Origin of the sequence: Candidatus Halocynthiibacter alkanivorans, from assembly GCF_003333265.1 — a bacterium.
Lineage (GTDB): Bacteria > Pseudomonadota > Alphaproteobacteria > Rhodobacterales > Rhodobacteraceae > Halocyntiibacter_A > Halocyntiibacter_A alkanivorans.
The window spans coordinates 1-112919 of the sequence record NZ_QOLB01000130.1 but is presented as its reverse complement, the minus strand read 5'-3'; the positions used below and the strand labels follow the sequence as shown (position 1 = coordinate 112919).

At 59.2% G+C, this 112919-nt stretch carries 111 protein-coding genes (1 of these 111 running past the window's edge); 63 read left to right on the top strand and 48 right to left on the bottom strand.

Annotated features, from left to right (window positions below):
* The 5 genes from tsaD to DWA01_RS16600 all read left to right on the top strand — a co-directional run.
* Positions 1-987, top strand: the 3' portion of a protein-coding gene (gene tsaD, locus DWA01_RS16620; protein ID WP_114286923.1) for a tRNA (adenosine(37)-N6)-threonylcarbamoyltransferase complex transferase subunit TsaD. Its footprint begins 159 nt before the window's first position; 987 of the gene's 1146 nt are visible here — the last part of the coding sequence; the start codon falls outside the window, past its left edge; it ends in the stop codon at positions 985-987.
* The gene (locus DWA01_RS16615; RefSeq protein ID WP_114286922.1) at positions 984-1946 is read left to right on the top strand and encodes an NAD(P)H-dependent glycerol-3-phosphate dehydrogenase; all 963 of its coding nucleotides are present in this window, start codon (positions 984-986) and stop codon (positions 1944-1946) included. Before tsaD ends, DWA01_RS16615 begins: the two co-directional genes overlap by 4 nt.
* 3 nt (positions 1947-1949) lie before the next feature.
* On the top strand, positions 1950-2222 hold the full coding sequence (locus DWA01_RS16610; RefSeq protein WP_114286921.1) for a YciI family protein: 273 nt from the start codon (positions 1950-1952) through the stop codon (positions 2220-2222).
* Positions 2222-2641, top strand: coding sequence for an EVE domain-containing protein (locus DWA01_RS16605; protein ID WP_114286935.1), 420 nt, complete (start codon positions 2222-2224; stop codon positions 2639-2641). The genes DWA01_RS16610 and DWA01_RS16605 overlap by 1 nt, the downstream gene beginning before the upstream one ends.
* A gap of 83 nt (positions 2642-2724) precedes the next feature.
* Positions 2725-3111, top strand: coding sequence for a DUF1761 domain-containing protein (locus tag DWA01_RS16600; protein ID WP_114286920.1), 387 nt, complete (start codon positions 2725-2727; stop codon positions 3109-3111).
* A 284-nt stretch (positions 3112-3395) separates the two neighbouring features.
* On the opposite strand, the gene DWA01_RS16595 is transcribed toward DWA01_RS16600, so the two are convergent.
* The 3 genes from DWA01_RS16595 to ahcY form a co-directional block, all read right to left on the bottom strand.
* On the bottom strand, positions 3396-3743 hold the full coding sequence (locus DWA01_RS16595; protein WP_114286919.1) for a DUF2853 family protein: 348 nt from the start codon (positions 3741-3743) through the stop codon (positions 3396-3398).
* A gap of 182 nt (positions 3744-3925) precedes the next feature.
* On the bottom strand, positions 3926-4441 hold the full coding sequence (locus DWA01_RS16590) for an outer membrane protein (RefSeq protein WP_114286918.1): 516 nt from the start codon (positions 4439-4441) through the stop codon (positions 3926-3928).
* A 304-nt stretch (positions 4442-4745) separates the two neighbouring features.
* The gene (ahcY, locus tag DWA01_RS16580) at positions 4746-6146 is read right to left on the bottom strand and encodes an adenosylhomocysteinase (protein WP_114286916.1); all 1401 of its coding nucleotides are present in this window, start codon (positions 6144-6146) and stop codon (positions 4746-4748) included.
* Between the two features lie 107 nt (positions 6147-6253).
* On the opposite strand from ahcY, the gene DWA01_RS16575 reads away from it, so the two are divergent.
* Both DWA01_RS16575 and DWA01_RS16570 read left to right on the top strand, forming a co-directional pair.
* Positions 6254-6847 carry an HD domain-containing protein gene (locus DWA01_RS16575; protein ID WP_114286915.1) on the top strand — a complete coding sequence of 198 codons (594 nt, stop codon included), beginning with the start codon at positions 6254-6256 and terminating at the stop codon, positions 6845-6847.
* Positions 6844-7332, top strand: coding sequence for a GNAT family N-acetyltransferase (locus tag DWA01_RS16570; RefSeq protein ID WP_114286914.1), 489 nt, complete (start codon positions 6844-6846; stop codon positions 7330-7332). Before DWA01_RS16575 ends, DWA01_RS16570 begins: the two co-directional genes overlap by 4 nt.
* Here the strand turns inward: DWA01_RS16570 and DWA01_RS23175 are convergent, their stop codons facing one another.
* Positions 7333-7488, bottom strand: coding sequence for a hypothetical protein (locus DWA01_RS23175; protein ID WP_160116066.1), 156 nt, complete (start codon positions 7486-7488; stop codon positions 7333-7335). It lies immediately after the preceding gene.
* A gap of 106 nt (positions 7489-7594) precedes the next feature.
* Between DWA01_RS23175 and DWA01_RS16565 the strand changes: the two genes are divergently transcribed.
* Positions 7595-8506, top strand: a complete 912-nt coding sequence (locus DWA01_RS16565) for a LysR family transcriptional regulator (protein WP_114286913.1) — start codon at positions 7595-7597, stop codon at positions 8504-8506.
* Between the two features lie 101 nt (positions 8507-8607).
* Here the strand turns inward: DWA01_RS16565 and DWA01_RS16560 are convergent, their stop codons facing one another.
* The gene (locus tag DWA01_RS16560; protein ID WP_114286912.1) at positions 8608-9162 is read right to left on the bottom strand and encodes an ActR/PrrA/RegA family redox response regulator transcription factor; all 555 of its coding nucleotides are present in this window, start codon (positions 9160-9162) and stop codon (positions 8608-8610) included.
* A gap of 121 nt (positions 9163-9283) precedes the next feature.
* Positions 9284-9904, bottom strand: coding sequence for an SCO family protein (locus DWA01_RS16555; protein WP_114286911.1), 621 nt, complete (start codon positions 9902-9904; stop codon positions 9284-9286).
* Between the two features lie 86 nt (positions 9905-9990).
* On the opposite strand from DWA01_RS16555, the gene regB reads away from it, so the two are divergent.
* From regB to hslU, 10 genes are all read left to right on the top strand, one after another.
* Positions 9991-11388 carry a sensor histidine kinase RegB gene (gene regB / locus DWA01_RS16550; protein ID WP_114286910.1) on the top strand — a complete coding sequence of 466 codons (1398 nt, stop codon included), beginning with the start codon at positions 9991-9993 and terminating at the stop codon, positions 11386-11388.
* 81 nt (positions 11389-11469) lie between these two features.
* Positions 11470-13050, top strand: coding sequence for a PAS-domain containing protein (locus tag DWA01_RS16545; RefSeq protein WP_114286909.1), 1581 nt, complete (start codon positions 11470-11472; stop codon positions 13048-13050).
* Between the two features lie 36 nt (positions 13051-13086).
* Entirely contained in the window at positions 13087-13611 is a 525-nt protein-coding gene (tsaE, locus tag DWA01_RS16540; protein ID WP_114286908.1) for a tRNA (adenosine(37)-N6)-threonylcarbamoyltransferase complex ATPase subunit type 1 TsaE, read from the top strand.
* Complete coding sequence (locus tag DWA01_RS16535; protein ID WP_114286907.1) at positions 13604-14596, top strand: aminoglycoside phosphotransferase family protein; 993 nt, start codon at positions 13604-13606, stop codon at positions 14594-14596. The genes tsaE and DWA01_RS16535 overlap by 8 nt, the downstream gene beginning before the upstream one ends.
* The gene (locus DWA01_RS16530; protein ID WP_114286906.1) at positions 14581-15255 is read left to right on the top strand and encodes a nucleotidyltransferase family protein; all 675 of its coding nucleotides are present in this window, start codon (positions 14581-14583) and stop codon (positions 15253-15255) included. Before DWA01_RS16535 ends, DWA01_RS16530 begins: the two co-directional genes overlap by 16 nt.
* On the top strand, positions 15248-18211 hold the full coding sequence (gene addB, locus DWA01_RS16525) for a double-strand break repair protein AddB (protein ID WP_114286905.1): 2964 nt from the start codon (positions 15248-15250) through the stop codon (positions 18209-18211). Before DWA01_RS16530 ends, addB begins: the two co-directional genes overlap by 8 nt.
* Positions 18211-21579, top strand: a complete 3369-nt coding sequence (addA, locus tag DWA01_RS16520; RefSeq protein ID WP_114286904.1) for a double-strand break repair helicase AddA — start codon at positions 18211-18213, stop codon at positions 21577-21579. The genes addB and addA overlap by 1 nt, the downstream gene beginning before the upstream one ends.
* A gap of 213 nt (positions 21580-21792) precedes the next feature.
* Entirely contained in the window at positions 21793-22113 is a 321-nt protein-coding gene (gene trxA / locus DWA01_RS16515; RefSeq protein ID WP_114286903.1) for a thioredoxin, read from the top strand.
* 132 nt (positions 22114-22245) lie between these two features.
* Positions 22246-22803, top strand: coding sequence for an ATP-dependent protease subunit HslV (gene hslV / locus DWA01_RS16510; RefSeq protein WP_114286902.1), 558 nt, complete (start codon positions 22246-22248; stop codon positions 22801-22803).
* Positions 22800-24107 (top strand): ATP-dependent protease ATPase subunit HslU, encoded by a 1308-nt coding sequence (gene hslU / locus DWA01_RS16505; RefSeq protein WP_114286901.1) that lies wholly within the window; start codon positions 22800-22802, stop codon positions 24105-24107. The genes hslV and hslU overlap by 4 nt, the downstream gene beginning before the upstream one ends.
* A gap of 132 nt (positions 24108-24239) precedes the next feature.
* Here the strand turns inward: hslU and DWA01_RS16500 are convergent, their stop codons facing one another.
* Together DWA01_RS16500 and DWA01_RS16495 are read right to left on the bottom strand one after the other, a co-directional pair.
* Complete coding sequence (locus tag DWA01_RS16500; RefSeq protein WP_114286900.1) at positions 24240-24866, bottom strand: Smr/MutS family protein; 627 nt, start codon at positions 24864-24866, stop codon at positions 24240-24242.
* 121 nt (positions 24867-24987) lie between these two features.
* Positions 24988-25656, bottom strand: coding sequence for a Tim44/TimA family putative adaptor protein (locus DWA01_RS16495; RefSeq protein WP_114286899.1), 669 nt, complete (start codon positions 25654-25656; stop codon positions 24988-24990).
* A gap of 111 nt (positions 25657-25767) precedes the next feature.
* Here DWA01_RS16495 and DWA01_RS16490 point away from each other — a divergent pair, with 111 nt between their 5' ends.
* Positions 25768-26325, top strand: a complete 558-nt coding sequence (locus DWA01_RS16490) for an FxsA family protein (protein WP_114286898.1) — start codon at positions 25768-25770, stop codon at positions 26323-26325.
* Between the two features lie 60 nt (positions 26326-26385).
* Positions 26386-26892, top strand: a complete 507-nt coding sequence (gene secB, locus DWA01_RS16485; RefSeq protein ID WP_114286897.1) for a protein-export chaperone SecB — start codon at positions 26386-26388, stop codon at positions 26890-26892.
* Here the strand turns inward: secB and dnaQ are convergent.
* The 4 genes from dnaQ to DWA01_RS16465 are packed head-to-tail and all read right to left on the bottom strand — an operon-like array spanning position 26889 to position 29599.
* Complete coding sequence (gene dnaQ / locus DWA01_RS16480) at positions 26889-27581, bottom strand: DNA polymerase III subunit epsilon (protein WP_114286896.1); 693 nt, start codon at positions 27579-27581, stop codon at positions 26889-26891. The two genes, secB and dnaQ, sit on opposite strands and share 4 nt — an antisense overlap.
* Positions 27574-28170, bottom strand: a complete 597-nt coding sequence (gene coaE / locus DWA01_RS16475) for a dephospho-CoA kinase (RefSeq protein ID WP_114286895.1) — start codon at positions 28168-28170, stop codon at positions 27574-27576. Before coaE ends, dnaQ begins: the two co-directional genes overlap by 8 nt.
* On the bottom strand, positions 28167-29003 hold the full coding sequence (locus DWA01_RS16470) for a shikimate dehydrogenase (protein ID WP_114286894.1): 837 nt from the start codon (positions 29001-29003) through the stop codon (positions 28167-28169). Before DWA01_RS16470 ends, coaE begins: the two co-directional genes overlap by 4 nt.
* Positions 29000-29599, bottom strand: coding sequence for a Maf family protein (locus DWA01_RS16465; RefSeq protein WP_114286934.1), 600 nt, complete (start codon positions 29597-29599; stop codon positions 29000-29002). Before DWA01_RS16465 ends, DWA01_RS16470 begins: the two co-directional genes overlap by 4 nt.
* Positions 29600-30018: 419 nt before the next feature.
* On the opposite strand from DWA01_RS16465, the gene DWA01_RS16460 reads away from it, so the two are divergent.
* The 7 genes from DWA01_RS16460 (at position 30019) to DWA01_RS16430 (ending at position 37405) form a co-directional block, all read left to right on the top strand.
* Positions 30019-30471 carry a CopD family protein gene (locus DWA01_RS16460; protein WP_114286893.1) on the top strand — a complete coding sequence of 151 codons (453 nt, stop codon included), beginning with the start codon at positions 30019-30021 and terminating at the stop codon, positions 30469-30471.
* A 126-nt stretch (positions 30472-30597) separates the two neighbouring features.
* Positions 30598-31869 (top strand): transcription termination factor Rho, encoded by a 1272-nt coding sequence (gene rho / locus DWA01_RS16455; protein ID WP_114286892.1) that lies wholly within the window; start codon positions 30598-30600, stop codon positions 31867-31869.
* Positions 31870-31873: 4 nt separating this feature from the next.
* Positions 31874-33160 carry a tRNA uridine-5-carboxymethylaminomethyl(34) synthesis GTPase MnmE gene (gene mnmE, locus DWA01_RS16450; RefSeq protein ID WP_114286891.1) on the top strand — a complete coding sequence of 429 codons (1287 nt, stop codon included), beginning with the start codon at positions 31874-31876 and terminating at the stop codon, positions 33158-33160.
* Between the two features lie 27 nt (positions 33161-33187).
* Positions 33188-35062 carry a tRNA uridine-5-carboxymethylaminomethyl(34) synthesis enzyme MnmG gene (gene mnmG / locus DWA01_RS16445; protein WP_114286890.1) on the top strand — a complete coding sequence of 625 codons (1875 nt, stop codon included), beginning with the start codon at positions 33188-33190 and terminating at the stop codon, positions 35060-35062.
* Positions 35063-35683 carry a 16S rRNA (guanine(527)-N(7))-methyltransferase RsmG gene (gene rsmG / locus DWA01_RS16440; RefSeq protein ID WP_114286889.1) on the top strand — a complete coding sequence of 207 codons (621 nt, stop codon included), beginning with the start codon at positions 35063-35065 and terminating at the stop codon, positions 35681-35683.
* The gene (locus tag DWA01_RS16435) at positions 35676-36473 is read left to right on the top strand and encodes a ParA family protein (protein WP_114286888.1); all 798 of its coding nucleotides are present in this window, start codon (positions 35676-35678) and stop codon (positions 36471-36473) included. Before rsmG ends, DWA01_RS16435 begins: the two co-directional genes overlap by 8 nt.
* A 35-nt stretch (positions 36474-36508) precedes the next feature.
* Complete coding sequence (locus DWA01_RS16430) at positions 36509-37405, top strand: ParB/RepB/Spo0J family partition protein (protein WP_114286887.1); 897 nt, start codon at positions 36509-36511, stop codon at positions 37403-37405.
* A 16-nt stretch (positions 37406-37421) separates the two neighbouring features.
* On the opposite strand, the gene hemW is transcribed toward DWA01_RS16430, so the two are convergent.
* From hemW to rph, 4 genes are read right to left on the bottom strand one after another with little or no spacing between them, the layout of a single operon-like run.
* Positions 37422-38624 carry a radical SAM family heme chaperone HemW gene (gene hemW / locus DWA01_RS16425; RefSeq protein WP_114286886.1) on the bottom strand — a complete coding sequence of 401 codons (1203 nt, stop codon included), beginning with the start codon at positions 38622-38624 and terminating at the stop codon, positions 37422-37424.
* Entirely contained in the window at positions 38621-39007 is a 387-nt protein-coding gene (locus DWA01_RS16420) for a RidA family protein (RefSeq protein ID WP_114286885.1), read from the bottom strand. Before DWA01_RS16420 ends, hemW begins: the two co-directional genes overlap by 4 nt.
* A gap of 1 nt (position 39008) precedes the next feature.
* A complete protein-coding gene (gene rdgB, locus DWA01_RS16415; RefSeq protein WP_114286884.1) occupies positions 39009-39620 on the bottom strand; it encodes an RdgB/HAM1 family non-canonical purine NTP pyrophosphatase in 612 nt (203 codons plus the stop codon).
* On the bottom strand, positions 39620-40333 hold the full coding sequence (gene rph / locus DWA01_RS16410) for a ribonuclease PH (RefSeq protein ID WP_114286883.1): 714 nt from the start codon (positions 40331-40333) through the stop codon (positions 39620-39622). The genes rdgB and rph overlap by 1 nt, the downstream gene beginning before the upstream one ends.
* 125 nt (positions 40334-40458) lie before the next feature.
* Between rph and hrcA the strand changes: the two genes are divergently transcribed.
* From hrcA to DWA01_RS16390, 4 genes are all read left to right on the top strand, one after another.
* Positions 40459-41511, top strand: coding sequence for a heat-inducible transcriptional repressor HrcA (hrcA, locus tag DWA01_RS16405; protein WP_114286882.1), 1053 nt, complete (start codon positions 40459-40461; stop codon positions 41509-41511).
* 10 nt (positions 41512-41521) lie between these two features.
* Positions 41522-42082 carry a nucleotide exchange factor GrpE gene (locus tag DWA01_RS16400; RefSeq protein ID WP_114286881.1) on the top strand — a complete coding sequence of 187 codons (561 nt, stop codon included), beginning with the start codon at positions 41522-41524 and terminating at the stop codon, positions 42080-42082.
* 52 nt (positions 42083-42134) lie between these two features.
* Entirely contained in the window at positions 42135-43244 is a 1110-nt protein-coding gene (locus DWA01_RS16395; protein WP_160116065.1) for a TPM domain-containing protein, read from the top strand.
* 83 nt (positions 43245-43327) lie between these two features.
* Positions 43328-43705, top strand: coding sequence for a hypothetical protein (locus DWA01_RS16390; RefSeq protein ID WP_114286879.1), 378 nt, complete (start codon positions 43328-43330; stop codon positions 43703-43705).
* Between the two features lie 23 nt (positions 43706-43728).
* On the opposite strand, the gene mutS is transcribed toward DWA01_RS16390, so the two are convergent.
* Positions 43729-46353 carry a DNA mismatch repair protein MutS gene (mutS, locus tag DWA01_RS16385; RefSeq protein WP_114286933.1) on the bottom strand — a complete coding sequence of 875 codons (2625 nt, stop codon included), beginning with the start codon at positions 46351-46353 and terminating at the stop codon, positions 43729-43731.
* Positions 46354-46540: 187 nt separating this feature from the next.
* Between mutS and DWA01_RS16380 the strand changes: the two genes are divergently transcribed.
* Both DWA01_RS16380 and DWA01_RS16375 read left to right on the top strand, forming a co-directional pair.
* Positions 46541-48808, top strand: coding sequence for an NADP-dependent malic enzyme (locus DWA01_RS16380; RefSeq protein ID WP_114286878.1), 2268 nt, complete (start codon positions 46541-46543; stop codon positions 48806-48808).
* Positions 48805-49677, top strand: a complete 873-nt coding sequence (locus tag DWA01_RS16375) for a ribokinase (RefSeq protein ID WP_114286877.1) — start codon at positions 48805-48807, stop codon at positions 49675-49677. The genes DWA01_RS16380 and DWA01_RS16375 overlap by 4 nt, the downstream gene beginning before the upstream one ends.
* 277 nt (positions 49678-49954) lie before the next feature.
* On the opposite strand, the gene msrA is transcribed toward DWA01_RS16375, so the two are convergent.
* Entirely contained in the window at positions 49955-50605 is a 651-nt protein-coding gene (msrA, locus tag DWA01_RS16365; RefSeq protein WP_114286875.1) for a peptide-methionine (S)-S-oxide reductase MsrA, read from the bottom strand.
* Positions 50606-50840: 235 nt separating this feature from the next.
* Complete coding sequence (locus DWA01_RS16360; protein WP_114286874.1) at positions 50841-52073, bottom strand: argininosuccinate synthase; 1233 nt, start codon at positions 52071-52073, stop codon at positions 50841-50843.
* A gap of 143 nt (positions 52074-52216) precedes the next feature.
* Between DWA01_RS16360 and DWA01_RS16355 the strand changes: the two genes are divergently transcribed.
* Positions 52217-52984 (top strand): hypothetical protein, encoded by a 768-nt coding sequence (locus tag DWA01_RS16355; RefSeq protein WP_114286873.1) that lies wholly within the window; start codon positions 52217-52219, stop codon positions 52982-52984.
* 61 nt (positions 52985-53045) lie between these two features.
* The gene (gene ilvA / locus DWA01_RS16350) at positions 53046-54293 is read left to right on the top strand and encodes a threonine ammonia-lyase IlvA (protein WP_114286872.1); all 1248 of its coding nucleotides are present in this window, start codon (positions 53046-53048) and stop codon (positions 54291-54293) included.
* A gap of 1 nt (position 54294) precedes the next feature.
* Here ilvA and DWA01_RS16345 read toward each other — a convergent pair whose 3' ends face one another.
* Entirely contained in the window at positions 54295-54630 is a 336-nt protein-coding gene (locus tag DWA01_RS16345) for an Hpt domain-containing protein (protein ID WP_114286871.1), read from the bottom strand.
* A 210-nt stretch (positions 54631-54840) separates the two neighbouring features.
* On the opposite strand from DWA01_RS16345, the gene DWA01_RS16340 reads away from it, so the two are divergent.
* Positions 54841-56103 (top strand): PP2C family protein-serine/threonine phosphatase, encoded by a 1263-nt coding sequence (locus DWA01_RS16340; protein ID WP_235008587.1) that lies wholly within the window; start codon positions 54841-54843, stop codon positions 56101-56103.
* On the opposite strand, the gene DWA01_RS16335 is transcribed toward DWA01_RS16340, so the two are convergent.
* Positions 56091-56546 (bottom strand): NUDIX domain-containing protein, encoded by a 456-nt coding sequence (locus DWA01_RS16335; protein WP_114286870.1) that lies wholly within the window; start codon positions 56544-56546, stop codon positions 56091-56093. The two genes, DWA01_RS16340 and DWA01_RS16335, sit on opposite strands and share 13 nt — an antisense overlap.
* Before the next feature lie 100 nt (positions 56547-56646).
* Here DWA01_RS16335 and hslO point away from each other — a divergent pair, with 100 nt between their 5' ends.
* From hslO to DWA01_RS16310, 5 genes are all read left to right on the top strand, one after another.
* Complete coding sequence (hslO, locus tag DWA01_RS16330; protein ID WP_114286869.1) at positions 56647-57648, top strand: Hsp33 family molecular chaperone HslO; 1002 nt, start codon at positions 56647-56649, stop codon at positions 57646-57648.
* On the top strand, positions 57635-58237 hold the full coding sequence (locus DWA01_RS16325) for a CoA pyrophosphatase (protein ID WP_114286868.1): 603 nt from the start codon (positions 57635-57637) through the stop codon (positions 58235-58237). The genes hslO and DWA01_RS16325 overlap by 14 nt, the downstream gene beginning before the upstream one ends.
* The gene (locus DWA01_RS16320) at positions 58234-59385 is read left to right on the top strand and encodes a CCA tRNA nucleotidyltransferase (protein ID WP_235008586.1); all 1152 of its coding nucleotides are present in this window, start codon (positions 58234-58236) and stop codon (positions 59383-59385) included. The genes DWA01_RS16325 and DWA01_RS16320 overlap by 4 nt, the downstream gene beginning before the upstream one ends.
* A 74-nt stretch (positions 59386-59459) precedes the next feature.
* Positions 59460-60671 carry a class I SAM-dependent RNA methyltransferase gene (locus tag DWA01_RS16315; RefSeq protein ID WP_114286867.1) on the top strand — a complete coding sequence of 404 codons (1212 nt, stop codon included), beginning with the start codon at positions 59460-59462 and terminating at the stop codon, positions 60669-60671.
* 74 nt (positions 60672-60745) lie between these two features.
* Positions 60746-61258, top strand: a complete 513-nt coding sequence (locus DWA01_RS16310; protein WP_114286866.1) for a L,D-transpeptidase family protein — start codon at positions 60746-60748, stop codon at positions 61256-61258.
* Here DWA01_RS16310 and dalA read toward each other — a convergent pair.
* Positions 61248-61799, bottom strand: a complete 552-nt coding sequence (dalA, locus tag DWA01_RS16305) for a divisome-associated lipoprotein DalA (protein ID WP_114286865.1) — start codon at positions 61797-61799, stop codon at positions 61248-61250. The genes DWA01_RS16310 and dalA overlap by 11 nt on opposite strands.
* An 898-nt stretch (positions 61800-62697) precedes the next feature.
* Between dalA and DWA01_RS16295 the strand changes: the two genes are divergently transcribed.
* Positions 62698-62889: a hypothetical protein gene (locus DWA01_RS16295; protein WP_114286864.1), complete on the top strand. Its 192-nt coding sequence runs from the start codon at positions 62698-62700 to the stop codon at positions 62887-62889.
* An 88-nt stretch (positions 62890-62977) separates the two neighbouring features.
* Here DWA01_RS16295 and hemH read toward each other — a convergent pair whose 3' ends face one another.
* Both hemH and DWA01_RS16285 read right to left on the bottom strand, forming a co-directional pair.
* Positions 62978-64042, bottom strand: a complete 1065-nt coding sequence (gene hemH, locus DWA01_RS16290) for a ferrochelatase (RefSeq protein ID WP_114286863.1) — start codon at positions 64040-64042, stop codon at positions 62978-62980.
* A gap of 96 nt (positions 64043-64138) precedes the next feature.
* The gene (locus tag DWA01_RS16285) at positions 64139-64975 is read right to left on the bottom strand and encodes a methyltransferase domain-containing protein (protein WP_114286862.1); all 837 of its coding nucleotides are present in this window, start codon (positions 64973-64975) and stop codon (positions 64139-64141) included.
* A 37-nt stretch (positions 64976-65012) separates the two neighbouring features.
* Here DWA01_RS16285 and DWA01_RS16280 point away from each other — a divergent pair, with 37 nt between their 5' ends.
* The 4 genes from DWA01_RS16280 to DWA01_RS16265 are packed head-to-tail and all read left to right on the top strand — an operon-like array spanning position 65013 to position 67330.
* Positions 65013-65759, top strand: coding sequence for a double zinc ribbon domain-containing protein (locus DWA01_RS16280; RefSeq protein WP_114286861.1), 747 nt, complete (start codon positions 65013-65015; stop codon positions 65757-65759).
* A gap of 37 nt (positions 65760-65796) precedes the next feature.
* Positions 65797-66054, top strand: a complete 258-nt coding sequence (gene grxC, locus DWA01_RS16275; protein ID WP_114286860.1) for a glutaredoxin 3 — start codon at positions 65797-65799, stop codon at positions 66052-66054.
* 5 nt (positions 66055-66059) lie between these two features.
* On the top strand, positions 66060-66890 hold the full coding sequence (locus tag DWA01_RS16270) for a carbon-nitrogen hydrolase family protein (protein WP_114286859.1): 831 nt from the start codon (positions 66060-66062) through the stop codon (positions 66888-66890).
* Complete coding sequence (locus DWA01_RS16265) at positions 66890-67330, top strand: MarR family winged helix-turn-helix transcriptional regulator (protein WP_114286858.1); 441 nt, start codon at positions 66890-66892, stop codon at positions 67328-67330. The genes DWA01_RS16270 and DWA01_RS16265 overlap by 1 nt, the downstream gene beginning before the upstream one ends.
* On the opposite strand, the gene ubiG is transcribed toward DWA01_RS16265, so the two are convergent.
* Positions 67327-68073 (bottom strand): bifunctional 2-polyprenyl-6-hydroxyphenol methylase/3-demethylubiquinol 3-O-methyltransferase UbiG, encoded by a 747-nt coding sequence (gene ubiG / locus DWA01_RS16260; RefSeq protein WP_114286857.1) that lies wholly within the window; start codon positions 68071-68073, stop codon positions 67327-67329. The two genes, DWA01_RS16265 and ubiG, sit on opposite strands and share 4 nt — an antisense overlap.
* A gap of 51 nt (positions 68074-68124) precedes the next feature.
* On the opposite strand from ubiG, the gene pip reads away from it, so the two are divergent.
* The 6 genes from pip (at position 68125) to infB (ending at position 75358) form a co-directional block, all read left to right on the top strand.
* Entirely contained in the window at positions 68125-69102 is a 978-nt protein-coding gene (pip, locus tag DWA01_RS16255) for a prolyl aminopeptidase (protein ID WP_114286856.1), read from the top strand.
* A 61-nt stretch (positions 69103-69163) separates the two neighbouring features.
* Positions 69164-69784 (top strand): CDGSH iron-sulfur domain-containing protein, encoded by a 621-nt coding sequence (locus DWA01_RS16250; protein ID WP_160116064.1) that lies wholly within the window; start codon positions 69164-69166, stop codon positions 69782-69784.
* 178 nt (positions 69785-69962) lie between these two features.
* Positions 69963-70535 (top strand): ribosome maturation factor RimP, encoded by a 573-nt coding sequence (rimP, locus tag DWA01_RS16245; RefSeq protein ID WP_114286854.1) that lies wholly within the window; start codon positions 69963-69965, stop codon positions 70533-70535.
* A gap of 5 nt (positions 70536-70540) precedes the next feature.
* Entirely contained in the window at positions 70541-72178 is a 1638-nt protein-coding gene (gene nusA, locus DWA01_RS16240) for a transcription termination factor NusA (protein WP_114286853.1), read from the top strand.
* 22 nt (positions 72179-72200) lie between these two features.
* The gene (locus DWA01_RS16235) at positions 72201-72833 is read left to right on the top strand and encodes an RNA-binding protein (protein WP_114286852.1); all 633 of its coding nucleotides are present in this window, start codon (positions 72201-72203) and stop codon (positions 72831-72833) included.
* Positions 72830-75358 carry a translation initiation factor IF-2 gene (gene infB / locus DWA01_RS16230; protein ID WP_114286851.1) on the top strand — a complete coding sequence of 843 codons (2529 nt, stop codon included), beginning with the start codon at positions 72830-72832 and terminating at the stop codon, positions 75356-75358. Before DWA01_RS16235 ends, infB begins: the two co-directional genes overlap by 4 nt.
* A gap of 199 nt (positions 75359-75557) precedes the next feature.
* Here the strand turns inward: infB and mutT are convergent, their stop codons facing one another.
* Genes mutT through DWA01_RS16215 form a run of 3 tightly spaced genes read right to left on the bottom strand, consistent with a single transcriptional unit; the run spans position 75558 to position 78049 of the window.
* Positions 75558-75956: an 8-oxo-dGTP diphosphatase MutT gene (gene mutT / locus DWA01_RS16225; RefSeq protein WP_114286850.1), complete on the bottom strand. Its 399-nt coding sequence runs from the start codon at positions 75954-75956 to the stop codon at positions 75558-75560.
* Positions 75953-77185: a bifunctional glutamate N-acetyltransferase/amino-acid acetyltransferase ArgJ gene (gene argJ, locus DWA01_RS16220; RefSeq protein ID WP_114286849.1), complete on the bottom strand. Its 1233-nt coding sequence runs from the start codon at positions 77183-77185 to the stop codon at positions 75953-75955. The genes mutT and argJ overlap by 4 nt, the downstream gene beginning before the upstream one ends.
* 21 nt (positions 77186-77206) lie before the next feature.
* Positions 77207-78049, bottom strand: a complete 843-nt coding sequence (locus tag DWA01_RS16215) for a peptidylprolyl isomerase (protein WP_114286848.1) — start codon at positions 78047-78049, stop codon at positions 77207-77209.
* 180 nt (positions 78050-78229) lie between these two features.
* Between DWA01_RS16215 and secA the strand changes: the two genes are divergently transcribed.
* Entirely contained in the window at positions 78230-80932 is a 2703-nt protein-coding gene (gene secA, locus DWA01_RS16210) for a preprotein translocase subunit SecA (protein WP_114286847.1), read from the top strand.
* A gap of 401 nt (positions 80933-81333) precedes the next feature.
* On the opposite strand, the gene radC is transcribed toward secA, so the two are convergent.
* The 3 genes from radC to dnaK all read right to left on the bottom strand — a co-directional run bounded on the left by radC (position 81334) and on the right by dnaK (position 85296).
* A complete protein-coding gene (gene radC, locus DWA01_RS16205; protein ID WP_114286846.1) occupies positions 81334-82095 on the bottom strand; it encodes a RadC family protein in 762 nt (253 codons plus the stop codon).
* Positions 82096-82143: 48 nt separating this feature from the next.
* A complete protein-coding gene (dnaJ, locus tag DWA01_RS16200; protein ID WP_114286845.1) occupies positions 82144-83298 on the bottom strand; it encodes a molecular chaperone DnaJ in 1155 nt (384 codons plus the stop codon).
* A 75-nt stretch (positions 83299-83373) separates the two neighbouring features.
* The gene (gene dnaK, locus DWA01_RS16195; protein WP_114286844.1) at positions 83374-85296 is read right to left on the bottom strand and encodes a molecular chaperone DnaK; all 1923 of its coding nucleotides are present in this window, start codon (positions 85294-85296) and stop codon (positions 83374-83376) included.
* Between the two features lie 191 nt (positions 85297-85487).
* On the opposite strand from dnaK, the gene DWA01_RS16190 reads away from it, so the two are divergent.
* On the top strand, positions 85488-86111 hold the full coding sequence (locus tag DWA01_RS16190; RefSeq protein WP_200832601.1) for an alpha-ketoglutarate-dependent dioxygenase AlkB family protein: 624 nt from the start codon (positions 85488-85490) through the stop codon (positions 86109-86111).
* Position 86112: 1 nt separating this feature from the next.
* Here the strand turns inward: DWA01_RS16190 and DWA01_RS16185 are convergent, their stop codons facing one another.
* The gene (locus tag DWA01_RS16185; protein ID WP_114286843.1) at positions 86113-86934 is read right to left on the bottom strand and encodes an ABC transporter permease; all 822 of its coding nucleotides are present in this window, start codon (positions 86932-86934) and stop codon (positions 86113-86115) included.
* Between the two features lie 135 nt (positions 86935-87069).
* On the opposite strand from DWA01_RS16185, the gene cysQ reads away from it, so the two are divergent.
* The 7 genes from cysQ to DWA01_RS16150 all read left to right on the top strand — a co-directional run bounded on the left by cysQ (position 87070) and on the right by DWA01_RS16150 (position 95186).
* Positions 87070-87867, top strand: a complete 798-nt coding sequence (cysQ, locus tag DWA01_RS16180) for a 3'(2'),5'-bisphosphate nucleotidase CysQ (protein ID WP_419187016.1) — start codon at positions 87070-87072, stop codon at positions 87865-87867.
* Entirely contained in the window at positions 87867-88667 is an 801-nt protein-coding gene (locus tag DWA01_RS16175) for a 3-deoxy-manno-octulosonate cytidylyltransferase family protein (protein WP_114286841.1), read from the top strand. The genes cysQ and DWA01_RS16175 overlap by 1 nt, the downstream gene beginning before the upstream one ends.
* A 189-nt stretch (positions 88668-88856) precedes the next feature.
* A complete protein-coding gene (galU, locus tag DWA01_RS16170; RefSeq protein WP_114286840.1) occupies positions 88857-89750 on the top strand; it encodes a UTP--glucose-1-phosphate uridylyltransferase GalU in 894 nt (297 codons plus the stop codon).
* A gap of 13 nt (positions 89751-89763) precedes the next feature.
* Positions 89764-90747 carry a UDP-glucose 4-epimerase GalE gene (gene galE, locus DWA01_RS16165; protein WP_114286839.1) on the top strand — a complete coding sequence of 328 codons (984 nt, stop codon included), beginning with the start codon at positions 89764-89766 and terminating at the stop codon, positions 90745-90747.
* 288 nt (positions 90748-91035) lie between these two features.
* A complete protein-coding gene (locus DWA01_RS16160) occupies positions 91036-92058 on the top strand; it encodes a glycosyltransferase family 2 protein (protein ID WP_235008585.1) in 1023 nt (340 codons plus the stop codon).
* Positions 92059-92067: 9 nt separating this feature from the next.
* Positions 92068-93768: a DUF5927 domain-containing protein gene (locus DWA01_RS16155; RefSeq protein ID WP_114286838.1), complete on the top strand. Its 1701-nt coding sequence runs from the start codon at positions 92068-92070 to the stop codon at positions 93766-93768.
* Between the two features lie 2 nt (positions 93769-93770).
* The gene (locus tag DWA01_RS16150; RefSeq protein WP_114286837.1) at positions 93771-95186 is read left to right on the top strand and encodes a nodulation protein NodH; all 1416 of its coding nucleotides are present in this window, start codon (positions 93771-93773) and stop codon (positions 95184-95186) included.
* 32 nt (positions 95187-95218) lie between these two features.
* On the opposite strand, the gene DWA01_RS16145 is transcribed toward DWA01_RS16150, so the two are convergent.
* The 7 genes from DWA01_RS16145 to DWA01_RS16115 all read right to left on the bottom strand — a co-directional run bounded on the left by DWA01_RS16145 (position 95219) and on the right by DWA01_RS16115 (position 99988).
* Positions 95219-95683 (bottom strand): PTS sugar transporter subunit IIA, encoded by a 465-nt coding sequence (locus DWA01_RS16145; RefSeq protein ID WP_114286836.1) that lies wholly within the window; start codon positions 95681-95683, stop codon positions 95219-95221.
* Between the two features lie 38 nt (positions 95684-95721).
* A complete protein-coding gene (gene hpf, locus DWA01_RS16140) occupies positions 95722-96297 on the bottom strand; it encodes a ribosome hibernation-promoting factor, HPF/YfiA family (RefSeq protein ID WP_114286835.1) in 576 nt (191 codons plus the stop codon).
* 226 nt (positions 96298-96523) lie between these two features.
* The gene (gene lptB / locus DWA01_RS16135) at positions 96524-97273 is read right to left on the bottom strand and encodes an LPS export ABC transporter ATP-binding protein (protein ID WP_114286834.1); all 750 of its coding nucleotides are present in this window, start codon (positions 97271-97273) and stop codon (positions 96524-96526) included.
* Entirely contained in the window at positions 97273-97788 is a 516-nt protein-coding gene (locus DWA01_RS16130; protein ID WP_336470010.1) for an LptA/OstA family protein, read from the bottom strand. The genes lptB and DWA01_RS16130 overlap by 1 nt, the downstream gene beginning before the upstream one ends.
* 14 nt (positions 97789-97802) lie before the next feature.
* Complete coding sequence (locus tag DWA01_RS16125) at positions 97803-98405, bottom strand: LPS export ABC transporter periplasmic protein LptC (protein ID WP_114286833.1); 603 nt, start codon at positions 98403-98405, stop codon at positions 97803-97805.
* 3 nt (positions 98406-98408) lie between these two features.
* Entirely contained in the window at positions 98409-99365 is a 957-nt protein-coding gene (locus DWA01_RS16120; protein ID WP_114286832.1) for a KpsF/GutQ family sugar-phosphate isomerase, read from the bottom strand.
* A gap of 11 nt (positions 99366-99376) precedes the next feature.
* Positions 99377-99988, bottom strand: a complete 612-nt coding sequence (locus DWA01_RS16115; protein WP_114286831.1) for a ribonuclease D — start codon at positions 99986-99988, stop codon at positions 99377-99379.
* Positions 99989-100244: 256 nt separating this feature from the next.
* On the opposite strand from DWA01_RS16115, the gene ald reads away from it, so the two are divergent.
* Positions 100245-101363 (top strand): alanine dehydrogenase, encoded by a 1119-nt coding sequence (gene ald / locus DWA01_RS16110; RefSeq protein WP_114286927.1) that lies wholly within the window; start codon positions 100245-100247, stop codon positions 101361-101363.
* Between the two features lie 47 nt (positions 101364-101410).
* On the opposite strand, the gene DWA01_RS16105 is transcribed toward ald, so the two are convergent.
* Together DWA01_RS16105 and DWA01_RS16100 are read right to left on the bottom strand one after the other, a co-directional pair.
* Positions 101411-102184, bottom strand: a complete 774-nt coding sequence (locus DWA01_RS16105) for a crotonase/enoyl-CoA hydratase family protein (protein ID WP_114286830.1) — start codon at positions 102182-102184, stop codon at positions 101411-101413.
* Complete coding sequence (locus DWA01_RS16100; RefSeq protein ID WP_114286829.1) at positions 102177-103823, bottom strand: AMP-binding protein; 1647 nt, start codon at positions 103821-103823, stop codon at positions 102177-102179. Before DWA01_RS16100 ends, DWA01_RS16105 begins: the two co-directional genes overlap by 8 nt.
* Positions 103824-104047: 224 nt before the next feature.
* Between DWA01_RS16100 and DWA01_RS16095 the strand changes: the two genes are divergently transcribed.
* Positions 104048-105508, top strand: a complete 1461-nt coding sequence (locus tag DWA01_RS16095) for a hypothetical protein (protein WP_114286828.1) — start codon at positions 104048-104050, stop codon at positions 105506-105508.
* Between the two features lie 76 nt (positions 105509-105584).
* Here DWA01_RS16095 and DWA01_RS16090 read toward each other — a convergent pair whose 3' ends face one another.
* The 7 genes from DWA01_RS16090 to DWA01_RS16060 all read right to left on the bottom strand — a co-directional run.
* On the bottom strand, positions 105585-106907 hold the full coding sequence (locus tag DWA01_RS16090; RefSeq protein WP_114286827.1) for a TRAP transporter large permease: 1323 nt from the start codon (positions 106905-106907) through the stop codon (positions 105585-105587).
* A gap of 2 nt (positions 106908-106909) precedes the next feature.
* On the bottom strand, positions 106910-107479 hold the full coding sequence (locus tag DWA01_RS16085) for a TRAP transporter small permease subunit (protein ID WP_114286826.1): 570 nt from the start codon (positions 107477-107479) through the stop codon (positions 106910-106912).
* A 25-nt stretch (positions 107480-107504) separates the two neighbouring features.
* A complete protein-coding gene (locus tag DWA01_RS16080) occupies positions 107505-108575 on the bottom strand; it encodes a C4-dicarboxylate TRAP transporter substrate-binding protein (protein WP_114286825.1) in 1071 nt (356 codons plus the stop codon).
* Between the two features lie 97 nt (positions 108576-108672).
* A complete protein-coding gene (locus DWA01_RS16075) occupies positions 108673-109158 on the bottom strand; it encodes an SRPBCC family protein (protein WP_114286824.1) in 486 nt (161 codons plus the stop codon).
* Positions 109159-109182: 24 nt separating this feature from the next.
* Entirely contained in the window at positions 109183-111552 is a 2370-nt protein-coding gene (locus DWA01_RS16070) for a xanthine dehydrogenase family protein molybdopterin-binding subunit (protein WP_114286823.1), read from the bottom strand.
* The gene (locus DWA01_RS16065; protein ID WP_114286822.1) at positions 111549-112052 is read right to left on the bottom strand and encodes a (2Fe-2S)-binding protein; all 504 of its coding nucleotides are present in this window, start codon (positions 112050-112052) and stop codon (positions 111549-111551) included. The genes DWA01_RS16070 and DWA01_RS16065 overlap by 4 nt, the downstream gene beginning before the upstream one ends.
* The coding region (locus DWA01_RS16060) for an FAD binding domain-containing protein (RefSeq protein ID WP_235008583.1) at positions 112049-112919 on the bottom strand (871 nt) is incomplete at its 5' end. The genes DWA01_RS16060 and DWA01_RS16065, both read right to left, overlap by 4 nt.

Here is a 112919-nt window from a genome sequence, read left to right as displayed (position 1 = left end):
GCCGGGCAGACCGAATTGCACGCCGCTTATGGGGGGGTGGTGCCGGAAATCGCCGCCCGCGCCCACACCGAAAAGCTCGACATCTGCGTGGAACAGGCGCTGGAGCGCGCTGGCCTCACCCTCAAGGATCTGGATGGCATATCGGTCACCGCCGGCCCTGGGCTGATTGGTGGTGTGCTGGCCGGGGTGATGTGCGCCAAAGGGCTCTCGGCTGCCACCGGACTGCCTTTTGTCGGCGTCAATCATCTTGCCGGCCACGCGCTGACGCCGCGGCTCACTGATCAGCTGCCATTTCCCTATCTGATGCTGCTGGTCTCGGGCGGCCACTGTCAGTTCCTGATTGTGCACGGGTTTGATGATTTCAAACGGCTGGGTGGCACTATTGACGACGCGCCTGGTGAAGCCTTTGACAAATCGGCACGCCTGCTGGGGCTGCCCCAGCCCGGCGGGCCCGCGGTCGAGGCTGCCGCAGAGCAGGGAGATAAAAAACGCTTCCGCCTGCCGCGCCCCCTGCTGGACCGTCCAGGCTGTGACATGAGCTTTTCCGGGCTGAAAACTGCGCTGCTGCGCACGCGCGACAAGGTGATCGCCGAGAACGGCGGGCTGACGCGTACGGATCGCAACGATCTTTGCGCCGGGTTTCAGGCCGCGGTCTGCGATGTGCTGGCCGAAAAGTCCCGCCGGGCGCTGGCGCAATATATGGAGTTGAACCCGCCGCGCCCCACCATCGCCGTGGCGGGCGGGGTCGCCGCCAATACTCCGATACGGGCTGCATTAGAGACGGTTGCCGCCGAATTTGGCGCTGATTTCCTCGCGCCTCCGCTGGCGCTGTGCACCGACAATGCGGCGATGATCGCCTGGGTCGGTATTGAACATTTCCGCGCCGGTCACCGCGACGACCAGACGCTGTCCGCCCGGCCGCGCTGGCCGCTGGACAACAGCAGCCCGGCGATGCTGGGCTCGGGCAAAAAAGGCGCCAAAGCATGAGTGTCGCAGTTCTGGGCGCCGGCGCCTTTGGCACCGCTCTGGCCATTTCCATCGCCCGGGACAACCGCCCGGTACAGCTCTGGGCGCGGGACGCGGAACACGCCGCCGAGTTGGCGCGCGACCGGGTGAACAGCAAACGCCTGGCCGGCGCGCCCTTTCCCGACAGTCTGAGCGTGATCTCCGATCTGCGCGACATTGAGGCCGATACCGTTCTTCTGGCGGTGCCGATGCAGGCGCTGGCGGGTTTTCTGGCGCAAAATGCGAGCCTGTTTCAGCACAAAATCCTGATTGCCTGCTGCAAAGGCGTCGATCTGAAGAGCAACCTGTCCGCCACCGATCTGATCCGTAAACATGTGCCAGATGCCGGTGCAGCCATCCTGTCGGGGCCCAGTTTTGCTGCCGATATTGCGCGCGGCCTGCCCACAGCGCTGACTCTGGCGACCAAAGATGAAGCGGACGCCACCCGGCTGCAGGCGCAGCTCAGCACCTCCAATCTGCGGCTCTACCGCAGCACCGATATTGCCGGGGTCGAGACCGGCGGCGCCCTCAAAAACGTCATCGCCATTGCCTGCGGGCTGACCGTCGGCGCCGGGCTTGGCGAAAGTGCACGCGCTGCGCTGATGACCCGGGGTTATGCGGAAATGGTGCGCTTTGGCGCCAGCCGCGGCGCCCGTGCCGACACGCTCGCCGGCCTGTCGGGCTTTGGTGACCTGGTGCTGACCTGCACCTCAGAAAAATCACGCAATTTCAGCCACGGCCTGGCGTTGGGCCGGGGCGACAGCACGGCCAGTGGCATCACCACCGAAGGTGTCGCCACTGCGCGCGCCGTTGCCCGTCTGGCGGCCGATAACAATATCGACATGCCGATCACCCGCGTTGTTGCAGCAATCCTCGATCACACTATAACTGTTGCTGAGGCGATGGAGACGTTGCTCTCCCGTCCGCTAACCAAGGAATAAACCATGCTCTACACCCTGATCTGCACCGACAAAGCGGGTGCGCTTCAAACCCGGCTCGACAACCGCGACGCCCACCTTGCCTATATCAAAGAGACCGGTGTTGTGACCCAGGCCGGCCCTTTTCTGAACGCTGAGGGTGCGATGAGCGGTTCTCTTGTGGTGCTGGACGTGGCCGACCGTGACGCCGCGCAGGCCTGGGCTGACAATGACCCCTATGCGCTGGCCGGTCTGTTTGAAAACGTGCGCATCGAGGCGTGGAAGCGGGTGATCGGCTGATGACCTACTGGCTGTTCAAATCCGAAGCCGACACCTGGTCCTGGGATCAGCAGGTTGCCAAAGGCGCCGCAGGCGAGGAATGGGACGGCGTGCGCAATTATCAGGCGCGTAACAATATGCGCCTGATGCAGCTTGGCGATCTGGGCTTTTTCTATCATTCCCGCGCCGACAAAGAAGTGGTGGGCATTGTTGAAGTCTGCGCCACCTCCCATCCCGACAGCAGCACTGATGATGCGCGCTGGGACTGCGTCGATATCAAAGCGGTGCGCCCTTTCACCCGCCCGGTCAGCCTGGCGATGTGCAAAGAAGACGCACGATTGACAGACATGGTGCTGGTCAACAACACCCGTCTCTCCGTGCAGCCGGTCAGCGAGACGGAATGGAACATCCTCTGCGAGCTCGGCCAGACCGAGCCGTAAGCGAACAACATATAACGAAAAAATCGTAGCCTCGTTGCCTTTCCACGCCCTGCTGTTGTGAAACACCAGCAGGAGGATATGCGATGGAAGTGATATTGCTTGCCGCGGCCGGAGCGTATGTCTTTGGCGCCCTCTGGTATATGCGGCCGGGCGACAGCTGGGTCAGGGCATCGGGCGTTGAACTGGATGAAAACGGCAGGCCGGTGAGCGCCGGTCCCACCCCGTTCATCATTTCCGCCATCGCCGTTATTCTGGTGGCCGGCATGATGCGCGATATGTTCGGCATGGCCGGGATTGATTCGGTGGGCAAAGGCCTGGTGGCCGGTCTGGGTCTCGGCGCTTTTATCGCCGCGCCCTGGATTGTCACCAATTACGCCTATGCGGCGCGGTCGCGCACGCTGATGTTGATTGACGGGGGCTATGCGCTCATCGGCTGCACCATTATTGGCGCCATCCTGACGCTGTTCTGACGCGATACTGAAAAAGGAATTTTTGTCTGCTGCCCAAAAAAGTTGGAGGGCTCCGACCCCCCGGAACCCTCCATCACCCCACTTGCACCCCGTAGGTGCCCATGTTGTTCTGTAAACTGCTCCGGGCCATCCTGGCGCCGTGTATTCAAGCTAATCTGACTGGCCTGTTTTCGCAAACTGCAAATAGCTAGAACAGGAGTCAGTTTGTTAAGTCTCTGGAAATTATCGTTAACATCGTTAACATCGTAGCAGCGGCGACCGGGGGTATTGCAGATCAGACAGGCTCAGCCGAGGCCATAAATGGACTCTTTGCCAAAATACCGGGTCAGCATGTAATAGACCACCGCCCGGTATTTCACCGGCTCAGTGCGGCCATAGGTCTCAAGCACCGACTCAATCGCATCCATAAGCTCGGCGCTGTCGGCCAGCCCCAGTTTCCGGATCAGAAAGTTGTTTTTCACCATCTGCAACTCAGCCGGATCATTCACGGCAATTACGGCGGTCTCCGCGTTGTAAATCGCCGGGCCACAGCCGATGGTCACTTTGCCCAACAGCTCCATATCCGGTACAACACCACATTTATGGCTCAGATCACTGGCATATAATGCGATCAGATCATCACGTTTACCCATAACACCACTCCCAATACTACCAGTGTCCGCACAACCATTGCGGGCCAGCCAGCGGAATTCTAGCGCTGGCGGCACGGCAAAAAAAGGGAAATCTATGCCTGAGGCAGGCCTGCTTGGCAAATCATTCAGGCCGGGCGCCCTGTCAGGGTCTCAGCAATGTCCCGGCCATAATCGCGGCGGGCTCAGAACCGGAAACCTACGCGCAGCGAATAAGTGTCGACGTCGAAATCCAGCCCGGAACTGCCAAAACTGTCAAACTCCTGGCGCAGATATTCCGCACCGATAAAGGTTGTGTCCGACAGGTTGTAGTCATAGCCAAAGCCATAGAGCCAACCATCATCATCGCCAAAGCCGGTACTGTAGCCTCTGACATAGCCCAGTGTGCCATAGAGCAGCCCATCGCCGATCTCTGTACCGACCCGCCCTTTCAGGCGCAGCATCTCATCAAAGGAGCCCCCACCGCTCAGGTCGATATTGGTGGTATCATAGGACAGCTCGCCGCCGACCACCGTGGCGCCCCAGGTGTAATTATAGCCGCCAAAGACGCCAAATATCTCACCGTCGCCGCTGGTGCCACTGGCGCTGGCATCTGCATAGCCAAGCGCCGCGCCGCCGTAAAACCCGTCCAGCGCCCCGGCATGGACGCTGATGGGGGCCGCCAATGCGACACTGAGTGCAACTGTTTGCCAAAGTCTCATGTCCCGTTTCCTTATAGTGAAGGAGCAATGGGACGCAGGTAGAGCCGGGCGGCAGCGGGGAAAGCTCTGCCGTCATCACAGAATTGTGATCGCCGCAGCTGTGCGGCAAGTGGCTTGTATCGCTGGCCATACCGGCCAGTTCCCGCCTGGTCGGCACGATTTTGCACAATTGATGTGGGCCGTGGCGCAGCTGACGAGTTCGGCCCAAAGGTAAAACAGCGGGCAACACTGCCAGTATACGTCGCATAAAAAAACGCCGGGCGTGTGGCCCGGCGTTTTCAGCGATCCGACAAATGCTGTCAGATCAGTAGCGGTAATGTTCCGGCTTGAACGGACCGTCAACGGTCACACCGATATAATCGGCCTGCTCTTTGCTCAGGGTCGACAGTTTCACACCCACACGTTCCAGGTGCAGACGTGCCACTTTTTCATCCAGATGTTTGGGCAGGATATAGACGTCGTTTTTGTAGTTGTCGCCGTTGACCCACAGTTCGATCTGCGCCAGCACCTGGTTGGTGAAGGAGGCAGACATCACAAAAGACGGGTGACCGGTGGCATTGCCAAGGTTCAAGAGACGGCCTTCAGACAGCAGGATCAGACGGGCGCCGGACGGCATCTCGATCATATCCACCTGGTCTTTGATGTTGGTCCATTTGTGGTTTTTCAGCGCTGCCACCTGGATTTCATTGTCAAAGTGACCAATGTTGCCAACGATCGCCATGTCCTTCATCTCGCGCATATGCTCGATACGGATGATGTCTTTGTTGCCGGTGGTGGTGATGAAGATATCGGCGGACGAAACCACCTCTTCCAGGATCACAACTTCAAACCCGTCCATCGCCGCCTGCAGCGCACAGATCGGATCAATCTCGGTCACTTTCACCCGGGCGCCGGCACCGCTGAGCGAGGCCGCACAGCCTTTGCCCACATCGCCATAACCACAGACAACCGCAACTTTACCGGCCATCATCGTATCGGTGGCGCGACGGATGCCGTCGACCAGCGATTCTTTACAGCCGTATTTGTTGTCGAATTTCGACTTGGTGACCGAATCATTCACGTTGATCGCCGGGAAGGGCAGATGGCCGGATTTCACCAGCTCATAGAGACGGTGCACACCGGTGGTGGTTTCTTCCGACACACCCTGCAGCGCGTCACGCTGTTTGGTGAACCAGCCGGGGCTGGCTTTCATGCGCTTTTTGATCTGGGCGAAAAACGCAATTTCTTCTTCCGAGGTCGGCACGTCGATCAGACCGGTTTCGCCGGCCTCAACCCGTGCACCCAGCAGGATATACATGGTCGCGTCGCCACCATCATCCAGGATCAGGTTGGCAGTGCCGTCTTCGCCACCAAAGAAGAAAATCCGGTCCGCGTAGTCCCAGTATTCTTCCAGCGTTTCGCCTTTGATCGCAAACACAGGTGTGCCGCCCTCGGCGATCGCCGCCGCCGCATGGTCCTGAGTCGAAAAGATGTTGCAGGAGGCCCAGCGCACATCCGCGCCCAGCGCGTTCAGCGTTTCAATCAGAACAGCCGTCTGAATTGTCATGTGCAGGGAGCCGGCAATGCGGGCGCCTTTCAGCGGCTTGCTTTCGCCATATTCCGCACGCAGCGCCATCAGGCCCGGCATTTCGGTTTCTGCGATATCCAGTTCCTTGCGGCCAAACGCCGCCAGGGAAATGTCTTTAATGATATAATCCTGGGTCATATTGCCCTCCAAAACGGTGTTTTATCCAGGCGGAGATAACACCCTGCCCGGGTCTCGACAATAGTCGCCTGACCGGATTACCCTGCGCAGGTGTAAGAGAGGTGAAGATGAAACAACCCCGCGCGTGGCAGCGCATGCTGTCGGGCCGCCGGCTTGACCTGCTGGACCCCACCCCCGTTGACATTGAAATCGAAGACATTGCGCACGGCCTGGCCTTTGTGGCGCGCTGGAACGGGCAGACCAGCGGCGATTTTGCCTATTCGGTGGCGGAACATTCAATCCTGGTGGAAGACATTTTTGGCCGCATCTGCCCCAAAGCGCCGGTGAAATGGCGATTGGCAGCGCTTTTGCATGACGCACCGGAATATGTGATCGGCGACATGATTTCCCCGGTCAAAGCCGCGGTCGGCCCTGATTACGGCCTGCTGGACGAACGGTTGATGGCAGCGATCCATGTGCGTTTTGGTCTGCCCGCCGTGCTGCCGGTCTCGGTAAAAAAGAACATCAAACGCGCTGACAGGATCTCGGCCTGGCTGGAAGCGACCCAGATCGCCGGTTTCAGTGTTGCTGAAGCCGACAAGCTGTTTGGCAGGCAAAAACCAGAACTGGTGCAGGATCTGGAAATTTCCCTGCGCCCGCCGGTGGAAGTACGCCGTGATTTCACCGCCCGCCACCAGGCCTTGCTGGAGCAGCTCGCATGATCCGGACGCAACGCGCCGCCACTGGTGACTGCCGCGAGATGGCAGAGCTTCTCAACGACATTATCAAAGCCGGCGGCACCACCGCCCTGACCGATCCGGTTTCAGCCGGTGATCTGCGCGACTGGGTGCTGCTCAGCCAGCCCGATGACAGCGCCTGCCAGGTGGCGCGTGACAGCCTGGGCGAGGTCGTCGGCTTTCAGTGGATCGGCCCCAATGCGACGCTGCCGCCAGGTGCGGTGGACATCGCCACCTTTGTGCGCATGGGACAGACAGGGCTTGGTATCGGCTCCCGCCTGTTTGATGCCACCCGCCAGGCGGCGCAGCAGCTGGGCTATATCTGGATCAATGCCACCATCCGTGCGGACAATGAAAGCGGGCTGACCTATTATCAAAGCCGCGGATTTCGCGACTGGCGGTTTGACGAGGATGTGGCTCTGCCTGACGGTACCCTCGTCAATAAGATCAGCAAACGCTTTGACCTCTGATCACCAACTGCCGCCGCGCAGATGCAGCTGACGACGAAGTTCTTCTTTCAACTGCCGCCGGACCTCATACCAGTCGCCGCGTTCATTGCGTGGCGGGGTCGTGCCGCCCGGGGTGCGGGTTGCTGTGTTGATAGCGCTTGAGAATATACCGAACATTGCGTCTCTCCTGTGAAGGTTATGGATTTCTTTTACGCCGCTTGACCGGGCAAGACGAATCCGGATAATTTTCACACTATTAGTAAAACTATCATTGGAGCGCGACATGGACTGGCGCAATATCCCCTCTCTCGCGGCCCTGCGCGCCTTTGAAGCCAGCGCCCGCAACAACAGTTTTTCCGCCGCAGCGCGCGAGCTGAACGTCACACAGGCCGCCATTGCCCAGCATGTGCGCGGGCTGGAATCCCGGCTGGGGCACAGTCTGATCCGGCGCCAGGGTCACAATATGGTGACCACAGACGCCGGCGCCCGGCTGGCCGCCAGTCTGAGCGAGGGGTTTTCAACCATTGCGGACGGCATTCATCAGCTGAGCGCTGAGCAGGAAAACCGGCCGCTGGTGCTGTCGCTCACCCCGTCTTTTGCCGAGAGTTGGCTGATGCCGCGGCTGGGCGGGTTCTGGGCCAGCAACCCGGACATCGCCCTGTCGCTGCAACCGTCAACGGATCTGGTGGATATGCGCCGCGACGGCGTTGATCTGGCGATCCGCTTTGGCGACGGCAGCTGGCCCGGGTTACAGGTCGAACCCTTGCTGATGTCACCCTTTGTGGTGGTGGCTTCAATGGCTTACGCCCGCGGCGCGACCACGCTCGCGGAACTCGGTACGCCGGAAACCCTGCGTTGGTTCTTTGCTTTTGCGGCCAAAGAACAACAGGTCTGGGGCCGCGCCATCGGGCTGGATTTTGAAAAGATACCGTTTGAGGACATGGGCACACTTGGCATGGCACATGCGGCGGTGCGCGCCGGCCATGGCCTGTCGATCCAGGCCCGCGCGCTGGTGGAAAACGACCTGGCCGAGGGTCGCATGATCGCGCTGCATCAGGGTGAAAGCGGCGGGCTTGGCTATCACCTGGTGACGAGCGGTGATGTGCCGTCGCCAAAACTGAAACGCCTGCTGCGCTGGCTGCGCGGCCAGGCAGCAGATCCGGCCACAGACAGGGCCGCAGACAATTTCTCCTGACAATGCCCGGGACAAAGCCCCGGACCGGGCTGCAGCGACCTGTTCTGCACCGGACGCCTGACCCGGCGCGGCACTCACCACGCCCCCATCCCAGATCGGTCTTAACGCGGGCTGCGTTTGGCCAGGATGCGCTGCAGCGTACGCCGGTGCATGTTCAGACGCCGGGCGGTCTCAGACACGTTGCGGTCACAGAGCTCATAGACCCGCTGAATATGCTCCCAGCGCACCCGGTCTGCTGACATCGGGTTTTCCGGTGGCGGGGGCAGCCCGTCGCCACTGGCCAGCAACGCGGCAGTGATATCATTGGCATCAGCCGGTTTGGACAGGTAATCCGCAGCCCCGATTTTCACCGCCGCCACAGCGGTGGCAATGGCGCCATAACCGGTCAGCACCACGATGCGGCTTTCAGGGCGTTTCTCGCGCAGCACCTCGACCACATCCAGCCCGTTGCCGTCGCCCAGCCGCAGGTCCACCACCGCAAAGGCCGGCGGCCGCGCGGTGGCAATGGCACGCCCGGCGGCCACGGTCAGCGCCGTTTCAACTTCAAAACCGCGTTTTTCCATCGCCCGGGCCAGACGCCGCAAAAACGGCTCGTCATCGTCCACCAACAGCAAGGATTTATCTTCGCCAATCTCTGCAATACCGCGCTCAGACATCGGATCCCCTTTTCCGCAACAGCTTTATCTTTTCGTCAACCTGGACCTTTGCCCCGGCAAGGTCAAACTCATCGCCGCGGCGCCGGACCACCCGGCAGCCGCGCGCATATTTTCGGCCGAATCAGGCCGCGCCGATATAACAGGCGGCCGTTTCCGCCATCTTCTCAGCACTGACGTCGCGGCCGAAATATTCGACAAACCCCTGCTCCGGCAACATCAGATAGCTGAACGTCGAATGGTTCATCAGATAGAACTCGCTGTCGTCCGCCTGCTGGCTGAAATAGGTTTTATAGGCTTTGGAGGCGGCTTTGACCTGCTCGAGGCTGCCGGTCAGCCCGATCATTTCCGGGTGAAACAGATCGGTGTAGTCTTTGACCACTTCAACCGTGTCGCGCGCCGGATCAATAGTGATAAAGGCCGGCTGCACATCAAAGCCCTGTTCCTGCAGCATATAGACCGCATCGGCGTTGCGCGCATTGTCCAGCGGGCAGACGTCGGGGCAGAAGGTATACCCAAAGTAGACAATGGTCGGTTTGGTGATCACATCTTTATCGGTCACCGTTTCCCCGGTTTCCGAGATCAGCTCAAACGGGCCGCCAATGGTAGCGGTGCCACCGGCAATCTGGCTGGTGCTGCACTGCGCAAACTGATCACCGGGTCCGGGGCCAAAGGCGAACCAGGCGCCAACAGCAAGTATCACGGATGTAGCGCTTGTTGCGGCCAAAACTCTTGTACGGGTCATTTCACTGGTCCTTCTGAAAACTGGCACATTGATCCAACACTTGCGCCGGACTAACAAGGGTCGGATTGACGCAGCAGGAGTGTCCCATGTCCGATAGCAGTTTTACTGTCATTTCAAAAGCGCGGCGCAGCAATCTGGTCCGGCTGCGCACGCTGATTTTACTGCGTTGGATTGCCATCCTGGGCCAGATCATTGCCATCGCTGCCGCGCAGTTCCTGTTTGAGCTGCAGATTGAGACCGGCGCCGGGGTGATGGTTGTGGGGGCCGCAGTCATCGCCAATCTGGTGGCGATTTTTATCTACCCCGAAAGCAAACGTCTGCAGGAACATGAAGTCGCGGCGATGCTGCTGTTTGATATTGGCCAGCTGTCGCTGCTGCTGTTTCTGACCGGCGGCCTGCACAATCCGTTTGCTTTGCTGATCCTGGCACCGGTCACCATTGCCGCCACCGTGCTGCGGCTGAAATCCACCCTGTTTGTCGGTGCCGCTGCGATCCTGTTTGTCTCTCTGCTGGCGGTGTTTCATCTGCCGATCCTGGACGCCGCCGGCCAGGTGCTTGAATCGCCGCGCATATTCCTGTTCGGCTCCTGGGTGGCGATGGTTGTGGGGGTTGGCTTTCTCGGCATCTATTCCTGGCGTGTCACCTCGGAAATTCACTCCATGTCCGAAGCCTTCCTTGCCACACAGATGGCGCTGTCGCGCGAACAGAAACTTACCGATCTGGGCGGGGTTGTTGCCGCCGCCGCCCATGAGCTGGGCACGCCGCTGGCGACGATCAAACTGGTGAGCTCCGAGTTGATGGAAGACCTGCGCGACAGGCCGGAGCTGCTTGCTGACGCGCAGCTTATTCACCAGCAGTCAGACCGCTGCCGCGACATCCTGCGCTCAATGGGACGCGCCGGCAAAGACGATCTGCATCTGCGGGTGGCACCGCTGGAGACGGTGATCCGCGAAGCCGCCGAGCCCCATATGGAACGCGGCAAAGAGGTGCTGATTGACGTGTTTTCTGAGGACGATACCGGCGCGGGCCAGATGTTGTTGCCGCGCCGTCCGGAAATCATCCACGGGTTGCGCAACCTGATCCAGAATGCGGTGGATTTCGCCGCCTCCACCGTGTGGATTGATGCGATCTGGTCCGCAGACACAATCGAACTGCGCATCGTCGATGACGGGCCGGGCTATCCAGTCACCCTGATCGGACGTATTGGCGACCCGTTTATGCGCCAGCGCAAGAGCCGCAGCGCGCAGAATACCCGGCCGCAATATGAGGGCATGGGGCTTGGCTTGTTCATCGCCAAAACGCTGCTGGAACGCTCGGGCGCGGAACTGACTTTTGCCAATGCGTCTGATGCGCGCGATTTAACGCCGCGCATCGGCCGGCGCAGCGGCGCGCTGATCGAGATCCGCTGGGCCCGCAGCCTGTTCGCCAAAGAGCTGGCTGATTCCAGCACCGGTCTGGGGGAAAATCGACCAATAAAGGCCTGACTGTGGCAAGCTTAACCACCCATTAACTAAAATACCCAATCCTGCGAGACAACCGCCACGTGCAGAAGCGCAGGACCAGCTATGAACACGCTTGATTTTTCTATGATTGCCATTGTTGGCACCATCAGCTTTTTATTTGCTTATTCAGCGTTGTACCTGCTGGCATGGATCGAAAACCGGAGCCGGCGCAAGGCCCGCGGTTTTCTGAAACAAACCACAGATCCGGTGGTGTTCCTGTTCGAAGACGAAGACATGGTGAACGCAACCCATGACGCGCGCAGAATGCTGCGGACCACCGCCAAACATGGCAGTGACTGGGCCCGGCTCACCACTCTGTTGCTGCCGCGCTTTCCCAATCTCAGCGATGATATGACCAATCTCGCCGAATATGGCACCATTGAACTGGGCTCTGAGGATGGAACCAGCACATTGTTTGCCGAATTGCGCGATGGTCTCGCCCGGGTCAGCCTGACGGAAACCGCCGACACTGACAGCCCCGCCAATCTCGACAAACACAGCCTGGCCTCGATGGAACGCGAGATTGAAAACCTGCGCACCAGTGTGGACAGCGCCCCGTTCCTGTTGTGGCGGGAAGCGGCCAATGGCAGCGTGACCTGGGCCAATACCGCCTATCTGGAAACCGCCGAATCTTTTGACATCGCCGAAGGCAGCCCCAGCTGGCCGCCGCGGCGCCTGTTTGACACCCGCGCCCTGTCGTTGGTGGACAGCAGTGACGTCACCCGCCGTCTGAAACTGAAGATGCCTGACAGCCAGGACGTGCGCTGGTTTGAATGCAACCGCGTGTCACTGGGCGAGGACGCGCTGTTCACCGCCATCAACGCCGACAAAGTGGTGCGCGCCGAAAGCGAATCCCGCGAATTTGTGCAGACACTGACCAAAACCTTTTCGCACCTGACCATCGGGCTGGCAATTTTCGACAAAACGCGCCGTCTTGGCCTGTTTAATCCGGCGATGTCGGATCTGACCGCATTGCCCGCCGAATTTCTCTCCTCCCGCCCGACCCTGTCCGGCTTTCTCGACCGCATGCGTGAAAACCGCATGATGCCGGAACCCAAGGATTACCGCAGCTGGCGTCAGAACGTGGAAGCGATGGAAACCGCTGCGGAAAACGGCACCTATGAAGACACCTGGAGCCTGCCGTCCGGCCAGACTTACCGCGTCACCGGCCGGCCGCACCCTGATGGGGCCATTGCCTTCCTGATTGAAGACATCTCGGCGGAAATTTCGCTGACCCGCCGCTTCCGCGCCGAACTTGAAACCGGCCAGGCGGTGATCGACAGCCTTGAGGAAGCGATCGCAGTGTTTTCCGCCAACGGGATGATGATCATGACCAACAGCGCCTATTCCGGCCTCTGGGGCAGCGACCATGACACCACCCTGCGCGAAATTTCGGTACTGGACGCCACCAGCACCTGGCACGAGCGCTGCGCCCCGACCCCGGTCTGGTCCGATCTGCGCGATTTTGTCGCCAACCGCGAAGACCGCGCCGAATGGTTGTCAGAGACAAGGATGTGGGATGGCCGCCGTCTCAACTGCCGGATCAGCCCGTTGGCCGGTGGCAAAACCCTCGTTGGTTTCAGCCCGCTGCTGCGTGGCGACGCCCCGTCACAGGTGCTGACCGCCGCTGCCGCCGCTTCTTGACTTGCGGGCAGCTGCGGGGGCGTTAAAACTTGGCGCATGTTAGCCAGATCCCCCCTTCGCCTGCAGCTGCCGGACCCCGGCACCACCCAACGGCTCGCCACCGCTTTCGCGACGCTGTTTGAGCCCGGCGATACCCTGCTGCTTGAGGGCAGTGTTGGCAGTGGTAAAACCGCCTTTTGCCGCGCTTTCATCCAGGCTCGCCTGGCCTCCGCCGGGCGGATGGAAGACGTGCCTTCGCCCACATTTACCCTGGTGCAGACCTATGATGACGGGCTTTGTGACATCTGGCATGCCGATCTCTACCGGCTGCTGGATCCGAATGAAGCGCTTGAACTGGGGCTTGAAGAGGCGTTTGACGACGCCATCTGCCTGGTGGAATGGCCCGACCGGCTGGGCGACGCATTGCCGCGGGGCGCGCTGCATGCGCATCTGGAACAGGGCGCCGAGGATGACTCCCGTATCCTGACCCTGCGCTGGGACGATGCAAAATGGCAAAAACTCGCCAGCGCCACCGCCGGGCTCTGTCAGACGGGTCAGATCGCTCAGGTCGGCGATGACTGAGCGCGCGGCCGAAATCCGCGCCTTCCTCGCCGCAACATCCTGGGCCGGGGCACGGCGCAGCGCGCTGGCCGGAGACGCCTCAGCACGCCGCTATGAACGGCTGCAACGGACCGCCGGCGACAGCGCCGTACTGATGGACGCGCCGCCTGCCAACAACAGCCCGCTGCGCGATTTTACCCGCTATGCAAAGCACCTGCGCCAGTTGGATCTCTCCGCCCCGCGCATCTTTGCCTGCGATGAGCCCAACGGGTTGATGCTGCTGGAAGACCTGGGCGACGCGCTTTACAGCCGGGAGATCCCCGCCGGCGCCAGTGAGGAACAGCTCTATGGCGCCGCCGTCGATGTGCTGGCCCATATTCACGCCCACCCGGCCCCTTCAGACACAGCGGACCTGCAAACGCTGATGCCGGATCAGGCCGGGCTGGTCTATGATTTCTATGCCAAAAGTGCTGAGAACAAACCGGCGTTTCAGGCTGTGTTAGAGACGCTGTTGGCCCAATACTCCACCGGAACCCCGGTGCTGTGCTTACGCGATTATCACGCTGACAACCTGCTCTGGCTGCCCGACCGTCAGGGGCTTGTCCGCGTCGGATTGCTCGATTTTCAGGACGCGGTTCTGGCGCACCGTTCTTATGATCTGGTATCGCTGCTCTATGACGCGCGCCGCGATGTGCCCGCCAGCCTGGCGGAGCGTATGATCCGCCGTTACATCACCCGCACCGGCCAGGACGCAGACCAGTTCCACATCGCCGCGGCGCTGAACGCTGCCCAGCGGCAGTTGCGCATCCTCGGCATTTTTGCCCGCCTCGCCCGCATCTTTGGCAAACCGCAGTATCTCCAGTTTATGCCACGCACCTGGGCGCATCTGACGACCAGCCTGTCCCATCCGGCGCTGGCCCCTTTGCGGGCCCGGGTGCTGGCCGATCTCACCCCCCCGGATGACACTCTAATGCAACGGATGAGCCGCCCATGCCCGACGCCGTGATGATTTTTGCCGCCGGTCTTGGCACAAGGATGGGCGCGTTAACCCAAAACTTGCCCAAACCGATGATCCCGGTCGCCGGCCGGCCGCTGATCGACCATGCTCTGGCGCAGATCGATCGTGCCGAGACCGTCGTCGTCAACTTGTTCTACCACGCCGATATCCTGCAGGCGCACCTGAGATCAGCGGGAACAGAGACGATTGTTGAGACTGAGCGGCTGGAAACCGGCGGCGGTTTGCGCCAGGCGCTGCCGCTGCTCGGCACCGGACCGGTGTTCACCCTGAACAGTGATGCGGTCTGGACCGGTGCGCTGGCGACAAGCCAGCTGCGCGCCGCCTGGGACCCGGAGCGCATGGATGCGCTGTTGTTGCTGGTGGCGCCCCAAAACGCCCATGGCCACAGCGGCGGCGGTGATTTCCTGATCGATGATCAAAAACGGCTGCGCCGGGGGGCCGGCTTGATCTACACCGGGGCGCAAATTATTAAAACCGAACTGCTGCAGGACATTCCTGAGCGCGCCTTTTCCCTCAACCTGCTCTGGGACCAAATGCTGGCCCGGGACCGGGTATTCGGGCTGGAACACCAGGGCCAGTGGTGTGATGTCGGCCGCCCTGAAAGTATCAAAATCGCCGAAACCCTGCTGGAGACCCACGATGTTTGATCCCCGACACAGCGCCCGCGTGTTTGGCCTGCCCGGCGGCGTTGATTTCCCCGCCGCGCTGGTTAGCGGGCTGATGGAACGCAGCAAACATCTGCGCCCGGAGGAGCTGGCCCGGGTCGAGATCTTCACCAACACCGCCCGCATGCAGCGCCAGATCCGCACCGCTTTTGACCAGGGACCGGCGTTGCTGTTGCCCCGGGTGCGGCTAGTCACCGATCTGGGCGCGGATGCGGCGCTCGCCGATGTGCCGCCTGCGGTGCCCGGATTGCGCCGGCGGCTGGAACTGTCGCAACTGGTGGCGCTGCTGCTGGAACGCGAGCCCGGTCTCGCACCGCGCGCCGCGATCTATGAGCTCGCCGACAGCCTGACCCTCTTGATGGCAGAAATGTATGACGAGGACGTCAGCCCCGCCACAATCCGCAATATGGAAGTGCCGGACGAATCCGGCCACTGGCAGCGCAGCCTCAAATTCCTGCAGATCGTGGAGCAGTTTTTTGGCGATGACAGCGGAGAAGCGCCTCTGGCGGAGGCGCGCCAGCGCATCGTCATTGAGCGCCTGGTCACTTCCTGGCAGCAAAATCCGCCGCAGCACCCGGTGCTGATCGCCGGCTCTACCGGGTCGCGCGGTACCACAGCACTACTGATGCATGCGGTGGCGCGGCTGCCCCAGGGCGCGCTGATCTTGCCCGGTTATGATTTTGACCAGCCCGACGCAGTCTGGGCCAGGTTAGACCCGCAACAGGCGATGGATGACCACCCGCAATTCCGCTATGCCCAACTGATGGCCGCGCTGGATCTGCGCCCGGGCGACATCACCGCCTGGGCCAGCGCCCCGTCCCCCTGCCCGGCGCGCAACCGTCTTGTCTCACTCGCTCTGCGCCCGGCGCCGGTCACCGATCAGTGGCTGATCGAGGGGCCTGGTTTTAAAGACATCGGTGCCGCCACCGAAGGCGTGACCCTGATTGAAGCGCCGTCTTCGCGTGCCGAGGCGATGGCGATCGCCATGGCCCTGCGCGAAGCTGCGGAGCAGGGCAAAACCGCAGCGCTGATTTCACCGGACCGGATGTTAACCCGCCAGGTCACCGCGGCGCTGGACCGCTGGTCTATTGAACCCGATGACAGCGCCGGTACCCCGCTGGCCCAGACCGCGCCTGGCCGGCTGTTGCGCCATATCGCCCAGCTGTTTGGCAACCGGCTGACCTCTGAAACCCTGCTGGCGCTGCTGAAACACCCGCTGGTCGCCGCCGGCTCAGAGCTGCGCGGCTACCACCTGCTGTGGACCCGCGAACTTGAGATCTGGCTGCGCCGGCGTGGCCCGGCCTTTCCCACCGCAGAGACCATGGTACAATGGCTGGACTATTGCGGTAAAAAACAAAAGTCCGACGACGGGCGCAAAGCCTGGGCCGCCTGGTTCACGCCGCTGATTTTTGGCTTTGAGGACATCCCGACCCGCCCCCTGACCGATCATATCCGCAACCATATCCTGCTCGCCCGCGCCCTCACCTCCGGGCCCGACAGCGTGGACGACAGCGAACTTTGGGCCAAATCCGCCGGGCGCGAAACCGCACGCATCACTGCGCAACTGGAACAGGAAGCGCCCCATGGTGGGGACATGTCGCCGCGCGATTACACCGATCTGTTCCAGGCGGTGCTGTCGCGTGGGGAATCCCGTGATCCGACCCTGCCCCACCCCAATATTATGATCTGGGGCACGCTGGAGGCGCGGGTCCAGGGCGCCGATCTGGTCATTCTGGGCGGGCTGAACGACGGTATCTGGCCTTCCCTTCCGGCACCCGATCCGTGGCTGTCGCGCAGCATGCGCAAAGCCTGCGGCCTGGCCCTGCCGGAAAAAAATGTCGGCCTGTCCGCCCATGATTTTCAACAGGCCATTGGCGCGCGCCGGGTCATTCTCAGCCGCGCCATCCGCGATGCCGAGGCCCAGACCGTCAGTTCGCGTTGGCTCAACCGGCTGTGCAATCTGCTTGAGGGCATGTCGGATGAGGGCAGCATAGCGCTGCAGGCGATGCGCGCGCGCGGTGCGCAATGGCTGGCGCTGGTAGCAGAGCTGGAAACACCCGCCGCCCTGGTGCCCGCCGCGCCGCGCCCGGCGCCAAAACCACCGCTTGAGGCGCGCCCGCGGCAATTGTCGGTGACCGAAATCGACAAGCTGATCCGCGACCCCTATGCGGTTTACGCCCGCCATGTGCTGCGCCTTAATGCGCTGCCGCCTTTGCGCAAAAGCCCGGACGCCATGGTGCGTGGCACGGTCATTCACGATATTTTTGAACGTTTTATCAAAGAAATGCAGGATGATGAGCCGCTTGAAGCCGCCCGTGCCCGACTGTTTGAAATCGCCGATAAGGTGCTGGAACAGGAGGTACCCTGGCCGGCGTCGCGGCGGATCTGGCGCGCCAAACTGGCCAGGGTGGCCGACTGGTTCATTCTCACCGAAAGCGCCCGGCGCACCGTCGCCACCCCCAGGGTCCAGGAGGTCAAAGGCCGGCTGCATCTGGCAGATATGGACTTTTCCCTCACCTGCAAGGCGGACCGGATTGATGAAACCAAAGGTGGCGACTGGGTGATTTATGATTACAAAACCGGCAATCCACCGACCCAGAAACAAATGGATGAATACCAGAAACAGCTGCTGCTGGAGGCGGTGATGGCCGAAGACGGCGCTTTTGAAGACCTGCCGCCGCGCCCGGTCTATAAAATCGCCTATATCGGCCTCGGCTCCAAACCAAAAATGGTGGAACGCCCGCTGTTCCCCGGCGATACACAAAAGATTCTCACCGAGTTCAAACAGCTGATCGCCCATTATCAGGATGTCGACAACGGCTACACCTCGCGGCGCGCCATGGAAAAAATGGCCTATGCCTATGATTATGACCATCTGGCGCGCTTTGGCGAATGGGACGAAAGCCATGACGCACATGCCGTGAAAGTGGGTCCGTAATGGATATGAACGAAGCCACCCGCCGCCAGATTGAGGCCGCCGATCCGCTGGCCTCGACCTGGCTTTCGGCCAATGCAGGTTCAGGAAAAACCCGGGTGCTGACCGACCGGGTGGCGCGGCTGCTGCTGCAAGGCGTGATGCCACAGCACATTCTTTGCCTGACCTATACCAAAGCCGCTGCCAGCGAGATGCAGAACCGGCTGTTCAAACGGCTTGGCTCCTGGGCAATGAAACCGGATGCGGAACTGGCGCTGGAGCTGGCCGAACTCGGCGTGGCCGATGTCACCGCGCCGGACCGCCTTTCAAACGCCCGCACCCTGTTTGCCCGCGCCATTGAGACGCCCGGTGGTCTGAAAATCCAGACCATCCATTCATTCTGTGCGGCACTGCTGCGCCGGTTCCCGCTTGAGGCCGGTGTCTCGCCGCAGTTTGTCGAAATGGAAGACCGCGCTGCCCGGCTGCTGCGCGAAGAGATCATCGAAGAAATGGCCGACGGGCCGGATGTTGCGGTGATTGACGGTCTGGCGCGGTTTTATACCGGCGAGGATTTCAGCGGGCTCAGCGAACAGGTGGTGAAACACCGCGAGGCGCTGAGCCCGGCCGCAGATGCCGCCACCATCTGGTCCTGGTTTGAGCTGCCGGACCAGTTTGACGAGACCATGGTGCTTACGTCGGTATTTCTCGGCAATGAGCCCGATCTGATCCGCAGCCTCAGCACCGCAATGTCGCAGAGCAGCACCAAGAAAGATCCCGAAAACGCCGCAAAACTGTCCGCTCTTGACCTCTCAGCACCCGATCTGAAAACTCTGGAGGCGCTGGAATCCCTGATGCTGACCGGCGCCGGCGCCAAAAGCCCGTTCAGCGCTAAAATCGGCTCTTTTCCCGCCAAAGACACCCGCTTGCTGCTGGGCGACACGCTGGATGCGGTCAATGATCTGATGGCACGGCTGGAAGACACAAGGCCGCTGCGCCTTGGGCTGATGGCGGCGCGCAAAACGCTGGCGCTGCATCAGTTCGCCGATGTATTCCTGCCCGCCTATGCCGATCGCAAAATGCGCGCCGGCCGGCTTGATTTTGACGATCTGATCCTGCGGGCCCGCAATCTGCTGACCGACCCGGCGGTGGCGCAATGGGTGCTCTACCGGCTTGATGGCGGCATCGACCACATCCTGGTCGACGAGGCGCAGGATACCAGCCCGCAGCAATGGCGGGTGGTGGAACAGCTGGCCCAGGAGTTCACCTCAGGGCTGGGCGCGCGCCCGGATGTGGAACGCACCATTTTTGTGGTGGGGGATAAAAAACAGTCGATCTACTCGTTTCAGGGCGCCGATCCCGAAGCGTTTGACCGCATGCACGATATTTTTGGCGCCCGGCTCGGGGCGATGGGAAAATCCCTGAACCGTCTGTCACTGGACTTTTCCTTCCGCTCCTCGCTGGCGATATTGGGCACGGTGGACACCACCTTTGAGGCGACCGGCGGCACCGGGCTTGGCGGCGATACCAACCACATCGCCTTTCACGACGGCATGCCCGGCCGGGTCGATCTCTGGCCGGTCGAACCAAAGACCGAGTCCGAGGCCAGCCGTGAATGGCACAAGCCGGTCGACCAGCCCTCGGAACACCACCACAATGTACGGCTCGCCGAAAACATCGCGGCGGAAATCAAAATTCAGTGCGAAACAGGCACTATTCCCGCCGGAAATGGTGAAATCCGCCCGATCACCCCGGGAGATTTTCTGATCCTGGTGCAGCGCCGTTCCGACCTGTTTGCCGAGATTATCCGCGCCTGTAAAAAAGCAGAACTGCCCATCGCCGGTGCTGACCGTCTTAAGCTGGCCGCCGAACTGGCGGTGCGCGACATCGCGGCGCTGCTGGGGTTTCTGGCCACCTCAGATGACGACTTGTCGCTGGCCGCGGCCCTGCGTTCGCCCTTGCTCGGCTGGGATGAGGCGCAGCTCTACAATCTCGCCCACAGCCGGCACGAGACCCAACTCTGGCCGGCGTTAAAGCGGCGTCAGGACGAATGGCCCAAAACCGTCGCCATGCTGCAGGACCTGCGTGACAGCGCCGATTTCCTGCGCCCCTATGACCTGATTGAGCGCATCCTCACCCGCCATGACGGCCGGCGCAATATCATCGCCCGGCTTGGCTCAGAGGCCGAAGACGGTGTCGATGTGCTGCTGGCCCAGGCGCTGTCTTATGAACGTTCTGATGTGCCCAGCCTGACCGGCTTTCTCAGCTGGCTGGAAACCGATGACGTTGAGGTCAAACGCCAGCTCGACAGCGCCGGCGATCAGATCCGGGTGATGACGGTGCACGGCTCCAAAGGGCTTGAATCCCCGATTGTTATCCTGCCCGAAACCATGAAACGCCGTGCCCGCGCCGGCGATGAGCTGATCACCCTCGCGGAGGGGCAGCCGGTGTGGAAACAGGCCGAGACCCAGGCCCCCCCGGCGATCAAAACGGCTCTGTTACAGCAAAAAGAGGCCAACCTGGAGGAAAGCCGCCGGCTGCTTTATGTGGCGATGACCAGGGCGGAAAAATGGCTGATCGTCTGCGCTGCCGGCGAGACCGGCAGTGGTGAGGACAGCTGGTATTCGATCATTGAACAGGGGCTGCGCGCCCGCGGGGCCGGCGCCCACAGTTTTGATTGCGGACTTGGACTGCGACTCAGCCATGGCGACTGGCACGCCGGCGCGCTGCTGGCCCCACGCCAGCCAGAAATCAACGAATCCCCCCTGCCCGCCTGGGCGCAAACCTCCGCCCCGGCGCCTCTCACCGCAGACAATACCCTGTCGCCCTCGGATCTTGGCGGTGCCAAAGCGCTGCCTGGCGAAGGCCTGTCTGAGGAGGACGCCAAACGCCGCGGCCGCCAGATCCACCGGCTGCTGGAATTCCTGCCCGCCTACCCGTCTGACGGCTGGCACAATATCGCCCGCGACCTGCTTGCGGCTGGAGAAGACGCCGCCACAGAAAGTGAGGCTGCAGAGCTTTTGCAAGACGCTGTCAAAGTGCTGTGCAACCAGGATCTGCAATTCCTCTTTGCCGCCGGCACACTCGCCGAAGTGCCCTTCACTGCCACGCTCGGCAAAAGCCGCCTGCACGGGGTGATTGACCGCCTGATCATCGACAAAGACCACATCCTGGTAGTGGATTTCAAAACCAACGCCGTGGTGCCTGAAACCGCCAGCGACATCCCCGCCGGGCTGCTGCGGCAGATGGCGGCCTATGTCACCGCCCTGTCTCAGATTTATCCGGAACACGACATCCGCGCCGCAATCTTGTGGACGGCGAATGCGGAACTCATGCCAATCAACTACCGTATGATGATGGACGAGTTGGGGGCGACACTATATATAGATATATAGAGCCGACCCACCGGCGTCGCTGAGCCACAAACGAAAGTCCGGATTTCGCGCTGCGCCCGCACCAGACGCCGCAATTCCCGATCCGTTGCAGAACACGGTCCTCATCTGCGGCAGGATCGCAAACGGATCACCACCACAACTTGACCTCAGCGGGAGCAGTTCTTAGGTTCCCCTCAACGCAACCTGCTGCACCCTCTGTTAAGGAATACCCTGATGGCAACAATCGCCGTAACTGACGCCACCTTTGACGCCGAAGTCAAAAAATCCAACCTGCCCGTCATTGTCGACTTCTGGGCCGAATGGTGTGGCCCCTGTAAACAAATCGGCCCGGCGCTGGAAGAACTCTCCGATGAACTGGAAGGCAAAGTGAAAATCGTCAAAGTGAACGTGGACGAAAACCCGAATTCCCCGGCCGAAGTCGGTGTGCGCGGCATTCCGGCCCTGTTCCTGTACAAAGATGGCGTCATTGTCTCCAACAAAACCGGCGCCGCGCCCAAAGCCGCGCTGCAGTCCTGGATCGAAGAATCGATCTGAGGCTACCCCTATTGGTAAACGTAAAAAGGCGCTTCACCGGGCGCCTTTTTTATGCCTGCCCTGTGACGGCCCTGCGCTTGTTAATCTCGCGCGCAATGTCCATATTCACAGCACAACAGCAGGAGCCCGGCAATGGCAGACGATCAATTCCCAGGATGGCACGGCACCACGATTATCGGGGTGCGCAAAGGCAATGAGGTGGTCATCGCCGGTGACGGTCAGGTCAGCCTTGGCCAGACCGTGATCAAAGGCACCGCGCGAAAAGTGCGTCGCCTCAGCCCCGGCGGCTATGAGGTCGTGGCAGGTTTTGCCGGCTCCACCGCCGATGCGTTCACCCTGCTGGAACGGCTGGAAAGCAAGCTTGAAGCCACCCCGGGCCAGCTTGCCCGCGCCTCGGTTGAACTGGCCAAAGACTGGCGCACCGACAAATATCTGCAGAAACTGGAAGCAATGCTGATCGTCACCGATGGCGACACGCTGCTGGTGATCACCGGCGCCGGCGACGTGCTTGAGCCTGAAAATGATGTCGCCGCGATCGGATCCGGCGGTAATTTTGCCCTGGCGGCGGCGCGTGGCCTGTTTGAAACCGATCAGGACGCCGAAACCATCGCCCGCAAAGCCATGGCCATCGCCGCCGACATCTGTGTCTATACCAACGGCAAGCTGACCGTAGAAAAGATTGCAAAATGACTGACCTGACCCCGCGCGAAATCGTTTCTGAACTCGACCGTTTCATCATCGGCCAGAATGACGCCAAACGCGCCGTTGCGGTGGCGCTGCGCAACCGTTGGCGCCGCAAACAACTGCCCGATGACCTGCGCGACGAGGTCTATCCGAAAAATATCCTGATGATCGGCCCCACCGGCGTTGGCAAAACCGAAATCTCGCGCCGGCTGGCGAAACTGGCACGTGCGCCGTTCCTGAAAGTCGAAGCCACCAAATTCACCGAGGTCGGTTATGTTGGCCGCGATGTGGAACAGATCATCCGCGACCTGGTCGAGAGCGCTATCCTGACGACGCGCGAACAAATGCGCGAAGACGTGAAAGCCCGCGCCCATGACGCCGCCGAAACCCGGGTGCTGGAGGCCATTGCCGGCAAGGACGCACGCGAACAGACCCGCGACATGTTCCGCCGCAAGCTGAAAAGCGGCGAGTTGGACGACACTATAATTGAGCTCGACATTGCCGACACCTCCAATCCGATGTCGATGTTTGACATGCCGGGTCAGCCCGGAAACTCGATGGGGATGATGAACCTCGGCGACATGCTTGGCAAAGCGATGGGCGGTCGTACCACGCGAAAAAAACTAACTGTTGCAGCCAGTTACGAGATGTTGATCTCGGAAGAGGCCGACAAGCTGCTGGATGATGAGACCGTCACCCGCGCCGCGATTGAAGCGGTGGAACAGAACGGCATCGTCTTTCTCGACGAGATCGACAAGGTCTGTGCCCGTTCAGACGCCCGCGGCGCTGACGTGTCCCGCGAAGGCGTGCAGCGCGATCTGTTGCCGCTGATCGAGGGCACCAGTGTTTCCACCAAACACGGCACGGTGAAAACCGACCATATCCTGTTCATCGCGTCGGGCGCCTTTCACATCGCCAAACCCTCCGACCTGCTGCCCGAACTGCAGGGCCGGTTGCCGATCCGGGTCGAATTGCGCGCGCTGACGGAAGATGATTTTGTCCGCATCCTGACCGAGACCGACAATGCGCTGACCCTGCAATATACCGCGCTGATGCAGACCGAAGAGGTGACGGTGGACTTTACTCCCGACGGCATCCGGGCGCTGGCCCATATCGCGGCTGAGGTCAATCAAAGCGTTGAAAACATTGGTGCAAGACGGCTTTATACCGTGCTGGAACGGGTGTTTGAGGAGCTGTCCTTTACCGCGCCCGACCGCAGCGGCGACGCGGTCACGGTGGACGCGGAATTCGTCAAAGCCCATCTGGGTGAGCTGACAAAATCCACCGACATCAGCCGCTACATGCTGTGAACTGAAGCCGTTGGGGCAGGGCGCCTGGCGCGCCCCAACTTGATCTCACGGAAAATACACAGCGCCGGACAAAAGTTGGCTGGCATACAAAAGGGGCGTTAACTGCGCCCCTTTTTCGATACAGCGTCAGACTTACCGGTTGCGCCGCAGATAAACATAATAGGCGCCGGTGCCGCCGTGTTTCAGATGCGCCTCATCGATCTGCAGCACCAGCGGTTTCAGCGGCGCCATGTGCAGCCAGTTCGGCACCTGGTTTTTCAACACGCCAAAACGCACCGGGATCGGCCCGCCCTCATCGCGCTGTTTGCCTTTGCCGGTGATCACCAGCACCAGACGCAAACCGCGCGTCCAGGCCGAGAGAATAAAGCCGGTCAGCGCCGGATGCGCCTCATTCAATGTCATACCGTGCAGGTCAATGCGCGCTTCGGGCGCAAGTTTGCCCCGGGTCATTTTGCCGTGTTTTTTATGGTCCATCGCCAACGCCTGGCCCTTAAGACGCGCGCCAATGCCCGGGCTTAAATTGTGTCCTGGCTGTTTTCTGGCGGCACCAGAACCGATTTCAAACGGGGCAAAGCTCTCCGGCATCAGGTTTTTCGCGTCCACGCCCTGGACGTCCGCGCGGATTTCAGTTTCGCCCATCACAGCGCGTTCAACCCCGGCGGAGATCACCCGTTCCGGGCGCAACGGCACGGCGGTTTCGCGCACCTTGTCCCAGAGCGCGATCTCATCGGGTTTTAACAGGCGTTTTTTGCGTCTCACAGCGACGCTCCTGGCAGAGCCGAAACGCCAGAATCTGACGCCAGAAAAACGGGGGCCGCAGCCCCCGGATCAGACAACGCAACAGGCGCCACCGCCAGTATCCTCCGCCGGTGGCACTGCATTATTCAGCGGTCGCAACAAGTTGCCAGTTGGGATCGTCCGCACCCATCACCCGGCCAAATGTCCAGGTGTCTTTCTGGCGCTTGGCATGGCTGGCATCCCCTTCGATGATATCACCACCTTTGTCGCGCACAACAGAGGTCAGCTCACACAGGAAACGCACCGACACTTCGCCGGTACCGGTCTCGTCGTCAAAACTGGCCCCATGCAGCGCCAGCTCGCGCACGCCGATAAATTCGGCTTCAATGGTGATGCCGTTTTCAGTGCGCTGCTGCACCACCGAATCAAACGCATCATAGACCTCGTCGGAGACAAAGCCGCGCACCTGGTCCAGATCACCGCGTTCAAACGCCATCAGGATCATTTCATAAGCACCGCTGGCGCCTTGCAGAAATTCGCTGACCGAAAAAGACGGCTCGGCCTTTTTCATTTTTGCCAGCGCCTGGGCAGCATCGCTGTCTTCGCCCACGTGGTCGGTAATATCGCGGTCAGGGCCGCCATCAATCACTTCAAATTTGGCGCGGTTTTTTTCCGCTTCACTGGCATGGCCGGGCAGGGATCTGGGCGGGTTTTCATACCCGTCCCGGGTTCCAAGCACATCTTTCAGCTTTAAAATCATAAACACGGCAATACCGGCAAGAACCAGTAGCTGTATAACGGCAGAATTCATCAGAACCTCTTTTCAGGGCAGGCATATGGCAAAGGGCACCTTCAGCACATATGTAGGGCAGGGCGGGCATCAAGTCCACCGCTCCAAAACTGACAGAGTCTGAGGTACAATATGTGGATTTTTCTTCTCTTTCTGACAATTCCGCTGGTTGAGATCGGCCTGTTTGTCCAGGTCGGCGGGCTGATCGGGCTCTGGCCCACCCTGGGGGTGGTGATTTTGACGGCTGTGCTGGGCACCTGGCTGGTGCGCAGCCAGGGTTTGATGGCCTTAAACGAACTGCGCAGCTCTTTTGCCGGCCGCGGTGACCCGACGCGGGCGCTGGCGGATGGCGCAATGATCCTGTTTTCCGGCGCGCTGCTTCTGACGCCTGGTTTTTTCACCGACGCGGTCGGATTTGCACTTTTGATCCCCGCTTTCCGGTTGTTTTTGTTCAATTATTTGCGTAGCCGCATTAAGGTGCAGGGCTTTCGCAGCCATGTAACAATGCAAGATTCCCAGACCCATCGCCGGCCCGGTGGGCAAGGTGGGCACAGCCAGCATACCACACACGAAGATGTGATCGAGGGCGATTGGCAGGACGAAGATCCCGACTCCGATGCCCCGTCAAATTCCAACGGTGAGCTCGGCGCCGGGATCGGTGAAAACCGCTCCGGCTGGACCAGGCATTGAGGCAGCCCGCCTGACCTGATACAGAGTTTGCGAAAGAATATTTGAAAGCAGGAGAGTTCCATGGCCGAGACCGGCGAAACCAAAGCCCCAGAAGCGGCAGACGTCCCCACACCCGTAAAAATGCAGGTCCTGGGTCAATTCATTCGCGACATGTCTTTTGAAAATATTGTGGCTCAAAAAGGCGTCTCCGGCGACGTTCAGCCCAATGTTTCGGTAAAAGTTGCGCTGGATGCGAAAAAACGCAGCGTTGATCATCAGTATGAAATCTCGACCAAATTCGAGGTTAAATCTGAATCTAAGGAAAGCGGCGAAACCCTGTTCCTGCTGGAACTGGACTATGCCGGTATTTTCCACGTCGAAAACGTGCCTGAAGATCAGATGCACCCGTTCCTGCTGATCGAATGCCCGCGCATGCTGTTCCCGTTTGTGCGGCGCATTGTGCATGACATCACCCGTGACGGCGGTTTCCCGCCGCTGAATCTCGACAATGTCGATTTTGTTGCACTCTACCGCCAGGATCTGGCCCGCCGCATGGAAGCCCAGAAGGGCGACGCCAAGCCAAACTAAGCTTTCAGCTTATTCCACAACGCGTCGTCGCCCATCTTTTGGACAAACTCCTGATGGGCGGCACGTTCTTCTGCGGTGAGACGTGACGGCAATGCCTGCTCCCGTTTGCCCGGCCGCCAGGCGTCCTGCGCATCTTCCACCGTATCTGTGCCACCGGAAGACAGGCCAAAATCCGGCTGCCGCCCGCCGATCAACTCCAGATAGACCTCTGCCAGAATTTCACTGTCAAGCAGTGCGCCGTGCAGGGTGCGGCTCGAGTTATCTATGCCAAAACGCCGGCACAGAGCGTCCAGCGAGGCCGGTGACCCCGGAAAGCGTTTGCGCGCGATCGCCAGCGTGTCCAGCGCCTGTTTCATCGGCAATTGCGGCAGCCCCGACCAGCGCAGCTCCGCGTTGAGGAATTTCATGTCAAAGGCGGCGTTATGGATCACCATGGTGCTGTCGCCGACAAAATCCAGAAACCCCTGCGCCACCTCGGTGAATTTTGGCTTACCGCGCAAAAAGTCATCGCCCAGCCCATGCACTTCAAACGCGTCTTTGGGCATCGGTCGCTGCGGGTCGATATAGACATGAAACGTCTCGCCGGTCGGCATGTGGTTCAAAAGCTCCACCGCACCGATTTCGACGATGCGGTCGCCGTCCTCAGGCTCAAAGCCGGTGGTTTCGGTATCAAGCACGATTTCACGCATGGAGTTTCTTTCTGATCTGGACCAGCACTTCAGCAACTGCCGCCTCAGCGGCCACCACAGACGTGGTTTCAATCACGTAATCGGCCCGCGCCCGTTTGTCGACATCTGCCATCTGTTTGGCGGCAATAGTGTCGAAATGCGCCTGAGTCATGCCCGGCCGTGCCAGCACACGCGCCCGTTGCAGATCCGCAGGCGCTGTGACCACCACCACCGCATCCATCTGCGCCGCGGCTCCGGTCTCAAACAGCAGCGGAATATCCAGAACCACGATATCAGCCTGGCTGTGAGCAATGTAATCCGCCCGGTCGCGTGCCACCAAAGGATGCACCACGGCTTCAATCCGGGGCAGGGCGCCTTTGTCCATGGCGATCCAGCTCTTCAGCGCCGCGCGTGACACCATACCCCCCACCACCGCCGCCGGGTGCAGCGCGCCAATGGGGGCCACCGCAGCGCCGCCCGGCCCATAAAGCCGGTGCACCGCCGCATCCGCGTCCCAGAGGTCGCAGCTTTGGCGTACAAACATTGCGGCGGTGGTGGATTTACCCATACCGATCGATCCGGTCAGACCAATCAGGAACGGCTTTTTCATGCGTTCAGCACCAGCTGGCGCAGCTCGTCGTCCACTTCCGGCCGCTGACCGAACCAGCGTTCAAACCCCGGCACCGCCTGGTGCAGTAACATGCCCAGCCCGTCCACCGTAACGCAGCCCATCTCTTCCGCTTTTTGCAAAAACGCCGTGCGCAGCGGCGCATAGACCAGATCCGTGACCACCGCATCCGCTTCCAGCCCGTCCAGCGGCACCCGGAAGTCCGGTTTGCCCACCATGCCCAGCGAGGTGGTGTTCACCACCGTCGCGGCGCCCTCCATCATATTGCCGGCGTGCACCCAGTCATAGACTTTGACCCGGTTGCCAAACTCCGTCTGCAGCGCTTCGGCGCGGGCCCGGGTGCGGTTGGCAATACGGACTTCTTTCACCCCCACATCCAGCAGTGAGGCCAGAACCGCCCGTGCGGCCCCCCCGGCGCCAATCACCGCCGCAGGTCCGGCCGGCGGCTTCCAGCCTGGCGCGCCAACACGCAGATTTTCGATAAATCCGTACCCATCGGTATTATCGGCGTGAATCTTGCCGTCTTTGCGGAAAATCAGGGTGTTCGCCGCACCAATCAACGACGCCCGGTCGGTGACAATATCCGCCAGCGCCAAAACAGTTTCTTTGTGCGGAATAGTGACATTCACCCCGACAAAACCCATTTTGGGCAGCAGTTGCAACGCTTCGGCCAGGTCGCCCTGGGCAATATCAAGCGGCACATAATGGCCGGCAATACCGTAGCGTTTCAACCAGGCCCCGTGCAAAGCCGGTGACTTGGAATGGGCCACCGGCGACCCGATCACGCCAGCCAGCGGAATTTTCACATCACTCATCCGGGCAAATCCCCCCTCAGGGTCAGATAGGACAGCACTTCCAGCAGTGGCAGCCCCAATACGTTGAAATAGTCGCCGCTGACATGGGTAAACAGGCGTACACCTTCTTCTTCCAGCTTATAGCAACCCACCGCGTGGCGGATACTGTGCCAGTTGCGCGACACATAGTCCTGCAAATAAGCATCCGACGCCTGACGCATGCGCAGCCGCACTTCGCCTATATGACGCCACACCGGCTTACCATCCTCATAAATCACCGCCGCCGACAGCAATTTATGCTGTTGCCCGCGTAATTTCTGCAACTGTTGCAGCGCCTCCGCCTCGCTGGTGGCTTTGGAGAATATTTCGCCCTTTAGCTCCAGGATCTGATCGCAACCCAGAACCAGCGCCCCAGGATGTTTCAGCGATACTTTGCGCGCCTTTCCCTCGGCCAGCGCATCGGAAATCTCACGCGGCAGCGCGCCTTCAGCCCGGAGCGCGGCCTGAATGTTCTCCTCATCTATACGCGCCGGAACCACCTCGGGCACCAGCCCGGCGTTGCGCAGTAAAGTGAGTCTGATCTCTGATCCTGAGGCCAGAATGAGTGGTTTCTGCATGTTGACAGCCCTGTGGAAAAACCCGGTGTTACGGGTTGGATGAAATTGGGGATAAGCCGGGTTTTCTGTTTCATCCCCGAATTCCGCCCGTTTTGTCAAGATTTCCACAGTAGATTTCCACCGTGGATATGAATAAGTCCAGGCCAGTGGATAACCAATTTCAAAAAAACACTATACAGAGTTATCCACAGGTGAGCAAAAGTATAGATACACGGTAACAGTTTGTAAAAACACAGTTTTTAGTCACAATATCCCAGAATCACTTTTCCGATTCGCATTTTGTCAACACCGTGGATCTGTTGGGGATAACCCTCTTAATGACTCAATAATCCACAGAAATCGGCGACACTACAAAATCATCATCTTTTCTTTTCTCTTTATTTATTTTTAAAGAGGGGACACTCCCGAAAGGAAAAATCATGGGTGAAATCCTCACGTCTCTGTATTTCTGGACCAAAGCGCTCCATATCATCGCCGTGATCACCTGGATGGCCGGGCTGTTCTACATGCCACGTCTTTTTGTCTATCACGTGGAACGTGCCGGCACTCAGGGCGACAGCCATGAGATTTTCCTGACCATGGAGATGAAACTGCTGAAAATGATCATCAACCCGGCCAGTATCGCGGTCTGGGTCTTTGGTCTGATGCTGATCTTCACCCCGGGAGTGGTGGACTGGTCGCAAATCTGGCCCTGGAGCAAAGCTGTGGCGGTTCTGGCGATGACCTGGTTCCATCACTGGCTTGGCTGGCGCCGCAGGGACTTCATTAACGGTACAAATACGCTGACAGGGCGGCAGTACAGGCTGATGAACGAGGTTCCGACGGTGCTGTTGCTCATCATCGTGCTGTCTGTGGTGGTGAAACCGTTCTAAGCCACGAGTTGACTCGAATCTTTTGGCGCCTTATGTGAGATTTAACCTGGCCGTCCGGCCGTGGGGATTCCCTATTGTCTTTTGCAACGCCCGGCGCATTTGCGTTCGCGTAGGATACCTGTCTGTATGAGCATTGAAACGCTGGCTCTCGCCGATCTGAAAAAACAAAGCCCCAAAGCGCTGGTGGCGATGGCAGAAGAGCTCGAGATCGAAAACGCCTCTACCATGCGTAAAGGCGAGATGATGTTCCAGATTCTCAGCGAACGTGCGGATGAAGGTTGGGAGATCTCCGGTGACGGTGTGCTGGAAGTGCTGCAGGACGGGTTTGGCTTCCTGCGCTCGCCCGAAGCCAACTATCTGCCGGGCCCCGATGATATCTATATTTCTCCGGAAATTATCCGCAAACATTCGCTGCGCACCGGGGACACAGTCGACGGCGTGGTGCAGGCACCCAGCGAAACTGAGCGTTATTTCACCATTATCAAAGTGGTGCTGATCAACTTTGAAGACCCGGAAAAGGCGCGCCACAAGATTGCTTTTGACAATCTGACGCCGCTCTACCCGGATGAACGTCTGAAAATGGAGGTCGAAAACTCCACCATCAAGGACCGTTCCGCCCGCATCATCGACCTGGTATCGCCGATCGGTAAGGGCCAGCGCTCGCTGATCGTGGCGCCGCCGCGCACGGGTAAAACCATGCTGCTGCAGAACATCGCCAATTCCATTGGTATCAACCATCCGGAATGTTATCTGATCGTGCTGCTGATCGATGAACGGCCCGAAGAGGTGACCGACATGCAACGCTCGGTCAAAGGCGAAGTGGTATCTTCCACCTTTGACGAACCGGCGACCCGCCACGTTGCGGTGGCGGAAATGGTCATCGAAAAAGCCAAACGACTGGTCGAGCACAAACGCGACGTGGTAATTCTGCTCGATTCGATCACTCGTCTGGGCCGTGCCTTCAACACCGTGGTGCCATCTTCCGGTAAAGTTCTGACCGGTGGTGTCGACGCCAACGCGCTGCAGCGCCCGAAACGTTTCTTTGGTGCTGCGCGTAACATCGAAGAAGGCGGCTCGCTCACCATCATCGCCACCGCGCTGATCGACACCGGTTCGCGCATGGACGAGGTGATCTTTGAGGAATTCAAAGGCACCGGTAACTCGGAAATCGTTCTGGACCGCAAAGTGGCCGACAAACGGGTCTTCCCAGCGATGGACATCCTCAAATCCGGTACACGGAAAGAGGAATTGTTGACCAATGCCAAGGACTTACAGAAAACTTATGTGTTGCGCCGCATCCTTAATCCGATGGGCACCACAGACGGGATCGAGTTCCTGATTTCCAAGCTGAAACAGACCAAATCCAACGAAGAATTCTTCGATTCCATGAACACATGAGCTGATGGATACAATTTACGCTCTTGCATCGGCCCGCGGCAAAGCGGGCGTGGCAGTGGTCCGGATTTCCGGGCCACAGGCGTTTTTGGCGACTCGTTCCCTGGCGGGTTCCTTGCCGGATATGCGCCAGGCCGCGCTGCGCATCCTGCGCGACGGGCAGGGTGAAATCCTCGACGAAGCTCTGGTGCTTTGTTTTCCCCATGGTGCCAGTTTTACCGGCGAAGACGTTGCTGAGCTGCAGATGCATGGCTCCATCGCCATCGTGAACGCGGTGCTGCGGCGCCTCTCAGAACTCGACGGGCTGCGCATTGCGGAGCCTGGCGAATTCACCCGCCGGGCGCTGGAAAACGAACGGCTGGATCTGGCGCGGGTCGAAGGGCTCGCTGATCTGATTGAGGCGGAGACCGAAGCGCAGCGTCGCCAGGCCCAGCGGCTGTTTTCCGGCGCGCTTGGCGAAAAAGCCGAACGCTGGCGGCAGCAGCTGATCCGCGCCGCGGCCCTGTTGGAAGCCACCATTGATTTTGTCGACGAAGACGTGCCGGTGGATGTCAGCCCGGAAGTGCTGGACCTGCTGGCGCGGGTCCGTCGCGATCTGGACGCCGAGATCAAAGGCTCCCATGTGGCGGAACGCATCCGCGAAGGCTTTGAGGTTGCCATTGTCGGCGCGCCCAACGCGGGCAAGTCTACGCTGCTGAACGCGCTCGCCGGGCGCGATGCCGCCATCACCTCGGAATTTGCCGGCACCACCCGTGACGTGATCGAAGTGCGCATGGACTTGCACGGGCTGCCGGTGACCTTTCTGGACACCGCCGGGTTGCGCGAAACCGAAGACCATGTCGAATCGATTGGCATTCAGCGGGCGCTGGAACGGGCGCGCGCTGCTGATCTGCGCGTATTCCTGCTCACTGGCGATGAGCTGCCGCAGTTGCAACCCGAGGCCGACGACATCATCGCCAGCAGCAAATCTGACCTGCTTGCGGGGCAGGGGCTGGCTGTTTCGGGCAAAACCGGCGCCGGCATCGGCGATCTGGTGCGCAAAATCACCGGTATCCTGGAAACACGCGCCTCTGGCGCTGCCACCGCCACCCATGCCCGCCACCGCGAGGCGATGCTGCGCGCATTGAAAGGTTTGGAATCGGCGCAGCTTGAGGTATTACATGGCCCCGACCGGGCCGAGCTGGCGGCGGAAGAAATGCACAGCGCAATCCGGGCGCTGGATTCGCTGGTGGGGCGGGTGGATGTTGAACACATCCTCGATGAAATTTTCGCCAGTTTTTGTCTTGGCAAATAACATGGCAGCTAACCTGGCACGTAAGGAGTGTTTCACGTGAAACATTGCGACTTTGATGTGGTGGTGGTGGGCGGCGGTCATGCCGGCGCCGATGCCGCCCATGCGGCGGCCCGGATGGGCGTGCGCACCGCGCTGATCACTCTGCGCCGGGCAGATCTTGGCGTAATGTCTTGCAATCCCGCTATCGGTGGGCTGGGCAAAGGCCATCTGGTGCGCGAGATCGATGCGCTGGACGGGGTGATGGGCCGTGTTGCCGACGTGGCTGCGATCCAGTACCGTTTGCTTAACCGGCGCAAGGGCCCGGCGGTGCAGGGGCCACGCGCTCAGGCCGACCGCAAGCTTTACGCCAGCGCCATGCAAACGGAATTTGCCAACCAGCAAGGCTTGACGGTGGTTGAGGGCGAAGCCGTTGACTTTTTGATGACCGGCGAACGCGTGAGCGGCGTTGTTCTTGCCGACGGGTCTGAGATCCGCGCCGGGGCGGTGATCCTGACCTCTGGCACCTTTCTGCGCGGCATCATCCATATTGGCGACGTGCAAAGCGCTGGCGGCCGTATGGGGGACCGTCCTTCGGTCAGGCTGGCCGAACGCATCGACGGGTTTAACCTGCCGCTGGGCCGGCTGAAAACCGGCACGCCGCCCCGGCTGGATGGCAAGACAATCCGTTGGGACGCGCTGGAAATGCAGCCCGGCGACGAAGATCCGGTGGTGTTTTCTTTCCTGAATTCCCGGCCCCAGGCCCGCCAGATCGCCTGTGGCATCACCCATACCAATGCTGTCACCCATGACATCATTCGCGAAAACCTCAATAAATCTGCGATGTATGGTGGTCATATCGACGGGGTTGGGCCGCGCTATTGCCCCTCAATCGAAGACAAGGTGGTGCGCTTTGCCGACAAGCACTCGCATCAGATCTTTCTCGAGCCCGAGGGGCTCGACACCAATATCGTCTACCCGAACGGCATTTCCACCTCGCTGCCGCTGCCGGTGCAGCAGGACTACGTGCGCTCGATCTTTGGGCTGGAGCAGGTCGAAATCCAGCAGCCGGGATATGCCATTGAATATGATTATATTGATCCGCGCTGCCTGACCCCGACGCTGGAGCTGCGCGATGTGCCCGGGCTCTATCTCGCCGGTCAGATCAACGGCACCACCGGTTATGAGGAGGCGGCCGCCCAGGGGTTGGTGGCCGGACTCAATGCTGCCCGCAAGGTCCAGGGCAGGGATGAGGTGATATTCAGCCGTGCCAACTCCTATATCGGCGTGATGGTGGATGATCTGATCACCCGCGGTGTGTCCGAGCCCTATCGCATGTTCACTTCGCGCGCCGAATTCCGCCTGTCCCTGCGCGCCGACAATGCCGATCAGCGGCTGACACCGCTTGCGATCGAACTTGGCTGTGCCTCGGAGCAGCGTAAGGCTGCCTTTACCACCAAAATGGAAGCGCTGTCGTCGGCGGAAACCCTGTTGAAAGACACAGCGTTCACCCCGCGCGAAGTTGGCGCCGCCGGCATTAAAACCTCCGCCGACGGCGTGCGGCGCAGTGCTTATCAGTTGCTGTCCTTCCCCGATGTGACCTGGGGTGATGTGGCCAAACTTGACCCGTCGTTTGATCAGGTGACCGGCGAGATCCGCGACCAACTGGCCAAAGACGCGCTTTATGCCAATTATATCGACCGCCAGGCCAAAGACGTTGCCGCAGTCAAACGGGATGAGCAGCAGAAAATTCCGGCGGACTTCAACTATGACGGGCTGAACGGGTTGTCCAATGAACTGTCCTCTAAATTGTCGCTGGTGCGGCCGCACACCCTGGCCCAGGCCGGCCGGGTTGAGGGCATGACCCCAGCTGCATTGACCCTGTTACTGGCCAAACTGCGCCAGAATGAACGAAAGTCCGCCTGAATGAGCAAATCAGCCTTTATCGCCGCCGTTGATGTTTCACGTGAAACAATGGCGCGGCTCGAAACCTATGAAGCGCTGCTGCGCAAGTGGAACCCAGCGATCAACCTGGTGGCCAAATCGACGCTGAAGGACCTGTGGTCGCGACATTTCCTCGATTCCGCACAGATCTTTGCGCTGGCGCAGGCACGCAGCGGCATCTGGGCCGATCTGGGCACCGGCGGTGGTTTTCCCGGCCTGGTGCTGGCGATCATGGCGGCGGAGCAGGCGCCGGATCTTGAATTTCATTGTGTTGAATCCGATCAGCGCAAGTCTACCTTCTTGCGCGCTGTGGTGCGCGACTGTGGCATCCGGGCGCAAATCCATGCCGAACGCATCGAATCACTGGCGCCGCTGCAAGCGGATGTGCTGACGGCACGGGCGCTGGCGCCGCTGGATCTGCTTCTCGGCTTCGCGGAACGTCATCTGAAGCCTGGTGGGCGGGCAATTTTTTCAAAAGGCGCAACAGAATACCGCGAACGCAGCATTGCGCTTGCGAACTGGAGCTTTGACGTTCAAGAATACCCGAGCAAGACAGATTCAAACGCCGTAATTCTCAGCATCGGAGATATCAGACGTGTCTGATCCCAGCCGGCCCAGGGCCCCGAAAATTATCGCCATCGCCAACCAGAAGGGCGGCGTGGGCAAAACCACCACCGCCATCAATCTGGGGGCAGGGCTGGTGGAAGAGGGCTTTAATGTGCTGCTGGTCGACCTGGATCCTCAGGGCAATGCCTCCACCGGGTTGGGCATTGAGGCCCATGACCGCGAATTCACCACCTATGACCTGCTGCTGGACGAAGCGCCGCTGTCTGATGTGATCCGCGCCACCAGTATTGAGGGGCTGTATATCACCCCGGCCACCATTGATCTCAGCTCGGCTGACATGGAAATGGTGTCCAATGAAAAACGCAGCTACCTGCTGCATGACGCCCTGCGCCAGACCGCGATGGACGCCTATGGTTTTGATTACATCCTGATTGACTGTCCGCCCTCACTCAGCCTGCTGACGGTGAACGCGATGGTGGCGGCAGATTCGGTGATGGTGCCGCTGCAAAGCGAGTTTTTCGCGCTGGAGGGCCTGTCTCAGCTGATGCTGACGATCCGCGAAGTGCGCAGCACCGCCAACCCCAACCTGCGCATTGAGGGCGTGGTTCTGACCATGTATGACGCGCGCAACAACCTGTCTTTGCAGGTGGAATCTGACGCCCGTGACAATCTTGGCGATCTGGTGTTCAAGACCGTGATCCCACGCAATGTGCGCATCAGTGAATCACCGTCCTTCGCGCTGCCGGTGTTGGATTACGACAGCAATTCCAAGGGCAGTATCGCTTATCGTGCGCTGGCGGCCGAGTTGTCGCGCCGCAATACATAAGCGTTACCAGGCAGAGGCAGAAAAGGGAGCAGAATATGGCTTTGAAAAAACAACGGGGACTCGGGCGCGGCCTGTCGGCGCTGATGGCGGATGTGGCACCGGTTGAACCTGCGATCACTTCTGACAGCCGGAGCGCGCGCCGCCCCGATATGCTGCTGCCGATCGATCAGATTATCCCCAACCCTGACCAGCCGCGACGCCGTTTTGAACCCGGCGATCTCGATGATCTGGCCAATTCGATCCGTGAAAAAGGCGTGATTCAGCCGCTGATCGTGCGGCCGGACCCGCAGGATGCGAAAAAATTCCAGATTGTTGCCGGCGAGCGCCGCTGGCGTGCCTCGCAAATGGCGCGTTTGCACGAGCTGCCGGTGTTACTGCGCGATTATGACGATACCGAAGTTCTGGAAATTGCCATTATCGAGAACATCCAGCGTGCCGATCTGAATCCGGTGGAAGAGGCCGCCGGCTATCGGCAGCTGATGGAGAAGTTTGGCCACACCCAGGAGAAACTGGCGGAGGCGCTTGGCAAGAGCCGCAGCCATATCGCCAATCTGATGCGGCTGTTGAATCTGCCGGTCGACGTGCAGGATCTGTTGCAGGAGGGCAAGCTGTCCTCAGGCCATGCCCGGGCGCTGATCACCTCAGAGAACGCGTCAGAACTGGCGCGCAAAGTGGTCTCCAAGGGCCTGTCTGTGCGCGATACCGAAAAACTGGTCAAGGGACCGGGACCAAAACGCGCCCCGGGCAGCCCGCGCAGCCGGTCGGTGACAGAAAAAGACGCCGACACACGGGCGCTGGAGCTTGACCTGTCGGCGGCGACGCGTCTGGAAATTTCGATCAACCACACGCCCGGTACGGAATCCGGCGAAGTGGTGATCAAATACAGCACACTCGATCAACTCGACCAGTTGTGTGGAAAACTTTCCAGTTAGGGTAGAGTTTGCGCGGTTACGGCAGTAATTCGCGCAAAATTCCGTTTAACACCGGTTGACCGGCCTTAGTGACCCGTAAAATACCCGATTGTTTTTCCACCAGGCCGTAACTGGTTAACTCATTGATTTTAGGCGTTAAATCATGGTTTGACAGGGTGGAAAACCGGGTCAGGTCGATCCCTCTCGTCACCCTCAGCCCCATCATCAGGTACTCCCATGCCTGATCTTCACCAGAGAGAGTAGTTTTTACTACGTCTCCGCTGTCTTTTTCTGTAACCGCATTGAGCCAGGCCGCCGGCGCCCGGATCGCCTCAGTACCGTAGCGCTGGCCGTCGAGCGTCAGTCGACCATGCGCCCCGGGGCCAATGCCGGCGTAATCGCCATAAGACCAGTAGATCATATTGTGACGCGACTCCTCGCCAGGGGCGGCGTGGTTGGACGTCTCGTAGCCGGGCAGGCCGGCGGCGTCGGTGAGCTCCTGGGTGGCAAAATACATATCCGCGGCCCGGTCGTCATCCGGCAGGCCTTTCAGCCGGCCACGGGCATAGCGGTCACCAAAGGCAGTGCCCTGCTCAATGGTCAGCTGATAAAGCGACAGGTGATCCGCTGCCATGCTGATGGCTTCGCGCAGCTCGGCCTGCCAGGCAGCAAGCGTCTGGTCCTGACGCGCATAGATCAGATCAAAGCTGATGCGTTCAAAAGTATTGCGCGCGATGTCAAAGGCGTGGCGGGCCTCTTCAACTGAATGCAACCGCCCAAGGGCGCGCAAGTCGCTGTCATTCAGCGCCTGGATGCCCATCGACACCCGGTTAACGCCGGCGTCGCGAAAGCCGCGAAAACGGCCGGCCTCAACCGATGTCGGGTTGGCTTCAAGGGTGATTTCGATGTCATTGCCTTGGGGCCAGCAAGCGCGCACCTCTTCAAGGATCGCAGCGACCAGCTCCGGATCCATCAGGCTGGGGGTGCCGCCGCCAAAAAACACCGAATTCAGCACCCGGCCAGGTGTCAGCGCCGCGACGCGCCGCAGTTCTGAAATATAGGCGTTGCGCCAGGCATCAGTCTCTATTTCAGCTGAAACATGAGAATTAAAATCGCAATAAGGGCATTTTGAGGCGCAGAACGGCCAGTGGATATAGAGCCCAAAGCCGCCGTTGCGCCAGTCCTCAGCCCTCGTCAACGGGGCAGGTGCGGCCTGTGGGCTTTGGACCAGGGCACTCATCCTTTGAACGCCGTCACTTCGATCTCGATCTTCATTTCCGGCCTGATCAGACCCGCAATCACCATGGTCGCGGCGGGGCGGATGTCGCCAAGCGCTTCGCCCAGTGCTGGCACCAGCTCTTCGACCAGAGCGCTGTCGGTGACGGTATATTGTACCCGCACAGAGTCTTTGAGCCCAAATCCGGCCTCTTCCAGCACTTTGGAAATGGTGGCAAAACAGTTGCGCGCCTGATCCGCAACGGATGCCGGCATTTCCATGGTGGCATAGTCATAGCCAGTGACGCCGGAGACAAAACACCAGTCGCCCTGGACCACAGCGCGGGAATATCCCATGGTCATTTCAAAGGCGGAACCAGTTGAAATCAGTCGTTTTTCAGAAGCCATCTTAACTCTCCAGACAGGCGGTCACAAATTTCGCAAAAGCATCGGCCCGGTGGCTCATATCCGACTTATTCACCGGATCCATTTCACCAAAGGAGATGTCATGGCCCTGGGGCACAAACATCGGGTCATAGCCAAAACCCTGGCTGCCACGCGGCGGCCAGACCATGCGGCCCTCAACCGTGCCGGCAAAGATCTCGTCATGACCGTCGGGCCAGGCCAGGCACAGTGTACAGCAAAAGCGCCCGCTGCGGGGCTCAGAGGCATTGGCCGCTTGCAGCGCGGTCCAGACCTTTTCCATCGCCATCGGAAAGTCACGCCCCGTCGGTGTTTCGGCCCAGTCAGCAGAATAGACCCCAGGATCGCCCAAAAGCGCGTCCACTTGCAGCCCGCTGTCGTCCGACAGCGCCGGCAGGCCGGACGCCCTGGCGGCAAAATGCGCCTTTATGCGGGCGTTGCCGGCAAACGTGTCCTCGGTCTCGGCGGGCTCGGCCAGGCCAAGATCGCCGGCCGAGACCACTTCAATGCCAAAGGGCGCCAGCAGAGCACCGATTTCGCGCAGTTTCCCGGCGTTGTGCGACGCCAGGACGATTTTCTTTTCCGTCAGCTTGCGCATCAGGCCACAGCCGCGTTCTGTACGGCCACCAGTTCAGAGACGCCTTTTTCGGCGAGATCCAGCAACTCGTTCATCTGCGCCCGGTTGTAGGTCGACCCCTCGGCGGACATTTGCACTTCCACCATCTGGCCGTTGCCCAACAGGATAAAGTTGCCATCCACCCCGGCTTCAGAATCTTCGGGGTAGTCCAGATCCAGCACCGACTGGCCGGCATAGATGCCACAGGACACGGCGGCCACGTTGGAAATCAGCGGATCAGAAGTGATATCACCGGCTTTCAGCAGCTTGTTGACCGCGAGCCGCAGCGCCACAAAACCACCGGTGATCGAGGCACAACGGGTACCGCCATCGGCCTGGATCACGTCACAGTCGATGGTGATCTGACGTTCACCCAGCGCCACACGGTCGACACCGGCACGCAGAGAACGACCGATAAGCCGTTGAATTTCCACGGTACGGCCGCCTTGTTTGCCGGCAGTTGCTTCGCGGCGCATGCGCGAATCCGTGGCGCGGGGCAGCATGCCGTATTCCGCAGTCACCCAGCCCAGACCGGAGTTGCGCAGAAACGGCGGCACCCGGGGCTCGATGGTGGCGGTGCACAGAACATGGGTGTCGCCCATACGGATCATGCAGGATCCTTCGGCATGTTTGGTCACACCTGTTTCAATGGAAACAGCACGCATTTCGTCGGTCTTACGGCCAGAGGGGCGCATAGGATGTCCTTTCTTTTACTGGCGCAGACATAGGCACGGCGCGGTGCACCGTGCAACCCTCATTGACCCCGGGAGCATATGGTTTTTAATAGGGCGCGGGAAAATTGTGGACGATCAGGGTAGAGATGAGCAACAGCGGCAAAATACTGGAAGAAATGAACGACCGGTCGCGCGAAGTGTTCCGCCGGGTGGTCGAAGGCTATCTGCGCTCGGGGGAGCCGGTGGGCTCGCGCACCCTGACGCGGTCGCTGGAAGAAAATGTCTCCGCCGCCACCATCCGCAATGTGATGTCCGATCTGGAGCATCTGGGCCTGCTCGACAGCCCCCATATATCTGCCGGCCGGATCCCGACCCAGCAGGGGCTGCGCATGTTTGTCGACGGCCTGCTTGAGATCAACACTGTGACGCTGGCGGACCGGGAAAAAATGGAGGCCACCGTCACGGGCGACCGTGACGTGCATGGCATGCTGGACCGGGTCGGCTCGATGCTTTCTAACATGACCCATGGCGCCAGCCTGGTTCTGGCCCCCAAACACGAAGCGCCGATCAAACATATCGAATTTGTCTCTCTGGCACCGGACCGGGCGCTGGTGGTGCTGGTCTTTGGCGACGGTCATGTGGAAAACCGGGTGTTTAAACCCAGCCCGGGTCAGACCCCGTCCTCGATGCGGGAGGCAGCGAATTTCCTCAACGCGCTGGCCGAAGGCTGTACCCTGTCGGAACTGGGCGGGGTGATTGCGCGCGAAATTTCGTCCCGGCGCCAGGAGCTGAACACGCTGGCGGCGGAAATGGTGGAAAACGGTCTGGCGATCTGGGACGGGGATTCGGGCAACTATGAACGGCTGATTGTGCGGGGGCGTTCCAACCTGCTGGACGAATCCGGCGACCTGGACCGCATCCGCTCGTTGTTTGATGACCTCGAACAGAAGCGGGATATCGCCAATTTCCTTGAATTGGCCGAGCAAGGCGACGGGGTGCGCATTTTTATTGGCTCCGAGAACCAGCTTTTTTCACTTTCGGGTTCCTCTTTGGTGGTATCTCCCTATATGAACGCTGATCGCAAGATAGTAGGTGCCGTTGGTGTGATCGGTCCGACCCGTCTGAATTATGGGCGGATCGTGCCGATTGTGGATTATACGGCGCAATTGGTCGGAAAACTGATCTCCGATCAGGGCTAAGGAATGAGAAATGGCTGAGCAGAAAAACGAAGAATTTCTGGATGACATCGATGCGCTGGAAGCGGCGATGGATGAACAGTTCGCCGCAGAGGAAGATCCTGTGCAGGCGGGTGTAGATGCAATCATCGCCGAGCGCGACGAATATAAAGACCGTTTCATGCGGGCGCTGGCGGATGCGGAAAATTCGCGCAAACGCTCGGAACGCGACCGGCGTGAAGCGGAAAACTATGGCGGTTCCAAACTGGCCCGCGATATGGCGCCGGTGTACGACAACATGAAACGCGCCATCGATACTATCACCGAAGAGCAGCGCGGCGCCCATTCGGCGCTGATCGAAGGCATTGAGCTGACCCTGCGCGAATTGCTGTCGGTGTTCAACAAACACGGGATTCAGGTGGTGACGCCTGCCGTAGGCGATCGCTTTGATCCCAAAGTTCACGAAGCGATGTTTGAAGCGCCGGTGCCTGGCACCAAGTCCGGAGACATCATCCAGGTGATGGGCGAAGGCTTTGTGCTGCATGAGCGCTTGCTGCGTGCCGCCCAGGTCGGGGTCAGTTCCACCCCCGCCTGATCAATCACACGGCCCCCGCATTTTCGGGGGCCGTTTTTATATCAGGGGTTTTATGCGGATATTATTTGTTTTTTCTTTGATGCTCGCCCTGCTGTCCGGGGCGATGCCGACACCGCTGACGGCGCAGAATTACCCGCTTCGCCAGCACAGATATATCAATGACTACGCCGCTCTGCTTGAGCCTTTTCAGGAAGACAAGCTGCTTCAGACGCTGAAGGCCATTGAAACTGCGCAGAACATTGAATTTACCGTCGTCACCCTGAAAACACTGGCAGATTACGAGTATTCCGGCGCCATCGGACCTTTTGCGACTGGGCTGTTTAACGCCTGGGCGCCCGGCTCACAGCAGCAAAACAACGCGATTCTGATGTTGGTGGTGCTGCATGACCGGGTGATGCGCATTGAGCTGGGTGCGGATTACGGCCGTCGTTTTGATGCGCAGATCCAACAGATTGTTGATGAGGATGTGCTGCCACGCTTTCGCAATGGCAGTTACGCCACCGGTATTCAGGACGGGGTCGAGCAAGTAGTTCGGGTGCTGAGCGGGCAGGCCGCCGCCATCGAATTTCGTGGCTCTGGCAACAGTGGCGAGGCCAGCCGGAGCCCGGACGCCACCCGCGACGCCCCACTTGCAGACAACCGCGCTGTATGGCCGTTAAATGGCATCATGCTGCGAATCCTCGCCGTTTTGATTGCCGTTCTGGCCGCGCTCATCGCGTGGTGGCGGCTGAGGATCTGGCGGCGCAACCGAGTGCCGCGTTGCCCCCATGACCGGTTGCAGATGCTGCGGCTCGGAAAAGAACGGGAAAATGAATTTTTGGACGCCGGTGAAGAGGTCGAAGAACGCATCGGATCCATTGATTATGACGTCTGGGAATGCCCCGGCTGCGGCCATGCGGTGACCAAAGCCTGGCCCAGATGGTTCAAAAAATTCGGTGCCTGCCCCAGTTGCAACTATTCCACTCTGCACAGCAATAAGATCACCATTGTTGCCGCCACCAGCCATGCAGGCGGCGTTGAGCGACGCGACAGCCGCTGTGCAAATTGCGATTACCGCTTCAGCCAGCAATACGCGACAGCCCGGCTGACCAGCAGTTCCTCTTCCGGCCATTCCGGCGGCGGCGGCTCCTCCGGAGGTGGCGGTGGTGGTGGCAGCTGGTAGTTTGTTGGCCCGCCCCGTTTGCACACACCCGATCAATTAGATGGCCGTTGCACCAGTGAAATCCATTTTCCACAGGAGGTTACATGCGGTTTTTTCTCACAGCAGTTTTTCTTGCGGTCATTTCACCTGAAATTGGCCAGGCACGAGATTTGCAGATCTCACCGCAAATCTCAAATCCCGCCGTCAGCCCCGGCGCCGGTCCTCTGCCCAACACCTCCCGGGGAGAGGGGCCGCTCTGGCTGTATCTTCTCGCCATCGCGCCGCTGGGGCTGATGGCGGCTGTGTTCAAGATCCAGCAGATGCGCCTGGACAAGCGCAACACTGCGCCGCGCTGCCTGAACGACGGTCAGTCGCTGCAGTTGCTCAAGGCAGAAAGCGACAGAGAGAGCTGCCTGGATACGTCCCAGCTTGACCAGGAAGCGCAGGACAAGCGCTATTTCGATGTCTGGCGCTGCCCGTAGTGTAAAATCGTCGAAATCAGAGACTATTCCAGGCCTTTCAGCTCATAGATCAGGCTCAGCGCTTCGATCGGCGTCAGTTCATCGGGCGACAAATCGGCCAGGCGGGTGCGCAACGCGTCCTCAGCAAGGGCCACCGGGGCAGGGGGCGGTGCGCTGGCCATGACTGAAAACAGCGGCAGGTCGTCAATAATGGCCTTTTGCCCGGCCTTGCCCTCGGATTCGCCCTGTTCCAGCGCCGCCAGCACCACTTTCGCGCGTTCCACCACCGCCGGTGGCAGCCCGGCCAGTTTGGCGACCTGCACCCCGTAAGAGCGGTCCGCCTTGCCGCGGGTGACCTCATGCAGGAAAATTACCTCGCCCTGCCATTCTTTCACCGTGACGGTGGCGTTTTCCACCCCCGCCAGCTTGTCAGACAGCGCCGTCATCTCGTGGTAATGGGTGGCAAACAGCGCGCGACAGCGGTTGGCATCATGCAGGTGTTCCAGCGTCGCCCAGGCGATCGACAAGCCGTCATAGGTGGCGGTGCCGCGGCCGATCTCATCCAGAATCACCAGCGCCCGGTCGTCGGCCTGGTTCAGAATGGCGGCGGTCTCGACCATTTCCACCATGAACGTGGATCGCCCGCGCGCTAGGTCGTCTGATGCTCCGACGCGGGAAAACAGCTGTGAGACCAGACCAATACGCGCCGATGAGGCCGGCACAAAACTGCCGGCCTGGGCCAGCAGCGCAATCAAAGCGTTCTGGCGCAGAAAAGTCGATTTACCGGCCATGTTGGGACCGGTCAAAAGCCAGATCGCGGCGCTGTCCTCAACACAGCTCAGGCCACAGTCATTGGCGACAAACCCCTGGCCGCCCTGGCGGCGCAGCGCCTGCTCGACCACCGGGTGACGGCCGCCGGTGATTTCAAAGGCGCGGCTGTTGTCTACCTCAGGCCGGTTCCAGGCCTCCGCCAGCGCCAGGTCCGCCAACGCGGTGGCCAGATCAATTTCCGCGAGGGCGCGCGCAGCGGTCGAGAGCGCAGCACCCGCTTCAAGGATTGCGGCACAGAGCATGTCAAACAGCCGTTTTTCAATTGAGAGGGCGCGGCCACCTGCATTGTGGATTTTGGTCTCTAACTCACTCAGTTCCACGGTGGTAAAGCGCACCTGGTTGGCGGTGGTCTGGCGGTGGATAAAGCGTTCTGACAGCGGCGCTGACAGCATTTTTTGCGCGTGGGTGGCGGTGGTTTCAATGAAATAGCCCAGCACATTGTTGTGTTTGACCTTCAGCGCGGCAATGCCGGTGTCGCGCGCATACTCCGCCTGCAGGCTGGCGATCACACCGCGGCCCTCATCGCGCAGACGCCGGGCTTCGTCCAGTTCTTCGTCATACGCGGGCGCGATAAAACCACCGTCGCGCGCCAGCAACGGCGGTTCCGCCACCAAAGCCGCTTCCAGCAGATCAAGCAGTTCTTCATGGCCGGTAAGCGCCCTGGTGGCTTCCTGTATCAAAACAGGCGTCTGTTGCTCTGCCAGCAGCGCGGAAATGTCACCAGCCTGGGTGATGCCGTTGCGGATCGCGGTGAGATCACGGGGGCCGCCGCGTTCCAGCGCCAGGCGCGAGAGCGCCCGGTCCATATCGGGCACCTGCTTCAGCATCTCGCGCAGGTCGCGCGCCAAAATAGTCTCTGATACAGCATAACTCACCGCATCCAGCCGTGCGTGGATCACCGGCAATTCGCGCGACGGGCTGGACAGGCGCCGGTCCAGCAGCCGGCCCCCGGCGGCAGTGACGGTGCGGTCCATCGCCGCCAGCAAGGAGCCGTCGCGCCCGCCGGACAGGCTTTTTGTCAGTTCCAGATTGCGCCGTGTGGCGGCATCAATCTGCATCACCCCGTGCAGCGCTTCACGCTGGGGCGGGCGCAGCAGCGGCAATTTTCCCTTTTGGGTGATGTCGAGGTAATCAACAATCGCCCCCATCGCCGCCAGTTCACTGCGTTCAAAATTGCCAAACGCGTCCAGAGAAGCAACGCCAAACACCGCGCTCAGCCGGCCAATGGCGGCACCACTGTCAAAACTGCCGCGTGACAGCGGCGTCAGGGAAATCCCGGTTTCGGTCTCTAATTCAGCCCAATCGGCCTCGTTTGTCTCACTGATCAACAGCTCGCGGGGCATCAACCGCGCCAGTTCCGGCGCCAGGCGCACCGGTGGGCAGGCCATCACGTGAAACTCTCCGGTGGAAATATCCACCCAGGCCAGCGCCGCCTCATCGCGTACCTGGGCCCAGGCGGCGAGGTAATTGTGCCGCCGCGCCTCCAGCAGGCTTTCTTCGGTCAGCGTGCCGGGGGTGACCAGCCGCACCACATCGCGGTGTACCACCGATTTTGCGCCGCGTTTTTTCGCCTCCGCCGGGCTTTCCATCTGCTCACAGACCGCGACACGAAAGCCTTTGCGGATCAGCTGCAGCAGATAACCCTCGGCCGCATGCACCGGCACGCCGCACATCGGAATATCGTTGCCGCTGTGTTTGCCGCGTTTGGTAAGCGCAATATCCAGCGCCGCCGACGCCGCCACCGCATCGTCAAAGAACATTTCATAGAAATCGCCCATGCGGTAAAACAGCAGCGCCTGCTGATACTGAGCTTTCAGCTCCAGATATTGCACCATCATCGGTGTCACAGGGGAATTGACCGTGTTTTTGGCTGTGGTTTTAGATGTAACGCTGCTCACCTGGGTCTCCGTTTGAGTTTGCGCGACTTTACAAAGCCTGACCGCCGCATGAAACCCATCTTTTGTTGAGCCACAGAGCTTGCGGCGCTATGACAATGGTTGACGCACGCAAAAGGGAGGCCCACCTGTGCCCAAAGCCAAGATAACCAACGAAGAAGCGCTGTCCTTTCATCTGGACCCGCGGCCGGGAAAATTCGACATTTCACCCTCGGTTCCGATGGCAACGCAGCGCGATCTGTCGCTGGCTTACAGCCCTGGCGTGGCGGTGCCCTGTATGGCGATCGCCGCCAACCCGGAAACCGCCTATGATTATACCAACAAGGGCAACCTGGTGGCGGTGATCACCAATGGCTCGGCGGTTCTGGGTCTTGGCAATCTTGGCGCGCTGGCCTCCAAACCGGTGATGGAGGGCAAGGCGGTTCTGTTCAAACGCTTTGCCGATGTGAACTCGATTGATCTCGAGCTCGACACCTCTGACCCCGAGGCCTTTATCAATGCGGTGAAACTGATGGGGCCGACCTTTGGCGGCATCAATCTGGAAGACATAAAAGCGCCGGAATGTTTCATCATTGAACAGCGGCTGAAAGAAGAAATGGACATCCCGGTGTTCCATGATGATCAGCACGGCACCGCGGTGATCTGCGCCGCCGGGCTGATCAATGCGCTGCACCTGTCGGGCAAAAAGATCGAAGACGTCAAAATTGTGCTCAATGGCGCCGGCGCCGCCGGCATCGCCTGCCTGGAACTGCTCAGATCGATGGGCGCGAGACATGACAACTGCATCATGTGCGATACCAAAGGGGTGATCTATCAGGGCCGTACCGAGGGCATGAACCAGTGGAAATCGGCCCATGCGGCGGTGACCGATGCGCGCTCACTGAAAGAAGCGATGGTCGGCGCGGATGTGTTCCTCGGGGTTTCGGCCAAAGGGGCTGTCACCCAGGACATGGTGATGGGCATGGCGCCCGATCCGGTGATTTTTGCGATGGCCAACCCCGATCCTGAAATCACCCCCGAAGAGGCCCATGAGGTGCGTCCGGACGCGATTGTCGCCACCGGGCGGTCTGATTATCCCAACCAGGTCAACAACGTGCTTGGCTTCCCCTACCTGTTCCGCGGCGCGCTGGATATCCATGCCCGGGCGATCAATGACGAGATGAAAATCGCCTGTGCCCGGGCGCTGGCGGAACTGGCGCGTCAGGACGTGCCGGACGAAGTGGCGCTGGCCTATGGGCAGGAGCTGTCGTTTGGCCGCGATTATATCATCCCGACGCCGTTTGATCCGCGGCTGATCTACACCATCCCGCCGGCCGTGGCCCAGGCCGGCATGGACACCGGCGTGGCACGGCGCCCGATCATCGATATGAAAGGCTATACCGATACGCTCGCAGCGCGGATGGACCCCACCGCTTCGATCCTGCAGCGGCTGAACGTGCGCGCCCGTGCCGCCCAGGCCCGGATAATCTTTGCCGAGGGCGATGATCCGCGGGTCCTGCGTGCGGCGGTCAATTATCAGCGCTCCGGTCTTGGCAAAGCCCTGGTTGTGGGCCGCGAAGAAGATGTGAAAATCAAGCTGGAAACGGTCGGTCTCGGCGACGCGGTGGGCGAGCTGGAAGTGGTCAACGCCGCCAATACACCACATCTGCGCGAATATAAGGCCTTTCTCTATAAACGCCTGCAGCGCAAAGGCTTTGACCGTCATGACATTCACCGGCTGGCGGCGCGCGACCGCCATGTGTTTGCGGCGCTGATGCTGGCACACGGCCATGGCGATGGCCTGGTCACCGGTGCCACCCGCAAATCTGCCCATGTGCTGGAACTGGTGAACCATGTGTTTGACGCCCGCGCGCGGGACGGGGTTGTCGGTGTGACGGCTCTGCTGCTCAAAGGCCGGGTGGTGCTGATTGGCGACACCCTGGTGCATGAATGGCCGGATGAAAATGATCTGGCGGATATTGCCGAACATGCGGCCAGTGTGGCGCGCGAACTGGGGCTGGAGCCGCGGGTTGCGTTTGCCAGTTTTTCGACCTTTGGTTATCCGCGGTCCGAACGGGCTGAAAAAATGCATCAGGCACCCAAAGTGCTGGATCAGCGCGGCGTTGATTTCGAATATGAGGGTGAAATGACCGTCGATGTGGCGCTGAACCCGGAAGCGCAGAAAGCCTACCCGTTCTCGCGTCTCACCGGACCGGCCAATGTGCTGGTGGTGCCGGCGCGCCATTCCGCGTCGATTTCGGTGAAACTGATGCAGGAAATGGCCGGCGCCACCGTGATCGGTCCGATCCTGACCGGTCTCAACCAGCCGGTGCAGATCTGTTCTTCGGTTTCAACCGCCAATGACATCCTGAATATGGCGGTGATTGCCGCCTGTAAAGTCGGGAAAACAGGCCGATGACCATCTGGAACCTTGGCTCCATCAATGCCGATCTCGTCTACGCCGTGCCCCATCTTCCGGGGCCCGGCGAGACGCTGGCCGCCACGTCTATGACCCGGGGCATGGGCGGCAAGGGCGCCAATATGTCCGTTGCCGCTGCCCGCGCCGGGGCGCAGGTGATGCATATCGGCGCGCTGGGGGCGGACGGGGCCTGGGCGCGCGACCGCCTGCAGGACTATGGCGTCGATACCAGCCACATCGCCACGCTGGACCACCCGATGGGCCATGCGGTGATTGCGGTGGACCGGAAGGGCGAAAATTCGATCCTGCTGTTTCCCGGTGCCAATGTGGAAATTGCGCAGTCCACGGTGCGCGACGCGCTGGCCCAGGCGGTGCCCGGGGACACGGTTCTGATCCAGAACGAAACCAACAATCAGGCGTTTTGTGCGGAAACAGGCTCGAAACTGGGCCTGCGGGTGGCCTATGCGGCGGCGCCGTTTGATGCGCAAGCAGTGGCTTCGGTGCTGCCCTGTCTCGATTTCCTGATCCTCAATGAGGTGGAGGCAGAGCAGTTGTTTGCCGCCACTGGCAAACGCCCGGCGGATCTGGATGTAACGGATGTAATCGTCACCCTGGGCGCCCGCGGCTGCAGCTGGTTTGACAATGCCAACCACAGCCAGCGGGATTTTGCCGCGCTCAAAGTGACCCCGGTCGATACCACCGGTGCCGGCGACACGTTCACCGGCTATGTGCTGGCGGGGCTGGATGCCGGGCTCTCGATGCAGGAGGCCATCGCCCAGGCCACCCGCGCCGGCGCACTGATGGTCACGAGGGCAGGTGCGGCCGATGTGATCCCGACGCTCAGCGAGGTTCGGGCGGCGCCCTTTTAATGCGTTTCCGATAAACTTGGGGTCAGGACCAGTTAATCCTGCACCTCAGGCGATTTATAACTGGTCCGCCCTCCCCGCCAGCTTGGTATCCGCCAGCGGCCCGCAGTCTGCTGCCGCCCAGGTTTCTTTTTGGTGTAAATATCCTCGCCGAAGGCCAGAATCTTCTTCTGTGGCCCGTCGCCGGGCCGGTGCACGCTGCGACAAAGCACCGTGCCCGGCCAGCGCCGCGCGCTCATTTCTTCCGCGTCAGCGGGCTCCAGCGTTAATGGCCCTCACGTTAATGGGCCTGGGCAAACGGGGCGTCAGCGCCCCATAACGCCCGCAGCCGCGCGTCCCGGCCGCAGCCCGCGCGGTAGCGCTTATAGGCGTCGGCCTTGCGCACCACGCCAAACCGGGTGACCACCCGCTTGCGGCTCTTGTAATAATCCTGGTGCCAGGCTTCCGCGCGCCAGAACGGTTTGGCCGCCAGCACCGGGGTGACGACCTGCTGCCCCAGATCGGCTTCGGCCCGGGCGATGACTGTTTGTGCCAGCGCACGCTCCGTCGCACCCTCAACAAAGACCGCTGTGGCATAGACCTGGCCCCGGTCACAGAACTGCCCACCAGCATCCAGCACATCCACCGAGCGCAGGAACATATCCAGCAGGGTTTCACGGCTGACGATGTTGGGGTCAAAATCGATCTGCACCGCCTCGAAATGTCCGGTATTGCCCCGGCTGACTTGTTTATAGGTCGGGTTTTGTGATGTGCCGCCGGTATAGCCCGACACCACGCCGCGCACGCCGGGCACGGACTCAAAATCGCTTTCTACGCACCAGAAACAGCCCCCTGCCACAGTCAGGATCTCGGCCCGGGCTTTTTCAACCAAAGCGCCCAGGGTGAAGGTTGCGGCAATCAGTATCAGTCGCACAATCTCTTTGCATCGCATAAGACGTCCTCCTTTTCACCAGCATGCGGTGGCCTCAGGGCGGCACGCAATGGGTCTCACGCAGGGGTGAAATGAGTTTACCCGACCTCTGGGATGGGGCGTGGGGCAATGGGGCAGGGAGCGCGGCACGAAAAAACGCCCACCGCGCGTGGCGATGGGCGTTTTGCACAGGTCGTGCAGTGTTTTGTGCAATTTTCACATAAGTGCGCAGCGATGAGTGCCACGCACGATGTGTTTATTTTTTGCCGGCGACACGGCGGTTACGCACCGCGATCAGTTTCAGGCGCAGTGCCTGCAGCTGGATAAAGCCAGCGGCGTCTTTCTGATCATAGGCCCCGGCGTCATCTTCAAAGGTCACGTGTTCCTCGGAATAGAGCGAGTGCTCGGACCAGCGGCCGACGGTGCGGGCCAGACCTTTGTAAAGTTTCAATTTTACGGTTCCGGTGACATGTTCCTGGGATTTGTCGATGGCAGCTTGCAGCATCTCACGCTCGGGCGAATACCAGAACCCGTTGTAGATCAGCTCGGCATATTTCGGCATCAGCTCATCTTTCAGATGCATCGCACCCCGGTCCATGGTGATCGATTCGATGCCACGATGCGCTTCCAGCAACAGGGTGCCGCCAGGCGTCTCATAAATGCCGCGTGATTTCATGCCGACAAAACGACCTTCCACCAGATCGAGACGACCAATGCCGTGTTTGCCGCCCAACTCGTTGAGTTTGGTCAGAATTTCGGCGGGGGACATGTCAACACCATTGATCGAAACCGGATCACCCTGCTCAAAACCCACCTCAATAAACTCGGGTGTGTTGGGCGCGTCTTCCGGGTTAACGGTGCGCTGGTAGACATATTCAGGCGCATCAATTGCCGGATCTTCCAGAACCTTACCTTCACTGGAGGTGTGCAGCAGGTTGGCATCGACCGAGAACGGCGCTTCGCCGCGTTTGTCTGTGGCGATCGGGATCTGATTTTTCTCAGCAAAATCAATCAGTTTGGTCCGGGACGACAGATCCCACTCGCGCCATGGCGCGATCACTTTGATCTCCGGGTTCAGCGCATAGGCGGCCAGTTCAAAACGCACCTGATCGTTGCCCTTGCCAGTGGCGCCATGGGCGACCGCATCGGCACCGACCTCTTCTGCAATCTCAATCAAACGCTTTGAAATCAACGGCCTGGCGATAGAAGTGCCGAGCAGATACAGACCTTCATAGACCGCATTGGCGCGGAACATCGGGAAGACAAAATCGCGCACAAACTCTTCGCGTACATCCTCGATATGGATGTTTTCTGGTTTGATACCAAGAAGTTCAGCTTTTTTGCGCGCTGGCTCAAGCTCTTCTCCCTGACCCAGATCAGCGGTAAACGTCACCACCTCGCAGCCATATTCCGTTTGCAACCATTTCAAAATGATCGACGTATCCAGGCCGCCAGAATAGGCGAGCACGACTTTTTTGGGCGCAGACATGAGCGATTTCCTTTTGCGTGTATTGATGCGCGATTATCGGATTTTGAGCATGGAATCAAGGATAGCGACCTGCGCCGGGCGTTTGCCATTGTTTTGGGCGCGTGCAGTGGTTATCTCTCTGCCCGGAACTGCAGGAGATTTCGATGAACGGCCTTCATATTTTTATTCATTCTGTGCGCCAGGTCTTTGGCAATCTGAAGGACGCTTTGCGGGTCTCGGCGGTATTGTGGCTGCTCTATATCGTCGATTATGTCTGGGCGTTTTCCGATATGTTTGACGTGGCGATGATGCTGGAAACCGGCCAGATGACCGAGATTCCTGAAGGGCTGATCACACGGTTTTTAGTCGGCTCAGTGATTGCTTTTCTGATCGCTTTCTGGATTGCAGTCTCGTGGCATCGCTTTGTTTTACTTGACGAAAAGCCAAAACGTCTAGTGCCGGCGCTGCATCTGAACCTGGTGTTGTCTTATCTCAAACGATCGCTGGGTCTGGCCGTTATCGGCATTCTTGGTGCTGTCGTTGCGATGATTGTTATCGGGCTTTCTATTGGCATGCTGTTTGCGCCGGTGATGTATATTACGCCCTTCGTGCTGTTGATTGCGCTCAGCTATCTGTTCTACCGGGTGTCTCCGATCCTGCCCGCGGCTGCGCTTGGCGAGCCCTTTACGCTGTCTGACGCGATGGGGGTCACCAAGCCCTATGCCGCCGCAATTTTCCAGGCCTCGCTGCTGGTTTTTGTCTTTGGGTATCTGGTGAACGCTGTTTCAGCGCCGGTGTTGTCGGTGTTTGCTGACGGAAGCCTGGTTCAGGTTACACTCTCGGGTGCGGTCAGCTGGATCACTTTCATGGTGTCCATCAGTGTGTTGACCACTATCTATGGCGTCGCGGTCGAAGAACGCAGCCTGGTCTGAGAACAGCGCCGGGAAATGCTCTGAGCTTGCGTCTGCGCCAGGTTTGCGCAAGACAGTATTTATGACAGATTTCATCTCCTCCGCCCGGGCTGCAGAGCGCGCATTGCGCGACCTGTTTGAGCCGACCCCCTTGCAGCGCAACGATCACCTGTCTGAAAAATTTAGTGCCGATATCTGGTTGAAGCGCGAGGATCTCACACCGGTGCGCTCCTACAAGATCCGCGGCGCCCATACGGCGATGCGCACAGTGCTGGAGCGTGACCCGTCTCAGGAGGTCTTTGTCTGTGCCTCAGCGGGCAATCATGCGCAGGGCGTTGCGTTTGCCTGTCGTCATTTCGGGGTGCGCGGTGTGATCTTTATGCCGGTGACCACTCCACAGCAAAAGATTGATAAGACACGGGTTTTTGGCGGGGACGCGGTGGAAATTCGACTGATTGGCGACTATTTTGATGACACGCTGGCATCGGCCAAGGACTATTGCCAACAGGCTGGCGGCCATTTCCTGTCCCCCTTTGATGATGCGGACGTGATCCGGGGCCAGGCCTCGGTTGCGGTTGAATTGCTGGCCCAGATGGAACAGGCACCCGATATGTTGATCCTGCCGGTTGGCGGCGGCGGCCTGTCTTCGGGCATCACCCGCTATTTCAGTTCAGAAGCGCCGGGCACAGAGTTGTATTATGTAGAACCGAAGGGCGGGCGCAGCCTGGCCGCAGCGGTGACAGCCGGTCATCCGGTGAAACTTGATCATGTTGACAGTTTCGTCGACGGCGCGGCGGTTGCGCGTATTGGCGATCAGACGTTTGAACAATTGCGCGGGGTGGCTCCGGACCACATCCTGGCCTCACCGGAGGACCGTATCTGTACGGCCATGCTGGAGATGCTGAACCTGGAAGGCATTGTTCTGGAGCCTGCCGGCGCTATGTCGATTGATTGCCTTGAAGATCTGCGGCATGAAATTCGCGGAAAAACAGTGGTTTGCGTAACGTCGGGTGGAAACTTTGATTTTCAGCGCCTGCCAGAAGTCAAAGAACGTTCACAGCGCTTTCTGGAACTGAAGAAATACTTCATCCTGCGCATGCCGCAACGGCCCGGCGCGCTGAGGGATTTTCTGGAATTGCTTGGCCCGGAGGATGATATCGCCCGGTTTGAATATCTGAAAAAATCGGCGCGCAATTTCGGCTCGGTTCTGATCGGCATCGAAACCCGGAATGCGGCTAATTTTCAGAATTTGTTCGCCCGGCTTGATGCGGCGGGTCTGACGTATCGCGATATCACCGGCGATGAGACGGTGGCCGAGTTTATTCTGTAAGTCAGGCGGCGGAGCACAATTCCTCAGAGCGGACGGCGAAAGCAGCTTTTGACGCTTCATAGGTGGCAAAGACTTTTGCCAGATCAATCAGATCGGTTTTTCCCTGCAACGCGTTTTGTTCGCCCTCTTCACAAAGAGTGCTGAATGCCGCAAAGCCGAGGTTCAGGGAGCTGCCTTTCAGAAAATGCAGATCTTCCTCATAGCGGGCGGGATCAGGCATGCGGCGCATGCGTGTTATGACTTCCTCGACCTCTTCCAGGAACAGGTCGAGCACTTCTTTAAAATCTTCGCTACCGACTTCATCGCGAAGGTCAGTGACGCGTTGCCAGTCAATCATCACTATTTCCTTGTTACAGATCGTAATTCACACTACCCCGGACTTGCCTAACGCGTAAGTTCCGGCTTTTAACATTTTAGGAATATGATCTTAACGAGTTGTGACCGCAAGTTCCTATAACTGTTAAATTTTAGTCTTAATCACGCATTAATTCTCTTGGTTCAGTAAGGGGTATTGAGGAAGCTTTCCTCACGCTTTGGAGCCAATCACGTGACTGTAGTTCGAGTGGATAAAAAGATCAGTACCCCGGAGTCGGGCTCAGCCGCCGTGAAATTGGTGCTGGTTGTTGATGACAGCCGGGCACAGCGACGCATTTTGTCCTCCTATCTGAACCGGTGGGGCTATACTGTTCTGGAGGCGGGCTCGGGCGCGGAGGCGCTGGAATTGTGCCGTGAGCATCCGATTGATCTTGTGGTCAGCGACTGGATGATGCCGGGCATGAATGGTCTGGAATTTTGTCAACAATTCCGAAAGCTTGAGCGGGAGAACTACGGGTATTTTATTCTGCTGACCTCCAAAAGCGAGAAAGCCGCAGTGGCCCATGGTCTCGATATCGGCGCCGACGATTTTCTCACCAAACCGGTGGCGGGGGATGAATTGCTTGCCCGGATCCGCGCCGGGGACCGGATTTTGCGCATCGAGCGGGAACTGACGGAGAAAAACCGTCTGGTCACCTCAACACTGGCAGAAATTTCCTCTCTGTACGAATCCCTGGACCGCGATCTGATCGAAGCGCGCAAACTGCAACAATCTCTGGTGCGCGAGCGGTTTCGTGACTTTGGCAAAGCGCAAGTTTCGTTGCTTTTGCGTCCGAGCGGGCATGTGGGCGGTGATCTGGTTGGATTTTTTGAGATCAATGAGAACGAAATCGGATTGTTTTCGATTGATGTTTCAGGGCACGGCGTGGCGTCCGCACTGATGACCGCACGCCTGGCATCATATCTGTCGGGCACATCTCCGGATCAGAATATTGCTTTGGCCCGCGATAAAAATGGTCAGTTTGTCGCCAGGCCACCCTCTGAGGTGGCGGAACATTTCAACCGGCTGATGTTACAGGAAATGGAAACCGAGCTCTATTTCACTATGCTGCTGGCCCATGCCGACCTGAAAACGGGCCGGGTTGTCATGACCCAGTGCGGTCACCCGCACCCGGCGCTGCAACATGCTGATGGTTCTGTTGAATATATTGGCGAGGGCGGCATGCCCATCGGTCTGATTCCGGGCGCGACCTGGGAAGATTTTGAAGTGACGATGGCGAAGGGCGACCGGCTTTTATTGCAGTCTGACGGAATTTCAGAATGCCCCGACCCAAGTGGGGAGCTGCTTGGCGAAGACGGTCTGATTGAGTTGATGCAGCGGAATCGCTTTCAGAAAAGCAACGCATTTTTTGAAGCGATGATCTGGGATCTGAACAAGTTTTCTGAAGATCAGGACTTCCCGGACGATATATCAGCGGTCCTTTACGAGACCTGAGCCAGTTGTTTCAACACGGCGCGCACCATGGCGCGGTTGCCCTCACCGGCGATTATGCCGGCAACATGATCCTTATCTGCCCAGACTGCTGTATGGCCCGCCTCCGAAGGTGGGCCCAGGCGTAAAACAGGTGTTGCGACATAGATATGGCAGGTCTTTTCGGCCCAGAAACCATATTCCGGCATGTAACAATAGCGCCGGAAAACGCCGAATTTCCGGGGGTTTGCAATGCGCCAGCCGGTTTCTTCAAACACTTCGCGATACAGCGCGTTCAGCGGGCCTTCGCCGGGATCAATACCACCGCCCGGAAGTTGCAGCTCATCATGTGGCGCGCCCTGCCAGGTCAGCAGTATTTTGCTGTCCCGTACCAGAACTGCATAGGCGCCAGGGCGCGATTTATAAGACACATCGTGGCGTACCGGTTCGTCATATCGTCGGATCATAGCGGCCTTGCTCTTTCGTTTGCGGTAGTTGTGCCTATATAGACGCGATAAGCCAAGACCGACGTGACATGCCAGGTCACGATGCGCAAGGAAAGCCACTATGACCGGATCAAAAATTGCCTGGGACGACACCGTCCTTCCTTTTCAGCTGGACCGCGCAGATATCCGTGGCCGGGTGGCCCGCCTGGATGGGGTGCTGGATCAGGTGCTGGCGCAGCATGATTACCCGCCGGCGATCGAAGCACTGGTGGCGGAGATGGCCCTGCTGACGGCGCTGATCGGTGAATCTATCAAGCTGCGCTGGAAGCTTTCGCTGCAGGTGCGCGGCTCTGGCGCGGCGCGTCTGATTGCCACCGATTATTATGGTCCCGGCGAGAATGGGGAACCGGCGCGTATCCGGGCCTACGCCAGCTATGATGAAGAGCGTCTGGATCCCAATGGCGACGCCTTTCCCCAAATTGGCAATGGTTATTTTGCAGTGCTGATCGACCAGGGCGAAGGCATGGTGCCCTACCAGGGCATCACCCCGATTGCCGGTGACTCACTGGCCAACTGTGCGGAAACCTATTTCGCCCAGTCTGAACAGTTGCCAACCCGTTTTGAACTCAAACACGGACGCTCGACGCTGGCAAAGGGCTCTGAATCCTGGCGTGCGGGCGGTGTCATGCTGCAGCATATGCCAAAAGCAAGCCCGCAGGTGACGGGCGAAGGCGGCACCGGCGAAGAGGGTGTTCTGGCCGCAGCAGATGTTTTGAGCGGCGATGCTGCAGAAAACTGGAACCGGGTAAACATCTTGCTGGATTCAGTGGAAGTGCTGGAACTGATCGGCCCGTCCGTTGCCCCGACCAATCTTCTGGTGCGCCTGTTCCACGAAGAAGAACCCCGCATATTTGACGCGCAGAAACTGAGCTTTGGCTGCAGCTGTTCCGAGGACAAAGTGCGTCAGAGCCTGTCGATCTATTCCGCCCGGGAACTTGTGCATATGACCCGTGACGACGGCACCATCACCGCAGATTGCCAGTTCTGCGGCTCGCATTACAGCTTTGACCCGGCGACGCTCGGTTTTCAGGCGAAAGAGGAGATGGCGGGTGACAAAGGCTGATCCCTTTGCTGCGATAAATAAGGCGCTGGGCTGCGACAGTGGCCCAACGTCTGATTTTGACCTGAACCCAGGTATTGATTTGCCTCCGGGGCGCAGGCTGCGCGAAGCAGCGGTGCTGGTGCCGTTTATTGACGGTCCTGACGGGGTCGAGCTGATCCTGACCAAACGTTCCTCCGTTCTGAGACATCACCCCGGGCAGATCTCTTTTCCCGGCGGTAAAGTGGACGAGGACGATGCCAGCCCGGAAGCTGCAGCCTTGCGTGAAGCCTGGGAAGAGATCGGGCTTGATCCGAAAAACGTTGAGATCCTGGGTGTATTGCCGGTTCATAAAACCGTTACTGCCTTTGCGATGACGCCGGTTGTGGCGCGGGTGCGGGCGGAGTTTACACCTGTTCCGGAACCCGGCGAAGTGGCCGAAGTGTTTCGTGTGCCGTTGTCTCACGTGGCCGACCCGGCGAGATACCGGGTTGAATCACGGATCTGGCAGGGCGGACCCCGCAAATATTACGCTGCCCCGTTTGGCCCCTATTATATCTGGGGGGCGACAGCGCGGGTGTTGCGCGGTTTTGCTGAACGGATGAGCCGGTGACGCAGCTCAAAGGGCCCTGGATCGATTCCGCCGCGACACAGAGCGTCATGGCGATGCTGACGGATGCGGGATTTGAAGCCTGGTTTGTCGGCGGCTGTGTGCGCAATGCGCTGATGGGCGTGCCGGTGTCTGACATCGATATCACAACCAACGCCCGGCCGGAGCGGGTGATCGAACTGGCCCGTGCAGCGGGTTTGAAAGCCATCCCGACCGGGATCGACCATGGCACGGTGACCGTGGTTGCCGCAGGCGTTCCCTATGAAATCACCACGTTTCGCCGCGATGTAGAGACCCATGGCCGCCACGCGGTGGTTGCCTTTGCCGATACCGTGTCTGAGGACGCGCATCGCCGTGATTTTACCATCAACGCGCTGTATGCCTCGGCGGACGGCACGGTGACGGACCCTCTTGGCGGGCTTGAGGATCTGAAGGCCCGGCGCCTGCGCTTTATCGATGATCCGGCGCAGCGCATTCAGGAAGATTATCTGCGCATTCTGCGGTTTTTCCGCTTTCACGCCTGGTATAGCGATGATGAAGCTGGCATGGATGCAGACGGGCTTGCGGCCTGCTCTGAGCACGCCGACGGCATTGAAAGCCTGTCGCGTGAACGTGTGGGCGCAGAGTTTGGCAAGCTTCTGAGGGCGCCGGACCCGGGCATGGCGCTGGCGGCGATGGAGCAGTCTACCGTATTGTCGCGCATCTGGCCCGGCGGATCGGTGCGCGCGCTGTTGCCTCTGCTGCATCTTGAGACGTTGTCTGGCGTTGCTCCACGCGGGATGCGCCGTCTGGTGGCTCTGGGCGGCGTGGCAGAGCCCGCTGATCTGCGCTTGTCCAAAAAACAATGCAAACAGGTGGCGCTGTTGCGCGAGCTGATCAATGCCGGGCAGGGCGCGGCGGAGATGGCGTATCGCTTTGGTGCAGACACCGCCTGGGATGTGACTCTTTTGGGGGCTGCTATGATAGAAACCCCGGTGGCGACGGATGCTGGCGATCAGATCGCGCTGGGTCAGGCGGCTGGATTCCCGGTGCGGGCGGCGGATCTGATGGACCGGTTTCAGGGCGTGGCGCTGGGCGATGAGTTGCGCCGGCTTGAAGCGCGCTGGATCAAAAGCGGCTTTGAGCTGGGGCGGGACGCGCTTTTGGCGTGAAAATGCGACAGCGGCTCGACGGTGCTGCACAATCGCGTTATAGGCGCCCATTGAGCAAGCAGGAAGGCAAGCACATGAAAGTCACGATTGAACGGCTGGGACATTTGGGCGACGGCATTGCCGCGGGTCCGGTTTTTGTGCCGATGGCTCTTCCTGGTGAAGTTGTTGAGGGCGAGGTTACGGGGGCCAATATGGTGGCGCCGCGCATTCTGGTGCCCTCTGATATCCGGGTAAAACCGGTGTGCTCCCATTACAAAGCCTGTGGCGGCTGTTCGCTGCAACATGCGGCCGAGCCTTTTGTGGCAGAGTGGAAAGCCGCCATCGTGCGCTCTGCCCTGACCTATCAGGGGCTGGACACTGAGATCCGCAAAGTACTGACGTCACCGGCGCGGTCCCGCCGTCGTGCCGCTTTTGCCGGCAAACGCACCAAAAACGGTGCCATGATCGGGCTGCATGCGCGCGGGTCAGATACGCTGATTGAAGTGCCGAACTGCAAACTGATGCATCCGGATCTGATGGCCTTAACTCCGGCGTTGGAGGCGCTGACCGTGGCCGGCGCATCGCGCAAAGGTGTGATCACCCTGACTGTCACCATCAGCGAAGGTGGCGCCGATGTCTCGGTAAGCAATGGCAAAGCGCTGGAAGGCCAGATGTGGGTCGAATTGGCGGCACTGGCGGAAAAGTTCAACCTGGCGCGCCTGTGCTGGAATGAAGAACAGGTCGCGGAACGCCGCCCGGCGGCACACAGATTTGGCAAAGCCCTGGTTACCCCGCCTCCGGGTGCTTTCCTCCAGGCCACCGCCGAGGGCGAAGCGGCGCTGCTTGAGGCGGTGCGCGAAGTTACCGGTGACAGCAAGCGGGTGCTGGACCTGTTTGCGGGCTGCGGTACCTTTTCGCTGCCACTGGCTGAAAATGCCGAAGTGCACGCGGTTGAGAGTGAGGGCGACATGCTGGCGGCGCTGGACAAGGGCTGGCGCCGGGCGCAGGGCCTGAAGCTGGTGACAACTGAGACCCGCGACCTGTTCCGCCGTCCGGTGCTGCCGGAAGAGCTGAAATCATATGATTCGGTGGTGATTGACCCGCCACGTGCCGGTGCCGAGGCGCAGATCGCGGAACTGGCGCGCTCCGGTGTGTCCACAATCGCTGCGGTGTCCTGCAACCCGGTCAGCTTCGCGCGCGACGCAAAAACGCTGACAGACGCCGGGTTTAGCCTGAACTGGGTGGATGTGGTGGACCAATTCCGCTGGTCGCCACACGTCGAAGTTGTGGCCTCTTTTACGCGCTGACAAGCGCTGCCGGGTTTTTTGGCCCAGCGATCCAGGTTAGTCTGGGACAAAATAACAGCTCTGAGGCAGCAATCATGTGGAAAAGACGCGCCGTTCTGGCAGCTATGGCGGCGGGCATTCTGTCCGCCTGTTCGCGAAAATCCAGCATTTTATCCGGTGCTGTGGTGTATTCGGGACCTGAGGTGACGCGGGTGATCCTGGCCAAGGGCAAACGCAAACTATTCCTGCTGAACGGTCAGGACGTGCTGAGAAGCTATGACGTCGGGCTGGGCTATGCGCCGCTGGGCGACAAGAAATTTGAAGGTGACGGCAAGACGCCCGAGGGGCGCTATATTATCGACCGGCGCAATCCACAGAGCCAGTATTACCTGTCATTGGGGATTTCCTACCCGAACGCACAAGACATCGCCGAGGCGCGCGTCGCGGGCAAAAGCCCGGGCGGCGATATATTTATTCATGGTCGTGCCGGGCAGGGCTATGGGCTGGGCCGGGACTGGACCGCTGGCTGTATTGCCGTTTCTGACCGCAATATCGAAGAAATCTGGACCATGGTCAAAAACGGCACGGTGATTGATATTATTGCGTAGCTGCGCCCAGCAACGTGTCCAGAACAGCTTCGTTTTCGCCCAGAACCATGGTCCACCAGATTTTTCCGGTCTCTTCCTGATACCAGGAAAATCCAAGATCTGTCGCATCGGCTTCCAGGATCACCCGGCGGGTGTCGGGCTGGTCCATCCAGGCGGCCAGGGTTTCCAGCTCAGTTTCGTAGGTTTCAGAGATCAGCTCGCCGGTCATTTCACCGCTGTAGCCGGCACGGGCGACCCGTTCGATCGGGGAGGAACCATCAGAGCCAAAATGCCAGGGTCGGTTTTGGACCGACATGTCGCGGGAATGGGTTGCCGCCGCTGCGGTCAATTGCGCATTCATCGCAACAGGCTTTGCACCGGACGCCAGCCGCAGTGCATTGACCGAATCCAGCACGCGGAACTGAATTTTGGCTTCGTTGCGGGGTTGAATACGATAAAGTTTCTGAATGGGTTTGCCATCCGCACCTATGATTGGCGCTGGCGCGGCACAGGCGCTCAACGTGACAAGGGCCACCAGAAGAAGGCTAAAAATCCGCAACATTCACGACACTCCTGAAAAGGTTTAAAGCGAGCACTAACGTGTTGATGTGTCAGGGGCAAACTTTACCCGTGCCAGTGGCGGCTTCGTGCCTGTTTGCCGCAAGACTGAGGCTTTCGCGCCATAAACCCGGGCGGTCAGAACAATTTTCCGTGAGAAACGAAGGCGGTCTGAAGCCCTGACACAGTGTATTGGCGAACCGCAGCGCAATTACGAAGACCGGCGATGCCGCCAGGATTTCCGCGTCTGCACGGGCCTGGTTTGAGGGGCAGCCCGGTGGCGACGGGTGTCTGGCTGATTGTTGCCGCGCAACAGTTCACCCATCCGATGCCCCGGACAGGCGGTCTAAACCCGGGCACCTGCATAAAGGCATTTGAGACCGGAATCTGCGCAGTGGCTTTATTTTACGGGTCCCGGGCCGGTCCCAGGTCCACTGTTTCACGACACCACCGGCGGCCGTCAGACGAAAAACCTGATCAAGGACGCAGGTGATGCCGGCTAATTCCCCGGCGCCAATTTGCCTGAAGAACGTCTTTCAAAAGGTGGCAAAACTGTCGCAAGCGCATTTTCCCAGCCGCAAGAACGGGGGGCTCCTGCACGCTCAGGTGATATTGCCAACGCAAATATCCCGTTGTCAGAAAAGTGCGGAACAAGGGGGAAAATAGACCGGTGATCGTCAAACCGCGGTATCGGGCTTTACAACGAACACCTTGCAGAGCTTTATATGCGCACGAATAATGGCGCTGAAGTGTTGCCAATTTGACGACATTTTTCGCCGTTCTGGGCGTAGCTTTATGCTCAGAATTGAAAAATATGATGAAATAATCGTAACTGTACGTACAGTTACACATATGTGCCTGGCGTCAGTGTGTTTGCCGTTGGGGTAATCTGGAGAAAAGACATGAAAAAACTTATCGTTGCTGCTGCATTTGTTGTCGCCGGTTCCGCAGCTTTTGCTGGCGGTTACAGCGAACCCGTCGTTGAAGAAATGCCAATGGCTGTCGTAGAAGAAGCTTCTTCGTCCGCTGGTGGCTATCTTGTGCCACTGCTGCTGCTGGCTCTGGTAGCTGCTGCAGTTGCTGCTAACGACTAAGTCCTGATTTCACAGGACCCAAGAATATAAGGGGCGGTGGCGATCCACCGCCCTTTTTTCGTGGCCGGGCTCCACCGGCATTCAGGGGTTAGCTGACCCAGCCGCCGAGGTTTTCATCAATCACCGTACAGAGCGCTTCGATGTGGTCTGCATTGTCGTTGAGACAGGGAATATAGGTGAACTGCTCGCCGCCGGCATGTTCAAAACTTTCCCGGATCTCTTCTTTGATTTCTTCCAGGGTCTCGATGCAATCGGCGGAAAACGCGGGCGCAATCACGGCGATTTTCTTTTTGCCTGATTCGGCCAGACGGGTGACTTCTTCAACGGTATAGGGTTTCAGCCACTCTTCCCGACCAAAAATCGACTGAAAACTTGTGGTGATTTTATCTTTTTCCCAACCGAGTTCTTCGCGCAGCAGCCGGGTCGTTTTCTGGCACTGACAATGATAGGCGTCGCCCTGCATCAGATAGCGTTTTGGCATGCCGTGATAGGAGACCACCAGAATATCGGGCTTGTCTGACAGGGCGTCGTAGCCGGCCTGCACGGACGCGGCCAGCGCTTTGATATAGGCGGGGTGGTCGAAATAGGCTGGCACGGTGCGGGCGGCCGGCTGCCAGGTCTCTTCGGACAAGGCGCGGAAAAAAGCGTCATTGGCGGTGAAGCTGGTGGCACCGGCGGCCTGGGGATAGAGCGGGAAAAACAGGATTTTGTCGCAACCTGCCGCTACCATTTCACGCACCCGCGATTTGGTCGACGGATTGCCATAGCGCATGCAGAAATCCACCATGACCTGATCGCCGTATTGCGCGCGCAGCCGGGCGGATATGGCGTCTTTCTGATCCCGGGTGATGGTCAGCAACGGGCTTTCGTTTTTCTCCATATTCCAGATCGTGCGATACGCCGCACCGGATTTAAAAGGACGAAAGCTCAGGATGATCAGTTGCAGAACCGGCTGCCATTTCCAGCGCGGGTGGTCGACAACGCGCTTGTCGGAGAGGAATTCGCTCAGATACCGGCGCATGGACCAGTAATCGGTGGCGTCCGGGGTGCCAAGGTTTGCCAGCAGCACCCCAATCCGGGACGGCGCGATCTCCGGGTGATTGCTCGGCGCGTGTGCCGGGCAGGCGGCAGCTGTTTTTTCGGAGGAAACCATGATGTTGTCCTGTGTCGTGCTGGGGTTGGGTCTGGAAATACCCGGTTTAGCGGGCGCGTCAACTGGCCTGATCAACGGCGAGCGTGAATAGGGGCGTCAACCGGCGCGGTCGGGCAGTTTGAATTCTTCAGCGCTGAGCGCGTCGGCCAGCCGGGCGCGGGCAGAGCCGGGGCGCAGCGGTTTTTGCTGGCTTTCATCCGGGGCCCAGCCAGTCAGCACCAGCATTTCAAAGGTCGCCTGGATGCGCCCGTCTCCGGCCGGATAAGTATCGGCATAAATATCGGCGGCGGTGGAGAACAGGTTACGCAGTGCCGGGCGGCGGTTGCGTTGCGCGAGCGCGTTGTTTTCCCCCATTGCGCGCAGATCCCGCATCAGGTGAAAGGCGCTTTCATAGGTCACATGGCGCGGGGCACTGTCCGCCACCGGCAGCGCAAAACCAGCCCGTTGCAGCAAGCCGCCCAGATCGCGGATTTCCCCCATCGGCAAGATGCGCAGGGACAGGCTGCCACTGGTGCGGCTTTCGGCCTCACCCAGGCAGCTGCGCAGCTCATGCAGCGTCTGACCGCCAAAAAACACCGCCATAAACAACCCGTCGGGGCGCAGGGCCCGGCGCGCCTGTACCAGCTGTCCCACCGGATCTCCGGCCCAGTGCAGCGCCATGGCGTGGATCACCAGGTCAAAACTGCCGGGGTCCAAAGCCAGGGTATCTTCATCAGCAGCAATGGTGGCACCAGGGAATGCGGCGGCCCAGAGCGCCGGGAAACCGGTGATCACCGCCATGTCTGTAAAGGTTCTGTTAACCATGCTCAGCCGATCCTGAACTTCTGACACGGCTTCTTCATGCAGAAACAGCGCCGGCGTGGCGGATCGAAGCGCGCGGGTCCGGTTGCGCAGCAGCGCCTGGCGGTCGGTCAGTTTTGGCGGGGTTTGCATAGGGGCTCCGGGTTTTATGCGAATGTAGGAGCGGGGAGTGGAAATGCAAAGAGTACTTCGCCTGCTGTACCCGCCTCAATGTATCGGATGTGATGGTCTGGTCGCGACCGAGGCCGCACTTTGCGCGTCCTGTTGGCGGCGGACACCATTTCTGAACGGGCTGGTCTGTGACAGGTGCGGCGCGCCTTTGCGCGGTGAGGACGGAACCGCGGCCGGAAACTCAGCCGGGGCAGATGTGGAATATTGCGACGATTGTCTGAGCCATCCGCGGCCCTGGGACCGGGGCCGGGCGGCGCTGCTGTATCGGGGTGTGGGTCGTGACATCGTGCTGCGGCTGAAACATGGAGACCGGACCGAACTGGCGGGCCCTGCCGGGCTCTGGCTGGCGCATGCGGCGCAGCCTCTGGTGAGTGGAGAAACATTGATTGCGCCGGTGCCAGCCCATTGGCGGCGCATGTTTCTGAGGCGCTACAATCAGGCGGCGCTGATCGCGCAGAACGTCGCTTCAGAGCTTAATCTGCCCTGGGTGCCGGATCTGTTGCAACGGGTGCGGGCGACGCCGGATCAGGGCCACCGCAGCTATGACGCGCGGTTTGCCAACGTGGAGGGGGCGATTGTGGCGCATCCCCGGCGCCGGTCACAGATGGCGGGACGGCATGTGTTGATTGTCGATGATGTAATGACCTCGGGCGCCACGCTGAGCGCGGCGGCACAGGCGGCGCTGGCGGGCGGTGCAGGCCGGGTTTCAGTCGCTGTACTCGCACGCGTTGCCGAACGGGTATGAAATCCTATATTACTCAGGCGACTCAAAGGATCTGAAAATGAAAACAGTTGAAATTTACACCACACCAATCTGTGGTTTCTGCCATGCGGCCAAACGGTTGCTGACACAAAAAGGCGTGACGTTTTCCGAAGTTGACGTGATGACGGACCCCGATCGCCGCGCGGAAATGACGGATCGTGCCAATGGTGGCCGGACTGTGCCGCAAATTTTTATTGATGGTGCCCATGTGGGCGGCTGTGATGAACTCTATGACCTGGAGCGGGCTGGCAATCTTGACGCCATGCTGGCGGCGTAACCGGGATGCGTATCGGGCTGGTTCAACTCACCTCCTCTGATGATCCGGGTTACAACCTGGAGCAATGTCGCGACCTGGTGCACCAGGCGGCGGCGGGCGGGGCTGAATTCATCCTGACACCAGAAGTGACCAACTGTGTGTCCGGCGACCGGGCGCATCAGGATTCTGTGCTGTTTTTTGAAGAAGAAGACCCCACCCTGGCCGCGATGCAATATGAAGCGCGCACCCTGGGGGTCTGGATCCTGCTGGGGTCGCTGGCCTTGAAAACACACGACCCGGATGGCCGCTTTGCCAACCGCTCCTTTATGATTTCGCCGCGCGGTGACATCACCGCGCGCTATGATAAAATCCACATGTTTGATGTGAATGTCACCGCGCGCGAGACGTTTCGGGAATCTGCCGGCTTTCGTCCCGGCAGCCGCGCTGTGGTAGCGCAGACTGATTTTGGTAAAGTGGGCATGAGCATTTGTTATGACGTGCGTTTCGCGCATCTGCACCGGGCCTTAGCGGCGGCGGGGGCCAGGATCCTGACAATACCTGCAGCCTTTTCCCCGGTGACCGGTGCCGCCCACTGGGAGGTGTTGTTGCGTGCCCGTGCCATTGAAACCGGCTGTTTTGTGCTTGCGCCGGCACAGACCGGAACCCATGACGCCGGCTCCGGGCAGCAGCGCAAAACCTGGGGGCACAGCATGGCCATCGCGCCCTGGGGCGAGGTGCTGATTGATGCCGGTGTTGAAAAAGGCGTTTCTTTAGTTGATCTTGATCTGTCGGCAGTAGAGGGTGCTCGCAACCGCGTTCCGGCGCTGACCCATGACCGAGATTTTGAAGGCCCCTGATGAGCGAATCAAATGACGCGCTGGCAGTTGCACTGTTCAGCGAGATTTTTATGGCCGATCAGCTGGCGCGCAACCGCCTGTCCAGAGCCTTGCCTAAAGGCATGGAACTCAGCCATTTTTCGGTGCTCAACCATCTGGCGCACAGCAATGTGGAACGCAGCCCGGCACAACTGGCGCGGGCTTTTCATGTGACCCGCGGCGCGATGACCAATACGCTGAACAAACTGGAATGGGCGGGCCATGTGCATATTCGCCCGGACTGGGATGATGCGCGGCGCAAATTCGTCGCGATCAGCCCGGCAGGACGCGCGGCACGTGACACCGCGCTGCAGGCGATTACGCCGATCATTGCAGAGGTCGTCGATTCGATTGGCACCGACAAAGTCAAACAGACCTTGCCGGTGCTGCGTGGCATCCGGGAACGGCTGGACGCGGATTAATCTGCTTTGATGCTGGCGGTGACGTAGTTCACATTCAGGTCGCGCGCCGAGATGGACCAGCTCCAGGCAATGGGGTTAAAGACAAACCCTTTGCGGTCCACCGGGGTCAGCCCGGCAGTTTCAATCAGCGTATACAACTCGTCCGGAGTGATAAATTTATTCCACTCATGGGTGCCGCGCGGCAACCAGCGCATAATCATTTCAGCGCCGACAATGGCCATCATGAACGATTTGGGATTGCGGTTGATGGTAGAGCATAACAGCAACCCGCCGGGTTTGAGCAGTTGCTGGCAGGCGTTCATGAACCCCTGCGGGTCGGCCACATGTTCAATCACCTCCATGTTCAGAACCACATCGAACTGTTCCCCGGCGGCGGCGAGGTCTTCGGCGGCAGTGTGGCGGTAATCAATCTCAAGCCCCGATTTCTCAGCATGAATGCGCGCTACTGGCAGGTTGCCAGCGGCCGCATCTGCACCGACCACCGTGGCGCCCAGCCGTGCCATCGGTTCTGACAACAGGCCGCCGCCACAGCCGATGTCCAGCAGGCGCAGTCCTTTGAACGGCTCCGGCGCCGCCAGATCACGGCCGAATTCCGCCGCGATCTGGGATGTGATATAATCCAGACGACAAGGGTTGAGCATATGTAACGGCTTAAATTTTCCGTTGGGATCCCACCATTCACTCGCCATGGCCTCAAATTTGGCGATTTCCGAGGGGTCAACGGTTGTATCAGTGGCTTGCATTCCACGCTCCATATGTTCAAGTCAGCCCAGTATGACTCATATAGGTCAGTTATGGACAAATCCGCAGGCCACAAAAGCGCGCAGAACTATCTTTATCCCACCACCTCCCCGTTTGATCAGCGGATGATGGAGGTGGGCGATGGTCATTCCATCTACGTTGAACAGAGCGGACGTCAAGACGGTTTACCAGTTGTGGTGCTGCATGGCGGGCCCGGCGGTGGCTGCAGCCCGGCGATGCGCCGGTTTTTTGATCCGGAAATTTACCGCATCATCCTGTTTGATCAGCGCGGCTGTGGTCGTTCGCGCCCGCATGCAAGTGTGGCCGACAATACCACATGGCATCTGGTGGCAGATATCGAAAAAATCCGCATGGCGCTGGGCGTGGAGCGCTGGATGGTGTTCGGCGGCTCCTGGGGCGCGACCCTGTCGCTGCTCTATGCCCAGGCACACCCCGACTCTGTTCTGGCGCTGGTCTTGCGCGGGGTGTTCCTGTCGACGCGCCGCGAGCTGGACTGGTTTTATGGTGGCGGTGCCGGCCGGTTCTATCCCGAGCTCTGGGCCCGGTTTACCGCGATGGTGCCGGCGGCGGAGCAGGGAAATCTGATTGCCGCCTATCACAAGCGGCTGTTTTCCGGCGAGCGCGCTGAAGAGACCCGCTATGCCCGGGTCTGGTCGTCCTGGGAAAATGCGCTGGCCTCGATCGAAAACAATGGCAGTGTGGGGGACGCTCCGGCGGAATACGCCCGCGCCTTTGCCCGGCTGGAGAATCACTATTTCGTCAATGGCGGATTTTTGCGTCAGGACGATCAGATTATCGCGGATATCGACAAGATTATGCATATCCCGGCGGTGATTGTGCAGGGGCGGTTTGACATGATTTGCCCGCCGGACGGGGCCTATGCGTTGCACAAAGCCTGGCCGGGCTCAGAGCTGCGCATGATCGGGCGCGCGGGCCATGCGCTTTCTGAGCCGGGCATTGCGGCGGAACTGGTGCGCGCAACCGACCGGATGGCGCGGAGATTTCTTTAATGTCTTTGACCTGACCAGGCGTTGGCCGCAGACTGGGGGCAGCAACCCCGGGAGGCCAGCCATGACGGAACGAGTAAAACCCACTGTTGAGGAGCGCGAAAACGGACCATTGGTCTTTAAAGGGCTGCGCAGCATGAAAGGGACCGACGGGCGGGAATTGGAAATGAAACCGGTGATGGTGCTCTGCCGCTGCGGTCATTCCAAAAATAAACCGTTTTGCGACGGGTCCCATAAAACCGCCGGCTTTGAGTCCAGGGGTGGCACCCCGGCGGGGCGGGACAGGATTCTGAGTTATGAAGGCCGGGAGGTCACGGTGCATTACAATCCGCAGACCTGTTCCCATGCCGCCGAATGTGGCCGTCTGGCCAGTCATATTTTTAACCCGGCGCAAAAACCCTGGGTGCAGCCGGACAACGGATCCCTTGCCGAGGTCGAAGCCGTGGTCGCGGCCTGCCCGTCAGGCGCGCTGTCGCTGAGTGGCAATCATAAGTTTGCCGACCGGGCGGGGGTCGAGGTTGAGCGCAACGGGCCTTATTGGGTCACCGGTTGTGCTATCGGGGGGGTGACCCGGGCCGAAGGCATGTCAGAAGAGAAATTCGTGCTCTGCCGCTGCGGAAAATCCGGCAACAAGCCGTTTTGTGACGGCAGCCACCGGGACGCGGGATGGCGGGACAGCGACTGAATCGCGCAGCAAATATGTGGCAAAGGTGCTGCGGCCTTAACTTGTGACTTGATTTTCACCGGCAAGGCTTTTAAGTGTGCCTCAACAGCGGCGCGTTGGACTTCGGTTCAAAGTTCCACCGGGAAATATCAACGGGCCGCGCGCCCGTTTTTTTGTGCCCGAAAGGCAAGTCTGAACAATGTCTGATATGATTGCAAAAGCTGCTATCGACCGTCGCCTGGCCGGAATCATCACCCCGGTGATCGAGGATCTTGGTTTTGAACTGGTGCGCGTCCGTCTGATGGGCGGCGAGCACAAGATCATGCAGGTCATGGCCGATCGTCCTGATGGTGGCATCGAAGTTGACGAATGTGCCAGGATTTCTACTGCAATTTCAGCGATTCTGGATGTCGAAGACCCGATCGCTGAAAATTACAGCCTGGAAGTGTCGAGCCCCGGCATTGACCGGCCACTGACCCGGTTGAAAGATTTCGACATGTGGGTCGGCTATATCGCGAAGCTGGAAACCAGCGAACTGATCGACGGCCGCCGCCGCTTTAAGGGCGAAATCGAAGGCACTGAGGGTGACGAGGTGCTGATCACCATCACTGAGGGCACGGTCGGGCTGAAGTTTGAATGGTTGGCGGAAGCCAAGCTGGTGCTGACAGATGAGCTGATTCGCGACGTTCTGCGCAAACGCAAGGCGACGGGCGCAGTGGACGAAACTAAATTTGACGATATTGAAACCGATGACGGTTCTCAGGAGGACTGACGACAATGGCGATTACTTCTGCAAACCAGCTTGAGCTGCTGCAAACCGCTGAGGCCGTGGCCCGCGAAAAAATGATCGATCCCGGTCTGGTGATTGAAGCGATGGAAGAATCGCTCGCCCGGGCGGCGAAATCACGCTACGGCGCGGAAATGGACATTCGCGTTGCGATTGACCGCAAAACCGGGAAAGCGACGTTTACCCGCGTGCGCACCGTTGTCGAAGACGAAGAGCTTGAGAATTATCAGGCCGAAATGACGGTTAAACAGGCAAAAGATTATCTGACTGACCCTGCGGTTGGCGATGTTTACATCGAAGTTGTACCGCCTGTGGAAATGGGCCGGATCGCGGCACAATCCGCCAAACAGGTGATTCTGCAAAAAGTCCGCGAAGCCGAGCGCGACCGTCAGTATGAAGATTTCAAAGACCGCGCCGGCACCATTATCAATGGTGTGGTCAAGCGGGAAGAATACGGCAATGTCATCGTTGATGTAGGCCGTGGCGAAGCCATTCTGCGCCGCAACGAAAAAATTGGCCGTGAAAGCTATCGCCCCAATGACCGGGTGCGGTGTTTCATCAAAGAAGTGCGCCGCGAAGCCCGTGGCCCGCAGATTTTCCTGTCCCGGACGGCGCCGGACTTCATGTCCGAGCTGTTCAAAATGGAAGTGCCTGAGATTTATGACGGCATTATTGAGATCAAAGCCGTGGCCCGGGATCCCGGTTCGCGCGCCAAGATTGCGGTGATTTCGAACGACAGTTCCATTGATCCGGTCGGCGCCTGTGTGGGCATGCGTGGCTCCCGCGTTCAGGCTGTTGTGAACGAACTTCAGGGCGAAAAAATCGACATCATTCCATGGAATGAAGATGCGCCGACGTTCCTCGTTAACGCGCTGCAGCCGGCGGAAGTCAGCAAGGTTGTTCTGGACGAAGAAGCGGAGCGCATTGTTGTTGTTGTTCCGGATGAGCAGCTGAGTCTCGCGATTGGCCGCCGGGGTCAGAACGTGCGTCTCGCCTCACAGCTGACCGGGCTCGATATCGATATTATGACCGAGACCGATGAATCGGAGCGTCGTCAGGCTGAGTTCGCGCTGAAGACCAAACTGTTCATCGATACACTGGATCTCGACGAGTTTTTCGCGCAGCTGCTGGTGTCTGAGGGCTTCACCTCGCTGGAAGAAGTGGCCTATGTCGAAGTTGGTGAGTTGCTGGTAATCGACGGTGTCGATGAATCAACCGCCAGTGAACTGCAGGCCCGTGCCCGCGATTACCTGGAAGCTGCCAATAAGAAAGCTCTTGATAAAGCTCGTGAACTGGGCGTCGAAGACAGCCTGGTCGATTTTGAAGGTCTGACACCCCAGATGCTTGAAGCGCTGGCTGAAGACGGTGTGAAAACACTTGAGGACTTCGCGACCTGCGCCGATTGGGAACTGGCCGGCGGCTGGACCACCTCAAACGGCGAACGCATCAAAGACGACGGCATTCTGGAGAAATTTGACATGTCTCTGGAAGAAGCCCAGAACCTGGTCATGACTGCACGGATTGGTCTGGGCTGGGTGGATCCTGCAGATCTTGTCACCGAAAACGACGCTGCTGAAGCTGAAGCTGATGCTGACGACGGCGTCGAAGAAGAGGAGGCCGGGGTCTGATCCGGACCCTGGGAAGAACCTGATGAGCCGAGGTGGCCAAAAAAAGAAACCTGACGATCCCGAGCGCAAATGCATCGTGACCGGAGAGGTGCAGCCAAAAAACGGATTGATCCGGTTTGTGGTTGGCCCAGAGGGTATAATTGTTCCGGACCTGGCAGAAAAACTGCCGGGACGGGGCATCTGGATTACGTCTGAGCGTACGGTGTTGGAAGAGGCCTTTAAAAAAGGTCTGTTTAAACGGGCAGCGCGACAGGATGTGAATATTCCTGACGGGTTTGCGGACCTGATTGAGGCGGGGCTGGTACGCCGTCTGATCAACCTGGTGTCGCTGGCGCGGAAATCAGGCCGGGCCATCGCCGGGTTTGAAAAAGTAAAGAGCTGGCTGGCTGAGGGCAGAGCAAAAGTATTGCTGCAGGCCACTGACGGATCAGTTCGCGGAAAAGGAAAACTTTGGACGCCCGAAGGGAGCCGATATTTCAGCGTTTTGACTGCGCAGGAAATGGGTTTGGCTTTTGGGCGTGAAAGTGTGATACATAGCGCGCTCGCGGCTGGCGGACTCACAAAGAGTGTTGTAGAGGAAGCCATGAGACTTACGGGTTTGCGCGAGATTGGCGGTGGGAATATGCCCGCCGGAAAGGGTAAGACGACCAGATGAGCGATAGTGACGGCAAAAAACCTCTTGGCCTGCGTGGCAGTGGACCGCGTCCGGGGCAAGTGAAGCAGAGCTTCTCCCATGGGCGTACCAAAAGCGTCGTGGTTGAGACCAAACGCAAACGCGTGATTGTTCCCAAAGCGGGTGCAGGAAAAGGCCGCGGTGGTGGCGTGCATGCGAGCGATCCTTCCAAACGCCCGGCGGGGATTTCCGATGTGGAAATGGACCGCCGGATGAAGGCGCTTAAGCTGGCCAAAGCCAATGAGGCTGAAGAGGCCCGCAAACGCGAGGCCGATGATCTCAAACGCCAGGAGGACCGTGCGCGGCGCCGGGCTGAGATTGACGCCAAAGAGCGGGAAGAAACTGAGCGCAAAGAACGTGCGCTGAAAAAGATTGCTGACGAAGAGCAGAAGAAGCGTGACGAAGTTGAGGCCCGTAAAAAGGTTGAAGCGGAGAAAAAAGCCGCTTCCGCTCCACGGCCGGCCGCCGCTGCGCCTGCACGGCCTGCGACACCTGCGGATGCGGAGGCTGTTGCCGCCCGTCCGGCCGGTGTTGCGCGCAAGATGGACCGCCAGCCGGAACAGCCGCGCCGTGACAATAAGTCACCCCGGAACAAGGCGACCCCGAGTGACGGTCGTCGTTCGGGCAAGCTGACACTGAACCAGGCCCTCGGTGGTGCTGGTGGGCGTCACCGCTCGCTGGCCTCGATGAAGCGCAAGCAGGAGCGTGCGCGTCAGAAAGCCATGGGCACGCAAGAGCGTGAAAAGGTTGTCCGTGATGTTCAGCTGCCTGAGGCCATTGTGGTCCAGGAACTGGCAAACCGGATGGCTGAACGCGTGGCTGATGTGGTCAAAGAGCTCATGAAAATGGGCATGATGGTCACGCAGAATCAGGCCATCGACGCCGACACTGCGGAACTGATCATCGAAGAATTCGGTCACAAAGTTGTCCGCGTTTCCGACGCTGACGTCGAGGATGTGATCCATTCGGTTAAAGATGACGACGCCGATCTGGTGGCGCGTCCGCCTGTGATCACTATCATGGGCCACGTTGACCACGGTAAAACCTCGCTGCTGGACGCAATTCGTCACACCAAAGTTGTGACGGGCGAAGCGGGCGGCATCACTCAGCATATCGGCGCCTATCAGGTGACCACCGATGGCGGCGCGTTGCTCTCCTTCCTCGACACCCCTGGTCACGCGGCGTTTACGTCGATGCGTGCCCGCGGTGCTCAGGTGACGGATATTGTTGTGCTGGTTGTTGCGGCAGACGATGCGGTGATGCCTCAGACCATTGAGGCGATTCACCACGCCAAAGCGGCTAACGTGCCGATGATTGTTGCGATCAACAAATGTGACAAACCAGACGCCGATCCGATGAAGGTGCGCACCGATCTTCTGCAGCACGAAGTGATCGTGGAGCAGATGTCCGGTGAAGTTCAGGATGTGGAAGTGTCTGCGGCAACGGGTCAGGGGCTTGATAAGCTTCTGGAAGCCATCGCGCTGCAGTCGGAGATCCTTGAACTGAAGGCCAACCCGAAACGGGCGGCCTCTGGTGCGGTGATCGAAGCGCAGCTTGACGTGGGCCGCGGCCCGGTCGCAACTGTGCTGGTGCAGAACGGTACACTGCGTCGCGGCGACATTTTTGTTGTTGGCGAACAGTGGGGTAAAGTCCGGGCGCTGATCGACGATCAGGGCAACCGGATTGATTCTGCCGGTCCATCGGTTCCGGTTGAAGTTCTGGGCCTGAACGGCACACCAGAAGCCGGTGACGTTCTGAACGTGGTGGACACTGAAGCCCAGGCGCGTGAAATCGCAGAATACCGCGAACATGCCGCCAAAGAAAAACGGGCCCTTGCCGGTGCGGCGACAACTTTGGATCAGCTGCTGGCGAAAGCCAAAGCCGATGAAAGCGTGTCCGAGCTGCCGATTCTGGTCAAAGCTGACGTGCAGGGTTCTGCTGAAGCGATTGCCCAGGCAATGGAAAAAATCGGCAACGATGAAGTGCGGGTACGACTGCTGCATTCCGGCGTTGGTGCGATCACAGAATCCGATGTGGGCCTGGCGGAAGCCTCGGGCGCACCGGTTATCGGCTTTAACGTCCGGGCCAATGCTGCTGCGCGCAGCTCGGCCAACCAGAAGGGCGTGGAGATCCGTTACTATTCGGTGATCTACGATCTGGTTGATGACGTCAAAGCGGCGGCCTCTGGTCTGCTCTCTGCTGAGGTACGTGAAAACTTCATCGGTTATGCGACGATCAAAGACGTGTTCAAAGTCACTGGCATCGGCAAAGTCGCCGGCTGTCTGGTCACCGAAGGCATTGCCCGCCGTTCCGCAGGTGTACGCTTGCTGCGCGACAACGTGGTGATCCACGAAGGCACGCTGAAAACGCTGAAACGCTTCAAAGACGAAGTGAAAGAAGTTCAGTCCGGTCAGGAATGTGGCATGGCGTTTGAAAACTACGAGGACATCCGCGCTGGCGATGTAATCGAGATTTTCGAGCGGGAAGAATTCGAGCGTTCGCTTTAAGCCGTTCGTCGCAAACACGAAATAAAAAGGGCGGAAGGATCAACCTTCCGCCCTTTTTTCGTTCTGGTCTGCTGTATGGGAGTGCTGACAGAAGCCATTCAGAGGGGATTGCACCGGCCGCGCGCAGCCGCTTGGGCAAATCCCCTGCCACCGCGCTGACTGAAGCTGAGTCAGGGCTGTGGAGCCGGTGTCAGCTGGATTACAGCCAGTCGCGCAGGATCGGGATTAACGGGATGTCAGCGGCTGGCATCGGGTAATTGCGCAAATCATTGGCGCGCACCCATTTCAGCTTCTGCCCTTCGCGCCCGTGGGGAATACCCTCCCATTTGCGGCAGGCAAACAGGGGCATCAGCAGGTGAAACTCTTCATAGCTGTGGCTGGCGAAGGTCAGCGGCGCCAGGCAGCTTTGCCAGGTGTTGATGCCCAGTTCTTCTTCCAGTTCGCGGATCAGCGCATGTTCCGGCGTTTCGCCGGGTTCCACTTTGCCACCGGGAAATTCCCAGAGGCCAGCCATGGATTTGCCTTCGGGACGCTGGGCCAGAAGCACACGTCCGTCGGGATCAATCAGCGCAACGGCGGACACAAGAAGCGTCTTCACGAGCGGTAATCCGCGTTGATCGCGATATATCCGTGCGTGAGATCACAGGTCCAGACGGTGCTGCTGCCCGCTGCGATGCCCATATCAATGTCAATCAGCAACTCAGCCGCTTTCATATAGTCCGCGCCGGCTTCTTCTGAATAGCCGGGTGCGACCCAGCCGTTTTCCGCCACCAGAATATCGCCAAACCGGATGCTCAGGGCGTCCCGGTCAGCCTCGGCTCCGGATTTACCTACGGCCATCACAACGCGGCCCCAGTTGGCGTCTTCGCCGGCCAGGGCGGTTTTCACCAGCGGGGAATTGGCAATGGCGAGTGCGACTTTGCGCGCATCCGCGTCATCGCGGGCACCAGAGACGCGGACTTCGACAAATTTGGTGGCCCCTTCGCCGTCACGCACTACCTGATGCGCCAGGTCCATCATCAGGTCACGCAGGGCGCCGTAGAAGGCGACAGCGTTGTCCTGGGTCACCGCAGCACCTTTGCCCGTCGCCGCCATCAGCAGCGTGTCTGAGGTCGAGGTGTCGCTGTCGACAGTGATGCAGTTGAATGTTTCATCCGAGGCGCGGGAGACCATGGACTGCAATTCATCCTGGCCAATGCGCGCATCGGTAAAGAGATAGACCAGCATCGTCGCCATATCCGGCGCGATCATGCCGGAGCCCTTGGCGATCCCGGCGATTTTTATGGTGCCGCCGTCGCCTTCGATCACGGCGCTGGCGCCTTTGGCGAACGTGTCAGTGGTGCGGATTGCTTCTGCGGCCTCTTTGATGCTGTTGGCGTCCAGAGCCTCTCCCAGTTCGCTCAGTTTTGCCGTGATGCGGTCGTGGGGCAGGGGTTCGCCGATCACCCCTGTGGAGGAGGAGAACACCCGGTTGATGTCGATGCTCAGAGTCTTTGCAACAGTGCCGGTCACCGCTTCAACCGAAGCCTGACCCAGACCACCGGTAAACGCGTTGGCATTGCCCGCGTTGACGATGAAAGCAGCGCCGCCATTGGCGGCACCGCCGAGTTTTTCCTGACAGTCAAGAACCGGGGCAGCCCGGGTGGCGGAGCGGGTGAACACCCCGGCCACCACGCTGCCGCTGTCCAGAGCGGCCAGCATCACGTCCTGTCGTCCCGCGTATTTAACGCCGGCTTCGGCGGTTGCAAAACGCACCCCGTCAATCACAGGCAGGGCGGGAAATCCGTCGGCAGGTGCCAGCGGGGAGACGTCAGTGATGTTGGCCATAGTCAGAGTCCTGATCGTAGTTTAGTTGTTCAGAAGGTCGAAATTGCGCAGCAGGGCCGCATCGATTTCGCTGTCTTCCATACGGTCAATATCGGCGGCGCTGGTCAAGTCAGCAATGCGTTTTTCGATATTGGTATTCTGGAGTTCAGCGGTCAGCTCATCACGCATCATATCGAGCGAGGGCGCTTCCTGCATACGGGAATCGTTCAGCATGATCACGTGCCAGCCAAATTGTGTTTTCACCGGACCGGATGTGTTGCCAACTTCCAGTTCGACAACGGCATCTTCAAATTCTTTTACCATCATGCCGGTGCCAAACCAGCCCAGCAGGCCGCCGTTGGGGCCGGAGGGACCCATGGATTTTTCTTTCGCCAGTTCGGCAAAATCTGCACCTTCCGTCAGTTCGGCGATCAGCGCTTCGGCTTCTTCTACAGATTCAACCAGAATGTGCGACGCATTGAATTCGCGACCAGGCTCCAGATCGGCAAAACGGGTCTCGTACGCCGCCTGGATCGCTTCTTCTGCTACGGGTTCGGCCGCGATCTTTTCAATCACCGAAGATGCAATCATCGCCCGGCTTTCATTTTCAATCAGCAGACGTGTCGCCAGATCGGGTTCACCTGCGTTCTGACTGAGAACGGTTTGCTGGACCAACTGGTCGAGAATGCCCTGAAACAAAACATCGTCAGGCAGGGACTGGTATTGCTCGGGCAGGCCCCGGCGTACAACGATCATGTTGCCAAGCGTAATGTCCTGGCCGTTGACAGTGGCAACCACGGTCTGGGCGTCAGGCACCTGGGAAAAGGCCGGAAGGGTCGTGGAAATGGCAATCGCCAACGCCGCGAAGCTGGTGCGTTTGAACATCTGTTGGTCCTCTCTGTGCCGGCTCTTTGGCCAGCAATGTTGACAGTAACTGTGAGGGCCCTTACATCGCTGTGTGGTCTTTGAAAGGACGCCCGCCTCCGTTGTTCTATTTGGCACAGCAGAAACGGGCAAGCTTTCCTCTCTCACGATCTTGTAATTGCGCGATATAGCGGAGAAAACATGCTGGGCATCGGAACACTTGCCAAAAAAGTCTTTGGCACCGCGAATGATCGTAAGATCAAGGCAACACGGCCTCTGATTGAAAAAATCAATGCGTTGGAGCCCGGGTCTGTGAAGCTCTCCGACGCGGAAATCAAAGCGAAGACGGCAGAGTTGTGCAAGCGCGCCAAAGCTGGTGAAGCGCTGGATGATCTGTTGCCGGAAGCTTTTGCCAACTGTCGGGAAGCAGCGCATCGTGCGCTTGGCCTGCGGGCTTTTGACACCCAGCTGATGGGTGGAATTTTTCTGCATGAGGGCAATATTGCAGAGATGAAAACCGGTGAGGGCAAAACCCTCGTGGCGACTCTCCCGGCCTATCTGAACGCGCTCAGCGGCGATGGTGTGCATATTGTCACCGTCAACGACTACCTCGCCAAACGTGACAGCGAATGGATGGGCAAAGTGTTTGAGGCGCTGGGGATGACCTGCGGCGCCGTCCTGCCTTTGCAGCCGGATGACGAAAAACGCGCCGCTTATGCCTGTGACGTAACCTATGCCACCAACAATGAGCTGGGTTTCGATTACTTGCGCGACAATATGAAATCCGAGCTGTCGCAGATGATGCAGCGGGGCCACAACTATGCGGTTGTGGATGAAGTTGATTCGATTCTGATCGATGAGGCGCGTACACCGCTGATCATTTCCGGACCTTCCGAGGACCGCAGCGACCTCTATGTCACCATTGACAAGCTGATCCCGTCGTTGTTGCCAGAGCATTATGAGGTCGACGAAAAATCCCGATCTGTGACGTTCACCGAGGCAGGCAACGAATTCCTCGAAGAGCTTCTCGCGACGGAAAGCATACTGCCCGAGGGGCAGTCGATGTATGACCCTGAAAGCACCACGATCGTGCATCACATCAACCAGGGTCTGCGTGCACACAAGCTGTTCTTCAAGGACCAGCACTATATTGTGCGCGATGGCGACGCGATGCTGATTGATGAATTTACCGGCCGCATGATGGCTGGCCGACGTTTGTCCGAAGGTCTGCACCAGGCGATTGAGGCCAAAGAAGGTCTGAACATTCAGCCCGAAAACGTGACAATGGCGTCGGTAACATTCCAGAATTACTTCCGCCTGTACGAAAAACTGGGTGGTATGACCGGCACGGCGACGACTGAAGCCGATGAATTTGCCGAAATCTATTCCCTGGGTGTGGTGGAAGTGCCCACCAACCGGCCGGTTAAGCGTCTCGACAAAGACGACCGGGTCTATCGCACCGCACGTGAAAAATTCGAAGCGGTGGTCAAGGCCATTCAGAACGCCCACAAAAAGGGTCAGCCGGTCCTTGTGGGCACCACCTCGATTGAAAAATCTGAGATGCTGTCAAAAATGTTGAGTGAAGTGGAGCTGCCGCACAACGTGCTGAACGCGCGTCATCACGAAAAAGAAGCGCAGATCGTGGCGGATGCGGGACGTTTTGGCTCGGTCACAATCGCCACCAATATGGCCGGCCGCGGCACTGATATTCAACTTGGTGGCAATGCCGAGATGATGATTCTGCAGGCGGTTGCAGCGGATCCGGATGCGGATGGCGAAGCAATACGGGCCAGAACCGAAGCCGAGCACACGGATGAAAAAGCCCGGGTTCTTGAAGCTGGCGGTTTGTATGTTCTGGCCACCGAGCGCCACGAAAGCCGGCGCATCGACAACCAGCTGCGTGGCCGGTCCGGGCGCCAGGGGGATCCGGGTAAGTCTTTGTTCTTCCTGTCGCTTGAAGACGACCTGATGCGGATTTTCGGCTCTGAGCGGCTGGATAAAATGCTGTCTTCACTTGGGATGCAAGAAGGTGAAGCCATCGTGCACCCCTGGGTGAACAAATCGCTGGCGCGCGCCCAGGCCAAAGTCGAGGGCCGCAATTTTGACATCCGCAAACAGTTGCTGAAATTTGACGACGTGATGAATGACCAGCGCAAGGTGATCTTCAGCCAGCGCCGCGAAATCATGGAAAGCACTGAGGTCGAAGAGATCGTGGCGGATATGCGTCATCAGGCGATCGATGATCTGATCGACACCTATATCCCGCAGAAATCCTACGCTGATCAGTGGGATACGGAGGGTTTGCAGACGGCGGTTGCGGAACATCTGAATATGCAACTTCCGGTCGCTGAATGGGCCTCTGAGGAAGGGGTGGATGACGAAGATCTGAGCGAACGTCTCTATGACGCCTCTGATAAAATGATGGCTGAAAAGACCGAAGCGTTTGGTGTCGAAGCCATGCGCAATATTGAGAAGAACTTTGTGCTCAATATTATCGACAGCAAATGGCGTGAGCATATTCTGACGCTGGAGCATCTGCGCTCGGTTGTGGGCTTCCGTGGTTATGCGCAGCGTGATCCGCTGAATGAGTATAAAAACGAAGCGTTCCAGCTGTTTGGCAACCTGCTGGACGGGCTGCGCTCTGAGGTCACCAAGAAGCTCTGTCAGGTGCGTCCGATGACCGAAGAAGAGCGGGCTGAGATGATGCGCCAGATGGTGGCGCAGCAGACGGCAATGCAAGCGGCAGCGGCTGGCGCCGGGGCGGTAGAATCTGCCGCTGACGCCGAATCTGCCGTGGACGGGTTTGACGAAGAAAACCCTGAGACCTGGGGCAACCCGGCGCGCAATGACGCCTGTCCTTGCGGCTCGGGCAAAAAGTTCAAACATTGTCACGGCAAGTTTTAACCGCCGCCGACAGATGACATCAAAGCCCCGTTGATCCGGTCGGATCGGCGGGGCTTTTTTGTGCCGTGTGTGGCTTTCGCGCCGGGTGGGTGACGGCAGCACCGCAAGGCGTGTAACAGCGCCGTCTGGCCTGTGCACCGCGTCTGCCTTGCCGCACGGTGCTGTAGTGCAGATCAGGTGCTCAGCGGCGGCCATTGAGCGTGTCAGACCGTTTGCCGGGCGGGCCGCGCCCGGGCGGTGTGTCTGTTGACCGGCGTTTCCGATGCGGCGGGCAGGAAGGGTCTTAAGACTGATGTCTCGTCTGACCGCATTGGTCCGGGCTGTGATCCGCCTGGAGACCCGACAGCGATTGCCTGTGTTGCAAGGCGGCGCTGGGATCCGGGGTGCGAAATCTGACGCTGTTAAAGATAGCCGGCGCTGCGAAAGCTGAGTTCGCGGGATTTGCCGATGATCAGATGGTCGTGCAGGGTGATTTCCAGCGCTGCAGCCGCGTCGCGCACCTGCTCTGTCATCGCGATGTCGCTTTGTGACGGGGTCGGGTCGCCGGAAGGATGGTTGTGCACGAGGATCAGCGCGGAGGCATTCAGCTCCAGCGCCCGTTTGACCACTTCACGCGGATAGACCGGTACATGGTTGACGGTGCCACGTGCCTGTTCCTCATCCGCAATCAGCACGTTTTTGCGGTCGAGATAAAACACCCGGAACTGTTCGGTTTCCCGGTGTGCCATTGAGGTATGGCAGTAGGTAACCAAGGCGTCCCAGTCCGACAGCACCTGGTGCTGCAGGATGCGGGATTGTGCCAGGCGATGCGCCGCTGCCTCGACAATTTTCAGCTCAGTGATAACCGATTCGCCGATGCCCTTGATTTCGGCCAGCCGCGGCGCCGGGGCCGAGAGCACCCGGTTGAAGTCGCCAAACTGCTCCAGAAGCGCCCGTGCCAGTGGTTTTACATCCCGCCTGGGGATAGCGCGGAACAGCACCAGTTCCAGCATTTCATAGTCAGGAATGGCGGCTGCACCGCCGCGCAGGAACCGGCTGCGCAAGCGCTGACGATGGTCGCGGATATAGGAGGGATACGGGGAGCCGACCGGCACAGCGGTTTCATCCTCCGCCAGTGCGGACTGGGGAATATCACTGAATAAAGACGGCTGGAGCCCTGTCATAATGATGACAAGGCTCCTCCGAAACACTGAACAATTGGTTAACGCGTGTTAACCAGAGCTTTTCATCCCGTCCCAGAAACTTTTGACCTTGTTAAAAAAGGTCGAGCTGAACGGGTTGTTGTCTTCGCCAAGTTTTTCAAATTCGCGCAGAAGCTCTTTTTGTCTGCTGGTCAGGTTGACTGGCGTTTCCACCGACAATTCGATGAACATGTCACCGGTGCCGCCACCGCGCAGCATTGGCATGCCTTTGGAGCGCAGACGCATCTGGCGGCCGGATTGCGAGCCGCCAGGGATTTTTACCCGGCTGCGGCCACCGTCAATGGTGGGCACTTCGATGTCGCCCCCCAGCGCAGCAGTGCTCATCGACACAGGCACATTGCAGAACAGATCGCCGCCTTCGCGCTGGAACAGCGCATGCTCTCTGACCTCGATAAAGATATAAAGGTCGCCTGAAGGTCCGCCGCGCATGCCGGCCTCGCCTTCGCCGGCGAGGCGGATGCGGGTGCCGGTTTCAACACCGGCGGGAATGTTCACGGACAGCGAGCGCTCTTTGTCGACACGGCCGGCGCCACCACAGGATTTACACGGGTTTTTGATGATCTGGCCGATGCCGGCACAGGTCGGGCAGGCCCGTTCAACGGTAAAGAACCCCTGTTGTGCGCGCACCTTGCCCATGCCGGAACAGGTCGGGCAGGTCTGGGGCTCCGCACCGCTTTCGGCACCGGTGCCGGTGCAGGGGGTACACGTGACCGAGGTGGGCACGCTGATTGTTTTGCGGCTGCCGGTAAAAGCCTCTTCCAGGCTGATGTGCAGGTTGTAACGCAGGTCTGAGCCACGCTGCGCCCGCGAGCGGCCACCGCCGCCACGCTGCCCGCCCATAAAGTCGCCGAACAGGTCGTCAAATACGTCTGAGAATGCAGATGAAAAATCACCCTGCCCACCGTGGCCGGGTCGGCCGGCGCTGGCACCGTTGCCACCTTCAAAAGCGGCGTGACCATACCGGTCATAGGCAGCCTTTTTTTCGACATTCTTGAGAATGTCGTAGGCCTCATTCACCTCTTTGAACTGGGATTCCGCATTTGGATTGTCGGAATTCCGGTCCGGGTGAAGTTCCTTCGCTTTGGAGCGATAGGCTTTCTTCAACTCGTCCGCTGATGCGCCCTTAGAAGCCCCCAGGACTTCGTAGTAATCACGTTTTGCCATGGCCTTACCTTCCGGGAACACGTCTGTCAGCCCGGGAATTCATCCCGGGCTGACATGTCGGACCCTGGGCGGGGATTAACCCCGCTTGTCGTCGTCCAGATCTTCAAAGTCGGCGTCCACGATGTCATCGTCCACGCCGGCAGGGCCTTCTTCTGAAGGCTCAACTTCGGTTTCCTGACCCGCGGTGGCCTGGTCTGCCTTATAGATGGCTTCGCCCAGTTTCATTGCCGCTTCGGTCACGTTTTGAATACCGGATTTGATTTTCTCGGCAATCTCGGTTTCAAGCTGATCTTTCAACGCAACAATGGCCAGCTCAATCGCTTCAATCGTGGTTGGATCCACTTTATCGGCATGCTCTTCCATTGCTTTTTCGGTCGAATGGATCAGGCTTTCGGCCTGGTTTTTGGCTTCGATCAACTCTTTGCGCTCTTTATCCGCTTCAGCATTGTCTTCCGCGTCTTTGACCATCTGTTCGATGTCCGCATCCGACAGACCGCCAGAAGCCTGGATAGTGATCTTCTGCTCTTTGCCGGTGCCTTTGTCTTTGGCGCCGACTTCCACGATGCCGTTGGCGTCGATGTCAAAGGAGACTTCGATCTGCGGCAGGCCGCGGGGTGCGGGCGGAATGCTTTCCAGGTTGAACTGGCCGAGGATCTTGTTGTCCGCCGCCATTTCACGTTCGCCCTGGAATACGCGCAGGGTCACAGCGTTCTGGTTGTCTTCTGCGGTCGAGAAGACCTGAGACTTCTTGGTCGGGATGGTGGTGTTGCGGTCGATCAGACGGGTGAAGACACCGCCGAGCGTTTCGATACCAAGCGACAGAGGTGTCACATCCAGCAGCACAACGTCTTTCACGTCGCCCTGCAGAACACCGGCCTGAATCGCGGCACCAGAGGCCACAACCTCATCCGGGTTTACGCCCTGATGTGGTTCTTTACCAAAGAACTTGGTGACTTCTTCTTTGACGCGCGGCATCCGGGTCATACCGCCGACCAGCACGACTTCGTCGATGTCGCTGGTGGAGAGACCGGCGTCTTTCAGCGCAGCCTTACACGGTTTGATGGTGTCTTTGATCAGATCAGAAACCAGGCTTTCCAGCTTGGCCCGGGTCAGCTTCATCACCATGTGCAATGGCTGACCACCGTTGGGGTCCATCGAGATGAACGGCTGGTTGATTTCGGTCTGCTGGCTGGAAGACAGTTCGATCTTGGCTTTTTCAGCCGCTTCCTTGAGCCGCTGCAGCGCCATCTTGTCTTTGGTCAGGTCAACGCCGTTCTCTTTTTTGAACTGGTCGGCCAGGTAGGACACGATGCGCATGTCAAAATCTTCACCGCCGAGGAACGTGTCGCCGTTGGTGGATTTTACTTCAAACAAGCCGTCGTCGATTTCCAGGATGGTGACATCAAAGGTACCGCCGCCAAGGTCAAACACAGCGATGGTGCGTGTTTCTTTTTTGTCGAGACCATAGGCCAGTGCAGCGGCGGTTGGTTCGTTGATGATACGCAGCACTTCAAGACCGGCGATTTTGCCGGCATCTTTGGTGGCCTGACGCTGAGCGTCGTTGAAATACGCAGGCACGGTGATCACGGCCTGTGTCACTTCTTCGCCAAGATAGCTCTCGGCGGTTTCTTTCATTTTGCCCAGGATGAAGGCAGAAATCTGGCTCGGGCTGTATTTTTCGCCACGGGCCTGGATCCAGGCGTCACCGGCGCCTGCGTCGATGACGTTATAGGGCAGGTGTTTCAGATCTTTGGCCAGTTTCGGATCGTCCAGACGACGGCCGATCAGGCGTTTGACTGCGAAAACAGTGTTTTCGGGGTTTGTGACTGCCTGACGTTTGGCAGGCTGGCCCACCAGACGTTCCCCGTCGGTGAAACCGACGATCGAAGGCGTGGTGCGTGCGCCTTCTGCATTCTCGATGACGCGCGGCTGAGCGCCGTCCATAATGGCAACGCAGGAGTTCGTTGTCCCCAGGTCGATACCGATGACTTTGGCCATGGTCAAAATCCTTCTTGGCGATGTTGTAGGTTCAGGCCCGTTGCGGCACCCGTCCCCGATCCCATAGTTCAGACCAAAATAGTTCAGTCTGTGCTTCGCTGAGCTATATAAGGTTGGGGCCTGGTCGCTGCAAGCACCTGTGAGGGCCAGAACCTGTGAAAATGAGAGTCTTTTGCGCGGAATTGGTGAAAATGAATGCAATTTGGGCCGTTAAACCGGATGTGACGCTGCGGGGGGTGCCGGTTTACAAAGGGTTACTCAAACCCGCAGCACAGAAATCCCTGGTTATGGCGCTGCGGAATGTGGTGCAGGCGGCACCGCTTTACACACCGGTAGTGGCAAGTGGCAAGGCAATGTCTGTGCGGATGACCAGCGCCGGCCGATTCGGCTGGTTTTCCGACCGGTCCGGGTATCGCTATCTGGCGGAACACCCGTCGGGCACGCCCTGGCCCGGAATTCCCCCGCAGTTGTTAAAGCTTTGGCACCAGTTGACCGGGCTGACCCGGGAACCAGACTGCTGTCTGATCAACTTTTATAGCGAGGGGGCAAAGATGGGGCTGCATCAGGACCGGGATGAAGCGGATTTTTCCTGGCCGGTGCTGTCACTGTCGCTGGGGGATGACGGTTTGTTCCGGGTTGGAAATACCAGCCGCAGTGGCAAAACCGAAAGCCTGTGGCTAAGCTCCGGTGACGTGGTTTTGCTGCAGGGGGACAAGCGTCTGGTCTGGCACGGCGTGGACCGTATCCGTTATCAAAGCTCGGGGCTGCTGCCAGCGGGTGGGCGTATCAACGTCACCCTGCGGGTGGTGGCGTGAGTTATTTGCCCGCTTGCCAGCTGAGCGATGCATGCTGCCGTGTGTAAAACTCGCCCAGCAGACCAACCATAATCAGCGCCGCAGAGACATAGACCGGATACATCGCGGAGCTGTTATGTGGCGTGTAATTCACAAATGCAAAGCCGCGGGCCTGGTCGATGGTGTGAAACAGCGGATTCCATGAAAACAGCACCAGCAAATTTGCCGGCAATTGATTGGCGACAAACATTTTTCCTGAGGTGATCATATTTGCGCGGGCATAAATCGTGGAAAAAACGCCTGTTAACGTTGGTGCCCAGGGGTTCAGCGCCAGAAACAACAGCCCCACCGCTACACCGGACAACCAGGCCAGCAAGACCATTGCAAAGGCGCCGACGGGATCATCAATCACCACCGGGCTGAAAGCGACATGATAGATGAACAGGATCAGCACCATTGTCAGAAGCTGCAGGTACAAAGAGCTGAGGGCGGCAGAAGAGATCGAAACGATCGTATTCATTGGCGCGTGTTTCATCATTGCGGCTGTCGGCCCTTCGGATCCGATTACAGAACTCATGGCATTGTTGTGAGTCAGGAACAGAAAAATTCCTGACATGATATAGAGCAGAAAGTCACCCCGGATGGCGCTGCTTTTCAGCCCGAGGATGGAAAACATAAAGTAGAATATCAGCACCATCGTAATGGTTTTCATCATGTTCAGCATGAGGCCAAGCAACGGATTTCCATGATTTTTACGGATCTGGCGCACCGTGTTGAGGTGTATCAATCCGATAATCGACAGGGAGGCAGCGAAGGAAGATCGTCGGTGAGTGCGTTCAAACATGCCTGATTCTGTCCTGCCGGTTGCGATTTGCAAATTATGCCACGGAAATCTTGCCGTTCCTTTAGTGTCACATCATAAGGGGGGCCAAGCCGTATTACAACGAATGTGCCACCGGCACTGCGAATGGAGTTCATCTTGGATCTTTCCCGCCTTACACCCGTCATGCGCCGTCTTGCTCTTGAGGCCGGTGACAAAATTATGGACGTCTATAATTCAGATGATTTTGATGTCCGCTCAAAATCAGATGACAGCCCGGTGACCGCCGCCGATGAGGCCGCAGACGCGATTATCGCAGCCGGTCTGAGGGCTGAATTCCCGGATGTTACGCTGGTGACGGAAGAGCAGGCGGAGTCGCACGCTTTGCGCGCTGACAGTTTCCTGATCGTTGATCCGCTGGATGGCACCAAGGAGTTCATCAAGCGTCGCGGCGAATTCACGGTGAATATCGCTTATGTTGAAAACGGCACGCCGGTGCGGGGCATTGTCTATGCGCCGGCCATTGGTCGGATGTTTTTCACCGACGCCAGTGGCCAGTCGGTTGAGGAGACCGGTGACTTTGACAAAGACAGCGTTGGCAAGCTGACACCAATGTCGGTGTCGACGCCGGACAATGCGGCGTTGCTGGTGGTGGCGTCAAAATCCCACCGCGATCAGGCGACGGACGATTACATCGGTAAATATGCGGTTGCGGACAGCAAATCGGCGGGCTCGTCGCTGAAATTCTGTCTGATCGCCGCTGGCGAAGCGGATATCTATCCCCGTGTCGGCCGCACCATGGAGTGGGACACGGCTGCGGGGCATGCTGTGCTTTTGGGTGCCGGTGGTGACGTGGTGCGTTTTGATGATCACAGCCCGCTTGCCTATGGTAAAGAAAGCTATGCCAATCCGTTTTTTATTGCCTATGCCCCTGGTGTGGAGTTGAAAAAAGCCTGATGTCAGTTCTTATTGTGATCCCTGCCCGTTTTGCCTCCAGCCGGTATCCGGGCAAACCCCTTGTTGAGCTGCGGGGTGCAGATGGTGAAGCGCGCTCTCTGATCCGACGCAGTTGGGAAGCCGCGATGTCGGTCTCCGGGGTTGACCGTGTGGTTGTCGCCACCGATGACGCGCGTATCAAAGAGGCCTGCGAAGCTTTTGGCGCAGACGTGGTGATGACCTCTGAAACCTGCGCCAATGGCACTGAACGTTGTTCTGAGGCGCTGGAAAATCTGGGTGGTGGATTTGACATCGTGGTCAATCTGCAGGGCGATGCGCCGCTGACACCACATTGGTTTGTGGAGGATCTGGTGCGGGAACTGCGGGCCCATCCAACCGCCGATATTGCCACCCCGGTGCTGCGTTGTGACGGGCGCGCGGTGAACAGTTTTCTGGCCGATCGCCGCGCTGGTCGTGTCGGGGGCACCACGGCGGTGTTTGGGGCTGACAACAACGGGCTCTATTTTTCCAAAGAGGTGATCCCCTACACCGGGCAGGAATATGCTGATGGCGATGAGACGCCGGTGTTCCATCATGTCGGTGTTTATGCTTACCGGCCCTCGGCGCTTGCGGCCTATCCTAAGTGGCCTGCAGGTCCGCTGGAGAAGCTTGAAGGCCTGGAGCAGCTGCGGTTTCTGGAACAGGCACGTCCGGTTCTCTGCGTTGAGGTCGAGGCACGGGGGCGCCAGTTCTGGGAGCTGAACAACCCAGGTGATGTGCCCCGGATCGAAGCGATGCTGGCAGAAATGGGCGCGAAATAATCTTCTGGTGCGGCTGGTGCGGCGGGGCGCGCGACAAATAAGCGGCCCCGTTGCAAATCTGCGCCAGTTGCAAGGAATTCCTGGTCTGTGAGTGAGTGCGGTAACCGTTTTGGTTTACCGTTAATACGAATTGAATTATTGATCGCCGGAGCATTCCGGGGCAGAATTATTGACGAGTGAGACAGTGGAATGAAACGGAAAGTAACCAAAGCGATTTTTCCTGTTGCCGGGCTGGGTACGCGGTTTCTGCCGGCAACAAAGTCGATCCCGAAAGAAATCATGACGCTGGTGGACCGGCCGTTGATTCAATACGCGATCGACGAGGCGCGCGCCGCCGGGATCAAAGAGTTCATTTTTGTGACCTCGCGCGGCAAGGGCGCGCTTGAGGACTATTTTGACAATGCGCCGGTGCTGGAGCAGGAGCTGCGCCGCAAGGGCAAGGACGAATTGCTCGAACTGCTTAAAAACACCAATATGGAAAGCGGCGCGATCGCCTATATGCGTCAGCACAAAGCGCTGGGCCTGGGACATGCGGTCTGGTGCGCGCGGCGCCTGTTGGGCAATGAGCCCTTTGCGGTTATCCTGCCGGATGATGTGATCGCCGCAGAAAAACCCTGCCTGCAGCAAATGGTTGAAGCCTATGCGGAAACCGGTGGCTCTATGGTGGCAGCGATGGAAGTGCCGGCGGACAAAGCCTCTTCTTATGGAGTGCTGGATGTGAAAGAGGGGCACGGGCAGCTGGTGTCGGTCAAAGGCATGGTTGAAAAACCAGCACCGGGCACGGCGCCTTCAAACCTCGCGGTCATCGGGCGCTATATTCTGTCACCAAAAATCATGCAGAATCTCAATCAGATCAAAAGCGGTGCCGGCGGTGAAATTCAGCTGACGGACGCGATTGCGCTTGAGATCGAGAAGGGCCGTGATGTGTATGGATTCCGCTTCAACGGCAAACGTTTTGACTGCGGCTCCAAAGCAGGTTTTTTGCAGGCAACAGTGGCATTTGCGCTGGCGCGCGACGATCTGAAAGACGAATTATCTGCTTACCTTTATGAAATAATGGCGCAGCGTAAGGCCGCGCAATGAGGGCGCGCTTCTGATGCAGCATGTTCTGGTCACCGGGGGGGCGGGTTATATCGGCTCCCATGCCTGTAAAGCCCTGCAAGCTGCTGGGTTTATTCCGGTTACCTTTGACAATCTGTCCACGGGCTGGTCAGACGCGGTTAAGTTCGGCCCGTTTGAGCAGGGGGACCTGAGCGACCGCGCCGCTCTGGACGCGGTTTTCGCCAGATACCAGCCTGTCGCCGTGATGCATTTTGCCGCCTTAAGCCAGGTTGGTGAATCGATGCAGGACCCGGGGAAATACTGGCGCCACAATGTGATGGGGTCGCTGACGCTGATTGAGGCAGCGGTTGCGGCGGGCTGTCAGAATTTTGTCTTTTCTTCCACCTGTGCCACCTATGGTGATCAGGACAATGTGGTGCTGGATGAAGACAGCGCGCAGTTGCCGATCAACGCCTACGGGGCGTCTAAACGGGCGATTGAGGACATTCTGCGGAATTTTGGCGCCAGCCATGGTCTGACCCATGTGATCTTTCGCTATTTCAACGTGGCGGGCAGTGATCCTGGTGGCGAGATTGGTGAATATCATCAGCCGGAAACCCATCTGATTCCGCTGATGCTGGATGCGATTGCGGGAAAACGTCCGGCGCTGACAGTTTTTGGCACCGATTATGATACGCCCGACGGCACCTGTATCCGCGATTATGTGCATGTCTGTGATCTGGTGGACGCCCATATTCTGGGATTGAAATGGCTGCAGGACGGGCGCGGCAACCGGATCTTTAATCTCGGCTCCGGCGAAGGGTTCAGCGTTCGGGAAGTGATTGATCACAGCCGGGCGGTGACCAACAGGGATGTTCCGGTTGTTGAGGGCGCGCGCCGGGCCGGAGACTGTACCAAGCTGGTTTCGGGCAGTGTGCGCGCCATGACGGAACTTGGCTGGACGCCGGAACGCTCAACGCTGGGGGTGATGATCGGCGACGCCTGGAGATGGCACCAGAATGGGCACTACGATAAATAATACCGTTTGAGTGGTGGCACTGATCCAGGGCTGCAAGATGTCTGGCACCGGCCCTGACCTGGTCTTCAGGCGCTGTCGGGCGGCGGTTTCAGCTTCCTGAAACGGGGAAACAATAGATATCTTTTCATGTTATTGTGCGTGAAATTTATTAGGTGTAGGTTGGTCGTGACCATGTCGTAAGCGGTCAACGCAGGTGTCAGCAAGGGTTTGGAAATGCAGCGGTTCTATTACGTTTGTACACGGTTGACCGGCTGCGGTGATCCTGTTTTTTACCGGGGTTTTTGATCAATGGGGATCGCCAAATCGCTCCGCATCGCCGGGCGGCTGCGCATGAAACGGCGCCGGTTGTTGTTTCGCTCGTTTCGCAAACGCCGGCAATTACATCCGGTTGAAAACCGCACTTCCCGGATCAAAGCGGACTCCATTCTCGCCTTTTCTACCGTGCGCAACGAAATGGTCCGTCTGCCGTATTTCCTTGAGTATTACCGTGCTCTGGGGGTCAACCATTTCCTGTTTGTCGACAATGAAAGTGATGACGGCACTGCAGAATATCTGCGCGAACAGCCGGATGTGTCGCTGTGGACCACGCCCGAAAGTTACAAGCTGTCGCGTTTTGGTGTGGACTGGCTGACCTGGCTGCAGATTAAATATGGCCATAACCACTGGTGCCTGACGGTCGATGCGGATGAAATTCTGGTCTATCCGTTCTGTGATACCCGCTCTTTGCGGGCGCTGACCGACTGGCTGGACGATTCCTCGATCCGCAGTTTTGGCACCCTGATGCTCGACATGTATCCCAAAGGCCCGCTGGACGCGCAGACCTGTGAGCCCGGCCAGGATCCGTTTGAAATCCTGTCCTGGTTTGACAGCGGCAACTATATGATGGAGCGCCATCCGGAGCTGCACAACCTGTGGATTCAGGGCGGCGTGCGGGCGCGCAAATTTTTCCCCGACCAGCCGCGCCGCGCCCCTTCACTGAACAAAACACCGCTGGTGAAATGGAACCGGCGCTACGCCTATGTCAGTTCTACCCATGCGCTGCTGCCGCGCGAGCTGAACCAGGTCTATGACCAGTGGGGTGGTGAAAAAGCCTCGGGCGTTTTGCTGCACACCAAATTCCTGCACACCATTGGTGAAAAGACCCGGGAGGAAATGCAGCGCCGCCAGCATTTTGGCAACAGCGAAGAATATGTCGCCTATCACGATGTATTGCAGCACAGCCCGGACCTGTGGTGCAAATGGTCGGAAAAATACATCAACTGGCGTCAGCTGGAAATTCTTGGGCTGATGTCCAAGGGCAACTGGGCCTGAGGGGCGGATATGAGTGTTGGAGTAGTCATGCTGGTGCATACCGCGCTGGAGCGGGCGGCGCAGGTAGCGCGGCACTGGTCCGACAGTGGTTGCCCGGTGGTGATCCATGTGGACAAGCGGGTCTCGCGCTCTGGTTATGCATCCTTTGTCGCTGCTCTGGACGATCTGCCGGATATTCTGTTCAGTGAGCGGCACCGGTGCGAGTGGGGCACCTGGTCCCTGGTCGCGGCATCACAGACAGCGTCGGCCCTGATGCTGGCGCGGTTTGCGCAAGTGCAGCATGTCTATCTTGCTTCCGGGTCCTGCCTGCCGCTGCGACCGGTGTCTGAGCTGATCGACTATCTGAGTGGACGGCCGCGCACTGATTTTATCGAATCGGCAACCATTGAAGATGTGCCCTGGACCACTGGCGGCCTGGATGCAGAACGGTTCACCTTGCGTTTTCCGCTGTCCTGGAAGCGGCACCGGCGCGCGTTTGACGCCTATGTGGCGCTGCAGCGCAAGTTGCGGATCAAACGCCGTATGCCCGAAGGTCTGGTGCCGCATCTGGGATCTCAGTGGTGGTGCCTGACCCGTCAGACTCTGACGGCGATCCTCGAGGATCCGGACCGTGAGATCTATGACCGCTATTTTTCGCGGGTCTGGATTCCGGATGAAAGTTATTATCAGACCCTGGTCCGGCTGTATTCGGACCATATCGAAAGCCGCTCTCTGACGCTGTCAAAATTTGATTTTGAGGGCAAACCGCATGTCTTTTATGACGATCACCTGCAGCTGTTGCGGCGTTCAGATTGTTTTGTGGCGCGCAAAATCTGGCCCCATGCGCATCGGCTCTATGACAGCTTTCTGGCCCCCGGTCAGACGCTGATGCATGACGCCGAACCAAATCCTGGCAAAATTGACCGCATTTTTTCCAAGGCGGTCGAGCGGCGCACCAAGGGACGGCCCGGGCTTTATATGCAAAGCCGGTTTCCCAGGTGGGGGCATGAACAGGTCAAAACTTGTGCGCCATATTCGGTATTTGAAGGCTTCAGTGATCTGTTTGAAAACTTTGACCTTTGGTTGTCCCAGGTGGTCAATGCGCGTGTGCATGGCCATCTGTTTGCGCCCGGGGATGTTCAGTTCCACGGCGGGGGCGCTGTGTTCACCGGGGCGCTGAGTCATTCAGGCGACATTCGCGACTATAATGCGAAGGCTTTTCTGACCAGTCTGATCTGGAACACCCGCGGCGAACGCCAGTGTTTTCAGTTCAGCCCGCGGGACAATCAGGAGGTGACCTGGCTGATGGCAGAGGACCCGAATGCGCAGATATCGGTGATCACCGGCACCTGGGCGCTGGCGCTGTTCCGCTCAAAGGGAAATTTTGACCAGATCCGCAAAGAGGCCGCGCGGCTGCAGCGGATTGAAAACGATCATATGCAGGCGCTGCAATCGCCCCATGCCAGAGCGCGGGTCCGGGTCTGGTCGATGGCAGATTTTATTGAATCTCCGATGGAGCCGTTGCAATCGGTGCTGGATGAAATCGGCCCAAGGGCAACGCAGCGCATCAGTGAAGCGCCAAAAATGGTGGATCTGAACGGATTCGGCCGGTTTTTGCAAAACCTTAAGAACCAGGGCATGCATCCCTATTCCGTCGGCGACTACCCGATGACTGGCGAAGCGTTTGAACCGCGGCAATTACGCCGGCGGGCCTATGTTGTGAAATCGTGATTATGTCCAATAACTTTGATTATTTTGTCGTTCTGGCAGAGATGCGCACCGGGTCAAACTTTCTGGAAGAAAGTCTCAATGATTATCCGGGGCTGTCCTGTCTTGGGGAGGCCTATAACCCCGCGTTTATTGGCAGGCCAAAACTGGATGCGCTGTGTGGTGTGACGCGCGAGGCGCGGGATCACGATCCGATGACCCTGCTGGCGGCGGTTCGCGACAAGACAGACGGCTTGGCGGGGTTCCGGTATTTCCGTGACCACGAGCCCCGGATGTATGAAGAAATCCTCGGCAATGCGCGTTGCGGCAAAATCATCCTGACCCGCAATCCTCTTGAAAGTTATGTGTCCCATAAAATTGCCACGCAGACCGGGCAGTGGCGGCTGGGCGATATGAAAGATGCGCGGTCCGCCAGGATCATCTTTGACAAGGGCGAGTTTGAAAGGTTGCTGGCACAGTTGCAGGCCCGGCAGCTGGATATTCTCCGGATCCTGCAACGCAGCGGTCAGACCGCGTTTTACCTGGACTATGAAGACATCCGGGATCTGGAAGTGCTGGATGGTCTGGCGCGTTTTCTTGGTGTCGCGCATAAAAAAGAGCGTCCCACGACCAAAACCAAAGTACAGAACCCGTCCTCGCTGCGGGACAAGGTGCAGAATTTTGACGAAATGATGGGCCAGTTGGGGGACTTCGATCATTTTGATCTGGGGCGCACGCCCAATTTTGAACCCCGGCGGGGGCCGGCGGTGCCGCAGATGCTGGCTTGCCGCGAGGCCGGGCTGTTGTACCTGCCGCTCAAAGGGGCGGCGGACGACCGGATTGCCGCGTGGCTGGAGGCCGTCGGCGGCGGTCTGCTCAGCGGGTTCAATCAGAAAACGCTGCGTCAGTGGAAACGGAGACACCCCGGGCACCGCAGTTTCACCGTTCTGCGCCACCCGGTGGCCCGGCTGCATGCAGTGTTTTGCCGGCACATTCTGAACCCGGGCGACGATTGTTTTGATGATATCCGCAAGATGTTGCGGCAAAAATACAATATTGCCCTGCCCAAGGGCGTGCCGGGTGCGGCGTACACAATTGAGCAGCATCGCGCGGCATTTCTGCAGTTTGCGGCCTGGGTCAAAGGCAACTTGTCCGGCCAGACCAGCCTGCGGGTGGATCCGGCCTGGGCGACGCAGGCAGCCTGCGTGCAGGGCTTTGGCGGTTTTATGCAACCAGACCTGCTGATCCGCGAAGATGAACTCGCGGCGGATCTGACCCATCTGAGTGCAAAGATGGGCCTCAGTGCGCCGGATATGGCACCGGTGGCCGCCGACAGCCCCTTTGCGCTGGAGCAGGTTTGGGATGACAGCGTCGAGGCCGCCGTCAAAGCGGCCTATCAGCGGGATTACATGATGTTTGGATTTGCGCCCTGGAGCGGTTAGGCCCGCTGCTGCGGTCAGAGCCGCGGGCGCGGTCAGGCCGCTTTGGTCGCCGGGCTTTCCGTCAGCAGCGCGTGCAATGTCACCGAGTCATTATTGGCGCGTAATTTGCTACAGGTGGTGGTGTTGCGCATGGTGCGCGACACCAGCGCCAGTGCTTTCAGATGCTCCACCCCGGAATCCTCCGGTGCAAACAGGGCAAAAACCAGGTCAACAGGCTGGCGGTCCGCTGCATCAAAATCCATCGGGCTTTCGATGCGCAAAAAAGCGCCGACGACGTGGTCCAGGCCCTCGATACGGGCGTGGGGCAGTGCCACACCATGGCCAACCCCGGTCGGACCGAGGCTTTCGCGCTCCTGAAGCGCTTCCATAGTCCGGCGCACGTCTAGCCCATAGGTGACCGCTGCAAGCTCAGCAAGCTCCTGCAGCAGGCGTTTTTTACTTGTCAGTTTACCAACGACCTTCACGGCCGTTGGCTCCAGGATTTTTGAAAGATCCATCAGTTCGCTTCTTCAGACCTGCTTTGAGTGCAGGGATGTTATGAGGCGTTCTTGGGGTCAATCCATCCGATGTTTCCATCTTCCCGGCGATAGACCACGTTCACACCGCTCTTGTCCTCGTTTTGGAACACTAGCACAGGTGAGCCCGCCAATTCCATCTGCATTACCGCTTCACCGACTGAAAGAGAGGGGATCTTTGTCTCCATCTCCGCGATGATAATGGGCTGCAGCGACTGGGGTTCAGCTGACTCGTCGTGTTCCGATCCAGCGAGGATATAAGAGGAAGCGCGTGAAAGTTCAACCGGGGAGGTCCGCTCACGGTGGTGATCTTTCAGCCGGCGTTTGTATCTGCGCAGTTGTTTCTCCATTTTTTCGGCCGCCGAATCAAATGCGGCATAGATATCATGGGCATGGCCCCGCGCCTGTGCAGACAGCCCGGTCGAAAGATGTACAACGGCTTCACAAACAAATTCACTGGCACTTCTGGAAAAAACAATCTGCGCATCCGTCGGGCGTTCGGCGTATTTCTCGACCACCGCTCCGAGTTCGGATTTCACGTGAATTTGCAGAGATTCGCCAATGTCAATTTGCTTGCCGCTGATTTGGTAAAGCATATAGCACTCCTTCGTTGGGAAAAGACGGCCTTCACCTGGGAGAAGTAAAGGCTCCGGTAATATATTTGAGAGGATTGCAGGGCAACATACGGTCCGAAAATGTCGGGCGCTTGGTGTGCCGGGCCGGGTATGGCCCCCGCACAAATGGTGAAGGCATGTTCCTGCATTAAGGGTATTGAGCGCCTTTTTCAGGGGCGCGTCAACAGCAACCGGACTAAAGTTATTTTCAAATACGAAAGCTGTCGCCCAGGTAAACACGCCTGACGTTTTCGTCCTGCACCACTTCTTCGGTGGTGCCGCTCATCATCACCGCCCCGTCATTGAGGATATAAGCCCGGTCGACAATGCCCAGGGTTTCCTGGACGTTGTGGTCGGTGATCAGCACGCCGATTTCCCTTGTTTTCAGCTTGGCAACAAGGGTTCTGATCTCGCCTACGGCAATGGGATCTACCCCGGCAAACGGCTCATCGAGCAGGACATATTTGGGGCCGGCGGCGAGGCATCTTGCGATCTCGACCCGGCGTCTCTCGCCGCCCGACAGCGACAGGGCAGAGGCCCGGCGCAGGTGGGTGATGGAAAAATCCGACATCAGCTCTTCGAGCATTTCGCGGCGTTTGTGGATGTCTTTGACGGAGATTTCGAGAATCGCCAGGATATTGTCTTCGACACTGAGGCCGCGGAAAATCGAGACCTCCTGGGGCAGATACCCGATGCCAAGTTTGGCGCGCCGGTACATCGGCAGCAGTGTCACATCGCGCCCGTCGATCAGCACCTGCCCGCCTTCGGGCGTGACCAGACCGGCAATGGAATAAAAACACGTGGTTTTGCCCGAACCGTTGGGGCCGAGCAGGGCCACCACTTCGCCGCGCCCAAGGCGCAGGGAGACGTCCCGGATCACCAGGCGCTTGCGGTAGCTTTTGCGCAGGTTGATGACTTCCAGCCCCTGAGGCTGCGTGTCCTGCGTGCGGTCGGACATTAATTGCTTCCGGTCTGCAAAATGGTTTTGACCCGGCCCTGCATGGTGCCGGTGCCGGTGTCGAGGTCGATGGTCATGCTTTCAGAGGACAACGCGCTGCGCCCCTGGGTGACCAGAACGGACCCGGTGAGGGTAATCACGCCGCTGGCCAGGCTGTATTCCGCCCGGGCCGCTTCGGCGGTTTCACTGCCGTTGACCAGAGTCACGCCGCCAGACGCCAGCAGGCGCGAAATTTCACCGTTGTTGTCATTTGCCGCGGTGCCGTATTCCACCCGGACCAGGGCCGCTGTCAGTCGGAGATCACCCTGGCCGATAAGCACATTGCCCTCAAAAATGGCGGTGCCGTCCTGCTGGTCCACCGTCAGCGTGTCGGCGGTGATTTCGATCGGAAGGCTGCTGTCATAGCCGGCGTTGCCAAAGGCAAGCTGTGCACCCGCGGCCGCCTGGGCTGCAGCCGGGCCGGTCATCAGTGTCGCAACCGCCAGCACGGTCATCATAAAACGCAATGTAAACAAACCCAAACTCCCTGTTACTTTGGTGTATATACCAGCTTCACACCCGCGTTGAAAACCAGAACATAGCTGTCGCTGTCCGGGATCAGTGAAATCCGCAATTTGCCGGCCTCAAGCCGGCCCAGCGGCCCCTCGGCTGTGACCGCGGACCCGGTCTCCAGCAGCGTCGCGTCCATCCGGGCCGCCATACGGTCCGTTTCGATCCGGTAGCCTGCGGAAGAGGTGATCGTGACGCCGCCGCCAAGCTCAAGCGTTTCAGAGGTGCCGTCCAGAACACCGTCCCGGGCCAGCAGGTCAATCCGGTCGCCCGCAGGCGCTTGCAACGATACAACCAGGTCCTGGCCAAATATCACCGCCGGGTCATTGAGGGCCGGTCGCGCGCTTGCGGCGGAAAACTGCAGCAGCGCGCCGCTGTCGGTCTGTGTGGCAAATATCGGATTGCCGATGCGTTGTTCCCGCGCCAGATCGGCGGCATCGATATCTGCAAAGGGGATGTTTTGCGCCGGTTGAATGGTGCGCGCCTGCAAAAACAACACCAACAGGATCGCCGCAGCCACCAGCGGCAGCGCAATTTTCAGCCATGCGACAACACGGGAATGGGCGTTGTCATAGCGCGCCATGGTTTACACCACACCAGCACGCAGGCAGTCGTGAATGTGAAGGATACCTTCCGGGGCACCGTCACCGTCGGGATCGACGACAAACAAGCAGGTGATCTTGCGTTCGTTCATGACTGCCACCGCCTCTTCGGCCAGAGCGCCCGGAGCGATCGTGGTCGGGGCAACGGTCATAACTTCCCCGGCCGTGTGATCCAGCAGACCGTCCATATGGCGGCGCAAATCACCGTCGGTCACAATGCCGGTCAGGGCGCCGTTGTCGGTGACACCAACCACACCAAATCCCTTTTGACTGATCGTCAGCAACGCCTCACTCATCGGGGTGTGGGGCTCGGCCAGCGGCAGGTCGCGGTGCATCAGATCGCTCACTTTGGACAATTGTGCGCCCAGTTTGCCACCGGGGTGAAAGACGCGAAACTGTTCCGGCGAAAAGGAGCGGTGTTCCATCAGAGCGACGGCCAGCGCGTCCCCGAGCGCCAGCGTCATCGTGGTCGACGTGGTGGGGACGATGCCGTTGCCGCAGGCTTCTTCGGCTTTGGGCAGGATCAGAGCCACATCTGACTGTTTGATCAGCGTCGACTGGGCGCGGCTGGCAACCCCGATCAACGGGATCTGAAAGCGGCGGGTATAGGCGACCAGATCGGCCAGTTCCGGGGTTTCGCCAGAGTTGGACAAGACCAGCGCCACGTCCCCGACCGACAGCATGCCGAGATCGCCGTGGCTGGCTTCCGCCGGATGCACAAAATGTGCCGGTGTGCCGGTTGAAGCGAATGTTGCGGTGATTTTTTTGCCCACATGGCCAGATTTGCCCATACCGGAGACAATTACGCGGCCTTTGGCGGCAAGAATCAGGTCCACGGCTTCGGCGAAACTGTCACCAATACTGTTTGCCAGCAGGCTCAGCGCGTCCGCTTCCTGCTGCAAGACCCGTCGCCCGGTGTTCAGAAATGTCTCATGGCTCATGGCGCTGGTCCTCAGTGCGAGAAAATATCGGTGTCCGGCCAGCCGGCCAGGTCAAGTTTTGCCCGCATGGGCAGAAAATCGTAACAGGCCTGCGCCATTTCCATCCGGTTTTCGCGCACGAGGCGCTGATTTAACTCTTCGCGCAGCCGGTGCAGGTACAGCACGTCCGAGGCGGCATAGGAGATCTGCGCATCGCTCAGTTTTTCCGCCCCCCAGTCGCTCATTTGTTGCTGCTTGGAGATGTCTATTTTCAGCAATTGATCCAGCAGGTTTTTCAGCCCGTGGCGGTCGGTATAGGTGCGGATCAGTTTGGAGGCGATTTTTGTGCAGTAGACCGGGGCGGTCAGCGCGCCAAACGCATTGTACATCGCGGCGATGTCAAAACGGCCGAAATGGAACAGTTTCAGCACATCCGGGTCTTCCAGCATCCGGCACAGGTTTGGCGCCTCAGACTGGCCTTTGGCCACCTGCACCAGATGCGCGTTGCCGTCTCCACCCGACATCTGCACCACACAGAGGCGGTCCCGGTGCGGATTGAGCCCCATGGTCTCGCAGTCAATCGCGACCACCGGCCCCAGCTCCAGGTCATCAGGCAAGTCATTCTGGTAGAGGAAATTTGCCACGTGCGGCTCCGTCAGCTGTGGGCGGCGCCTCGTGCGCGGGCCCGGTCATCTCAGACGATCTGTCTAGGCCGCATAGGCAACAGGGTCAAGAATGCCCTGTAATCGACACTGTGCAGGATAATATCGCCATCTTTCGGCATATGGCGCGGGTTTCTTCGAATATTGCGTGGTAATTTGGGGAAGTATGAAAGATATCCCGTCTGATGTGGTGGATCATAGGCGCAGAATAACCCGTTGCGTAATAAAGGACCGCATGATGATCATTGGTGTACCCAAAGAAGTTAAGAACCACGAGTATCGTGTTGGCCTGACGCCTGAGAGCGTTGCTGAATGTGTCAGTCAGGGCCATTCGGTTCTGGTCGAAACCGGTGCCGGCACCGGCATTGGCTCTGATGACGCCGCCTATGTTGCGGCCGGGGCTCAGATCGCGGACACCGCCGCGGAGGTGTTTTCCACCGCTGAAATGATCGTGAAAGTGAAAGAGCCTCAGCCGGCTGAGCGCTCGATGCTGCGCCAGGACCAGCTGCTGTTCACCTATCTGCACCTGGCCCCCGATCCCGAGCAGACCCACGACCTGCTGGCCTCCGGCGCCACCTGTATTGCCTATGAAACCGTGACGGCCGCGGATGGCAGCCTGCCTTTGCTAAAACCTATGAGTCAGGTTGCAGGGCGGATGTCGGTTCAGGCCGGCGCCAATGCGCTTGAAAAAGCCCATGGCGGCCGGGGTGTGCTGCTCGGCGGTGTACCGGGTGTAGCTCCTGGCAAGGTCGTTGTTATTGGCGGCGGAGTGGTTGGGTTCCACGCGGCGCAGATGGCGGTTGGCCTGGGCGCGGATGTTACCATTCTCGACCGCAGCGCCGATGTGCTGGAACGTCTGGACACCCATTTTGGCGCCGCCGCCAAGACCCGGTTCTCGACCTCTACCACGCTGGCCGAATGCGTTGCTGAGGCCGATCTGGTGATCGGTGCGGTGCTGGTGCCCGGGGCTGCTGCGCCAAAACTGGTGTCGCGCGATATGCTGTCGACAATGAACCCCGGTGCGGTGCTTGTGGACGTTGCCATCGATCAGGGGGGGTGTTTTGAAACCTCCCACGCCACCACCCATGCTGATCCCACCTATGAGGTCGACGGTATCGTGCATTACTGCGTGGCCAACATGCCCGGCGGTGTGGCGCGCACATCTACCTATGCGCTGAACAATGTGACACTGCCGTTTACGCTGCGGCTGGCGCGTCTGGGCTGGCAAGCTGCCTGTCAGGCGGATCCGCATCTCGCACAGGGTCTGAACGTGTGGAACGGCAAGCTGACCAATGCACCATCCGCAGAAGCGCTGGGCCTGGACTACACCCCGGTTGCCGACGCTTTGGCCAGTTAAGCCCGGGCCGGTCCCGGGATCAAATCCGGAAAATCATCGACGCGTGCTCAGCTGCCTGACCAGCGGGGCGCGCGTTTTTCGATAAATGCGCCAATGCCTTCGCTGGCATCGTCTGAGGCCGCAAGCCGGGCGAGGTGGCAGTTGTTTTCTTCCCAGAACGCAGCTTCAGCGCGCTGCTCAGCCAGATTGGCCAGATGCAGTGAAGCCTCCAGCGACAGTGGCGCGTTGGCGGCAATCTGTGCGGCCAGCTCCAGCGCGGCCTCCAGTGCTTTGCCGCTGGCAACGCAGCGGTTCAACAGCCCCAGTTCCATCGCCCGTGCGGCCCCGATCGGGGTGCCAGTCAGCAGCATTTCATTGGCGACAACACGCGGCATACGGGCGCCCAGGCGCAGAGCGCCTCCTGCGCCCGCCACCAGGCCGATGCGCGCCTCGGGCAGGCCGAAAGTGGCGCTTTCCCCGGCCACAACCATGTCGCAGGCCAAAACGATTTCAAAGCCGCCGGCCAGAGCCGCGCCATCGACAGCTGCAATCACCGGTTTGCGCCGCGGGCGCGCCACCATGCCGGCCAGACCACCAGGGCCAAACAGAATCGCGTCGCCTTCCCCGGCTACAAAGGCTTTCAGATCCATGCCAGCACAGAACACCGGACCGTTTGCCGCGATCACCGCCACCCGCAGGTCCGGGTTGGTCTCAAAGCGCTCAATTGCGGCGCGGAACTGGTCGCTGAGCGTGGTATTGATCGCATTGCGTTGCGCCGGGCGGTTCAGGGTGATCAGTGCGATGCCGTCGCGGGATTCGTAGAGAACAGAGGTGTCAGTCATTTTGCGCCTCCGCTTTGGCCATTTCGCGCAACTGACCGCGGATGATTTTTCCGGTGGTGGTCATCGGCATGTCGTCAATAAAGCGCACCACACGCGGGTATTCATAGGCCGCAAGGCGCGCTTTCACATGGCCGGCGATTTCATCGGCCAGCATCTCTGAGGCGGTGAACCCGTCTGACAGGGTGATATAGGCGGCCACCACAGAGCCACGCAGCGCATCGGGTTTCCCGACCACGCCGGCCAGGTGAACTGCCGGATGGCTTAGCAGGCAGTCTTCGATTTCTGCAGGACCGATGCGGTAGCCGGCGGAGCTGATGACATCATCGTCGCGGCCGACAAAGCGGATGCGGCCACAGGGCAATTGCACGCCCCGGTCACCGGTCAGCAGCCATTTGCCCGCCGGGCCGGTGACAAATTTTTCCGCGGTGGCCTGTGGGTTATCCCAGTAGCGCAGGAACATCACCGGATCGGGGCTGAGCACGGCGATGCCGCCTTCGTCGCCGGTTGTCATGATATCGCCGCTGTCTTCATCGATTACAGCAACAGTATGCCCCGGCACAGCAAAGCCCATCACACCGGGCATTGCCGGTTCCAATACGCTGCAGGAGGAGACGATCATATTGCATTCGGTCTGGCCGTAGAATTCGTTGATCGTGGCGCCCAGCACATCCTGACCCCAGCGGATCAGCTCTTCGCCCAGGGTTTCGCCGCCGCTGGCCACCGAGCGCAGTTTCAGACCCCAGTTGGCGGCCTCAGGTTCAAGGCGCATCATTTTCAGCGCGGTCGGGGGCAGGAATGCATTGCGCACCCCGTGATCGCGCATCAGGTCAAACGCGGCTTTGGCGGTGAACTTTTTGAAGCGGCACGCCACCACCGGGACGCCGTGGTGCAGCGCCGGCATCATCACGTCGAGCAGGCCGCCAATCCAGGCCCAGTCGGCAGGTGTCCAGATCCGGTCGCCGGGTTGGGGCAGGAAATCATGGCTCATCTCGACGCCGGGCAGATGGCCGAACAGCACCCGGTGCGCATGCAGCGCGCCTTTGGGATTGCCGGTGGTGCCGGAGGTGTAAATCAGAATAGCGGGGTCTTCGGCCAGGCTGTTGACCGCGTCAAATTCGGTGCTTTGCCCGGCGCATTCCGCCAGGAAATCCAGCGCGTCGCCGCTGGCGCCATCGACCGACAGGATCAACTCCAGCCCGGGCAGCTCGCTGCGGATTTCAGCAATCAGCGCCACGCCTGCCGCATTGGTAATCACCGCCCTGGCGCCGGAATCGCGCAGACGGTGCAGCAGCGCTTCGGGGCCAAACAGGGTGAACAGCGGCAGGGAGACACAGCCCGTCTTGCTTATGGCGATATGGGCGACCGCGGTTTCCATGCTTTGCGGCAAAAGCACGCCGACGCGGTCCTGGTCCAGGCGGTGTTTGCGCAGCACATGCGCCAACTGGTTGGACAGGTCGCGCAGATCGCCAAAACTATATTCGGTGGCGATGCCGTCCGGGCTGACATCAATCAGTGCCAGACGCTCCGGCGTTTTATCGGCCCACTTGTCACAAATGTCGGTGCCGATGTTGAAATGCTCAGGAATATCCCATGAAAACCCGGCCCGTGTTGCCTCAAGAGTGTCCTTTTGCTGCAGCATCTGATCCTCCCCGATCACTTCATTAATTGAACGTACGTTCAATACATCTAAACGAAGCGTTGCGCTCAGGCAATATATTTGGCTGCCTCTGTACCACAGCTCTCTCAAAAAGACGCAGTCTTCCGGGGCTTTGATTGACAGGCGGGGGTTTCGGGCGGCCAATACGCCGGATGATGCCCGGCACCAGAGTCTGCGGCTGTTTAATGTGTTAGGACCCGCCGAATATGGATAATTCCCATCGCCTTATTGCCGCTGCAACTGTCGCAGTAGCTGCGCTGAGCACGCCTTCAGACCTGCGCGCCTCAGAACTTGAGCTGTCCTCTGGGATTGACACGTTTGTCAGCGATCAAAGTACCATTGAAGGCTTTCACTATTTCAGCCTGATGGGGGAAGTGCGGCCGGGGTTTTATTTGGGGCAATCGGTCTATTCTTCGGCGCTGGGCGATGGCGGCGGTGCCTTTTTTGGCGGGGTTGAGGCGCAGAAGCGATTTCGTTTTTCCGACCGTCTGAGCGTGGATCTGGAAGGGTTCCTGGGCGGTGGTGGTGGCTCAGGTCAGATCCCGGGCGACGGGTTGATGATGCGCGCGGGGGCCTCGCTGAATTATGCGCTCAGCGAGGCAACGCGGCTTAGTCTCGGCGTGGCGCGGGTGAAAATCACCGGGTCTGACATTGACACCAACGCGATCAGCCTGGGCATCAGCCAGGCCATCAATCTGAACACCTCTGCCGGCACCAAGCCAGCGCGCGCCTCGACGCCTTATAATTTGTCGCTCAGCGCTTTCCGCCCGATGGTCTATACGATCGTGCCGGAGGGCAGCCTGAAAGGCAGCGGGCAGCCGCTCGAAACCATGTACCTGGTCGGGGTCGAAATCGGATTTGCTCTTGATGAGATGCAGGAGGCTTATCTGAAAGCCGGTGGCGCCGGGGCCGGCGACGGCGAAGGATTTGCCGAGTTGATGTTTGGCTATCGGCGCTATCTTGGACAGGGCAATACCCGGCTTTACTGGAACGCAGGCGCCGGGTTTGCCGGTGGCGGAGATGTCGATACCGGCGGTGGTTTTGTCGCCGAAGTGGGCGGCGGCGTGGCGCAAAAACTAGTGGGGGGGCTCGATCTGCAATTTGGCGCTGATCTGACCCGCTCCGGCAATGGCGGGCTGTCGGCTGTTGCACCCTATATCCGCAGCTCGTTCGAGTTTGGTCAGGGGCGGGAGAAAGGCCGGGGCACCAGTGACGCGGACGCGCGCCAGGACTGGAACCTGACAATGGGCATCACATCGCAGCCTGGATCGATTCTCAAGTCCGCAGGGGAAGCTTCACCGCTGTTGTTTGAAACCGCGCTGGATTTGTTCGTAACCGAGCGCGTGTATGTCACCGGCATCGGGCAGACCGTGCTGTCAGGTGGTGTCGGTGGTTATGCGGTGGGTCTGCTGGGGCTTGGTTATGAACGGGCGTTGTCTGACCAGTGGAACGCTGGATTCGAGCTCTTTGCCGGCGTCGCCGGGGGCGGTGGTATTGATACCAAAGGCGGCCTGGTCGGAGGTTATCGCATTGAGGTCGACTATGCGTTGAATGACACGCTTAAACTCAGTCTCGGGCTTGGGGGGCTAAGCGCGTTGAAACCGGGCGGGCTGAACAGCACGACGATGCAGTTGGGGCTGAAAATTCCATTCACCTCGTGGCACTGATGCCCCGGGGGGCCGTGGCGCTGCCATATTCCGGTGCGCCACGCCTTTGAGTAGTCGAACGAACAGGGCTGAGCCCCTAGCTGATGACCAGCCAGGGGAATACTGCAATCAGCAGCAGAACGCCGAGCATCACACCCACATAGGGCAGGGCACCGGCAAAGATTGATTCCAGCGTGGTTTCGTCGTCCCCAAGTGTCGAATGCACGGTAAAGATCGAGATGCCAAACGGCGGCGTCAGCAGGCCCACTTCGACAGCAATAACGGTGATAATGCCAAAATGGATCAGGTTGAAACCGAGCCCCTGCGCAATCGGTGCCGCAATGGGAACCAGGATCAGCAGGATGGAACTGCTGTCAAGAATCATGCCCAGCAGCAGAACCAGCAGCACGTAGAGCAACAAGAACCCGTAAGCGCCAAGCCCGCTGCCGGTCACCAGATCACCGATCGCGGTGGGAATGCCTGCAACCGCCAGCATCTGGCCGTAAAAACTGGCCGCGACCAGCAGAATGAGGATGCCCACCGAGATGGAGCCGGTCTGGGTGACAACAGCCCAGGTTTTGCTCAGGGTCAGGCTGCGGCGGAGCAAGGCTATCACAAGGGCGGCAAACGCGCCGACACCACCGGCTTCGGTCGGGGTGAAAAATCCGCTGTAAAGCCCGCCCAGCACAAAAACGACCAGCAGCACGATCGGCAGGATTTTGCGGGCCATTTCACGCCGGCCCATTGATATTTCGGGTGCCAGTGGTGCGGCGCGGCTGGCCAATGTTTCTGCGGTGAAGACAAATGAAGGTGCAAATTTTGCCGCGCCGATAATGACCAGCACAAACCCGAGTGCCAGCAGGACGCCCGGCACCAGACCGGCAATGAACATGCGCCCGATCGAAACTTCGGCCAGCACGCCATAGATGATCAAAAGCAGGCTGGGTGGGATCAGCATGCCCAGCACGGAACTGCCCGCGACGGTGCCTGCGGCAAAGGAGGATCTGTAGCCATGGCGGGTCATCTCCGGCACCGCCACTTTGGTAAAGACGGCTGCGGAGGCAATTGAAACGCCGGTGACCGCTGCAAAAATGGTATTGGCGGCAACCGTGGCCACACCCAGACCGCCCAGGATCCGGCGCAGCGCCACCTCGGCAACATCAAACGTGTCTTTGCCGACGTTGGATATGCTGACCAGCAGCCCCATCAGCACGAACAGCGGAATGGTGGCAAACAAATAGTTTGCCACACCGTTATACGCCGCGATCGACATCAACCGCATCGACAGATCGAAATTGTCACGGATAACCCAGACCCCGACAAATGCCACCGCCATCAGGGCCACGGCAATGCGCATCCCGATCAGCACCAGAACAAACAGAACTGCAATTAGCAGAAACCCAATCTCTATATTGCTCATGATTACGGGTTCTTTCTGGAACGGATGTTGGCGACACTGCCCAGAGCAGAGACCGCAAAGGCAAGCGAGGTGGCCGCGGAGCCCAATACAACGATCAGGCGGAAGGGAAAGGTTGGCAGTGTCCACACGCCGCGCACGCCGAAGAATTCAGCGGACTGCAGGGCCTGGTAGGTGTCGGGCCATGCCGCGACCGCGACAATGGCAAACAGCACCGCGCCGGTGGCCGAGAAGAGACTGTCGAGCAGATGTACGCTGGCTGCCGACCCTTTCCGCATGATCCGCAGCAGAAAATCTGCCCGGATCATGGTGTCGTTCAGCGCCACTGCGGGCAGCAGCAGGAAGACAATCGCCACCACCGAGCGGGCGGCGATTTCGGCCACACCGACTATTGGAAACTGGAAGAAATTGCGGCCGACAACGTCGGCCACAATCAACAGCATCAAAAAGCATATCCAGACAGTTCCAATGGCTGCGACGGCGTTCAGTATGCCCTGCAGCCGGCGACGGAATCGCGTCGCGATTGACGCAACAACCACGTCCGTTTGCATTTCAGCTTCCATCATCACTACCATCTTTCTGTCCGGAGATCTTTATGTATCAGGCTTCAGAAGCCCAGTCGCGCACAGGTGTGACACCTGCGGCGTTCAGTTCTGCGAAATAGGCTTTGAGAACCGTTGCCGCTGCCGGACCATTTGCGTCAAGCCAGGGCTTGGCTACATTTGGCAAAGACTGCGCCCATTTGGCCTTTTCTGCTGCAGGCAGCTCAGAAATCTGCAGACCGGCGGCCTCCATTTCGACCAGTGCATTGGTGGAACGCTCAGTGACATATTCGCCGTGGCGGCGCGAGGTGATACGTCCGGCTTCGCGGATGGCGGCCTGAACTTCTTCGGGCTGCCGGTCAAAGAAGGTTTTGTTGACGCCAATGCCACCGAAATACATCGACCCAAGCCCGACGCGTGTCAGGTAAGGCGCAACCTCATAAACCCGCGTGGGGTGAATGCCGCTGGCAAAGGACAGCGCGCCTTCGGACACACCGGTCTGAATGTCGGTGTAATAGGTGGTCAGCGCGCCGTTGACAGGCGTGGCACCGGTGTCGATCAGCCAGTTGGCAGAAGTGCCGGGGGCGTTCAGGCGACGGTTTTTCAGATCGTCAAACGAATTGATCGGAAAATTGCTGTAGACGTCATAGCTGTCGGTCACAAGCGAGGACAGATGCACCATGTTCTGGTCTGTCCAGCCAGCACGCAGTTCGGGCAGCTCATCGGTCAGCCGGTCGAAAATGTCGATCACCAGATTGTGGTCTGAATTTGCGAACGGGGTGAAATAGCTGACGTTCTGAAGCGGCATCGCTGAGCCTTCCCAGACAGTGCCAACCATGCCGATATCGACAATCCCGTCACGCACAGCGGCGCGGGTGTCTTTGAATTTATACAGCGTGCCACCATAGTTGGTGTTCCACTTTACCGTATAATTGCCACCGGCTTCGACCAGCAGGCGGTTCACTTCCGGCTGCAGTACATTCTGCATTGCCCAGACCCAGATATTATTGGTGGGATGGCTGGAGCCGATCTGAATGTTGATCGTTTCAGCGGCCATCGCACGTTTGTTCAGGAATGGCATGGCAAGTGTTGCCGTGGTTGCGGCCAAAAAGGCCCTGCGCGTTGTCATCTTGGTTTCCTCCCGGTGAAATTTTGACCACGGTGTCGTGGCGCTAAATAATGTGCCGGCGTTTGCCACCGGTCAGTTCTTGGTCTGCAGTGCCGCGTTACGCGACGCTTTCAGACGGGGTTTCGATATGGTTTTCTGCGCTGATCTCTGCCAGAACCGCGCTGAATTTTGAGAAAAATTCGTCGGCCAGTTTGCGCGACGCAGCTTTGACCAGGCGGCTGCCAAGCGCGGCAATCTTGCCGCCGATCGCGGCTTCGGCCGTGTAGGTCAATGTGGTGCCCTCCGGCGTTTCTTCCAGAGTGATCCTGGCCGAGCCTTTGGCAAAGCCTGCGATGCCGCCATTACCTTTGCCCGCCAGTGTGCAGGACTTCAGCGGCACGATATCTGACAGCTCAACATCGCCTTTAAATTTTGCGGACACCGGGCCGATTTTCAGTTTCACCACAGCGCTGAAAGTGGTGGGGCTGATCTGGAGCAGCTCCGTGCATCCGGGGATGGATTTTTCCAGCACGTCCCGGTCAAACAGCGCATCCCAGACCTGCTGAGGGCTGGCGTCCAGAGTATATGTTCCGTCGAGTTCCATTTTCTTTCCTTCAGGCGTGCATCATCAGTGGCCAAGCACCGCAAGAATGCGGGCGGGTGTCATGGGGGTCTGGCTGACAGAGGCGTTGAACGGGCGCAGCGCGTCATTGACCGCATTCATCGCCGCCGCCCCTGCTGCGGCGGTGCCGGCCTCGCCGACACCTTTGGCACCCAGAATCGTGTCTAGTGTGGGTGTTTCCACATGGCCGATTTCGATGTCGGGCATTTCGCAGGCCATCGGGACCAGGTAATCCGCGAGCGAACCGTTGGTCAGCTGGCCGGTGTCGTCATACAGACATTCTTCAAAAAAGGCGGGGCCAAGCCCCTGCACCACGCCGCCGCGGATCTGTTCGTCCACCAGCAGCGGGTTGATGATAGTGCCGCAATCTTCCACCACCCAGTGTTTCAGCAATTTGACAAATCCGGTTTCCACATCGACTTCCACCAGGCTGGCCTGAATGCCATTGGTGAAATCAAACGGATAGCCTTGTGGTGCAAAGTGATGCGCCACGGTCAGGGAGATGTCCGTGCCGGCGGGCAAAGTGTCTGGCCGGTAGGTGGCAATGCGGCCGATCTCGGCCAGATCCAGACGATGGGTGCCGGTGGCGGCATCCACCACCGCCCCGTCCGAGAGCATCAGCGTTGCGGCGTCCGCCTGCAATATTTTCCCGGCAATCGACAGGATCTGATCACGCAGTTTGCGCGCTGCACGCAGCGCCGTTTCGCCGCCAATGCCGGCGCCACGACAGGCCCAGGTGGCACCGCCACTGGGGGTGGTGTCGGTATCGCCGGTCACCACTTTTACCGCGGAGGGCTGCAGTGCCAGCTGTTCAGCTACCACCTGAGCAATGATGGTTTCGGTGCCCTGGCCCTGTTCGGTCACCGAGATCAGGCATTGCACATCGCCGGCGGGCGTCAGTTTGACAATGGCGCCATCCTGGGCTGAAATCCGGGCGCCGCCGACACCGTAAAAAGTTGCGCCGGGATTGGTGATCTCGACAAAGGGCGCGATGCCGATGCCACGGTGGATGCCCTTTTTGCGCAGCTCCGCCTGTTCCGCGCGCAGCCCGTCGTAATTCATCATCTGCCGCAGTTGCTGCAAACAGGCCTCATGGGACAGTTTTTCGAACTGGTATCCGGTGGCCGAAGTCTGCGGGTAGGCGTCATCGCGGATCAGGTTCCGGGCGCGGAAATCAAACGGGTCAACGCCAAGTGCCTCTGCGGCCATGTCACACAGCCGTTCTGTCACACCGCAGGCAATCGGATGGCCCACAGCGCGGTACTGGCTGGTCTGGACCTTGTTCTGGAACACCACCGACAAGCGCCCCCGGTAATCCGCCATCTGATAAGGCGCGCCCATCAGACGGATGACCTGGTTGCCCTCGGCGGCGCTGGTTCTGGGGTAAGCCGAAACCGCGCCCACCGGCGCCAGATCATCAACCTGCATCGCGAGGATTTCGCCTTCCGCGCTCACCGCCATCCGGGCCTGGACCTGGTGGTCCCGCGCATGGATATCGGAGACGAAGGATTCGAGCCGGTCGGCCAGAAAACGCACCGGCCTGCCGGTGAGAATGCTGGCCGCGACCGCGCCCATTTCTTCGTGATAAAGATGCAACTTCATGCCGAAAGAGCCACCGACATCCGGCGCAATGACCCGGACCTGACCTTCGCGCAGGTTGAAATGGCGCGCATAGAGGTCCTGGAACTGATACGGTGTCTGGGTGCCGTGGTGCACGGTCAACTGGCCGGACGCGCTGTCGAAATCGGCGAGGATGGCGCGGGGTTCCAGCGTGACGGCGGTGTGGCGGCCAAAGATGAAGGACTCTTCGAAAATATGGGCAGCACCGGCAAAAACGGCATCCACACCGGGGGTTTCAAGCACGGTCTGAAAACAGATATTATCCGTCAGACCAGGGGCAGCAAGTTTTGCGCCCGGCAGCATGGCCGCCGCGCCGTCGATGACGGGCTCCTCGTCTTCAATGTCGATGAAGACCAGTTCACAGGCGTCTTCAGCTTCGGCGCGCGAGTGCGCCAACACCATCACAACCGGCTGTCCTGCCCAAAGGATGTCGCCCTCAGACAGGATATTCTGCGGCGTGCTTTTCATACCGGCAAAATGGTCGAGTGTGCCGCTCCAGGGTTCACAGATCCGGTTCAACTCCGCAGCGGTGAAAACCCGCATCACACCGGGGGCTTTAAGCGCGTCGGAAATGTCGATGTCCAGGATGCGGCCCCGCGCCATCGGGCTGCGCACAAAAGCGGCGTGAAGCATCCGGGGCAGGGTCTTGTCGCTGACAAACTGCCCGCGCCCGGCCAGATGCCGTTTGGCGTTGAGGCGCCGGTGGGAGTGGCCGATGTGTTTTGTTGTGCTCCCGGATTTGCGCTGCATGTTCATTGCGCGGTGCCCCCGTCCGCAGAGTTGCCACGGCGTTTTTCTGCAACCGATGAGATCGCGTCAACGATGGCTTCATAACCCGTGCAGCGGCAGTAATTTCCGGAAATTGCATCACGGATTTCGTCTCTGTCCGGCGCATCTGCGGTTTGCAGAAACGCGTGTGCATTCACAACCATTCCGGTGGTGCAAAAACCACATTGCAGCGCGTTGCGGTCAAAAAACGCCTCTTGCAGATCGGTGATTGCGGCGCGCTCATTCAGGCCTTCAATGGTCTCGACCTTATCGCCATCGGCCTGCACCGCCAGCACCAGGCAGGCATGGGTCGGTTGCCCGTTGAGCAACACGAGACAGGCACCGCAGGCCCCCATTTCGCAGCCCAGACGGGTGCCGGTCAGCTGCAGCTTGTCATGCAGGAAATCGGCCAGAGAAAGGCGCGGTTCAACGCTCTGTGACACGGATTCACCATTCACCGTCAAACTGATTTTATGTTCAGTGCTCACGTCTCTGCTCCAAGTTTCTCAAGCAATCTTCCCAACAAAACCTGCGCGAGATGCACGCGGGTTTTTGCTGGCATCTGCGGGTCATCTGAGGGGTCAAGATCAGCCAAAAGCGCCGTCTGCGCGGCGGCGATGGTGTCCGGGTTCAGTGGCTTGCCGGTCAGTGTCGCCTCGACGGAGCGCGCCCGCAGGGGCATATGGGAAACCGAGAAAAAGGCGACGTCGATCCTGTTGACAATGCCATTGTTCAGAACGGCCTGAATGCCCGCCCCGACCAGGGCGTAGTCACCACGCCTGCGGGCAAGTTCATCAAAAACACTGACGGTTCCGTCGGCGCGGGGTGGTACAAACACTGCGCGCAGGATTTCACCAGGCTGGATCGTAGTTTCATAGAGGTCGCGGAAAAAATCATCGGCGGCGACCCGGCGCGTGCCGTCCGGCCCTGCGATTTCCAGCTCCGCACGCAGCGCCAGCATCATGGCCGGAAATTCGGAGGCCGGATCTGCGAGCGACACGCTGCCCCCGATGGTGCCACGGTTGCGGATTGCCGGATGTGCAACATGGGGGGCGGCCGCGGCGAGCAGGGGCGCGTATTGCGCGATCAGCGGATCATTCAGCACCTGGACGTGACGTGTCATGGCGCCGATGCGCAGCCAGCCGTTAACAAGCCCAATGCCCGAAAGTTCGTCGATGTGCGAGATATCAATCACAGCGGAGGGCGCCTGCAGGCGCAGGTTCAGCGCCGGTAAGACACTGTGGCCGCCCGCAAGGTAAACCGCGTCTTCACCGTAAGATTCATAGGCAGAAAATGCCTCTGAAATGGTGCTGGCACGCACATAGTCAAACGCTGGCGCTTTCAACGGTTCCCCT

What these genes read in the sequence shown, in the direction of transcription:
- DWA01_RS16615 (WP_114286922.1), top strand. Translation starts at nt 984, where the DNA reads ATGAGTGTCGCAGTTCTGGGCGCCGGCGCCTTTGGCACCGCTCTGGCC.
- DWA01_RS16610 (WP_114286921.1), top strand. Translation starts at nt 1,950, where the DNA reads ATGCTCTACACCCTGATCTGCACCGACAAAGCGGGTGCGCTTCAAACC.
- DWA01_RS16605 (WP_114286935.1), top strand. Translation starts at nt 2,222, where the DNA reads ATGACCTACTGGCTGTTCAAATCCGAAGCCGACACCTGGTCCTGGGAT.
- DWA01_RS16600 (WP_114286920.1), top strand. Translation starts at nt 2,725, where the DNA reads ATGGAAGTGATATTGCTTGCCGCGGCCGGAGCGTATGTCTTTGGCGCC.
- DWA01_RS16595 (WP_114286919.1), bottom strand. Translation starts at nt 3,743, where the DNA reads ATGGGTAAACGTGATGATCTGATCGCATTATATGCCAGTGATCTGAGC.
- DWA01_RS16590 (WP_114286918.1), bottom strand. Translation starts at nt 4,441, where the DNA reads ATGAGACTTTGGCAAACAGTTGCACTCAGTGTCGCATTGGCGGCCCCC.
- ahcY (WP_114286916.1), bottom strand. Translation starts at nt 6,146, where the DNA reads ATGACCCAGGATTATATCATTAAAGACATTTCCCTGGCGGCGTTTGGC.
- DWA01_RS16575 (WP_114286915.1), top strand. Translation starts at nt 6,254, where the DNA reads ATGAAACAACCCCGCGCGTGGCAGCGCATGCTGTCGGGCCGCCGGCTT.
- DWA01_RS16570 (WP_114286914.1), top strand. Translation starts at nt 6,844, where the DNA reads ATGATCCGGACGCAACGCGCCGCCACTGGTGACTGCCGCGAGATGGCA.
- DWA01_RS23175 (WP_160116066.1), bottom strand. Translation starts at nt 7,488, where the DNA reads ATGTTCGGTATATTCTCAAGCGCTATCAACACAGCAACCCGCACCCCG.
- DWA01_RS16565 (WP_114286913.1), top strand. Translation starts at nt 7,595, where the DNA reads ATGGACTGGCGCAATATCCCCTCTCTCGCGGCCCTGCGCGCCTTTGAA.
- DWA01_RS16560 (WP_114286912.1), bottom strand. Translation starts at nt 9,162, where the DNA reads ATGTCTGAGCGCGGTATTGCAGAGATTGGCGAAGATAAATCCTTGCTG.
- DWA01_RS16555 (WP_114286911.1), bottom strand. Translation starts at nt 9,904, where the DNA reads ATGACCCGTACAAGAGTTTTGGCCGCAACAAGCGCTACATCCGTGATA.
- regB (WP_114286910.1), top strand. Translation starts at nt 9,991, where the DNA reads ATGTCCGATAGCAGTTTTACTGTCATTTCAAAAGCGCGGCGCAGCAAT.
- DWA01_RS16545 (WP_114286909.1), top strand. Translation starts at nt 11,470, where the DNA reads ATGAACACGCTTGATTTTTCTATGATTGCCATTGTTGGCACCATCAGC.
- tsaE (WP_114286908.1), top strand. Translation starts at nt 13,087, where the DNA reads ATGTTAGCCAGATCCCCCCTTCGCCTGCAGCTGCCGGACCCCGGCACC.
- DWA01_RS16535 (WP_114286907.1), top strand. Translation starts at nt 13,604, where the DNA reads ATGACTGAGCGCGCGGCCGAAATCCGCGCCTTCCTCGCCGCAACATCC.
- DWA01_RS16530 (WP_114286906.1), top strand. Translation starts at nt 14,581, where the DNA reads ATGCCCGACGCCGTGATGATTTTTGCCGCCGGTCTTGGCACAAGGATG.
- addB (WP_114286905.1), top strand. Translation starts at nt 15,248, where the DNA reads ATGTTTGATCCCCGACACAGCGCCCGCGTGTTTGGCCTGCCCGGCGGC.
- addA (WP_114286904.1), top strand. Translation starts at nt 18,211, where the DNA reads ATGGATATGAACGAAGCCACCCGCCGCCAGATTGAGGCCGCCGATCCG.
- trxA (WP_114286903.1), top strand. Translation starts at nt 21,793, where the DNA reads ATGGCAACAATCGCCGTAACTGACGCCACCTTTGACGCCGAAGTCAAA.
- hslV (WP_114286902.1), top strand. Translation starts at nt 22,246, where the DNA reads ATGGCAGACGATCAATTCCCAGGATGGCACGGCACCACGATTATCGGG.
- hslU (WP_114286901.1), top strand. Translation starts at nt 22,800, where the DNA reads ATGACTGACCTGACCCCGCGCGAAATCGTTTCTGAACTCGACCGTTTC.
- DWA01_RS16495 (WP_114286899.1), bottom strand. Translation starts at nt 25,656, where the DNA reads ATGAATTCTGCCGTTATACAGCTACTGGTTCTTGCCGGTATTGCCGTG.
- DWA01_RS16490 (WP_114286898.1), top strand. Translation starts at nt 25,768, where the DNA reads ATGTGGATTTTTCTTCTCTTTCTGACAATTCCGCTGGTTGAGATCGGC.
- secB (WP_114286897.1), top strand. Translation starts at nt 26,386, where the DNA reads ATGGCCGAGACCGGCGAAACCAAAGCCCCAGAAGCGGCAGACGTCCCC.
- dnaQ (WP_114286896.1), bottom strand. Translation starts at nt 27,581, where the DNA reads ATGCGTGAAATCGTGCTTGATACCGAAACCACCGGCTTTGAGCCTGAG.
- coaE (WP_114286895.1), bottom strand. Translation starts at nt 28,170, where the DNA reads ATGAAAAAGCCGTTCCTGATTGGTCTGACCGGATCGATCGGTATGGGT.
- DWA01_RS16470 (WP_114286894.1), bottom strand. Translation starts at nt 29,003, where the DNA reads ATGAGTGATGTGAAAATTCCGCTGGCTGGCGTGATCGGGTCGCCGGTG.
- DWA01_RS16465 (WP_114286934.1), bottom strand. Translation starts at nt 29,599, where the DNA reads ATGCAGAAACCACTCATTCTGGCCTCAGGATCAGAGATCAGACTCACT.
- DWA01_RS16460 (WP_114286893.1), top strand. Translation starts at nt 30,019, where the DNA reads ATGGGTGAAATCCTCACGTCTCTGTATTTCTGGACCAAAGCGCTCCAT.
- rho (WP_114286892.1), top strand. Translation starts at nt 30,598, where the DNA reads ATGAGCATTGAAACGCTGGCTCTCGCCGATCTGAAAAAACAAAGCCCC.
- mnmE (WP_114286891.1), top strand. Translation starts at nt 31,874, where the DNA reads ATGGATACAATTTACGCTCTTGCATCGGCCCGCGGCAAAGCGGGCGTG.
- rsmG (WP_114286889.1), top strand. Translation starts at nt 35,063, where the DNA reads ATGAGCAAATCAGCCTTTATCGCCGCCGTTGATGTTTCACGTGAAACA.
- DWA01_RS16430 (WP_114286887.1), top strand. Translation starts at nt 36,509, where the DNA reads ATGGCTTTGAAAAAACAACGGGGACTCGGGCGCGGCCTGTCGGCGCTG.
- hemW (WP_114286886.1), bottom strand. Translation starts at nt 38,624, where the DNA reads ATGAGTGCCCTGGTCCAAAGCCCACAGGCCGCACCTGCCCCGTTGACG.
- DWA01_RS16420 (WP_114286885.1), bottom strand. Translation starts at nt 39,007, where the DNA reads ATGGCTTCTGAAAAACGACTGATTTCAACTGGTTCCGCCTTTGAAATG.
- rdgB (WP_114286884.1), bottom strand. Translation starts at nt 39,620, where the DNA reads ATGCGCAAGCTGACGGAAAAGAAAATCGTCCTGGCGTCGCACAACGCC.
- rph (WP_114286883.1), bottom strand. Translation starts at nt 40,333, where the DNA reads ATGCGCCCCTCTGGCCGTAAGACCGACGAAATGCGTGCTGTTTCCATT.
- hrcA (WP_114286882.1), top strand. Translation starts at nt 40,459, where the DNA reads ATGAGCAACAGCGGCAAAATACTGGAAGAAATGAACGACCGGTCGCGC.
- DWA01_RS16400 (WP_114286881.1), top strand. Translation starts at nt 41,522, where the DNA reads ATGGCTGAGCAGAAAAACGAAGAATTTCTGGATGACATCGATGCGCTG.
- DWA01_RS16395 (WP_160116065.1), top strand. Translation starts at nt 42,135, where the DNA reads ATGCGGATATTATTTGTTTTTTCTTTGATGCTCGCCCTGCTGTCCGGG.
- DWA01_RS16390 (WP_114286879.1), top strand. Translation starts at nt 43,328, where the DNA reads ATGCGGTTTTTTCTCACAGCAGTTTTTCTTGCGGTCATTTCACCTGAA.
- mutS (WP_114286933.1), bottom strand. Translation starts at nt 46,353, where the DNA reads ATGATGGTGCAATATCTGGAGCTGAAAGCTCAGTATCAGCAGGCGCTG.
- DWA01_RS16375 (WP_114286877.1), top strand. Translation starts at nt 48,805, where the DNA reads ATGACCATCTGGAACCTTGGCTCCATCAATGCCGATCTCGTCTACGCC.
- msrA (WP_114286875.1), bottom strand. Translation starts at nt 50,605, where the DNA reads ATGCGATGCAAAGAGATTGTGCGACTGATACTGATTGCCGCAACCTTC.
- DWA01_RS16360 (WP_114286874.1), bottom strand. Translation starts at nt 52,073, where the DNA reads ATGTCTGCGCCCAAAAAAGTCGTGCTCGCCTATTCTGGCGGCCTGGAT.
- DWA01_RS16355 (WP_114286873.1), top strand. Translation starts at nt 52,217, where the DNA reads ATGAACGGCCTTCATATTTTTATTCATTCTGTGCGCCAGGTCTTTGGC.
- ilvA (WP_114286872.1), top strand. Translation starts at nt 53,046, where the DNA reads ATGACAGATTTCATCTCCTCCGCCCGGGCTGCAGAGCGCGCATTGCGC.
- DWA01_RS16345 (WP_114286871.1), bottom strand. Translation starts at nt 54,630, where the DNA reads ATGATTGACTGGCAACGCGTCACTGACCTTCGCGATGAAGTCGGTAGC.
- DWA01_RS16335 (WP_114286870.1), bottom strand. Translation starts at nt 56,546, where the DNA reads ATGATCCGACGATATGACGAACCGGTACGCCACGATGTGTCTTATAAA.
- hslO (WP_114286869.1), top strand. Translation starts at nt 56,647, where the DNA reads ATGACCGGATCAAAAATTGCCTGGGACGACACCGTCCTTCCTTTTCAG.
- DWA01_RS16315 (WP_114286867.1), top strand. Translation starts at nt 59,460, where the DNA reads ATGAAAGTCACGATTGAACGGCTGGGACATTTGGGCGACGGCATTGCC.
- DWA01_RS16310 (WP_114286866.1), top strand. Translation starts at nt 60,746, where the DNA reads ATGTGGAAAAGACGCGCCGTTCTGGCAGCTATGGCGGCGGGCATTCTG.
- dalA (WP_114286865.1), bottom strand. Translation starts at nt 61,799, where the DNA reads ATGTTGCGGATTTTTAGCCTTCTTCTGGTGGCCCTTGTCACGTTGAGC.
- DWA01_RS16295 (WP_114286864.1), top strand. Translation starts at nt 62,698, where the DNA reads ATGAAAAAACTTATCGTTGCTGCTGCATTTGTTGTCGCCGGTTCCGCA.
- hemH (WP_114286863.1), bottom strand. Translation starts at nt 64,042, where the DNA reads ATGGTTTCCTCCGAAAAAACAGCTGCCGCCTGCCCGGCACACGCGCCG.
- DWA01_RS16285 (WP_114286862.1), bottom strand. Translation starts at nt 64,975, where the DNA reads ATGCAAACCCCGCCAAAACTGACCGACCGCCAGGCGCTGCTGCGCAAC.
- grxC (WP_114286860.1), top strand. Translation starts at nt 65,797, where the DNA reads ATGAAAACAGTTGAAATTTACACCACACCAATCTGTGGTTTCTGCCAT.
- DWA01_RS16270 (WP_114286859.1), top strand. Translation starts at nt 66,060, where the DNA reads ATGCGTATCGGGCTGGTTCAACTCACCTCCTCTGATGATCCGGGTTAC.
- DWA01_RS16265 (WP_114286858.1), top strand. Translation starts at nt 66,890, where the DNA reads ATGAGCGAATCAAATGACGCGCTGGCAGTTGCACTGTTCAGCGAGATT.
- ubiG (WP_114286857.1), bottom strand. Translation starts at nt 68,073, where the DNA reads ATGCAAGCCACTGATACAACCGTTGACCCCTCGGAAATCGCCAAATTT.
- pip (WP_114286856.1), top strand. Translation starts at nt 68,125, where the DNA reads ATGGACAAATCCGCAGGCCACAAAAGCGCGCAGAACTATCTTTATCCC.
- DWA01_RS16250 (WP_160116064.1), top strand. Translation starts at nt 69,164, where the DNA reads ATGACGGAACGAGTAAAACCCACTGTTGAGGAGCGCGAAAACGGACCA.
- rimP (WP_114286854.1), top strand. Translation starts at nt 69,963, where the DNA reads ATGTCTGATATGATTGCAAAAGCTGCTATCGACCGTCGCCTGGCCGGA.
- nusA (WP_114286853.1), top strand. Translation starts at nt 70,541, where the DNA reads ATGGCGATTACTTCTGCAAACCAGCTTGAGCTGCTGCAAACCGCTGAG.
- DWA01_RS16235 (WP_114286852.1), top strand. Translation starts at nt 72,201, where the DNA reads ATGAGCCGAGGTGGCCAAAAAAAGAAACCTGACGATCCCGAGCGCAAA.
- infB (WP_114286851.1), top strand. Translation starts at nt 72,830, where the DNA reads ATGAGCGATAGTGACGGCAAAAAACCTCTTGGCCTGCGTGGCAGTGGA.
- argJ (WP_114286849.1), bottom strand. Translation starts at nt 77,185, where the DNA reads ATGGCCAACATCACTGACGTCTCCCCGCTGGCACCTGCCGACGGATTT.
- DWA01_RS16215 (WP_114286848.1), bottom strand. Translation starts at nt 78,049, where the DNA reads ATGTTCAAACGCACCAGCTTCGCGGCGTTGGCGATTGCCATTTCCACG.
- secA (WP_114286847.1), top strand. Translation starts at nt 78,230, where the DNA reads ATGCTGGGCATCGGAACACTTGCCAAAAAAGTCTTTGGCACCGCGAAT.
- radC (WP_114286846.1), bottom strand. Translation starts at nt 82,095, where the DNA reads ATGACAGGGCTCCAGCCGTCTTTATTCAGTGATATTCCCCAGTCCGCA.
- dnaJ (WP_114286845.1), bottom strand. Translation starts at nt 83,298, where the DNA reads ATGGCAAAACGTGATTACTACGAAGTCCTGGGGGCTTCTAAGGGCGCA.
- dnaK (WP_114286844.1), bottom strand. Translation starts at nt 85,296, where the DNA reads ATGGCCAAAGTCATCGGTATCGACCTGGGGACAACGAACTCCTGCGTT.
- DWA01_RS16190 (WP_200832601.1), top strand. Translation starts at nt 85,488, where the DNA reads ATGAATGCAATTTGGGCCGTTAAACCGGATGTGACGCTGCGGGGGGTG.
- DWA01_RS16185 (WP_114286843.1), bottom strand. Translation starts at nt 86,934, where the DNA reads ATGTTTGAACGCACTCACCGACGATCTTCCTTCGCTGCCTCCCTGTCG.
- DWA01_RS16175 (WP_114286841.1), top strand. Translation starts at nt 87,867, where the DNA reads ATGTCAGTTCTTATTGTGATCCCTGCCCGTTTTGCCTCCAGCCGGTAT.
- galU (WP_114286840.1), top strand. Translation starts at nt 88,857, where the DNA reads ATGAAACGGAAAGTAACCAAAGCGATTTTTCCTGTTGCCGGGCTGGGT.
- galE (WP_114286839.1), top strand. Translation starts at nt 89,764, where the DNA reads ATGCAGCATGTTCTGGTCACCGGGGGGGCGGGTTATATCGGCTCCCAT.
- DWA01_RS16160 (WP_235008585.1), top strand. Translation starts at nt 91,036, where the DNA reads ATGGGGATCGCCAAATCGCTCCGCATCGCCGGGCGGCTGCGCATGAAA.
- DWA01_RS16155 (WP_114286838.1), top strand. Translation starts at nt 92,068, where the DNA reads ATGAGTGTTGGAGTAGTCATGCTGGTGCATACCGCGCTGGAGCGGGCG.
- DWA01_RS16150 (WP_114286837.1), top strand. Translation starts at nt 93,771, where the DNA reads ATGTCCAATAACTTTGATTATTTTGTCGTTCTGGCAGAGATGCGCACC.
- DWA01_RS16145 (WP_114286836.1), bottom strand. Translation starts at nt 95,683, where the DNA reads ATGGATCTTTCAAAAATCCTGGAGCCAACGGCCGTGAAGGTCGTTGGT.
- hpf (WP_114286835.1), bottom strand. Translation starts at nt 96,297, where the DNA reads ATGCTTTACCAAATCAGCGGCAAGCAAATTGACATTGGCGAATCTCTG.
- lptB (WP_114286834.1), bottom strand. Translation starts at nt 97,273, where the DNA reads ATGTCCGACCGCACGCAGGACACGCAGCCTCAGGGGCTGGAAGTCATC.
- DWA01_RS16125 (WP_114286833.1), bottom strand. Translation starts at nt 98,405, where the DNA reads ATGGCGCGCTATGACAACGCCCATTCCCGTGTTGTCGCATGGCTGAAA.
- DWA01_RS16120 (WP_114286832.1), bottom strand. Translation starts at nt 99,365, where the DNA reads ATGAGCCATGAGACATTTCTGAACACCGGGCGACGGGTCTTGCAGCAG.
- ald (WP_114286927.1), top strand. Translation starts at nt 100,245, where the DNA reads ATGATCATTGGTGTACCCAAAGAAGTTAAGAACCACGAGTATCGTGTT.
- DWA01_RS16105 (WP_114286830.1), bottom strand. Translation starts at nt 102,184, where the DNA reads ATGACTGACACCTCTGTTCTCTACGAATCCCGCGACGGCATCGCACTG.
- DWA01_RS16100 (WP_114286829.1), bottom strand. Translation starts at nt 103,823, where the DNA reads ATGCTGCAGCAAAAGGACACTCTTGAGGCAACACGGGCCGGGTTTTCA.
- DWA01_RS16095 (WP_114286828.1), top strand. Translation starts at nt 104,048, where the DNA reads ATGGATAATTCCCATCGCCTTATTGCCGCTGCAACTGTCGCAGTAGCT.
- DWA01_RS16090 (WP_114286827.1), bottom strand. Translation starts at nt 106,907, where the DNA reads ATGAGCAATATAGAGATTGGGTTTCTGCTAATTGCAGTTCTGTTTGTT.
- DWA01_RS16085 (WP_114286826.1), bottom strand. Translation starts at nt 107,479, where the DNA reads ATGGTAGTGATGATGGAAGCTGAAATGCAAACGGACGTGGTTGTTGCG.
- DWA01_RS16080 (WP_114286825.1), bottom strand. Translation starts at nt 108,575, where the DNA reads ATGACAACGCGCAGGGCCTTTTTGGCCGCAACCACGGCAACACTTGCC.
- DWA01_RS16075 (WP_114286824.1), bottom strand. Translation starts at nt 109,158, where the DNA reads ATGGAACTCGACGGAACATATACTCTGGACGCCAGCCCTCAGCAGGTC.
- DWA01_RS16070 (WP_114286823.1), bottom strand. Translation starts at nt 111,552, where the DNA reads ATGAACATGCAGCGCAAATCCGGGAGCACAACAAAACACATCGGCCAC.